The organism is Streptomyces sp. NPDC007157, from assembly GCF_040634235.1.
GTDB lineage: Bacteria > Actinomycetota > Actinomycetes > Streptomycetales > Streptomycetaceae > Streptomyces.
On the sequence record NZ_JBEYFE010000037.1, the window covers coordinates 1 to 85,870 of the forward strand.

An 85,870-nucleotide genomic window follows, 5' to 3' on the forward strand; every position below is an offset into this window, starting at 1 on the left:
GCGCCCCCCGGGGCTTATCAACACCCCTATCCACCCGTCGCCCCCCCTTATGCCCCAACCCCACCAAAACCCCCGGGGGCCGCCCCCGGCCCCCCCCCGGGCCCCCGCCCTCGCTTTCGGCTCCTCGGTCCCGGAGGGGACGACCGGCGCCGCGGACCAGCCGTCAGCGCGTCAGCGGCGGCCGCTCCCCCGTCGGCTCGTCACCCGGCCCCTGACCGTCGTTCCGGATGATCACCTCGCCCTGGACCACCCTGCCGTCGGGACGGTGGATGCGGGCCTGCTGGAAGGCGTCGCCCAGGGTGCCGGGGGCGGCGGCGCGGAGCTTTCGGTCGAGGGTGCGTTCGGTGAGGCGGGAGACCGCCTTCTGGACCGGCGGCAGCAGGAGCAGCAGGCCGAGGGCGTCGGAGACCAGGCCGGGGATCATGAGGAGCAGGCCGCCCAGCATCATCAGGCCGTTGCCACCGCCGCGCTCCGGTGAGCCGCCGCGCTGGATCGCCTCGTTGAGGCTCTGGAAGGCACGGCGTCCGGCCCGCTTGATGACCACGGCCCCGGCGACGAAGCCCGCCACCAGCAGCAGGAACACGGTCATACCGCCCGCCGCGCCCGCGACCACCGTCAGCAGCCAGATCTCCAGCACGAGCCACGCGGCGAGACCCAGCGGCAGATACCTGCCGAGCCGGGAACGCCGGGGCCGGGTGGTCTGCGGAGGGATCTGCGCGCCAGTCGTCATGCTCCCAGTGTGCCTGGGCCCGGCTCAGTGCGGGATAAGGGGATGATCAACCGGAACTGTGAGGTTCCCGGGCCCCCGCTGTGACAGCGGTGCCGGCCGTGACAGCAGTACCGGCTGTGACAGCGGTACCCGCCGTACCGGCTAGGACGGCCTGCCCTTGCCGGTGATCTTGCCCAGCCGCTCGGTGACACCCCACGACGTGACCCGCCACAGAGCCTCCACCATGATGTCGCGGCTCATCTTGGAGTCGCCCAGCTCCCGCTCGACGAAGGTGATGGGCACCTCGACGACATGGAAGCCGGCTTTGATCGCCCGGCGGGCCAGGTCGACCTGGAAGCAGTAGCCCTGCGACGCGACCTCGTCGAGCCCCAGGCCCTCCAGGGTCTCGCGGCGGAAGGCGCGGTAGCCGCCGGTGATGTCCCGCAGCGGGAGGTCGAGCGCGATGCGCGAGTAGAGAGAACCGCCCCGGGAGATGAACTCGCGGGACTTGGGCCAGTTCACCACCCGGCCGCCGGGCACCCAGCGGGAGCCGAGCACCAGGTCGGCGCTCTTCAGCGCGGTCAGCAGGCGGGGCAGCTCCTCCGGCTGGTGGGAGCCGTCGGCGTCCATCTCGATGAGCACGCCGTAGCCGTTTTCCATGCCCCAGCGGAAGCCCGCGAGATAGGCGGCCCCCAGGCCCTCCTTGCCCTTGCGGTGCAGCACCTGGACATGGTCGTCCTCGGCGGCCAGTTCGTCGGCGAGCTTGCCGGTGCCGTCGGGGCTGTTGTCGTCCGCCACCAGCACGTGCGCCTCGGGGACGGCCTGGCGCACCCGGCCGACGATGGACTTGATGTTCTCCGCCTCGTTGTACGTGGGAATGATCACCAAGGCCGTGCCGAGCGGGCCGAACCGCCTCTCCTGGGCCTGTGCCGCGAGGGTCCCGTCGCCGTCGTTCACTGCTGCCCCTTCATGTCGTACGCAGAGGACCACCATAGTGGCCACAGCCTGCACTGACGTGACAGCTCGTTCGTGTGGTGGTGTCGATTCCGAAAGAATGGGGTAAGGATGCCCGTTTCGGGTGCCATTCATCCGTGGTTTCGCCAGCCCGTTCGACTGCGGATGGGGGCCCGGCGCCCTTCGGGCCGACCTGGGACCCGCTGGCTGCGGGTCGACCGAAAGCCGTTGTCTACTGAGCGTCCGGGCCCCACCCGGGTCACACCTCCCGACCGGCCGGAACGAACGTTCCTCGTCGGCGCGGGCGCTGAGCCTGGCTCCCAGTGACGCTGCCCCGGTGCGGGGCCCCGTCCCTGACCCAGCGGCGCTGCGACGAGTGCGCGAACCGTTCCCCGGTCGGGCGTCCGGTGGTGGACTCGGCCGAACCTACCGGCCCGCTGCCGCTGGCTGTCAACAGCCGTCTGACCTGCGCAAACGGCATCAAACCCCTGGTCAGAGCGGAGGATGCGCAGGTCGCGCGACGGAGCGGCGGCCGTCGATCACGGCCGCGCCACCCCGGGAGATCACTCGCCCGGCCGTACGAATGCGGCCGGGTCACTCGCCCGGCCGTACGAACACCGTCCGGCCGCCCACCACGGTGCGCAGACAGACCGGCAGCGCGCGGCCGGGGGTCAGGTCGGGCAGGCCGGGGGTGCCGGAACGCGGGTCGGTGGACCAGCGGGCGACCCGGTCGTCCGGGGCCTGCACCACCAGCTCCTCGGTGCGCCAGACCGCGTAGTCGGCGGGCGCGCCCGGCACCAGGACGCCCGCGTCGTCCCGGCCGATCGCCCGCCAGCCGCCCCGCGTGTGCGCGGTGAACGCGGCGCGTACGGAGACCCGGTGCTCGGGCGTGTGATGGAAGGCGGCGGCGCGGACGGTCCCCCAGGGGTCGAGCGGGGTGACCGGGCTGTCGGAGCCGAACGCGAGCGGGACCCCGGCCTTGAGAAGCGCCGCGTAGGGGTTCAGGGTGCGGGCCCGCTCGGCACCGAGCCGCTGGGCGTACATGCCGTCGGCGCCGCCCCACAGCGCGTCGAAGGCGGGCTGCACGGAGGCGATCAGACCGAACTCGGCGAAGGCCGCGATGTGCTCGGGGGTGAGCATCTCGGCGTGCTCGACGCGGTGCCGGGCGGCGCGGACGCGGGCCGGGCCGACCTTCTCGGCGGCGGCGCGCACGCCCTCCACCACGGCGCTCACCGCGGCGTCCCCGATGGCGTGGAAGCCCGCCTGGAGGCCCGCCTCGGTGCAGGCGGTGACATGGGCGGCGACGGCGGCCGCGTCCAGGTAGACGGCTCCGGTGGTGTGGCCGGCGTCGCTGTAGGGCTCGTGCAGGCAGGCGGTGTGCGACCCGAGGGCCCCGTCGACGAAGAGGTCTCCGGCGGCACCGAGCGCGCCCAGCTCCCGCGCCTTGTCGACGCCTTCGTCGGCCGCCTCCGCCCAGTAACCGACGACCCGGGGTCCGGGCACCTGCGCGGCGAGCCGGAGCAGGCCGGTGAAGTCGTCCTCGGAGGAGATCTTCGGCCCGCCGCACTCGTGGACGGTGCCGATACCGAGGGAGGCCGCGTGCGCGAGGGCGGTGCGCTGGGCCTCGGCACGCTGTGCGGGCGTCACGGCCGCGAACGCGGCGGCGCGTACGGCGTGGTGGGCGTCGCTGATGAGCGGGGCGTCCTCCCGGGAGACCGCACCGGGGACCAGGTCCAGCAGGGCCGAGCTGACGACCGCCGAGTGGACGTCGATCCGGGACAGGTAGAGCGGGCGTCCACCGGTGGCCGCGTCCAGCTCGGCGCGGGCCGGCGGGCGGCCGTCGGGCCAGCGCGAGGCGTCCCAGCCGTGCCCGAGCAGGACCCGGTCGTCCGGGCGCGCGGCGGCGAAGTCACGTACCAGCGCGAGCGCCGCGTCCAGGGAACCGGCCCCGGACAGGTCTAGGCCGGTCAGGGCGAGACCCGTCGAGGTGGTGTGGACATGGGCGTCGGTGAAGGCCGGGGTCACCAGGGCGCCGTCCAGGTCCACGACCTCGTCGACCCCGTCCGCGAAGGCGTCGGCGGCCCCCTCGGATCCGACCCAGGCGACCTGCCCACGCTCCACGACCATCGCGGTCGCGAACGGATCGGCGGGACTGTGCACCTCGCCTCGGCGCAGGAGTACGGTCTGGGGCTCGGATGCGTGCTCAGTCATGAAGGACAGTTTCACCCCTGTCACCGGCACCTCCGGACGGGGGGCGCCCCGAACACTCCTCGTAAGGGGCGCGGGGGACTGCGCGACCAGCCCCGAATCACCCGCAGCCGGCACAGCGCCGCCGGCCCCCAAGAGGCACCGTCCGCCGCACTCAGACCCGCGGCGGCCGCGCCTCGTAAGGCGTGGACAGCACCACCGTCGTCCGCGTCGACACCCCCGCCAGGCCGCGCAGCCTGGCCAGCAGCTCCTCCAGCTCGTGCGGGGTCGCCACTCGCACCTTGAGGATGTAGTTCTCGTCGCCGGCCACGCTGTGACACGCCTCGATCTCGGGGACGCCGGCCAGTCGGTCCGCGATGTCGTCGGGGGCGCTGGGATCGAACGGTTTCACCGAGATGAACGCCGTCATGGGCAGCCCGACGGCCTCCGGGTCGACGACCGCGGCATAGCCGCGGATGACGCCGCGCTGTTCCAGCCGGCGCACCCGCTGGTGCACGGCCGACGTGGAAAGGCCCGTGGCCTTGCCCAGGTCGGTGTAGCTCATCCGCCCGTCCTTGACGAGCAGCTGCACGATTTGACGGTCCAGCTCCTCCATGGCGCAAAAACTACAGTGCGCCTGATCCCCTGGGATACCTCGGCAGCCCAGGTCATGGCCGGTTCGTGATGTCAGGGAGAGCAGGTTGTGAGCCTGCTGAGGGACAAATCCACCGCACCGGGCACCTGCGGGCGGCATGTGACGAACGCCACAGCTCCTGAACAGGCCTCGTGATGTTCTCGTGATTACCGCCAAGACCGGACGGGAAGTGCTTGCTGTGGTCGAGGCCGCAGCGCCGATACGGCCCAGCCCGAGGGGGAGTTACCCATGCAGAGTCTCAAGCGCCCTGGTCGCACCACGTCCAAGCGCCCGCACCTGGTCGTCGAGCCCGAGCCGGAGGGCGTCGAACCCGACCTCTACGAGGCCGAGGAACTGGACGCGTACGACACCTTCGAGATGTACCGGGTGATCTGCCCGGACTGTGCGCAGCCGATCGCCCTGCTGGCGGACGAGGAGTTCCTGCCGGAGCACGCGCTGTGTGCCTCGCCGTGGAACCCGTTCGGTCTCACGGTCTGTGCCGGCACGGGCCGTGCGGCGGCCGAGGCCCCGTCCGCGGACGAGTCGGTCGAGCCGCAGGAGCAGGACACCGCCCTCCTGCTCACCCTCCCGCAGGGCCTGGACTGGCGGACGCAGCCCTTCTCGCACGTCGGCGGCCCGGGCTCGCGGCCGATGCGGGTACCGGCGATGCGCCTCGGCGGCAGTGCCCTCGGCCGTCAGGCCGCCTGAGTCACCGCACCGCATCCCAGTAGCTGCCCTGCACCATGGCGCGCAGACTGCCGTGGTGCAGGATCAGTGTGTCCGGATCCGCCGGGACGGCGACCTCACCGAAGTACACCTGCCGGTAGGCGATGCGCAGCATGACGATCGCGTGCCGCAGGGCGGCGTACAGGGTGTAGAAGTCCATGTCCCGCGGGGTGTGGCCGGTCAGCCGGGCGTAGCGGGCCTCGACGCGGCCGCGGCGCAGGAACCCGGGCAGCCCCGGCTGTCCGGAGGCGACCGTGAGGTCCTGGAAGAAGCGGTGCAGATAGACGGTCCAGCCGAGGTCCACCTCGCGCGGGGCCGGTGCCGCCATCTCCCAGTCCAGGACGGCGACGGGGTCGAAGCCGTCGTAGACGACGTTCCCGATGCGTGCGTCGCCCCAGTTGAGAACCGGTGTGCCGGGCTCGTCCGGCCACAGCTCGGCGAGCCGGTCGAACGCGGCCTCGATCAAGGGTGAACGGGCGAGTCCGTCCACCACCCAGTCGTAGTAGGCGCGTTGGGACTCGACATGCCGGTGCAGGGTGTCGCCGTCCCCGGGGAGGGCGAGGAACTCCGCCTCGGCGCACGGGACTTGGTCGTGCAGTCGGGCCAACAGGCCCACGGACGCGGCTTCGAGTCGTTCGCGCTCGGTATCGCTCGCCGAGTGCAGCCAATTCCCCTCGTACGTATAGGGCATGACGTCGGGTGGGACACGGCCCTCGGCCCGTTCCATGACGAAGAAGGGCGCGCCGAGCGGTCCGGGGTCCTCCTCCAGCCACCGGACGCGGGGCACCGGCACATCCGTGTGTTCGGCGACCAGCCGCATGGTGCGGTACTGGCGGGTGAGGTCGTACGAGGGGAAGACCGTGTACGCCGCGGGATCGGCCGCCAGTCTCAACGCGCAGGCACGCAGCGGCGGATGCGGGTGCTCGATCTCGAACAGCAGGGTCTCGCTGGACATGCCGTTGGAGGCGGGGACCGTGACGCCGACGGCCTTGGCGCCGGGGAGCCGGGCGTCCAGCCAGGCGGTCAGCCGGCGGGTGAGGTCCTCCGGGTCGCGCGTCGTGGTGCGTGGGCGCGGTTTCGTCGTCATCCCGGACTCCTCCTTCAGGGCGCCACCGAGTCGAAGCCGGTGAAGCCGCTCGGATCGTGTCTGCCGAACGAGCCGTGCTCGAAGACGCCGTGACCGACCCGGCCGTCCAGGCGGAAGCGGGCGGAGTGGTCGGTGACGCCGTAGGCCGCGCGGGGGTGCGGCGCGGTCATGTCGTAGGTACGCCGGTCCGTCCAGGCGTGGCCCTGCCAGGTGCCGTGCTGCCAGTCGTCCGCCGGCGGGTAGCCGGCGCCGATCGCGAGCGGCGAGGAGGCGAGGATCTCCACTTCCAGTTTCTGGGGCCCCCGCGCGTCGCCGAGGTGGACGACGGCGTGCTCCGGGTGGCGGCTTCCGGAGCGGTAGCCGATCTCTGCCCGGGGCCAGCCGAGTTGGCGGTCGCGGTGGCCGGGCCGGACCAGGGTGGCGTCGTTCAGGGTGCGGTAGCCGTCGGCGTCCTCCTGGGTGATGACCATCAGGAAGCGGTCCTCGAAGCGGACCGGGCACCAGATCCAGTGGAAGCCCTCGGTCGGGTTCTCCTGGGCGAGCCGCCCGTCCTCCTCCCCCGGTATCGGGCGGACGCCCCAGCTGCGGTCCCGGGTCCCGGTCCAGCCGGCGGGATCGACGCGGAACTCCTCGCCGGCGGCCCGGATCACCCCGGACACTCCCCCGGCCTGCACGAACCTGCGACCCTCCAACGTCAGCCGGTCGCCCCGGCGTTGCAGGTGGTGCGGCTCCCAGAGGGCCGGGAAGTCGGCGGTCCAGGTGAGGTCGTACGAGATCGAGTCGTCGCAGGTCAGGCGGAAGCGCCGGAGCGGCTCCTCGACCTCGATGCGCAGCGGGCCGACCGCCAGCCGCGTCCGGTCGTCGCCGAGGGCGTCCGAGGCGCGTACCGCGTGCAGGGTGTCCCCGGTGCGCAGGGTGGCGTAGGCGTCGATCACCCCGACGTTGGGGTAGACGCCGAGGCCGAGGATGAGCAGGGCGCGGCCGTCGTGGTCGAGGACGTGGAAGATGCAGCGGTCGTAGGCGTTCCGGTCCCCGGTGGCGACGTGCTTCATGGAGAGCGGGACCTGGTGCACCGGGTACTCGTCGAGCGGTACGGGACGGTCGTCGGCCATGGCGGGCCTCCCCGGAGGCAGGAGACGGTCCGGCTGACGGTACGTCAGAAAATAGGGAGAGGCCAGATCCGGGAGCGGACGTCCACGAACTCACGCACGATTCGGAGGATCGGTGACCAGGGCGGCCGCCCCCGCGTTGGCCGGGCATGACGACCACCTACACCGCCCTCGGCCGTCAGCGCCGTATCTTCGTGCCCCCGCCCGCGGCATCGCTGCCGCCCCCCACCCCGCAGGATCCGCCCATCTACCGCGACCTGCTGCGGACCTGGGCCGACCGAGGCCGCACCCTGCCGGGCCGCCACGACCCGGAGTGGGTCAGGCTGGCGGCCCCGACGGTCTCACGCGGGCAGTTCAGCGACTTTCAGGCCCCGCCACATGACGGGCGATGACCATCCGCTGGATCTGGTTGGTGCCCTCGACGATCTGCAGGACCTTGGCCTCGCGCATATAGCGCTCGACCGGGAAGTCGGCGGTGTAGCCGTAGCCGCCGAGGATCTGGACGGCGTCGGTGGTCACCTTCATCGCGGTGTCGGTGCAGTGCAGCTTGGCCATGGCGGCCTGCTTGGCGAACGGCCGGCCCGCGTCCCGCAGCCGGGCCGCCGCCAGGTACAGAGCGCGGCCGGCCTCGATCTGGGTGGCCATGTCGGCGATCATGAAGCGCAGACCCTGGAAGTCGGAGATGGGGTGCCCGAACTGCCGCCGTCCGGTGGCGTAGGCGACCGCCTCGTCCAGCGCCGCCTGGGCGAGGCCGATGGCGCAGGCGGCGATGCCGAGCCGGCCGGAGTCCAGTGCGGACAGCGCGATGGCGAAGCCCTGGCCCTCCTCACCGAGCCGCCGCTCGTCCGGGACCCGGACGTCGTCGAAGTGGACCTGGGCGGTGGGCGAGCCCTTCATGCCCATCTTCTTCTCCGGCACCGCGCCGCTCAGGCCCTCGGCGTCACCGGGGACCAGGAAGGCGGTGATCCCGTGTGAGCCCTCCCCGCCGGTGCGGGCCATGACCGTGTAGAAGTCGGCGATGCCGCCGTGCGTGATCCAGGCCTTGGTCCCGTTGATCACCCAGTCGTCGCCGTCCCTGACCGCCTTCGTGCGCAGGGAGGCGGCGTCGGAGCCGGAGGCCGGCTCGGACAGGCAGTAGGCGCCGAGCAGGCCGCCGCCGAGTACCGCGGACAGGTGCTCGACCTGCTGCTGCTTGGTGCCGTAGGCGGCGAGCGCATAGCTCGCGAGGGTGTGCACGCTGACGCCGAGGCCGACGGTGAGACGGGCCATGGCCAGCTCCTCCAGGACCTGGAGGTAGACCTCGTAGGGCTGGTCGCCGCCGCCGTACTCGACGTCGTAGGGCAGGCCGAGCAGGCCTGACTCGGAGAGCAGGGTGAAGACCTCGCGCGGGAAACGGCCGGCGTCCTCCTCCTCGGCCGCCTTGGGCGCGATCTCGCGCTGGGCGATCTCCCGGACGAGCGAGATCAGGTCCCTCGCTTCTTCCGTGGGCAGCTGACGCTCCACCGGCTGCGGGTCGCGGTCGGACATGGCATCGGTCTCCTCCCTGTCGGGCACCAGCGGTCACGGCCCGTCGGGTAGGGGCGGCTCCGCCTGTCGTTCGAGTGCGGCCGCGGTCGGCGTTCCGGGTCACGGAACCTGCTGACCAGCGGCTGCGCAGTGAGTATGCCCGATCGGGGACCTCCCGTCACCAGTTAACGACCGCTTACTTCTCCAATTCCAGGACAACATTCGGCCGCCCCGAAATTGGTCCGAACCATTGACCCGACTGGTCTAGTCCTCCTAAGGTTCATGACCAACGCTTTACCGCGTTCATGCCAATCGGCGCGCGTTCCCCTCTCCCCCAGGAGGAGACACCCGATGCACACCCCTCACCGCTCCCGGTTCCGGGCGCTGCTCTCCGCGGCCTGTTGTGCCGTCCTCGGCGCCGGGCTGCTGGCCGGCGCGGGCACCGCGTCCGCGGCCGCCCCGTCCGCTCCGTCCGCCCCCCAGGTGCAGGCCGGCTCGAAGGTGGTCGGCTACTTCACGGAATGGGGCGTCTACGACCGCAAGTACCTGGTCAAGAACGTCGAGACCTCGGGCTCGGCCGCGAAGCTCACCCACATCAACTACGCCTTCGGCAACGTCACCGGCGGCAAGTGCGCGATGGGCGACTCGTACGCCGCGACCGACCGCGCCCACACCGCCGCCGAGTCGGTGGACGGGGTCGCGGACACCTGGGACCAGCCGCTGCGCGGCAACTTCAACCAGCTGCTGAAGCTGAAGAAGAAGCACCCGAACCTGAAGATCCTCTGGTCCTTCGGCGGCTGGACCTGGTCGAGCGGGTTCGGCGAGGCCGCCAGGAACCCGGCCGCCTTCGCCCAGTCCTGCTACGACCTGGTGAAGAACTCCAAGTGGGCGGGCGTCTTCGACGGCATCGACATCGACTGGGAGTACCCGAACGCCTGCGGCAACACCTGCGACACCAGCGGCCGGGACGCCTTCAAGAACCTGATGGCGGCGCTGCGCTCCAAGTTCGGGAGCAGCGCCCTGGTCACCGCCGCGATCACAGCCGACGCGACCAGCGGCGGCAAGATCGACGCGGCGAACTACGCGGGCGCGGCGCAGTACGTCGACTGGTACAACCCGATGACGTACGACTACTTCGGCGCCTGGGACGCGACCGGGCCGACGGCCCCGCACTCGCCGCTGAACTCCTACTCCGGCATCCCGAAGGCGGACTTCTCCACCTCGGCGACCATCGCCAAGCTGAAGGGCCTCGGCATCCCGGCGTCCAAGCTGCTGCTCGGCATCGGCTTCTACGGCCGCGGCTGGACCGGGGTGACCCAGGCGGCGCCCGGCGGCACGGCGACCGGCCCGGCGGCGGGGACCTACGAGCAGGGCATCGAGGACTACAAGGTGCTCAAGACCAAGTGCCCGGCGACCGGCACGGTGGGCGGCACGGCGTACGCCAAGTGCGGCAGCAACTGGTGGAGTTACGACACCCCGGCGACCATCGCGACCAAGATGACGTACAAGAACCAGCAGGGCCTGGGCGGCACCTTCCTGTGGGAGCTGAGCGGCGACACCGCAGGCGGTGAGCTGATCAAGGCCGTCAACTGACCCCGGTCACGGGGGGCTTGGGGCGGGGGTTCCACGAGACCTCCGCCCCTTGTACGTGTCAGGTGTCCCGGCGGGCCGGGGCCGGCGCGGGGTAGGCGGGGTCCAGTTCCTCGATGGCGCGCATGGTGCCGCCGAGCGTCTTGACCAGCAGTTCGCGCATGGTGTCGCGGGAGAGTTCGGGGTGCTCGATCCAGCTGAGGGTCGCGCCCTCCACGCTGCACAGCCAGGAGAGCAGGCCCATCCTGGCCAGCGGGGCGATGTCGCTTCGGCCGTAGGCGCCTTCGGCGATGGTCCCGACCATCGCCTCGCGCACCCCGTCACGGATGGAGTGCACCTCGGCGTCGAAGCCGACGCCGCCGCTGACGATCGTGCGGTACGCGGCCTGGTGGTGTTCGGCGAAGCGCAGATAGCTGTCGATGGTGCGGTGGACGCGGTCCACCTGGGGCAGCTCCAGGCCGCTCCCGGCATAGGAGACCAGGTCGGCGACCGAGTCCTGGATGATCGCCAGGTAGTAGCCCCGCTTGGACTGGAAATAGTAGTAGATCAGCCCTTTGGCGACATGCGCCTGCCTGGCGATGTCGTCCATGGAGAGCGCGTCGTACGAGGTGTCGGCGAACAACTTCCGCCCGATGGCGATGAGTTCGGCACGACGGGCCACGGAGCGCTCGGTGCCGCGCGCCCGGGGACGGGCGGCGGCACGCTGTTGACTAATATTCAATTTAGACCCTGGTCTCAGCAGGCTGCGGGACATCCGCAGTATGCCAGGTCGGGTAGTGGGTCAGGTCAAAGCAGTCCGAGTTGGGTCACCAACATGGCGATGACCACGACAAGGGTCCAGCCCATGACGTGTTCCAGGACCTTCGGGCCGTCGTCCTTGGGGCCGCCGGTACGGGCGCGGGCGGCGGTGGTGGAATGCGTGGTCATACCGTCCACCATGCCACTCGTTGCGGCTTTTGCGGCGGAGAGCTTGGTCACAGGAAAGCGGCCCCCGGTCCGTCCGGGGGCCGCCGTCGTGCCTGGTCAGCGCACGCCTACCGCCGCGAGCGCCTTGAGCTGGCTCGGGCTCGGGCAGGCCGGGAAGTACAGGTAGCAGACGCCGCCGGTGCCGGAGACGACCTTGCCGCCGGCGTTGTACCGCTTCGTCCTCAACCAGATGTTCTCGAACTCCCGCCGCAGATAGACCCGGCGGACCGCGTCGTCGTCGGCCGAGCACGGGTCGTTGGCGATCACGTCGCCGTCCGCGGTGAAGCCGATCACCGTCATCAGGTGCCCCGAGGTGCCGTAACCGGCGCCCGTCAGCTCGCTCGCCAGGAACGACTGGGACGTTATGGCCGGGATGCCGGCCGCGATCAGCGTCTCCAGGTCGGTGAGCGAGCCGAGTCGCGTTATCACGCCCTGGAGGTCCTTGTAGGTGGACGCGTAGGCGGCGTTGAACGGCCAGTTGCCGCAGCCCGCGTACTGGTAGTCGTAGGTGTACCGGGCCGCGTGGCAGACCTGCGGGTCGGCGTACGACGGGTCGACCCAGGCCAGTTGCGCGGGCGTGAGCCGGCCGCCCCAGTACTCGACGATCATCTGCGAGGAGGTGGGGCTGCACCAGGCCTCGCCGCCGTTGTCGTACTCGGGGTACTGGCCCTTGTGGATCTCCTGCGAGTAGCGCGGGACCTTCAGCTCCTGGGCCAGCCCCGGGACGGAGGCCGGGACCGTGAAGCGGTCCGGGATGTCGGAGCCCATGGCGCCGAGCCGCCAGACGGTCGGGGTGAGCTTGGTGCCGGGCTTGCGGTAGAGGGTCAGGCGCAGCTGGTACGAGGTCAGACGCAGGCCGGTGGTGGCGTCGTCGATGGCGAAGGTGTCCGTCCAGATGGTGCTCTTGCCGTCCGTCTGGCCGTCCACCGAGGTCCGCCTGATGTCCTGGTCGCCGGCGGCCCAGCGGCCCATCACGTACCAGGGGGTCGCGGTGCCGTCGGAGTAGGTGCCGTGCAGTTCGACCTGGATCCAGGTGCCGGCCGGGGTGTCCGCGTTCCAGGAGGCGATGGTCTCGGTGGCGGGCACGGTGAGCCGGCGTACCGGGCCGGTCCAGGTGCCGTACTCCCAGAGGGCGGTGGTGCCGGTGTGCGGGTCGGTGTAGGAGGTGGTGCCGACGGGGGTGCCGATCACCACGCCGGGACGCCGCCCGGCGACGGCGCGGACGCCCTTGGTGGCGCCGGTCCGCCAGTCGCTGTGGGTGGTCCACGAGTGGTAGTCGACCGGACGGGTCCGGGCCCGGCCGGTGTCCTCGGTGTCGGTGTCCGACGCCGCGGCCGCGGGGACCGCCGGGATCACTCCCTGGGCGACGGCGGCCGCCGCGACGGAGGCCGCGGCGGCCAGAACTGTTCTGCGGGACGGCTGTTCGGCTCTGCTCATGGGTGGAAGACCCCCAGGTGTGCGCGACGCTGCTGGTCCGGTGCGAGACTGTGCGCCAACTATGGAGCAGCGGGCATGCCCCTGCCAGCACTTCCGCCCATGCCACGCCCACCAATATTGGTCTCGTCCGTTGAAAGGACCCCGGCGTTCCGCACCGGGGTCTCCTCCACCGGAGTTCCCGCACCGCCGTCAGATGAGGTCCATCGCGGCGACCTCGTCGGGGCGGCCGTAGCTGACCGGACCCTGGAAGCGGCGGCGGGCGGTGGCGAACCACCAGGCCGTGGCCACGACCAGGACGACGGCCAGGGCGATCGGCGCGTAGTTGAAGGTGTCGACGGTGATCGGCGAGGCCTGCGGCAGCATGAACAGGACGCTGCTCAGCAGGATCCAGGTGACCGCCAGCCAGCCCACCGGCCTGCTCCAGCGGCCCAGGTTCCACGGCCCCGGCTGGAACTCGTCGCCCAGGCGCAGCCGCAGGAACACCGGCACGGCGTAGGCGAGGAACAGCCCGACGACGTTGACGCTGACGATCGCCGTGAACGCCGTGTGCGACCACCAGCCCGGCACGATCAGGGCGAGGGAGCAGGCCACCGCGAGCCATACGGCCTTGACGGGGGTACGGGTGCGGGGCGAGACCGAGTGCCACAGGCGGGAGCCGGGCATGGCGCCGTCCCGGGAGAAGGCGAAGATCTGCCGGGTGTTGCTGGTGAGGTTGGCGAGGCCGCAGAAGAGCATGGCGCCGATGACGACGAGCAGCATCGCCTTGGCCCAGCCCATGCCGAGTCCGTCGATGAGAATCTGGACGGGCGGCGCGGATGAGCTCGCCACCTTGTCGTAGTCGCCGATGCTGTACACCAGCGCGAGCATCAGGACGAGGCCCGTGATCGCCGAATAGCCGATCGAGCGGATGATCCCCCTGGGGGCGTTCACGGTCGCCCGGACCGTTTCCTCGGACATGTGGAAGCTGCCGTCGAAGCCGGTGAAGGTCCAGCTGGTGACCAGCAGGCCGAGCATGCCGCCGTAAAGGCCGTTGGTGAAGCCGGTGTTGTTCACGAAATGCGTCACGAAGGATGCCGACTGATGGTGGGCCGGCATCACGATCAGTGTGCCCACGATCACCACGAGTCCGATCAGCAGCCACCACACGGAAATCCGGTTCAGTACGGCGACGAGCTGGACGGTGTAGGTGTTGGCGAGACCCTGGACCACGATGATCAGGGCCGTGATCAGGACCGTCTGGTGGGCGGTCGGGGTGTAAGAGGACCACTGCAGGGCGATGAAGGCCTGGATGAAGGTGGCGGCCGCGTATCCGGTGGCCGCGGTACCGCCGATCTGGCCCACGAAGTTCAGCCAGCCCGTGTACCAGGACCAGGCACCCTTGTGGCGTTTGGCGAGTTTACCGGCCGAGAAATACAGCGCGCCGCTCGTCGGATAGGCGGAGGCGACTTCCGCCATGGCGGCGCCGATGCACAGCACCATCACGCAGACGCCGATCCAGCCGAACACGAGAATGCGGGGGCCGCCCGCGTTCATGCCGAATCCGAAGGAGGAGAAAATCCCGGAAAGAATATTGATGATGGTGAAGGAGATAGCGAAATTGTCGAACGCCTGGAATCGGCGGGTGAGTTTCCGCGGATAGCCCATCGCGTGCAGGGTCGCATCGTCGTCGAGGGTGACGGGGTCCGCTGTGCGTTCTGACACGTACCGGCCTTTCTCTCGGTGAGGGTCTCGCTATGGGGACTGTGCGGGTCTCGCTGCTATGAGGGGGTGGGCAGGCCGCAGGCGCGGCGGGCCCGGGAGAGCTGCTCGGCGGGCTCGCCGAAGACGCTCCAGGGCATCCGTGAGGCGTATCGCCCCATGGCCGTGAAGACCGCCCGGGCCTCGAACTCACGCTGGGCCATGACCAGGGCGTGCGCGAGGTAGGCCAGGTCGAGCACCGGGGTGAAGCGGTATCCGGCCACCGCGGGCTGCCAGTTGTGGTAGATCGACAGTGCGGTGGCGCGCCACTGCGGCTGTTCCCAGACCCGCTCGGCGAGCAGCTGGGTGGGGTTGTGGCTCTCCACCAGCGCGACCAGGGGCAGCAGCCGTATCGCCGAGTCGGCGGGGGCCCGCTGGGCGAGGAAGGCGGCGACGTCCCAGGCGGCGTTGACCGAACCGCCGTAGCGGGTGAAGAAGAAGGACAGGAAGCGGTGGTGGGCCTCGCGGTGCCAGGGGTCGAGGGCGAGCGTGTGCGCGAACAGCCGCCAGGGGCCGCGCGGCGAGGTCAGCAGACCGCTCGGGGCGGGGTCGTGCGGGCGGTGCAGCCGGGCCATGGCCAGCTTGGCGGCCCAGGGGGTGGGATCGGCGGGGTTCATGGCGGAGGCCCGGTCGCAGGCGGCGAGGGCGATCCGCTCCAGCGCCTCGGCACGCTCGTCGCGGGCGTCGGCCGCCCGGATCGCCCGCTGCACGGCGACCCGGGCCCACATCAGCGCGGACTCGGGGCTCGGCTCCTCGGCCAGCCAGCGCTCGACCAGGTCGGTGCCGGCCGCCTCGGACGCCAGGACCAGGGAACGGTGGGCACGCAGGGCGAAGTCGGCGCGGGTCTCGGCCAGGGCCTCGCGGGCGCTGCGATATCTCCCGGCGCGCACATCCACGCAAACGCTCGCGAGCAAGCGGTCATCGGCCGCCGGATGCCATACGTACTGCCCCTCGAATAACTCCGCGGCCATCTTCCCCTGTCCGTCCCCGTTCGACCCTTCGCAGTCGCGCAGAAGGCACCCTACTCAGCGGCGGACGCACCGGGAACGTCTGATTTCGACATATCGGTCAGCGGGTCGGAAATATTGGCGGGGACGCTGGAGAACGACTCGAAATTAGTTCAAGCCGCTACTTCCCGGGGGCCGTAAACGCCCGCTATGCGCCGCACTACTAGAATGTTTCCGGAAAACACCCCACACCCCACACCCCACACCCCACACCACGCGACACCGCACCGCACCGCACCGCACCTCAGCACACCCCGGGAATCGTCATCCACCGCCTCGCCTCCGCGCTCCAGAGCCTGCCGCCCTCCTGCGGCCCGGTCCGCCTCGTCGGCGTCGACGGGCACGCCGGCTCCGGGAAGACCACCTTCGCCGGGCGGTTGGCCACCGCGCTGGGCGGGGCGCCGGTGCTCCACCTCGACGACATCGCCAGCCACGCGGAGCTGTTCGCCTGGACCGGACGGCTGCTGACCCAGGTGATCGAGCCGCTCGGCCGCGGTGACACCGCCCACTACAGGCCCTACGACTGGCGCGCCCGTGCCTTCGGCCCGCCCCGCCCGCTGCCGCCGGCCCCCGTGATCCTCGTCGAGGGCGTCGGCGCCGGGCGGCGGGCGCTGCGCCCGTTCCTGACACGGCTGCTGTGGATGGAGGTGTCACCGGAGGAGTCCTGGACCCGGGGCAGGCTGCGGGACGGGACGGAACAGCGGGACTTCTGGGTCGAATGGGTCAGGGCGGAACGCGCACACTTCGCCGACGACCCCTCCAGGCCCTACTCCGACCTCCTGGTAACACAGTCACAGAAGGGGTACGAGGTACTTCCGGGGCCCGAGAACACCTTTGGACCGGACCAGGTGGTCACCCACCGTGAGGGGCCGTCGGCAGTGTGCTGAACTCGTGAAGACGTGCCCGGAAGAAGTTGCCTCAGTACCTCAACTCGGCTTGACCCAAGGGCCGTACAGGACTTACGTTCTGAATGAGCGGCCCTTGGGAGCCGCCCCACAGACGCGAAGCCCCCGGTTGTTCCCCCGTGATCGGGGGCTTCGTTCTGCCCTTTACCCCTTTTGTGTGCGCCACGTGCGCTTCCTTGCTCACCCTCGGTCACCGAGCGGTGTGCGCCCGGTCTGCTCCCACCTCGCCAAACGGCCTGTGCGGCACCCTTCGGCGGGCGGTGGAACCGCAGGTACGATGCCTTCGGTGCGACCTTCGAACGGCTGCCTCGCGCATCTGCAACTCCGGTCCGCGGCACAGCGGTTCGACCAACGGCGGCCATCGGGGGGAGCCCGGGGGCCAACCACGGGGGCACGGTTTGTGGGGGACGTGATGGAATTCGGCACGCAGGGCCTGGAGGCCCCGGCCGACCTCGCCTGGCTGCGAGGCGTGGACGCCTACACGATGGGCGCCTATCCGCAGGCGGAGGAGGAGTTCCGCGCCGCGGTACGGATGGATCCCGGGATGGCCGACGCCTGGCTCGGCCTGCACGCGCTGCGCGTCGACACGACGACCGCGCTGCTCAGAATGTTCCGGCACCGGGACCGCTTCGGCGATCAGCGCGCCCGGCACCGCCGCGCGCTCAACTCCTGGTACTGGCTGGGCTGGTGGGTGCAGCCGGTCCTGGAGAACCCGCGCGATCTGCTGCTTGCCCATGCTTCCCACTGGCTGGACGGACGGCACGTCCCGGAACTCGACCGGGCCCTCGCCGGGCTGCCGCCCGTGGACGCCGACCCCCAGGTCCGCTTCCTGCACGCCTGCCGGGCCTATCTGGTCAAGGACTGGGAGCAGTTGGTACGGCACACCGACCCGCTCCTCGACGATCCCATGCTGGGCATCGAGGCGGGCCTCTTCGGTGGCATGGCCCGGGTCCGCCTCGAAACGTACGGGCAGGCCGAACCGCTGCTCTCGGCGGCGCTGATGCGCTGCCGCAGCGAGCAGCCGCAGCGCAAGGAACTGCGCTACTGGCTGGCGCGGGCACACGAGGGCACCGGGCGCAGCGCCGCCGCGCTCCCCCTGTACCGGGCCGTGCACCGGGTCGACCCCGCGTTCATGGACACCTCTGCGCGGCTGGCCGCGATCGCCGAGGGCGACGGGTACGACGACAGCGCCGACCTCGCGGCGATCACGCTCACCGGCGCCGGGCAGGACGTCGTGGACGGGCCGGACATGCTCGACCCGCTCTTCGGCACGGAGGGCCGCGATCTGCGGTTCGGGGAGGCGGAGCCGCCGGCCGGGGCGATGCCGTCGGTGGTCGATCCGGCGGTGCGCGAGAAGGTCGTGCCCTCCCCTCCGCTGCCGGCCGGGCCGACCGACCCCGCGTTACTTGAGGAGGCGCTCGCCGAGCTGGAGCGCATGGTCGGGCTTGAGCCCGTGAAGCGGCAGGTCAAGGCGCTGTCGGCACAGCTGAACATGGCCCGGTTGCGGGCCGGGCAGGGGCTGCCGGTGCAGCCGCCGAAACGGCACTTCGTCTTCTCCGGGCCGTCGGGCACCGGGAAGACCACCGTCGCCCGGATTCTCGGCCGGGTGTTCTACGCGCTGGGGCTGCTGGGCGGCGACCACCTGGTGGAGGCGCAGCGGGCCGATCTGGTGGGCGAGTACCTCGGCCAGACCGCCGTGAAGGCGAACGAACTGATCGACTCCGCGATCGGCGGGGTGCTGTTCGTGGACGAGGCGTACTCGCTGTCCAACTCCGGCTACGGCAAGGGGGACGCGTACGGCGACGAGGCCTTGCAGGTGCTGCTGAAGCGCGCCGAGGACAACCGCGACCACCTGGTGGTGATCCTGGCCGGCTATCCGGAGGGCATGGACCGGCTGCTGGCCGCCAACCCCGGTCTCTCCTCGCGCTTCACGACCCGCGTGGACTTTCCCTCCTACCGGCCCCTGGAGCTGACCTCGATCGGCGAGGTGCTGGCCGCGGAGAACGGTGACGCGTGGGACGAGGAGGCACTGGAGGAGCTGCGGTCGATCGCCGGGCACGTGGTCGACCAGGGGTGGATCGACGAGCTGGGCAACGGGCGGTTCCTGCGGACGCTGTACGAGAAGAGCTGTGCGTATCGGGATCTGCGGTTGTCGGTGTATCCCGGGGTGCTGTCGCGGGACGATCTGGCGACGTTGCGGCTGCCGGACCTGATGCAGGCGTACGGGGAAGTGCTGTCGGGGCGGGGACCGCAGGATCCGGCCGGTATGTAGGGGCGAGTCTCGTCCGCTACCGCCCGCGCACAGGCCGGCCGGAGTGCGCCACCAGGTGGCGGGAGACGAAGTCGCGCCAGGGGGCGACGGCGACAGGCTTCGTCTCGGCGCGGGAACCGGTGTGGCCGACCAGTTGCACCCAAGGCGCCGAGGGCGTTCACAGCCGCCTGCCAGTCGTCGGTCATTCGGTCGAGGACGGCATCGCTCCCCTCTTCGGCGACAGGTGCCTGGTACTCCGTGGCCGGCAGTGGGCCGGAGACTCGGTCGCCGTGGCAGGGCCCGTCGATCGCGATTGCGGCGAGGCCGGCACGGGACACGAACCAGCGGGCCAGATCGGTGACTCGCTCGACCGATACGCCGGTTACGGGCCGCCGTCGCCCTCGCCTCGGCCGCCCCTTCGGCAGGCGACCGCGGGATGGGAATCGGACAGGTTGTCGGTCACAGTGGACGTACTCGGTCGAGGGGGATGCCGTGGTGGGGGAAGAAGGACCGATGCCGGAGCCCGGTCTGTTCGAGCTGGAAACCGTCGTGGTGGGGCAGCCGAAGCGGTCATGGTGGCGCAGATACACGGGGCCCGGGCTGGTCCTGTCCACGGCGACGGGGACCCCGCTCGGCCAGGTCACGTACACCGACGACGCGCACTCCGTCCTCACCGAGACGTCCGGCGAGTTCATCGTCCGTATCGAGCAGTTCGGACCGGTGCGGTTCTGCTTCTTCGATGCCGCGGACCGGGAGGTCGGCACCGTCGATGCCCGTGGACTCGTCAAGGGCCGCCGGCTGAGCCTCCGGACGGAGCGGGGACGCCGGCTCTTCCTTACGCGGCCTGGTCTCCTGTACGCCGAATGGCAGCTCACGGAGACCGAACCGGAAGGAGGTCCGGCGCCGGAGATCCTCGGCCGGGTCACGGCGAGCACCATCGACTCGTGGATCGGGTTGCAGCAGTACGTGGTCGAACTGGACCCCCGCCTGGACGCCTCCGATCGGCGCACCGTCGTCGCCTCGGTCGTCTGTCTGCACCTGCTCCGCCGGCCTCCGGGTGAGACGGCCACGCCGGTGTGAGCCTCCCCCCCGGCCGCGGCCGGGGCATTCCGGCCCGAGAGGGCCGGGATCGCCGGGACACCGGCGATCCCGGCGGCCGTCGCCCGCCCCGGTCAGGCGGCGAGCGTCTCCGCCAGGGCGGCCAGGCCGTCCCGGTAGATGCCCTCGAAGAGCGCGGTCGCCTCGGCGTCGGTGACACCGTCCGGGGTGAACGTGCCCGACCACTCCACCCGGCATCCGTCGCCGCCGCGGTCGATGACCTGCAGCGTGGAACGGTAACCCGTGACGGGGAAGGGGGCCTGCTCGATCGAGTAGGTGTAACTGCGGGCTGTCTCGTCGAAGGCTTGGAGGCGTTCGACGATGACGCCGCCCTCGGCGTTCGTCAGCGTGCGCAGCCGGCCGCCCTGGCTCGGCCGGCTCCGCGTGATGTACGGCAGCCAGTCGGGCAGGGCGTCGAAGCCGCCGATGAGCTGCCAGACCCGGTCGGCGGACTGCCGCACGTCGAGGGTGGCGCGGGCGGCGGTCACGAGGCGTCCGTCAGGGGGACCGGCGCGTCGTGCGCGATGATCTTCTGCTCGCGCAGGGCCTTCCAGAAGCCGTACGGGACGGGCTCGACGAGCGCGGCGAGGTCCTCGGCGATACGGCTGGGCCGGGTCGCGCCGGGAATGGCCGCGGCGACGGCCGGGTGGGCCAGCACGAACTGGAGCGCGGCGGACTTGATGCCGATGCCGTGCTGCTGCGCGAGCGCCTTGATCCGGCCGACCTTGTCGACGATGTGCGCGGGCGCCTCGGCGTACTCGAAGTGGCTGCCGCCGGCGAGGATGCCGGAGCTGTAGGGGCCGCCGACGACGATGTCGACGTCCTGCTCGGCCGCGGCGGGCAGCAGGCGCTGGAGGGCGCGCGAGTGGTCGAGCAGCGTGTAGCGGCCGGCCAGCAAGAACGCGTCGGGGTGCGGCTCGTCCAGGTCCAGCGTCATCTCCAGCGGCTCGACCTTGTTGACGCCGAGGCCCCAGGCCTTGATGACGCCCTCGTCGCGCAGCCGGGTCAGGGCACGGAACGCACCGGTGCGGGCGCTCTCGTACACGCCGACCCAGTCGTCGCCGTAGAAGTCCTGGGCGACGTCGTGCACCCAGACGATGTCGAGGCGGTCCGTCCTGAGGCGCTTCAGGCTGTCCTCGACGGAGCGCAGCGTCGCGTCGGCGCTGTAGTCGTTGACCATCTTGTTGGGGCGGCCGTGCTCGAACAGAGCGCCCTTCTCGCCGAGTTCACGGCTCGCGGGGTCCTCCACCTCGTCGAGGATGACCCGGCCGACCTTGGTGGACAGGACGTACTCGTCGCGCGGCTTGTCGGCGAGGACGTCGCCGAGCCGGATCTCCGCCAGCCCCGCACCGTACAGGGGCGCGGTGTCGAAGTAGCGGATGCCCTGGTCCCAGGCGGCCTGCACGGTGGCGGCGGCCTCGTCGTCGGGAATGGCGCGGAACATGTTGCCGAGAGGTGCGGTGCCGAAGCCGATACGGCCCGGCAGGAGGGAGCGAATGCTCATGGTGGTGCCTCAATCTGCGTTACTGCGTGGGGGGTACGAAGCGGGGGCGTCGTCGGTGGTGGGGCGTCGGCCCGGGTGGCCGGCTAGTTGAGGGTGTCGGGGTCCGGGCCCGTGCGCATGCCGCGGTCGAGCGCGGTGATCGCGTCGATCTCCTGCGGGCCGAGCTCGAAGTCGAAGACGTCGAAGTTCTCGCGGATACGGGTCTCGGTGACCGACTTGGGGATGACCACGTTGCCGATCTGCAGGTGCCAGCGCAGCACGACCTGGGCCGGGCTCTTGCCGTGCGCGGCGGCGATCGTGGTGACCGCGTCGTCCTTGAGGACGGCGCCCTGGGCGAGCGGGCTCCATGCCTCGGTGGCGATGCCGTGCCGGGCGTGGAAGGCGCGCAGTTCGGCCTGCTGGAGGCCCGGGTGGAGCTCGATCTGGTTGACGGCCGGGACGACGGAGGCGGCTGCGAGCAGGCGCTCCAGGTGTGCGGGCTGGAAGTTGGAGACACCGATGGCGCGGGTGCGCCCGTCGGCGTACAGCTTCTCCAGCGCACGCCACGTGTCGAGGTACAGGTCACGGGCCGGGGTCGGCCAGTGGATGAGGTACAGGTCGACGTGGTCCAGGCCGAGCTTGTCCAGGGAGGCGTCGAAGGCGGCGAGCGTGGTGTCGTAGCCCTGGTCGGCGTTCCACAGCTTCGTGGTGACGAACAGCTCGTCGCGGGCGATGCCGGAGTCGGCGAGCGCCTGGCCCACGCCGCGCTCGTTGCCGTAGATCGCGGCGGTGTCGATGCTGCGGTAGCCGGCCCGCAGGGCGCCGGCGACGGCGGCGGTGGTCTCCTCGTCGGGGACCTGGAAGACACCGAAGCCGAGCTGCGGCATGGTGACGCCGTTGTTGAGGGTGACGGCGGGGGTGGAGGTCACGATGTTCTCCCTGTCGTTGTCGATCACACTGGTCGCCGGAGGCGCCGGGGGTGATCGTCCGTGGGTATGTAGTCGATGGTCCGTGTTGTTCGTCGTCGGCGCGCGGCCGGTGGTGCGCGGCGGCGGGCGTCCGCCCGTCGCTCGAGCGTGGATCTGCGCGGCGGCGCGAGGTGCCGAAGTCTGCGGTGACGTCGGCCGGCGGGCCTTCGATGACGAATTCGGTGGTGCCGAAGACAGGACCACGATAATTGCAGACGCCGGTTAATTGCAAACGCGGCATATCGGCGTGCGCACTCACGGAGCGGGCGGGTGATCGTCCGGTCGGGCTCGCGCACGTCCTGACGGCAGCCTTCACGGACGGCCTGACGTCGGGACCTCCGGCGACGTCGAGGCGCAGTGCCCCCAATGGGGCGCGGGGAGCCGCGTGACCGGCCGTCGCCGGTACGCGGCTCCCCGTGATGCTCAGCCCACCGACACTTCCTCCGGCTCGCCGCTGGCCCGGGGCTCGGGCGTCCTGGTCGGCCGTTCCTCCCGGTGTGCCGGGTCCGTCACCTCGCCCACCAGCAGTTCCAGCACGTCCTCCAGTGCCGCCAGCCCCAGGACCCTGCCGTGGCCGTCGGCCACCTGCGCGAGGTGCGTCGCCGCGCGGCGCATCACCGTGAGCGCGTCGTCGAGGGGCAGCTCGGCCCGCAGGGTCGTCATCGGGCGCCACAGCTGCTGCGGCACCGCCCGGTCCGAGTCCTCCAGGTCGAGTACGTCCTTCACATGCACGTAGCCCATGAACGCACCGGACACGGCGGAGACCGGGAATCGGGAGTAGCCGGTACGGGCGGTGAGCTCGACGATCTGGCCCGGGGTGACCGACGGAGGGACCGTGATCAGGGACTCGCGGCGCAGGAGTACGTCCGTCACCGGGCGGGAGCCCAGTTCCAGCGCGTCCTCCAGCCGCTCCCGCTCCTCGGGGCCGAGAAGGCCCGCCTGGCCGGAGTCCTCAAGGAGCCGGTTGAGCTGCTCGCTGGTGACGACGGCCTCGACCTCGTCCTTCGGCTCCACCCGGAACAGCTTCAGGATGCCCTGGGCACAGGCACCCAGGGCGACCGTGATCGGCCGGCACACCCGGGCGAACGCCACCAGGCCGGGACTCAGCCACAGCGCCACCTTCTCGGGCGCCGCCATCGCCAGGTTCTTCGGCACCATCTCGCCGATGACGAGGTGGCAGAAGACGACTCCGGCCAGCGCGATCACATAGCCCAGCGGATGGATCACGTCCTCGGGCAGGTGCACGGCCTCGAACACCGGCTCCAGCAGGTGCGCCACGGTCGGCTCGGCCACCGCGCCCAGCGTCAGCGAGCAGACGGTGATGCCGAACTGGGCCGCGGCCATCATCTGCGGGAGACGTTCCAGGCCGTAGAGGACCTGGCGCGCCCTGGCCGTGCCCAGCGGTTCGATCTGGCTGCGGCGGACCGAGACCAGGGCGAACTCCGCGCCCACGAAGAAGCCGTTGGTGAGCACCAGCAGGGCGGCGAAGACCAGTTGGAGGACGCTCATCGGACGGCCTCCGCGACGGCGGGGGCGGTGCGGACCAGGCGGACCCGCTCGGCGCGGTAGTGGCCGACCCGGCGGACCGACAGCCGCCAGCCGGGCAGCTCGGCCCGGTCGCCGGGCGCCGGGATCCGGCCGAGCAGGTCGGCGACCAGGCCGGCGACCGTCTCGTACGGGCCCTCGGGCACGTCGAGGCCTATCCGCTGGAGGATGTCGACGCGGACACTGCCGTCGACGTCCCAGGCGGGCTTGCCGTCCTGCGGCGGGGCGGCCGCGAGTTCCGGCGCGTCCGGGCTGTCGTGCTCGTCGCGGACCTCGCCGACGAGTTCCTCGACGATGTCCTCCAGGGTGACCACCCCGGCCGTACCGCCGTACTCGTCGACGACGACCGCGATGGGCTGCTCGGAACGGAGCCGGGCCAGCAGCGGCTGGACCGGGAGGGTCTCGGGGACGAGCAGCGCCTTGCGGGCGATGCGGCCGACGGGAGTGCGCAGCCGGTCGTGGACCGAGACCGCCAGGGCGTCCTTGAGGTGGGCCATGCCGACGATCTCGTCGATCTTCTCCCGGTAGACCGGGAAGCGGGACAGGCCGGTGGCCCGGGTGAGGTTGACCACGTCCTCGGCGGTCGCCGAGTCCTGGAGCGCGCTGACCTTCACTCGGGGGGTCATGACGTGCTGCGCGGTCAGCTCGCCCAGGGACAGGGTGCGGACGAACAGGTCGGCCGTGTCCTGCTCCAGCGCGCCGGCCTGCGCGGAGTGCCGGGCCAGCGAGACCAGCTCGCCCGGGGTGCGGGCGGAGGCCAGTTCTTCGGCGGGTTCGACGCCGAGGGCGCGGACGAGCCGGTTGGCGACCGTGTTCAGCGCGGCGATGACCGGGCGGAACAGACGCGAGAAGCGGGCCTGCGGGCCGGCGACGAAGCGCGCGACCTGGAGCGGCTTGGAGACCGCCCAGTTCTTGGGCACGAGTTCGCCGATCACCATCTGGATCGCCGAGGCCAGCAGCATGCCGACGACGACCGAGACACCGGAGACGACGCCCTCGGGGAGGCCGATCGCGGTGAACGGGCCGCGCAGCAGCTCGGCCAGTGCCGGTTCGGCGAGCATGCCGACGACCAGGGAGGTGATGGTGATGCCGAGCTGGGTGCCGGAGAGCTGGAAGGACAGTTCCTTCAGCGACTCGACGACCGTACCGGCGCGCTTGTCGCCGTCGGCGGCGGCCTTCTCGGCCTCGGGTCGCTCCACGGTCACCAGGCCGAACTCGGCGGCCACGAAGAAGCCGTTGGCGAGGATGAGCAGGAACGCGGCTGCCAGGAGCAGCAGGGGGGTGGTCATGATGCCACCGCCTCCGATTCGTCGCGGACCTCGAATCGGAGGTCCGCGGTATGTCGGGAGGGGGCGGCGCAGGTACTACAGGACGATCCGTCCATCGCCGGAGAGGGTCACTCCTCGGGTAGCAGGAACCCCTGTGCGCCGGGCGCGCGACAGGGGTGGAGGCGGGACGTGAAAAGCCTCCGCCAACAGATTAATCAAGACAGGGCCCACTACGGCAGAGTGGACGACCCCGAGGTGGCCCCGAAGTTGCGTGATTTCAGCCCTGGTGCTGCTCGGGGTCGTGGCTCGCGTGGGCCTCGGCGAGGGCCCGCAGGGCCTTGGCGTCGGCGATGGCGCGCCGCTTGGCGACGCCCGGCTGGATGCCGAGCGCGGGCAGGCTGGTGCCGTCGCTGAGGTTCAGGAACACCCACGGGTCACCCGGGCGGAGGTTCACCTGGACGATCTCCGCCCACTCCAGACGCCGCTTGCCGGCGATGTTGACCACGGTGACCCCGGCCTCGTCGGCGACCACCTTCACCCGGGCCAGCCGGGCCAGCGCCCAGAAGATCAGCGCGCCGGTGAGGACGAAGCTGAGCTGCTCCCCCGGGCCGAGCTGTTCGAGGAGCAGCGCGACCCCGGAGATGGTGGCGAACATGGCGGCACCCGCGGTGAGCAGGATCACGCGGGTGTGGCCCGGCCGGAAGGTGACGGGAAGGGAAGGAAGCTCGGACATCTCTCGCGGGCGTTTCAGAGGCGGCAGGCGTGGATGGCCGTGGTCAGAATGGCGCGGGCGCCGATGTCGTACAGGTCGTCCATGATCCGCTGGGCGTCCTTGGTGGGGACCATGGCGCGGACGGCGACCCAGCCCTCGTTGTGCAGCGGGGAGACGGTCGGGGACTCCAGGCCCGGGGTGAGGGCCACGGCCTTCTCCAGCTGCTCCACCCGGCAGTCGTAGTCCATCATCACGTACGTCCGCGCGACCAGGACGCCCTGGAGGCGGCGCAGGAACTGCTGGACCTTGGGTTCCTCGATGTCGGCGCCGGCCCGGCGGATGACGATCGCCTCGGAGGTCATGATCGGCTCGCCGAAGACCTCCAGGCCCGCGTTGCGCAGCGAGGTGCCGGTCTCGACGACGTCGGCGATGACCTCGGCGACACCCAGTTCGATGGCGGTCTCGACGGCGCCGTCCAGGTGGACGACGGAGGCGTCGACACCGCTGTCGGCGAGGTGCTTGGCGACGATGCCCTCGTAGGAGGTGGCGACCGTCTTGCCCTTCAGGTCCGTCAGACCGTCGGCCGCGCCCGGCTTGGAGGCGAAGCGGAAGGTGGAGCGGGCGAAGCCGAGCGGCAGGATCTCCTCGGCGTGGGCGCCGGAGTCGATGAGCAGGTCACGGCCGGTGATGCCGATGTCGAGACGGCCGGAGGAGACGTAGATCGCGATGTCCCGGGGGCGCAGGTAGAAGAACTCGACGTCGTTGACCGGGTCGACGATGCGGAGTTCCTTGGACTCCCTGCGCTGCCGGTAGCCGGCCTCATGCAGCATGTCCGCCGCAGGGCCTGAGAGGGAACCCTTGTTGGGGACGGCGATGCGCAGCATGAGGTCGGCTTCCTTTGCTCGAAAAGGGGGGTTTGTCGGGAAGGTTCTACAGGTGGGCGTAGACGTCGTCCAGCGAGATGCCGCGGGCGACCATCATCACCTGGACGTGGTAGAGCAGCTGCGAGATCTCCTCGGCGGCTGCTTCCTTGCCCTCGTACTCGGCGGCCATCCAGACCTCGGCGGCCTCTTCGACGACCTTCTTGCCGATGGCATGGACCCCCTTCCCGACCAGCTCGGCGGTGCGGGAGGTGGCGGGGTCGCCGTGGGCGGCCTTGTGCTGGAGCTCGGTGAAGAGCTCCTCGAAAGTCTTGTTGGACATGGTGAGCGCCAGACTACGCCAAACGCCGCGTCGCTCAGTGCCAGGGTTCAGATACTGAGCGGAGGGTGGCCGCCGTCGCGACCGCCGCCGTCACCGCCTCGTGGCCCTTGTCCTCGTTGGAGCCCTCCAGGCCGGCCCGGTCCAGGGCCTGCTCCTCGTTGTCGCAGGTGAGCAGGCCGAAGCCGACCGGGACACCGGTCTCGACGGAGACCTGGGTGAGGCCCTGGGTGACGCCCTGGCACACGTACTCGAAGTGGGGGGTGCCGCCGCGGATGACGACACCGAGGGCGACCACCGCGTCGTAGCCGCGGCCCGCGAGGACCTTGGCGGCGACCGGGAGCTCCCAGCTGCCGGGGACCCGCAGCAGGGTCGGCTCGTCGATCCCCAGGTCGCGCAGGGCGCGCAGGGCGCCGTCCACCAGACCGTCCATCACCTTCACGTGCCACTGGGCCGCGATGACGGCGACCCGCAGGTCGCTGACATTGCGTACGGACAACTCCGGTGCACCCTTGCCGCTCACGTCTCTCCTCAGTGCTGTTTCTTTACTGGTTGCCGCAGCCGGACACGGCAGGGGTGTCCAGCCAGGGCAGGTCGTGGCCCATCCGGTCCCGCTTGGTGCGCAGGTAGCGGAGGTTGTGCTCGCCCGCCTGTACGGGCATCGGCTCCCGGCCGGTGACCTTGAGGCCATGGCTGAGCAGCGCGTCGCTCTTGTCGGGGTTGTTGGTCATCAGGCGCACGCCGCGTACGCCGAGGTCGGCCAGGATCTGGGCGCCGGCGCCGTAGTCGCGGGCGTCTGCGGGCAGGCCGAGTTCGAGGTTGGCGTCGAGGGTGTCACGGCCGCGCTCCTGGAGTTCGTAGGCGCGCAGCTTGGACAGCAGGCCGATGCCGCGGCCCTCATGTCCGCGCAGGTAGACGACGACACCCCGCCCCTCGTCCTGGATGCGGTCCAGGGCGGCGTCGAGCTGGGGGCCGCAGTCGCAGCGGGCGGAGCCGAAGACGTCTCCGGTGAGGCACTCGGAGTGGACCCGGACCAGGACGTCCTCGCCGTCGCCGATCTCACCGTGGACGAGGGCGACATGCTCGACGCCGTCGGTGGTGGAGCGGTAGCCGTACGCCGTGAAGGTCCCGTGCTTGGTGGGCAGGTTGACCTCGGCCTCGCGGCGGACGGTGGGCTCGGCGGAGCGGCGGTAGGTGATCAGGTCGGCGATGGAGATGATCGTCAGGCCGTGCTTGCGGGCGAACGGGACCAGCTCGGGGAGGCGGAGCATACGGCCGTCCTCGCCGGCGATCTCGACGATGGCTCCGGCCGGACGCAGGCCCGCGAGCCGGGCCAGGTCGACGGCGGCCTCGGTGTGGCCGTCGCGGGTCAGGACGCCGCCGGGCCGGGCGCGCAGCGGGAAGACGTGGCCGGGGCGGACGAAGTCCGAGGGCTCGGCGCCGCCGGCGGCCAGCAGTTGCAGGGTGGTCGCGCGGTCGGCGGCGGAGATGCCGGTGGTGACGCCGTGCGTGGCGGAGGCGTCCACGGAGACGGTGAACGCGGTCTTCATGGACTCGGTGTTGTCCTCGACCATCTGCGGCAGCTGGAGCCGGTCGAGTTCGGCGCCCTCCATGGGGGCACAGATCAGGCCGCGGCACTCGCTCATCATGAAGGCGATGATCTCGGGGGTGGCCTTCTCGGCGGCGATGACGAGGTCGCCCTCGTTCTCGCGGTCCTCGTCGTCGACGACCACGATCGGGCGGCCGGCCGCGATGTCGGCGATGGCCTGCTCGACCGGGTCGAGGGTGAGGTCCTCGATGCCGTCGGTGCGGTAGAGAATCGGTGCCGCGGTCATGCGGGTGCCCCTTCCAGAGCGGGCCGCGAGCCCTGGCGGGAGCGCAGCCACCAGTCGCGCATGCCCCACAGGACGAGCGCGCCGTAGATGACGTAGACGAAGCCGGAGAAGGCGTAGCCGTTGGCGAAGTTGAGGGGGACGCCGACCAGGTCGACCAGGAGCCAGGCGATCCAGAACTCGACCATGCCGCGGGCCTGGGCGTACATGGCGACGACGGTGCCGACGAAGATGTAGGCGTCCGGCCAGGGGTCCCAGGACAGGGACGGGTAGGCCTTGAAGAGCACGGCGACGGCGACGGTGCCGACGGCCGCGGCGGCGACCATCGCCCCGCGTTCGCGCCAGGTGGCGAACCGGGGGACGATATGACCGTCACCGCCGTCTTCGGCCCGACCCCTGTCGCGGTTCCACTGCCACCAGCCGTACAGCGCCACGACCATGACGACGGCCTGCTTGCCGGCGCTGCCGGTGAGGTGGCCGTAGAAGGCGCCGAAGAGGATGAGGCCGGAGGCGAACTGGACCGGCCAGCTCCACAGGTTGCGGCGCCAGCCGAGGGCGAGGGCCGCCAGGCCGAGGATGTTGCCGATCATGTCCGACCAGAGGATGTGCTGGCCGAACAGGACGAAGGCCTCGGAGTTCAGCCAGTTCACCTGCCCGCTCCCCGCGTGCTCGCGAGCAGCCGCTCCACGTACTTGGCGACGACGTCGACCTCCAGGTTGACCGGGTCGCCAGGCTGCTTCAGGCCGAGGGTGGTCAGGTCGAGGGTGGTCGGGATGAGGCTGACGGTGAAGTAGTCGGGGCCGGCCTCGACGACGGTGAGGCTGATGCCGTCGACGGTGATGGAGCCCTTCTCGACGACGTACCGCGCGAGGTCGGCCGGGAGCGAGACCTTGACGATCTCCCAGTTCTCGGAGGGCGTGCGCGCCAGCACCTGACCGGTGCCGTCGACATGGCCCTGCACGATGTGGCCGCCGAGCCGGGAGCCGACGGCGGTGGGGCGCTCCAGGTTGACGCGGGAGCCGACGTCCAGCGCGCCGAGGGAGGAGCGCTTGAGGGTCTCCTGCATGACGTCCGCGGTGAACTCGTCGCCCTCGTGCTCCACGACGGTCAGACAGACCCCGTTCACGGCGATGGAGTCGCCGTGCTGTGCGCCCTCGGTCACTACGGGGCCACGGAGCCGGAAACGGGAGGCGTCGCCGAGGTTCTCGACGGCGGTGATCTCACCCAGCTCTTCGACGATTCCGGTGAACACTTCCCGGGTCCTCCTGCCTCAACGGGGCACGGACTCCGGGGCCTGTCGACGAACGACAGAAAGGACGGAAGAGCACACCGGGAGCGACGCCGACAAGGTCCCGTCCGTGACGGACGAGACCAGATACGGCGGCGCGCACAGGTACATGCTCGCCCGCCGCGCACTGCCTCCCATCCGGACTTTAACCGTCGGTCCAGGAATTTCACCTGGTCAACCGGCCGCTGGAAGCGGACGGGTCGCGGACTATAACCGCCGGTTCGGACTTTCACCGACCCCGGAGTGCGCTGCTTCTGGTACACCGCCAGTCTGCCACGCCCGGGAGTGGTCCACGCAAGGGAACCGTGTGGGCTGCCTCACAGACCGTGTCGCTGGACTTCCCTGACGGGACGTCACACGCGGGAGCGACGCCCAACGGGCCCTCGGACCAGGCATCTTGACTCGATCCGCAGCTATTGACCCTACTGGTCTAGTCCATTTATCGTTCGAGCGAGCCCGGCGGCGGTGACGACGGCCCTTGCCCGTCGCCGGGTCACCCACCGCGCCGGTCGGGTCAGCGGTCCCGCGGCGCGAACAGTTCGTCCTGCGCGCGCTCCCGTGCCGTCAGAAGCGCTCCGCGCAGCACGGCCCCGCCGCCGAGGGCGCTCGCGCGTACCTCGGTGGCCAGCGGGGACATCCGGCGCAGCCGTTCCTCGACGCGGGCGGCGAGCACCGCGCCGCCGGCCGCGCCGATCTCGCCGCCCAGGACCACGCACCCGGGGTCCAGGACGGCTACGACGGCTGCCACGCCCACGGTGATGCGGTCGGCGAGGGCGTCCAGGAAGCGGGCGGAGTCTGCCGGGTGGGGTTGGCGGTCGTCCGCGGGTCCGATGTGGCTGGTCGCGCAGTTCCCCGCGCCCCTTCGGGACGCTGTCGAGCCGCTGTCGACTTCACGGCGCCCTCGGGTCATCTCAGCGTCCGCGTCCGTGCGCCGCGCCGCCTCCCCGACCAGCCGCGCGGCCGCGGGCTCGGGGCCCGTCAACCCGGCCGGGTCCAGGCCGTGTTCCTCGGCCAGTTCGGTGATCGCGGTCGCGCCCACCAGGGAGTGGTAGCCGCCGGCGCAGTCCGTCGCCGACGGCAGTGCGCGGGTGCCCGGTACCGGCAGGAAGCCGATCTCGCCCGTGCCGCCGGAGGCGCCCCGGCGCAGGCTGCCGTCCAGGACGACCGCGGCGCCGCAGCTGTGTCCCAGCCAGAGCAGCACGAAGGTGTCGCGGTCGCGGGCGACGCCCTCCCGCTGTTCGGCGAGGGCGGCCAGATTGGTCTCGTTCTCGACGCTGACCCGGGCCTGCGGGAACCGCTCCTGGAGGGCGGCGACCAGCCGGCGGTGCCAGGCCGGCAGGCCCGCCGAGTCGCGGAGTTCGCCGCTCGCGGGATCGATGAGCCCCGGCGCCCCGATGCCGACGGTGTGCAACCGCCCGCCGCCGGCGGCCCCCGCCTCCTTGATCGCCCGCTCGACCAGCTCCACCGCCTGTTCGACGGCCGCCGCCTCCCCCGCGGCCGCCTTTCCCGCCTCCGGCCCGACCGGCACCGACCCTTCGGCCAGCACCCGCCCCACCAGGTCGGACACCAGCACCGAGACGCTCTCGGTGCGCACGTCCAGGGCGGCCAGACAGACCCGGTCGGCGACGATGCCGTACAGCCGCGCGTTCGGCCCCCGGCGCTGTTCGCCGGACTCGCCGACCATCGCGATCAGGCCGGAGGCGGTGAGCCGTTCGACGAGGTCGGCGACGGTGGGCCGGGACAGCCCGGTCAGCTGTTTCAACTGCCCTGCCGTCAGCGGGCCTTCCTGCTGGAGCAGGGTCAGCGCGAGCCGGTCGTTGATGGCCCGGGCGGTGCTCGGTGATGCGGGCATGACGGGCATCCTCCCAGATCGGCGCGGCCCAGGACGGCCACTTCACTCCCTATCTATCAGGCAGGGTCCCTGATAGTTTACGGCGCGACAGCGGGGCGGCACCCACCCGGGGAGGGGCAGGACCATGAAAGCCATGAGAGACGCGGACTACGAGCAGCACGAGGCGAGGCGGGCGCGGTACGCCGTCGCGGCCGTGTTCACCGTGCACGGTGCCGTCACCGGCTCGTTCGCGACCCGGGTGCCCTGGATCCAGGACCATGCCGGGCTGAGCGCGGGCCAGCTCGGCTTCGCGCTCGCCTTCACCGCGTTCGGCGCCTCCTGCTCGATGCCGCTGGCGGGCCGGATCAGCCATCGCTTCGGCAGCCGCACGGCGCTGCGCGGGCTGATCGCGATGTGGACGCTGTCGCTGGTCCTGCCATCCCTCGCACCGAACCTGTACACGCTCTGCCTGGCGATGTTCGCGTACGGCGCCAGCGCGGGCATGGCCGACGTCGCGATGAACGCGCTCGGCGTGGAGGTGGAGCGGCTGCTCCAGAAGTCGATCATGTCGGGTCTGCACGGCATGTGGAGCGCGGGCGCCCTGATCGGCTCGGCGGCGGGCACCCTCGCCGCACATCTCGGCTCGGACGCCCGGCTGCACTTCGCGCTGGCCGCCGCCACGCTCACCGTGCTCGGTGTCCTGGCGGCCGGCTGGGTGCTGGACGTACAGCCCGCCGAGGACGAGGAGCCGCCGCCGCGGTTCGCGCTGCCGCCCCGGTCGGCGCTGCTGATCGGCGCGGTCGGCTTCTGCGCGGTGTTCGCGGAGGGGGCGAGCCTGGACTGGTCGGCGGTGTTCCTGCGGGACCGGATGGACAGTTCGGCGGGGCTCGCGGCGGCCACCACCACGGGGTTCATGCTGACCATGGCCATCGCCCGGATCAGCGGGGACGCGGTGGTGAACCGCTTCGGCACGGTGCGTACCGTGCGCGCCGGAGGTGTGCTGGCCGCGCTCGGCGGACTGCTGATCGTCCTCGCCGGGCATCCGGCGGTGGCCATGACCGGGTTCGCGCTGATGGGCCTCGGCATCGCCGTCGTCGTACCACTGTGCTTCGCGGCGGCCGGGCACGCCGGGCCCAACCCGAGTCAGGCCATCGCGGGCGTCGCGACCATCACCTACACCTCGGGGCTGATCGCACCCAGTCTGATCGGCGGGGTGGCCCAGGCCACCAGCCTGGTGGTGTCGTTCGGTGTGGTCACGGCGCTGACCTGCGGCCTGGTGGCGTTCGCGGGCGTGCTGCGGGCCGGGGAACGCGGGGTGCGGGCGGAGGTCAGCCCGCCGGCCGCAGCAGTTCCCGACCCGCGGCCCTGAAGCGCTCGCTCCAGGGGGCGGGGCGCAGGGTGGCCGCGTCCAGCCGGACCAGTACCCGGGTGCCGTGCGCGTAGGTGGTCGCGCCGTCCGCCGAGCAGAACCGGAAGCCGTAGGTCAGGCCGGTGTTGCCGAGCCGTTCCAGCCAGAGGTGGACGGCGTAGGTGCCCGGCCGGGTGACCGGCGCCTCGTAGCCGATCCGGAGTTCCCTGACCGCGTTGCAGGCGTCCTCGGCCGCCGCCCAGTCGCCCTCGAAGGCGAAGCCGTGTCCCTGCCAGAGCTCGGCCCAGGCCCGCTCGACCATCACCGGGTAGCGGGCGTTGTGGAGCAGCCCGAGCGCGTCCAGGTCGTCGAAGTGGACGGTGACGGGGATCAGCCGGCCGTAGGACAGGGCGGGGGCGGTCGGGGCTTCGGCGGTCACTGGTGGGGCTCCTGGGCTGTGCTGACATTTCGCTGACCTTCAGCTGACGCCAGTCTAAGCGAGCGCTCAGGAGCCCCACCGGCGGCCTCAGCCCGCGATCGAGTCCAGCTGCTCGGCGGCCGGCCGCAGCGCCCAGAGGTCGCCGCCGGGCGGGGCCTCCAGCTGCCGTACCGCCCGCTGGGCCGCCTTGTCGCCGGCGTCGGCCGCCGCGTGGACGACGTCGGACGCCGCGTAGCGGTAGAACTCCAGCTCGGGATAGGGCCAGGCGGTGGCCCCGGTCGCGGCGGGCAGCAGATAGTCCACGGCCTTGAACAGGCTCTGTCCGTCCGGCCCCCGGTAGGCCCAGAGGTTCACCCCGACATGCCGGCCGATGGCCGCGAGCCGGGTGTAGGCGACCAGGTCGAAGGTCGAGTAGTGCCAGCTCCTGGTCCGGGCCAGCTCCTGCGGCTGACTCCCGTCGGCCGCGATCTGCGGGTCGATCCGCCTGGCCCGGGCGTCCAGCACGGTCTTCTTCGCCAGCGCCCTGTCGCCGGTCGCGTAGGCGAGGGCGGCGAGCTGCATGTCGTAGAAGGTGCCGTGGTTGTTGGCGGCGGCGCCCTCCTCCTTGCCGAAGGCGCTGTTCTTCAGCCAGTCACGGAAGTCGGTGTTCCAACCGCGCATCCCGGCACGGTCCTCGGCGCTCCAGCCGGGTGCGCCGGTGGCAAGGATCGCGAGGGCGTCGACCACGCTCGTGTACGACTGGGAGAAGTCGATGACGCCGATGGCCCGGCCGTCGTACTTGCACGGGATGAACTGGGCGTGGTCGAGGTTCGGGTTCATCCGGGTCGCCGGGTCGAGGAACCAGGTGCGCAGGACCTGTCCGGCCTTCTCCGCGTACTGCCGCTTGCCCGTGTAGTACCAGGCCAGGGAGAGGTCGTAGGTCGAGTCGAAGACCTTCTCCACGTCCTGGCGGTCGGTACCGGTGTCGACCTCGGGATTGCGCTGGCCGTCGCGCTGGACGTAGGGGCAGCCCCAGGGGTTGTCGGCGGTGGGTGTGGTGGTGGGCCACCAGTAGGGGGCCTGGCTCAGGTAGTCGTGGACGTCGCCGCCGGGCGCGGGCTTCGGTTTGTCGACGACCGTCCAGGGGCCCTGGCCCAGCCAGGCGTCGGCGCGGGTCGTCAAGTCCTTGACGGCACGCCTGAGTTGGGGGTCGCCGTGGTCGAGATCAGCCTTGGTCCGCTGGAGGCGAGCACCGTCGAGCACGGCGGTGTCGGGGGCCTTCGGGGCCCTCGAGGTCGCGTGGGCGGAGGGGACGAGGACGGCCCCGATGGCCGCCAGTGCCGTCAGGACGACGGCCGCGCGGGATCTTCCACTCATCGAGCACTCCGATCAGACAGGAACCAGACAGGAAGCAGACAGGAAGCAGCCGTTAATCAGATACATGAACTTGGTTCACGAGTGGGACCGTGCGAGCGTAGGACCACCAGGTAGCCATGACAATGCTTCGGACCGTCTTCACGTACGAAGCCGTCTTCACAGCACTTCGAAGAAGGCGAACGGCTCTCCTTCGTGGCGCCCTGGGACCCATGACGAGCGCGCAGACCGGCGCTTCCCCGCAGAATGCGACGCCGCAGGTCGAATCCCCACTCTCACGGCCCGTCCTGTAGGCGTGCGCCTGAACTGCATGTTCCGCTAGTCGTCGAGCCCCGGTGCGGCCTGCGGGTCTCGGCACCACCCCAGCAACACATCAAGGAGCAGGACCATGGCGGGCTTCGGCTGGAAGCTGCACGGCGACGGCAAGAGCCTCGCACCGGGTGAGGTCGTGAGACCGGACGAGCGACTCACCTGGGGGCGCACCGTCGGTCTCGGCGCGCAGCATGTGGTCTCCATGATCGGAGCCTGCTTCGTCGCCCCCATCTTGATGGGTCTCGATCCCAACCTTGCCGTGATGGCCTCCGGCGTGGCCACCATTGTGTTCCTGCTCATCACCCGGGGCCATATTCCGAGCTACCTGGGCAGCAGCCTGTCGTTCATCGGTGTGGCCGCCGTCATCAAGGCACAGGGGGGTGACTCGGCGACTCTCACCGGCGCGCTGCTGGTCGTCGGCGCGGTCCTTTTCCTGTGCGGGGCGGTCGTACGCGCTCTCGGGGCCCGCATCATCCACGCCGTACTGCCTCCAGTGGTCACGGGCGCGGTGGTCATGCTGATCGGGTTCAACCTGGCTCCGGTCACCGCGGGCACCTATTGGCCCCAGGATCAGTGGACCGCTCTTCTGACCATGCTGTTCACGGGTTTCGCCCTTGTTGTACTGCGCGGCTTCTGGTCCCGTATCGCGATCTTCCTCGGGCTGGCCTTCGGATATGTCATCTCATGGATCTTCGACCGCGCGTTCGGCAAGATCCACTCCCCCGTCGGCGGTGCCAAGTCGGTCGACCATTGGCGTCTCGACCTCTCGAGCGTGCCCAAGGCGGACTGGATCGGCCTTCCGGCATTCCATGCCCCGAGCTTCACCCTCTCGGCAGTTGTGGTCGCCCTGCCCGTCGTCATCGCCCTCGTCGCCGAGAACGCGGGACATGTCAAGGCGGTCGGTGAGATGACCGGTGACCCACTGGACGACAGGCTCGGTACGGCGATCATGGCCGACGGTGCAGCGACTGTGCTGTCGACGTCGGTGGGCGGCCCTGCCACGACCACGTACGCCGAGAACATCGGTGTCATGGCCGCCACGCGTGTCTACTCGACCGCTGCCTACTGGTGCGCCGCCGCCTTCGCGATCCTGTTCGGGCTCTGCCCCAAGTTCGGTGCCGTCGTGGCAGCCATTCCCGGCGGCGTCCTCGGCGGAATCACGGTCATCCTCTACGGCATGATCGGCCTGCTGGGCGCCCAGATCTGGGTTCGTTCCCGCGTCGACCTCTCCAACCCCCTGCACCTGGTTCCGGTGGCTGCGGGGCTCATCATCGGAATCGGCAACGTGAGCCTGACACTCACGCCCGACTTCCAGCTCAGTGGCATCGCGTTGGGAACGCTGATCGTCGTCATCGGCTACCACGCCCTGCGCGTCCTGGCTCCCGCCCACATGACGTACGAGCCTCCGCTCCTCGAACCGGGCAATCCGGGGTACGACCGAGGCGCGCCGGACGGCTCGTGATCACAGGTGCACGGCTTGATCCTCTGGCCGCCGGAGGGGGAGCCTTCGGCTGATGCAGCAGTCGATCAGGCCCTGGCGTATCGGCCGGTCACTTGGTGAGGCCGGTGCTCGACCACGAAGCCGGATCGGCAGAGCCGCGCCGGTCGCAGTGCCGAGGAAGACGTAGCCGCGCTTGCCATGGCGGGTGGCCACGGCACGGTACCGCTCCGGCCTGTTGAACGCTCGCTCGACGGCGTTGCGCTTCATGTACCGCTCTTCGTGCGGGGCCGGCCCGGACCGGTCCGCGGCACGCGGATCTTCGCCGGCACCGTCCGGAACAGGGTGCGGTCCGCCTGCCGCCCCGTGGACGACACCGGCCTTCCGTCCGCGGCGTCGCCGGGCCGGGCCGCGTGCGGGCGCGGGCCTGGCCCGGTCGGTTGGCCTTCCGCGGCTGTGCTGTGCTCAGCTGTCGATCTCGTACTGGCCGACGGTGCGGAAGTGGCGAAGGGCTTCCGGGCTGCCGTCGTCGAGGACCGCCTGGATCGCGTCGTACATGGCGTCGCTGATGTTCGGGTCCGTGAGCATGTGGGTGATGTACACGCGGTCGTCCTCGGCCTGCGCGAGCCGGTATCCGGTCCACCGGAAGTAGCTCAGGGCTTCGGCGGTACCGGCGTCGAGGGCGGCGTTCGCCTCAGCGATCACCCTCTTGTCGCCGTTCTGGGTGGCCACGTACAGGATGTGTGCCACAGCCACGGAGTCGTCCTCGACCTGGGCCCGGGCGTACCCCGTCTCCAGGAAGGCGCGCAGCACTTCGGGGGTGTTGGCGTCGAGGGCGGCGTTGGCCGCCTTGATCACCCGCTTGTCACCGTTCTGGGTGGCCACAGCGAGGACATGGGCGACCGCGACCGAGTCGTCCTCGGCCTGGGCGAGACGGCATCCCGTCTCCAGGAAGGCACGCATGTCCTGAGCCGTACCGCTCAGCGACTCGTTGGCCTCGCGCAGAACGCCCGCCCCGGCGTAGTCGTCCGTGAGGACGTCCTGGATCTCGGCCCTGACTTGATCGTCCGTCAGCTCGTCCACCGGGGTCCCGGTGCCGGACGAAACGTCCGGGCAGGCCGTGGCAGGCGTGGTGGTGACGGGCGTGGTCGGCGTGGACGTGTCCGCGGCGAAGGCCGGCGCACTGAGGAGAAGAGCGGGCGTCAGAACGGTTGCGGCGACCAGCATCGCGGCGCGGGTCGATCTCATGGATGTGCCTCCGTATACGGTGAGTTGATCGGTATGAAGCATCCACATGCCCGGTGCACGGATCAACACGTTTCTCTGCGTCGGCGCCGTCGGACGGTCCCCGACTACGCGCACATGACGGTTGGTTCGGACTTCACCGACGTCAGCGCGCGCTACCGGTCCCGACTCCTCGGTCGCCGCCGGGCCGGGCATGTGAGCCAGACACGGTGCGATCCCCTCCGGTGCGACGGGTCCGTCCCCCGTTCCGGGGACGCGCCGGGCCCGTCGGCGCGCTCGGCAGCCCAGGGCTGGGACCCTTCCCCCATGGCGCAGTCGGAACACCTCACCGCTCCGGTCGGCACCGTCGTCTCCCGGATGCGCGCGCTGGACGCGGCCCTGCCCGGGCGGGACGGGGTCGCCGTCTTCAACCGTGTCTACCTCTCCGTCACGGAGGAGGTCGAACGGCGGCTGGACGCGGGCCGGTTCGGGGACCCGAGAGCCGCCGCGACGCTGGACGTGCGGTTCGCGGAGCGGTACCTGGACGCCGTGGAAGCGGCGGACAGCGATCGCCGTCCGCCGGCCTGCTGGCGGCCGCTGTTCCAGCTGCGCCGGCATCCCGGTGTACGGCCGCTGCAGTTCGCGCTCGCGGGCATCAACGCCCACATCGGGCACGACCTGGCGCTGGCGGTGGTGGACAGCTGCCGTACGCTCGGCTGCGAACCGGCCGATCTGGAGGACGAGTTCGACCGCGTGGGCGAGCTCCTCGTCTCGCTGGAGGAGCGCATCCGCGAGGATCTGATGCCGGGTCCCGACCTGCTCCAGATCGCCGACCCGCTGACCCATCTGCTCGGTTCCTGGAGCCTGGAGCGGGCCCGGGACGCGACCTGGTCGGCGGCGCGGGCGCTGTGGGCGCTGCGCCGGTTCGGTGACCTGGCCGAGGAGTTCACCGAGCGGCTGGACGCGGCCGTGGGGCTCGCGGGCCGGATGCTGCTCACACCGCTGCGCGGCTGATGGCCTGATCCGATCCATGTGCGAGCCGCCTCGGAGTCCCCCTGTGATCGCCTTACGTCGACGGCACGCACCCGACTGCGAAGGAGCACCGGTATGGCGACTCGACTGGGCCTCAGCCTCCCCCAGATGCGGCAGTATTCCATCGGCACGGACGTTCCCGACGTGGCCCGTACCGCCGAGGAGATCGGCTACGACAGCCTGTGGGTCTTCGAGCGGGCCCTCTTCCCGGAGCCCGCCACCCAGGGCCTGTACGGCATCGAGGGCCTCCCCTGGCCGGACGCGTACCGGGACGTGGCCGAGCCCCTGGTCACGCTGACCCTCGCCGCCGCGGCCACCGAGCGGGCGCGGCTGGGCAGCAGTGTGCTGGTGGCGCCGCTGCACGTCCCCTTCCAACTGGCCAAGTCACTGGCCTCGCTGGACGCGGCGAGCGGCGGCCGGGTGATCGCGGGCCTGGGCACCGGATGGTCGCTCGACGAGTACGCGGCCGCCGGAATCCGGCCGTTCGAGGAGCGCGGCAAGGTGCTCGACGAACTGATCGAGGTGTGCCGGGCGGTGTGGGGCCCGGACCCGGTGACGTACGACGGCCAACTGACGAAGATCGCCTCCGCCGTGGTCGGTCCCAAGCCCGCCCGGCCGATCCCGGTCCTGCTGGCCGCGGGCAACAAGAAGGCCCAGCGGCGGCTGGTGGACCACGCCGACGGCTGGCTGCCGGTCGGCATGGGCGCCGAGCAGCTGGCGGCCCAGTGGCGGGAGTTGCAGGACCTGGCGGCCGAACGCGGCCGCACGGAACCGATCCAGACGGTCGTGCGGGTCAACGCCGTGTACACGGCCAAGCCCTATGACGGCCCGGACCGCCAGCCCTTCCAGGGCAGCGCCGACCAGATCGTGGAGGACCTGGTGACGCACGCGGCGGTCGGCCTGGAGGAGATCCTGGTCGACCTCCAGACCACTCCGCGGGACGCCCAGGAACTCAAGGAGGTCGCCGCGGAGGTGTACGAGAAGGCCCGGGCGGCCGGGGTCTAGTCCTCGGGGAGTTCGACCGGCGCGATCTCGTCGTAGACGTCACCGGGGCCGGGGTTGGACGGGTCGGTCTCGCCTCCGAAGTGGTGCATGACGCCCCAGACCGCGTTCAGCGCGGTCTGGACGGCGCCCTCGGCCCACCCCGCCGTCCAGGAGATGTCGTCGCCGGCGAGGAAGATGCCCCGCATGTCCGCGGGCAGCCGGTCCTGCACGAAGTGCGTGAACAGGCGCCGCTGGTAGCGGTAGTGGCCGGGCAGGTTGGCCTTGAACGCGCCCATGAAGTAGGGCTCGTTCTCCCAGGAGACGGTCACCGGGTTGCCGATGATGTGCTTCCTGATGTCGACCTTCGGATAGATCTCGCCGAGCGACTTCAGCATCACCTCCATCCGCTCGTTCGCGGACAGCGGCAGCCACTTCAGGCTGTCGTCGCACCAGGTGTAGGAGAGGCAGATGACGGCCGGCTTGTCGGGGCCGTCGTCGAGGAGGTAGGTGCCGCGGGTCATCCGGTCGGTGAGCGTCATCGACATGACGTCCCGGCCGGTGTCCTCGTCCTTGTCCAGCCAGAAGGGCCGGTCGACGGGGACGAACAGCTTCGAGGACTCCATGTAGTGGGTGCGCTCGATCGCCGTCCAGTGGTCGATCGGGAAGAGCGAGTCGTCGCAGGCGATCTTCGAGAGCAGCATCCAGGACTGGGCGGTGAAGATCGCCGCCTGGTAGGTGCGGATGTCGCCGTTCGCGTCCGTCACGGTGATCCGGTTGCCGGTGGTGCGGTGCAGCCGGGTCACGGCGGGGCGGGGTGCGCCCTTCTCGTGCAGTTTCGCGAGCGAGGTGCCGTACGCCCAGTGCACGATCTTCTCCGGCTCGCGCTCCCAGAGCCGGACCGGGAGCTGCTGGCTGCCCCCGACGATCCCGCGGTGGTGGTCGTCGGCCTCGGTGTAGACGACCCGCAGGATCTCCAGGATGGAGTTCGGGAAGTCCGTGTCCCAGCCGCCCGTCCCGAAGCCGACCTGGCCGAAGATCTCGCGGTGCCGGAAGGACTTGAAGGCCTCCGAGTCGCAGAGGAAGCCGTAGAAGGTCTGGTTGTCGAGCTTCTCGACGAGCCGGGACCAGATCTCACGGATGCGCGGCACGTCCCGCTCGCGCATGGCGCGGTTCATGTCGGAGAAGTCGGCGCCCTCTTCGAGGCACTTGTTCCAGGCGTCGGCGACGTCACGGTAGACCTGCGGCAGGTCGGCGGCCGTCTCGGCGTAGTGCGACTCGCCCTTGAGGTCGACGACGGTCGAAGGGGTCGCCTCCGCAAGGGGGTTGGGGAACGGCCGGGTCTCCAGTCCCACCAGGTCGATGTAGTGCTGGAGGGCGGTCGAGGAGGGCGGGAAGCGCATCGCGCCCATCTCGGCGCTCAGCGAGGGGTCGCAGCCCTCGAAGCCGACGGTCCGCAGCCGTCCGCCGATCTGGTCGGCCTCGTACACGACCGGCTTCAGGCCCATCTTCATCAGCTCGTACGCGGCCACGATGCCGGACAGCCCGCCGCCGATGACCGCGATCTCGGTGCCGTGCTCGGCCGCGGGTATCTGGCCGAGGCCCGCCGGGTGGGCGAGGAAGTCGTCGTACGCGTACGGGAAGTCCGGCCCGAACATGGTGATCGGCGGCTGCTGCTCGTCTGCGTGCTCGACGGCGTTGGGCACGGTGGACGTCATGGGGTACGGGCTCCTTGCGACTTGCGACCTGCGAAAAGAAGAGACAGGAAGAGAAAGGGGAGGGGAAAGCGGGAACGCGAGGGGGGAGGTCAGACCAGGGACCCGTAGAGGCCGGGGCGGCGGTCCTTCAGGTAGGGGTTCGCCTCGCGGGAGGCGGCGAGGAGCGCGGGGTCGATGTCGGCGACGACGAGTTCCTCGCCACGTCCGGCCCGGGCGCGGGCCACACCGTCGGGGCCGGCGAGGCCGGACAGCCCGAAGAAGTCGAACTCGCCCTCCTGGCCGACCCGGTTGACGTACGCCACGTACATCTGGTTCTCCCAGGCCCGCACCGGGACGAGGGACTCGGCGACGAACTGGAACGGGTGCATGTTCGCCGTCGGGACGAGCAGCAGGTCGGTCCCGGCCAGGGCGTGGGCACGGACTGGCTCCGGGAACTCCACGTCGTAGCAGATCATGATCCCGACGGTGAGGCCGTTCAGCTCGGCCTGGACGACCGCCTGCTCGCCCGGTGTGAAGTGGTCGCGTTCGAAGCCGCCGAAGAGGTGGGTCTTGCGGTAGTTCGCGAGCCGGGTGCCGTCGGCGGAGATCAGCTGGGCGGAGTTGTGGACGGCGTCGCCGGCGCGCTCCGGGTAGCCGTAGGCGATCGCCAGGCCGTGCCGGTGGGCCAGCTCGGCGATCGCGTCCGCGCAGTCGCCGTCGGCGGGCTCGGCGAGGCGGGCGATGTCGTCGCCGATCGCGTAGCCGGTCAGGAACATCTCGGGTGCGACGAGCAGCGCTGCGCCCGCGGCGGCGGCCCGGCCGGCGGCGTCGTCGAGCGCCTTGAGGTTCTCGACGGTCGAGCCGGGGCGGCCGGAGCTCTGGAGCAGGGCGGTGCGCATACGGGTCCTCACCGGGTACGGAGGGGTCTGGGGCCCTTTAGACGGTAAGTCGGCAGACCGGGCCGGACAAGGAGGAGCCGTTGCGCGTGGTCGAGCGGTTCGTTGCGTGATACAGGTGTCCGGCGGCGATTCGTTGCGCCGGCCGCACCCCTACAGCTCCCTCAGCCGTTCGACGATCTCCTTCAGCAGCGCGGGGTCGGCGCCCGGCCCGGCCGGTGCCACGCGGCGCGGCCGGTCGATACGGACCAGGCCGGCCTCGGCGAGATCGCCGAGCAGGACGCGTACGACGGTGAGCGGCAGGTCGGCGTCCGCGGCGAGCTCGACGACCGGGCGCGCGCCGCGCCTCACCAGGGCGAGCAGGGCGGTCCGGGCATGGTCGACGTCCGGCTCGTCCGGGTCCGCGTCCACCGCCGTGACCTGGGACATCAGGTCGATGGTGTGCCGTCCGGAGGGCTCGGTACGGCCCCGGGTCACGGTGTAGGGGCGGACCAGCGAGCCGGTCTCGTCCTCGTACCAGTGCTCGTCGCTCACCGGAGAGTCAGGGGGTCGAGCGTGCGGCCGCGTCCAGGTGGCGGCCGAGGCGGCGGACGAGCAGGGCCATCTCGTGGGCCAGCTGGCCCACGTCGGTGCGGACGTCACTGAGGACGGCGAGCCGGCTGCCGTGCCCGGCCGGGGTCACGAAGAGGTAGGCGTCGTCGAGCATCACCATGGTCTGCCGTACCTCTCCGGCGCCGAACCGGTCCCCTGCCGAGCGGGCCAGGCTGTGGAAGCCGGAGCAGACGGCCGCGAGGTGCTCGATGTCCCGTCGCCGCATGCCCTCGGAGTGGCTGAGCGGAAGCCCGTCCGCGGTGAGCAGCACGGCCTGCCGGACGTGGTCGGTCCGGGCGACGAGGTCGTCGAGAAGCCAGCCGAGGTCACTGCCGGGCTGGGCGCCGGGCCCTGGGCCGACGACGGACAGCGGTCCGCTACCGGACCGCGAAACGCCGACAACACCACCGAAACCGGCGGCCGAACCGGGGTCGGCGGCCGAACCGGGGTCGGCGGCCGAGCCGGGGCCGGCAGCCGAACCGAGGTCAGCGGCCGAACCGGGACCGGCAGCCGAACCCGAACCGGCAGCCGAACCGAGGTCAGCGGCCGAACCGGGACCGGCGGCCGAACCGGAGTCGACAGCCGAACCCGAACCGGCGGCCGAGCCAGGGCCCGTGACCGAGGCGGGGCCCGTCGCCGAGCCAGGGCCCGTCGCCGAGCCAGGGCCCGTCGCCGAGGCGGGGCCCGTGGCCGAGCCAGGGCCCGTCGCCGAGCCAGGGCCCGTCGCCGAGGCGGGGCCCGTGGCCGAGTTGGCATCGGCGGCCGAGTCGGGGGGCTGGGGCTTGTCGTCACTGGTCATGGTCGGCGCGCGTCCTTTCCTCGATGTGGTCCGGCTCCTCGGGTCCGGTCGGCAAGCCCCTGCGCCCTCGGTCCAGGCCGCGCTGGAAGGCTCCGAAGACCGCCCGCATCTCGTCGGCGTCCAGATCGCGCCCGACGGGCGGGGCCGGGGCCGGCGGGCCGGCGGCGCGCAGTTCGGGGGCGAGGGAGGCCTGGCGGGTACGGGTGGGCAGGGCCGGGGGCACCTCGGGGGCGGGATCCACGATCCGGCTCGGCCGGGGCTCCGCGTCGCGGCCCGCTCCAGCCCCGCCGGCCGGCGCCGACGCGTCGGACGCGTCCGACGCGTCCGCTCCGCCGAGCGCCGGGGATGCCCCGGTGACCGCCGTACCGCCGTGGGGCGGCAGGACGCCGATCGCCGACGCGGGTCGGCCGTCCGCACCCGTCGGCCGACTGCCGCCTCCCTCCGCGGACGCGCGCCGCCCACGCTCGCCTCCCCGTCGGCCGCTGTCCGGCTCCACCTCCGCCAGCACCGCCGCCGGCAGCAGCACCACCGCGGTGGTGCCCCCGTAGGGCGACTCCCGCAGGGTCACCTCGATGCCGTGCCGGGCGGCCAGGCGGCCCACGACATAGAGGCCGAGGCGGTCGTGACGGGTCGGGTCGAAGGCCTCGGGGTCGGTGAGGGTGCGGTGGGCCTCGGCGAGCTGGTCGGCGTCCAGGCCGAGGCCCCGGTCGTCTATCTCCAGGGTGAAGCCGTGGCCGACCCGGCCGGTGCGCAGAGTGACCTGGGTGTGCGGCGGCGAGAACACCGTGGCGTTCTCCAGCAGCTCGGCGACCAGGTGCACGACGTCGGCGACCGCGTCCGCGGCGACCCCGACCTCGGGCATCGGCGGCACCACGACCCGTGGGTAGTCCTCGATCTCGCCGACCGCCGAGGACACCACGTCGGCGACGGGCACGGGCCGCCGCCAGCGCCGCCCGGGGGTCGCGCCGGAGAGGATGATCAGGCTCTCCGCGTGCCGGCGCATCCGGGTGGTCAGATGATCGATGCGGAACAGCTCGCCCAGGACGGCCGGGTCGTCGGTGCGCCGCTCCAGGGTGTCGACGAGTTTGAGCTGGCGGTGGACGAGGGCCTGGTTGCGGCGCGCGATGTTGAGGAGGACCGCGAACAGGCCCCTGCGCAGCGTGGCCTGTTTCACCGCAGCCTCGACGGCGGCCAGCCGCGCCCTGTTGAACGACCGGCCGACGTCCCCGATCTCGTCGTGGCCGGCCTCCCGGGCGGCCAGCGGTGGCGCCTCGGTGACCGCGTCCACGTCCTCACCGGCGCTCAGCCGGCTCATCAGGGTGGGAAGTTGGTGTGCGGTGAGCAGGTCGGCCGCGTCCCGCAGGGTCTCCAGACGGCGTGAGATGCGACGCGCCCCGCGCACCGCGAACCACAGCGAGAGCCCCACCGCCGCCAGCCCGACCACGCCGACGACGGCCGCCTTGGTCAGCTCCCGGTAGGCGAAGGCCCGTCCGCGCTCTGCGGAGTTCCGCGCCGACTCGGTGCACAGCAGCATGTACTGCTTGACGGCCCGGTCGGTGGTCGACCGCCAGGTGTCCGCGGCGACGGCCGCACCGGCCCGGTCCGCACCGGCCCGCAGCAGCGCGTCCTCCCCGCGCACCAGCGAGCCGTACAGCCCGCCGCGCTGGAACCGTTCGAACAGCGCCCGCGAGTCGGAGGGCAGGTCGGGGACGTAGGTCCGCTCGAAGACGCGGCGGTCCTCGATGGTCGCGGTGAGGCTGCCGTACTGCCCGTCGGTGAGCCGTCCGGCGGCCCGTGCCCCCGCCACCAGCGCGTCCTCGCGCGAGACGAACTCCCGTACCCGCACCAGCTCGACGACGACCTGCGACTCCCGGGCCAGCTGTCCGGCCTGGAGGGCGGTGAGGGTGGACTCGACGTCGAAGCCGGGTTCCACGAGGGCGCTGTACTCGGTGACGGCGGTGTCCCAAGTGATCTTCCGGGACAGCACCCGCTCGCGCAGTCCCTCCAGCCTGCCGGCGGCGGTCACCATCGCGTCGAGGGCCGCGCGCTGCCGGCCGCTGAGCCGGCCGCGGTCACCGCCGCGGATCGCCTCCCGCATGGCGTCCACCGCCCGGTCCGTGCGCCGCTGCTGCGCGAGCAGGTCGGCGGCGGTCGCCGTGTCGAGCCGGGCGCCCAGGTAGGCCGCCGACAGCCGCCGTTCGATCTGGATCTGCCCGACGGCGGTGTCGACGGGGGTGCCGTAGTCGTCGTACACCCCTTGGAGCCGGATCAGCGCGCGGAGTTCGGCGGTGACGGAGACCATGGCGAAGCTCCACAGTGCCGTCAGTGCGACGGCCGGGGCGAGGGCGAGCGCCACGATCCGCGCGCGCACGGTGGTGGGTCGGCGCGCGAAGCGGGATCGGGGTCCCCCCGGCCGGAGGGTGGCGGAGGGCCAGCGCATGGATTGCCTACCGGTGTTACCAGCGAGTAAGGAGCCCGGCACAACCTACGGGATGCCCCCGATGACCGCAATGGTTGCCCCCGGTAACCCCGAGTCAGGACTCCACGGCGAAGGTGCTGACGACGGCCGCGTGGTCGGACGGCCAGTCGTTGCCCGCCACCTCGGGCCAGGGCGCGGGGATGCCGCTGACGTAGGTCCGGGAGTCGAGTACGCGCAGCCCCCTGTGCAGCACGTAGTCGATCCGGTCCTGCGGCTCGGGCCGCCCGCTGCCGTCCTCCCGCACGGGATGGATCGGCGACCAGGTATGCCCCGGCGCGGTCACCGGATCCGGATGGACCTCCCGGTAGGAGTCGCGGAACCCGGCCTGCTCGGCGGCCTTGGTCACCGGCCACTCGACATCCCTCCAGTCCAGGTGGGACGGGCAGTTGAAGTCCCCCACGAGCACCACCGGCACCGCACCGTCCCCACCGCCGATCCGCCGCAGCGCCTCGCGCAACTGCCCGAGCCGCACCTCCTCGTGGGCGATCAGCTCGGCCGCCCCGAGCCCGTCGAAGTGGAACTCGTAGGGCCCGTACGGGGTGTAGTGCAGATGCGCGGTCCAGATGTCGACCTCGCGTCCGGGGCGTACGGCGATCCGCACCCCGGCGGCTCCGTAGAAACCGACCTCCGGGTCGCCGAGGCGGGCGGTGATGGGGTACCGGCTGATGATCCCGAGGTTCTCGCCGGCCGTGTGGTGGTACCAGCCGAGGGCCTCGGCGAGTTCCCGGGCCGAGGTGCCGGCGGTCTCCTGGAGTCCGACGACGTCCGCGCCGGCCTCCAGAACGGCCTTGACCTGCTTGGCCCGGTGGTCGTCGATCCGGCTGCCGCCGAGCCACAGGTTCCAGGACATGACCCGCAGTTCGGGTACGGCCATGTCGCTCAGCTGCTTCGGCGTGATCCCGACGAGGGTGTCCCGGACGGTCCGGCCGGGTGCGCCGCCGATCGGCGCGAGCGAGGGGACGGCGAGGACCGCGCAGCCGGCCGCCTCGGCGGAGGCGACCCCGGTCTCGGTGTCCTCGACGGCGACACAGCCCGCCGGGTCGACGCCGAGGGCCCGGCAGGCGGCGAGGTACGGGTCGGGGGCGGGCTTGGTGCGGCCGGTGTCGTCGGCGGTGACGGAGGCGGCGAACCGGCCGGCGCCGAGCGCGGCGAGCACGAGGTCGGCGACCGCGCGTGGGGACGCGGTGACCAGGGCGGTGGGAACGCCGGCCGCGGCGAGCGCGTCCAGCAGGTCGAGGGCGCCGGGGCGGGGCACGATGCCGGTGCGGACGCGGTCCGCGAACTCCCGGTGCAGCTCGGCCGCGAGGTCGGCGCCGGACCTGCCGGTGCTGTCGGCCAGCCACTGGGCGGTGTACTCGACCGGACGGCCCAGCACATCGGGCTCGTCGGCCTCGCCGAGCGTGCGCCCGGCGACGCGTTCCACCGCCTCCCACCACAGTCGCTCGGTGTCGACGAGCGTGCCGTCCATGTCGAACAGGACGGCCTGGAGCGGGAGTCGGGGGTGGGGGGTCACGTTGTTGTCATTCCTTACTTCTGGGCTTCTGGACGCTTCCGGACTTCCGGAAGCGTTACTTCTGGGTACGGTCCGCCACGAGCACGGGCCGCTCGGGCAGCGACACGCTCACCGCGGCTCCGGCGCCCAGACCCGCTGCCTCGTGGGCGGGCAGATCGGCCTTGGCCTCGGTGCCGTCGGCGAGCCGTACGGTGACCCGGACGACCGCGCCCAGGAAGGCGGTGGCGACGACGGTGGCCGTACCGGTGCCGTCGGCGCGCACCTGGACCGCCTCGGGCCGTACGAGCACGTCGACCTCGCTCGCGTCCGGTGCCTGTCCGTCGACCGGCAGCCGCTGACCGAGCACCTCGACCCGGTCGTCCTTGACCGTGCCCGGGATCCGGCTCATCGTGCCGACGAACTCGGCGACGAAGGCGGTGGCCGGACGGCCGTACAACTCGGCGGGCTCGGCGCACTGTTCGAGCCGCCCGGCACGCATCACGGCGACCCGGTCGGCGACGGACAGCGCCTCCTCCTGATCGTGTGTCACGAACAGGGTGGTGATGCCGAGTTCCTGCTGAAGGCGGCGGATCTCCTCACGGAGGGTCAGCCGGACTTTGGCGTCGAGGGCCGACAGCGGCTCGTCGAGCAGGAGCACCCGGGGCCGCAGGGCCAGGGCACGGGCGAGCGCGATGCGCTGCTGCTGGCCGCCGGAGAGCTGGTGCGGGAACCGCTCCCCCTTGTCGCCGAGCCCGACGAGGTCCAGCAACTCGGCGGCCCGCGCCCGCCGTTCACTCGTGCGCACCTTGCGCATGCGCAGCCCGAACGCCACGTTGTCGACGGCGTTCAGATGCGGGAAGAGGCTGTACGACTGGAAGACCATCCCGGCGTCCCGGCGATGGGCCGGGACCGAGGTGACGTCCTCGCCGTCCACCAGCACCGCGCCGGAGTCGGGGTGTTCGAACCCGGCGAGCATGCGCAGCGCGGTGGTCTTGCCGCAGCCGGACGGGCCGAGCAGGGCCAGGAACTCCCCGGGGCGGACGGTCAGATCGAGTCCGTCGAGGGCGACGGTGGCACCGAACTCCCGTCGCAGCGACCGGAATTCGACGGTGGCGGCGGTGGTGGCCTTCTCAGGCGTGCTGACACTCATGGTTCATCCCCGGGAGGAAGCGGTTCGGTCACGGCCGCCGGCACCGGCGAGCGCGAGGAGCAGGGCCCAGGTCACCAGGAGACTGAGCACGGACACGGCGACGGACATCTGGGCCTGCGAGCCGCCGACGTTGTAGATCCACACGGCGAAGGGCTGGAAGCCGAGCAGCCGCGCGACGGTGAACTCGCCGAGCACCAGCGCCAGGGTGAGGAAGGCCGCGTTGAGCAGCGCCCCGCGCAGGTTGGGCAGCACGGCTCGCACCAGGGCCTGCGGCCAGTTGGCACCGCAGCTGCGGGCGGCCTCGACGAGGGTGCGCACGTCGATCGCGCGCAGTCCGGCGTCCAGCGCCCGGTACACGAACGGCAGCGCCATCACGACGTACGCGAGGACCAGGACGATCGGGAAGTCCGGGTTCTGGATGGCGACGAACGTCTCGAACAGCGGGGTCCGGGACAGGTGGTCCGGCCCCCACTTCAGCACGCTCGCGATCCCGGCGACGAACGCGATCGGCGGCACCACCAGCGGCAGCGAGCAGACGATCTCGACCACCGGGCGCAGCTTCGGCGCGCTCAGCCGCAGGGCGACCACGGCGGGCACCATCAGCAGCAGCACGACGGCGATGGTGGCGACGGCCAGTTCCAGCGAGAGCACCAGGCTGGAGAGGAAGCCGTCGGCGGACAGGATCTGGGAGTAGGCGTCGAAGGTGACGCCCTGGCCGGGCACGTCGACCGTGAAGACGACGGAGGCGCCCAGCGGGACCAGGAAGTAGAGGGCGGCCAGGCCGAGGACGGCCCAGCGCCACGGGGTCAGGCGTCGAGCCATCGGGCGCTCCGTCGTTGCAGGGGCAGGTACAGGGCCATCACCACGCCGGCCACCAGCACCATGTCCAGGCTCAGGGCGAGGGCCACGTTCTCCTGGCCGACCAGGACGTTGCCGGAGATGGCGTCGGCGATCTGGAGGGTGACCAGCGGGACCGCGCTGCCGACCATCGCGGCGGCGGTGGCGTAGGCGGCGAAGGCGCTGCCGAAGAGCAGCACGAGACCGCCGAGCAGCGAGGGCGCGAGCACGGGCAGCGCCACGAACCGCCAGTACTGCACGCCGGTGGCGCCGTTGTTGAGCGCGGCCTCCCGCCACTGCGCCCGCAGTCCGTCCAGGGCCGGGGTGATGGTGAGGACCATCAGCGGGATCAGGAAGTAGAGGTAGACGAGGACCAGTCCCCAGAAGCTGTACAGGTTCCAGCCGTGGTCCGCGAGGTGCAGGCGCACGGTCAGCACACCGGCGTTGCCGAGGGTCGCCACGAACGCGAACGCCAGCGGCACACCGCCGAAGTTGGCGAGCACGCCGGAGGCGGTGAGCACGGCCTCGCGCAGCGCCCGGGAGCGCGAGCTGACCACGGCCTGCGCGAGCGGCAGCCCGAGGACGGCCGCGATGAGGGCGGAGAGCGCGGACAGCTTGACGCTGCCGACGAGGGCGGTGAGGTAGGGCCCCTGGAGGGAGTCCGTGAGGTTCTTCCCGGTGTACGAGGACACCCCGCTGGCCGGGTCCTTGACCGTGAAGGCGCCGTTCAGCATGGCCACGGCCGGCAGCCCGAAGGCGACGGCCGTGAAGACGAGCAGCGGGACGACGGCCAGCCAGCCGGGGGCGCGGCGCCGCCGCTTCTGGGAAGCGGCGGACGCCACGTCGGCCCGCGTGAGCGTGGCCGTCATCCGGAGACGGCCTTCGACCAGCCCGTCGCGAGGACCGTCTTGGCCTTGTCCTGCTGGGCCTCGGTCGGGAAGGACGGCGTGCCGGTGACCGCGGGCAGCTTGGCGGCGGCGGTCTTGTCCAGGGAGCCGGCGGACTCCATGGAGGTCATCAGGACCGGGCGGGCGTAGCCCTTGAGCCACAGGTTCTGACCCTCGGTGCTGTACAGGTACTCCTGCCACAGGCGGGCGGCCGCCGGGTGCGGGGCGTCCTTGTTGATGGCCTGGGAGTAGAACTGGGCGTACTGGCCGTCGGTCGGGATGGTGACCTTCCAGTCCACGCCCTTGGACTTGAACTCGTCGGCGTACCCGGCGTTCAGGTAGTCCCAGTCGATCGAGATGGGCGTCTCGCCCTTCTCGACGGTGGCCGGGGTGGACTCGACGGGCGTGTAGTTGCCGTTCTTCTTCAGCTTGGCGAAGAAGTCGAGGCCGGGCTGGATGTCGTCGAAGGAGCCCTTGTTGGCGAGCGCGGCCGCGTACACGCCGCCGAACGCCGAACCGGACTTGGTCGGGTTGCCGTTGAGGGCGACCTGGCCCTTGTACTGCGGCTTGAGCAGGTCGGCGAAGGTGGTGGGGCAGGTCTTGACGCGCTTGGCGTCGCAGCCGATGGAGATGTAGCCGCCGTAGTCGTTGTACCAGCGGGCCTGGGGGTCCTTCTGACCGGTGGGGATGTCGTTGTACGAGGTGACCTTGTACGGCGCGAGCAGCCCCTGCTGGGCCGCGCTGAGCGCGAAGGAGGAACCGAGGTCGAGGACGTCCGGGGCGCGGTCCTGGCCCTTGCGCGAGGTCACGGCGGTGATCTCGTCCTGGCTGGAGCCGTCGGGGCTCTCGTCCTCGATCTTGATGCCGTACTTCTTCTTGAAGCCGTCGATGATGGCGCCGTAGTTGGCCCAGTCGCGGGGCACGGCGATGATGTGCAGCGTGCCCTCCTTCTTGGCTGCGGCGACCAGCTTGTCCATGCCGCCGAGGTCGGCGGCGGAGGTGGCGGTGGCGGCGTTCTTGCCGTCGGAGGTGGTGGACGCCGAGTTGTCGGGGGCGGCGCCGCAGGCGCTCAGGGCGAGCGCGGCAACGACGGCGAGGGAGCCGCCAAGGACGGCGGTTCTCGGCAGGGACACGGTCACGGTCTCTCCAGGGAGTACGCACGAGGGTGGGTGACGCTGTGGGTGGCACGGGCGAACTTGTCTGAACAAGTTGGCTCACAGTACGCCCGGCGCGGGTGTCGGGACTGTGAACTCCGGAAAAACCCTGGGCCCCAATTCCCTGCACAGTCCTGACCGGTTCCGGGCTGACACGAATCACCCGGGAACGTCGATTAGGCTGGTCACGCTGTGCACAGCGGCCTATCCAGAGGGGAAGCATGACGGCGCGACACGAGGAGATCGCCGACGAGCTGCGGCGCGCCATCGACCGTGAGGAGTACACCGTCGGCAGTCGGCTGCCCTCGGAGACGGAGCTGGCGGCGCAGTACGGCGTCTCCCGCGGCACCGTCCGCCAGGCCGTCGCCGCGCTCACCTCCGAGGGGCTGATCGGCTCCCGCCAGGGCGCCCGCCGGGTGGTGCTGGCCAGCCGGCGCAGCCAGAGCTTCGCGGAGCTGCGCAGCTTCGCGCAGTGGGCGCGGTCGATGGGCCGCGAGGCGACCGGACACGTGGTGTCCCAGGAGTACCGCCCCGCCACCCAGGAGGACGCGGTCCGCCTGCAACTTCCCCCCGGCACAGCGGTGTTGCACGTACTCCGGGTACGCGGCCTGGACGGCGAACCGGTGTTGCTGGAGCGGACGGTGTACGCGGACTGGATCTCCCCGGCGGTGGCGGCGATAGAGCCGGAGTGCCCGTCGGTGACTCAACGCCTGTACGAGGACACGGGGTTGGTCTTCGCGTACGGCGAGCATGTGATCGACGCGGTCGCCTGCGGCGCGCGGGACGCCGAACTGCTGGGGGTCCGCCGGTCGAGCCCGCTGCTGCGCGTGAGGCGGGTGACGACGACGCGGGAGGGGCGGCCGGTGGAGTGGTCGGACGACCGGTACCGGTCGGACGCGGTCAGCTTCAGCGTGCACAACTCCATCGACAGCAACGCGTTGGCGCGGATGACCGCGGGATAGGGGACGGGGGGTGCGGTCGCACGCCGGGTGCGGGTGATGTGTGGCTTGTCGCGCAGTTCCCCGCGCCCCTTCAGAGCGCGGTACCACCGCCGGCCGAAGGGGCGCGGGGAACCGCGCGATCAGCCACGACGTACCCGCACCCGGCCGACAACCGCACCCCGTCCCGTCCCGCTCTCACCCCGGTGCCCCTGAGGAGAACCTTCTCAGCAGCGGCGACAGCACCAGTACCGACTTGGTGCGCTCCACGAACGGCTCCCCCGCGATCCGCTCCAGCACCCTCTCGAAGTGCCGCATGTCCGACGCGAAGACCTGCACGACCGCATCGGCCTCACCGGTGACCGTGGACGCGGCCACCACCTCCTGGTACCGCTCCAGCCCCCGCTGGATCGTCTCCGGTGAGGTGTTGCGCCGGCAGTAGATCTCGACGAACCCCTCCGTCTCCCAGCCGAGGGCCGCAGGATCGACCCGCACGGTGAAACCCGTGATCGCTCCGGTGGCGCGCAGCCGGTCCACGCGCCGTTTGACGGCGGGCGCGGACAGACCGACCAGTTGCCCGATGTCCGCGTAGGAGCGGCGGGCGTCCTCGGCGAGGGCGTGCACGATGCGTTCGTCGAGATCGTTCAGCAAGGGGTCGTTCAGCTTTCAGGTGTTGCAAGACGGGACCGGCGATAGCCGTATACGAAGTAGAACACGAGCCCGACCGCCATCCAGACTCCGAAGACCACCCAGGTGACGGCCGAGAGGCTGCCCATCATCCAGACGCAGAATCCGAAGCCCAGCGCGGGCAGCAGCGGGGACAGCGGGACGCGGAAGGTACGGGGCATCGCGGGACGCGTCCGGCGCAGCACCACCACCGCGATGTTCACCAGGCCGAAGGCGAACAACGTGCCGATGCTGGTGGCGTCGGCCAGCTGCCCCAGCGGGATCGCGGCGGCCAGGACCCCGCAGAAGACGGAGACGATCACCGTGTTGGCCCGGGGCGCGCCGGTCTTCGGGTGGACCTTGGCGAACACCTTGGGCACCAGGCCGTCCCGGGACATCGCGAAGAGGATGCGGGTCTGGCCGTAGAGCACGGTCAGGACCACGCTGGCGATGGCGACGACCGCGCAGGCGGCCAGCAGGGTGCCCCAGAAGCTCTGGCCGGTCACGTCCCGCATGATCTGGGCGAGGGCGGCCTCGGAGTCGTTGAACTGCCGCCACGGCTTCGCACCGACGGCGACGGCCGCGACGAGGACGTACAGCGCCGTCACGATGACCAGCGACAGCATGATGGCCCGGGGCAGGTCGCGCTGCGCGTTCTTCGCCTCCTCGCCCGCGGTGGAGGCCGCGTCGAACCCGATGTACGAGAAGAACAGCGTCGCCCCGGCCGCGCTGACGCCGGCCATGCCCAGCGGCATGAAGTGCGCGTAGTTGCCGGACCTGAAGCCCATGAAGCCGATGGCGCAGAACAGCACCAGCGCGGCGATCTTCACAGACACCATGATCGTGTTGGCGCGCGCCGACTCCTTGGCGCCGCCGAGCAGGAACACCATCGCGAGGAGCACGACGATCAGGGCGGGCAGGTTGAAGACACCGCCGTCGACGCCGGGCGGCGCGGACAGGGCCTTCGGGAGGGTGACGCCGATGGTCCCGGCGAGCAGCTCGTTGAGGTACTCGCCCCAGCCGACCGCGACCGCGGCGACCGAGACGCCGTACTCCAGGAGCAGACACCAGCCGCAGACCCAGGCGATCAGCTCGCCCATCGTTGCGTATGCGTACGAGTACGAGGAGCCGGCGACCGGGATGGTGCCCGCCAGCTCGGCGTAGGAGAGCGCCGAGAAGAGCGCGGTCAGCCCGGCGATCACGAAGGAGAGGGTGACGGCCGGGCCGGCCTTGGGGACGGCCTCGCCGAGGACCACGAAGATGCCGGTGCCGAGGGTGGCGCCGATGCTGATCATCGTCAGCTGCCAGAGCCCGAGGGAACGCCGCAGCGTGCCCCCTTCGCCCTGCCCGCCCTCGGCCACCAGCCGCTCGACGGGCTTGCGCCGCATCAGTCGGGCACCGACGGAGGGGGAAACGTCGGTTCGTGGGGGTGCGCCTTGGTCAAGCACGCGCGGCTCCTTCGTCGCTGCGGGTCTGGGCGGCCGGGACCGGCGGCGCCCATCCCGCCGGGCCCCACCGAGCGGGGTCCCGGCCACGCCACGTACAGCGCATGACCCTATGAGCCAGCCCTTCACGGACGTAATGCAGCAACCTTGCACGTACACGCAAGATCGTTGCGTGTGTGGTCGGACGGTGCACATTCATTGCACGCCGGGTGCCGCGCGTGCCGAAGGGGCCCGGGGCTGTATCAATATGCGTTCCGCCGCGTAGGCGCGAGCGACCACGAGGACCCGCGCCCGAAGGCGACGAGGCCCCCTCTTCCGGTCAGCTCCAGCTGGCGTGCAGCGGCTTGCCCTCCGCGTAGCCCGCCGCGCTCTGGATCCCCACGATCGCCTTCTCGGCGAACTCCTCCAGGGACCCCGCGCCGGCGTAGGTGCACGAGGACCGCACGCCCGCGATGATCGAGTCGATCAGGTCCTCCACGCCCGGCCGGGCCGGGTCGAGGAACATCCGGGACGTGGAGATGCCCTCCTCGAAGAGCGCCTTGCGGGCCCGGTCGTAGGCCGACTCGTCGGACGTACGGTTGCGCACCGCACGCGCCGAGGCCATGCCGAAGGACTCCTTGTACAGCCGCCCGTCGGCGGCCTGCTGAAGGTCGCCCGGCGACTCGTACGTGCCCGCGAACCAGGAGCCCACCATCACGTTGGACGCGCCCGCGGCCAGCGCCATGGCGACGTCCCGCGGGTGCCGGACACCCCCGTCGGCCCACACGTGCCTGCCGTACTTCTTCGCCTCCGCGGCGCACTCCAGCACCGCCGAGAACTGCGGCCGGCCGACGCCGGTCATCATGCGGGTGGTGCACATGGCGCCCGGGCCCACACCCACCTTGATGATGTCCGCGCCCGCGTCGACGAGATCCTTGACGCCTTCGGCGGAGACGATGTTGCCGGCCGCGATCGGGACCCGCGGGTCGAGGCCGCGGACCAGCTTGATCGCGCTGATCATCGACTCCTGGTGGCCGTGCGCGGTGTCGATGACGAGCGTGTCGACGCCCGCGTCCAGCAGTTGCTTCGCCTTGTCGGCGAAGTCCCCGTTGATGCCGACGGCGGCGGCGATCCGCAGCCTGCCCTGCGCGTCGGTGGCCGGGGTGTACAGGGTGGCGCGCAGGGCGCCCTTGCGGGTGAGGATGCCGGCCAGCTTGCCGTCCCGGTCGACGGCGGGCGCGTAGCGGCGGTTGGCCGTGTCCAGCTTGTTGAACGCCTCGCGCGGGTCGATGTCCGCGTCGATCAGCAGCAGGTCACGGGACATGACCTCGGCCAGCTGGGTGAAGCGGTCGACGCCGTTGAGGTCCCGGTCGGTGACGACGCCGACGGGGCGGCCGTCCTCGTCGACGACGACCCCCGCGTTGTGCGCGCGCTTGGGCAGCAGGGCCAGCGCGTCGGCGACGGTCTGGTGCGGGGCGAGCACGATCGGGGTGTCCAGCACCAGGTGGCGGCTCTTCACCCAGGTGATGACGTCGGTGACCACGTCGATCGGGATGTCCTGCGGAATCACGACGAGTCCGCCGCGCCGGGCCACCGTCTCGGCCATCCGCCGTCCCGCGATCGCGGTCATGTTGGCGACGACCAGCGGGATGGTGGTGCCCGTGCCGTCCGGCGAGTCGAGGTCCACGCCCTGACGCGAGCCGACCGCGGAGCGGCTCGGCACCATGAAGACGTCGTCGTACGTCAGGTCGTACGCGGGCTGGATGTCATTGAGGAAACGCACGTGCCGCACATCCCGGTCGATCAGAGGTGACCCCCGGACCGGCCGGCCAGAGGGAAAAGCACGTACTTCATTGTCCCATGGCGACCGGTATGCGGTGCCCGGGACGAACGTCCAGGCAGGTCAGCGGCGCTTCGGAGGAACCTCCAAGGGTGGCGGCGCACGGCTTCCCGTCTCAGCCGAGGGCGAGCGCCACCGTCAGCCCCGGTTCGCCGTCCGAGGCCTGGGCGAACACGTCCTGGGCCGTCTTCCACTCGTCCGGCCGGGTCCCCGCGTAGCCCTGCCAGCCGGTCACGACCAGGAGGAGTCCGCGGTCGACCGCCTCCGGCGGCCAGACCGAGGGGTCGCGAAGGCTGTCGGCCAGGGCGTCCCAGTTGCGGCCGAACCAGTCGGGCAGGCTCAGGGCGAGGACGGCGCGGTCCATGAGACCGGCCTTGTCCTCGACCCCGGCGAGGTCGAGCACGACCAGATACGGACTCGTCGTCATCTCAGCACCGCCCGGGAGGAGTTGTGGGGATCACGGGGTAGTAGATCCCACCGGTGCGCCGCGTGACAATGCGCACCGGCGTCATGCCTTCCCGGGAGCCGGCGGCAGGTCGTCGAGGAAGTCGCCGGACGGTACGTGGAAGAGCGTGCCGGTGACCGCCGTGGAGAAGTCGAGGATCCGGTCGTGGGTGGCGTCCTGCGTGCCGAGGAACATGTTGCGCAGCATGCGCTCGATGACGTCCGGGGTACGGGCGTACCCGATGAAGTAGGTGCCGAACTCACCCTGGCCGGGGCTGCCGAAGGGCATGTTGTCGCGCAGGATGTCCTGCTCCTCGCCGTCCGGTCCGGTGACGGTGTTCAGGTCGACGTGCGAGCCCGGCTCCTCCAGTTCGATGTTGGTGGCCTTGGTACGGCCGATGATCCGCTCCTGCGTCTCGACCGGCAGCGCGTTCCACGCGTCCAGGTCGTGCAGGTACTTCTGCACGATCACATAGCTGCCGCCGGCGTGCGCGGGGTCCTCCGCGCCGATCAGGACGGCCCCGCGGGCGGCGGCGCCGACCGGGTTCTCGGTGCCGTCGACGAAGCCCAGCAGGTCACGGGCGTCGAGGTACTTGAAGCCCTGCACCTCGTCCTCGACGGTCACCGCGTCGCGCAGCCGGTGCATGATCTCGGCGGCCAGCCCGAAGCAGAGGTCGAAGCGGCCGGCCCGGATGTGGAGGAGGAGGTCGCCGGGGGTGGCGACCGCGGTGTGCCGGGAGCCTTCCAGGGGCCGGAAGGGATGCAGTCCGGCCGGGCGCGGATGGTCGAACAGCCGGTCCCAGGCCTCGGAGCCGATCCCCGCGACACAGCTCAGGGCGGCTTCCGGGGCGCCGAACCCGAAACTGCGCCGCAGCGAGCCCAGATCGCCCAGCACCTCCCGTACCCGCTCCTCGTGCCCGGGGCGGACGGTGACCACCAGGAAGATCGCGGCGGTGGTCAACGGTCCTAGCACCGGCTGGGGTTCGGCTTCCCGTGCGGGCTGGGGTTCAGTGCTCACCGCGTCCTCCCGATGCGATCGGCGCTCGGCCTGTCGTACACATGAGCCGCGCACGTAAGTCGTACACGTATGTCGTACACATAATCGGGGTCGGTGGCGCTCGGTCGGCGCAGACGCTCCATGCGACAGCGTCCAGATCGGCTCACAGGGTGCACTACCGGGCCCGGCGGAGGTCCGCGAGTGCCGGGCGCCCCGGTCCGGTGCCTCCAGCGGGACAGACGGCCGACCCGGTTCAGCCCGGTGAGGGTCGCGGCGAGGACAGCGGGCCACCCGCCCGGCCCGGGAGCTGTTCTCCCTGCCGGATCCGGCGGCGCCAAGATTTTTTCGCTCTCTCGGAATAGACAGACCTGTCTATGCCGTTGACCAGGCCATGTAGACAGACCTGTCTACTCATTCGCCCTCTGTGAACCGACGGTCTCCAGCCCCGGCCCCGCGAAGGATCTCCCCGATGAACCACCTCGCACCGCACGAGCGAACCAAGCCGTCGAGCAAGCCGATCCCGCCGCGCGCGGCGTTCTACGTGCTCGCCTCCGTCGTCGTCTCCTTCCTCGCCGCCTCCAGCGCGCCCACCCCGCTCTACGCCTCCTACCAGGCCGAATGGGGCTTCAGCCCGATCACCACCACCGTGGTCTTCGGCATCTACGCCATCGCCGTGCTGACCGGCCTGCTGGTCCTCGGCAAGCTGTCCGACCACGTCGGCCGCCGCCCCGTCCTGATCACCGCGATCGCCGCCCAGGCCGTCGCGATGGTGCTGTTCTCCACCGCCGGGGGCGTCGGCGAACTGCTCGTCGCCCGGGTCGTGCAGGGCCTGTCCACCGGCGCCGCGCTCGGCGCGGTCGGCGCCGCGATGATGGACATCAACCGCTCCCGGGGCACTGTGGCGAACGCCTTCGCCCCCGGCCTGGGCACCGCGACAGGCGCCCTGGTCAGCGGTTTCGTCGTGCAGTACCTGCCCGCCCCGACCCACACGATCTACCTCGGCCTGCTGGGTGTGTTCGTGGCCCAGGCCGTGGCCATCGCCCTGATCGACGAGACCGTCACCCGTGAGCCCGGCGCCCTGGCCGCCCTGGTGCCCGAGATCAAGCTTCCGCGCACGGTCCGCGGCGCCGCCCTCGCGGCCGCCCCGGTCATCTTCGCCGTCTGGGCGCTCGCCGGGTTCTACGGCTCCCTCGGCCCCGCCCTGGTCCGCACCCTGGTCGGCTCCGACTCCGCCGTCTACGGCGGCCTCGGCCTCTTCGTCCTCGCGTTCGTCGCGGCCGCCTCCGTCCTCGTGCTGCGCAATGCCACGGCGACGACCGTGATGTACACCGGCATCGGAGCGCTGGTCGTCGGCGTCGCCGTCACGCTGCTGGCCGTCGACCAGAGCGCACCGGTGCTGTTCTTCGTCGGTACGGCCGTCGCCGGCTTCGGCTTCGGCAGCGGCTTCCAGGGCGGCATTCGCACCGTGCTGCCGCTGACCAGGCCGCACGAGAGCTCGGGCGTGCTGTCCCTGCTGTTCGTCGTCGCCTACCTCGGCATGGGCGTCCCCTCCGTCCTCGCCGGAACGCTCGTGGTGCACGGCGGCGGGCTGGTGCCGACCTCCGAGGAGTACGGCGCGGTGGTCATCGCCCTGGCGCTGCTGGCCCTCGCCGCCCTGCTGCTGCGCCGCGGCCCGCAGAGCGCGCCCGGGGTCCTGGTGGCCGCCGGAGGCTCGCCCGCCGTGGAGGCCCGGGAGGCCGAGCGCGCCGACGCGGTGTCCCGGTGACTGAGTAGACCGGTCTGGCCAGTCGTAGAGTGGAAGTGTCGAGAAGGTGGGTGGCATGACGAAGACGTTGACTGCCAAGGCTCCCACGGCCCGGGAGCGACTGCTGTCGGCCGCGAACGAGTTGTTCTACGCGGAGGGCGTGCAGACGGTCGGGATCGACCGGATCATCGAGCGCGCCGGGGTCGCCAAGGCCTCGCTGTACAACACCTTCGGCGGCAAGGAACAGCTCGTCCGCGCCTATCTCGACTCCCGGTACGCCAAGCTGTCCACCCGCCTGCTGCGCGCCGTCGACGGCACCGACGATCCGCGGGAGCGGCTGCTGGCCGTCTTCGACGCGCAGGCCGCGCTCTTCGCCGAGCAGAGCTACCACGGGTGCGCCTTCGTGGCGGCCAGCGCGGAGGCCAAGCACGGCAGCGCCATCGAAGAGGTCTCTGACACCTACCGTGCCTGGGTCCGGGCGCTGTTCACCGACCTCGCCCGGGAGGCCGGCGCCCCGGATCCCGAGATCCTCGCCCGCCAGCTCCACCTGCTGTACGACGGGGGCGGTCTGTCCGCCCGGATGGACCGCGACCCGTCGGCGGGCGCGGTCGCCCGGCAGGCGGCCACCGTCCTGATGGACGCGGCGCTGGCCGCCGGTCCCGCGGAGCCGGTTTCCTGACCTCGTTCCTGAGGGCCACGTTCCTGAGGCCGCCTTCCTGAGGCCGCGTTCCTGAGATCACTTTCCTGAGGCCCGTTTCCGAGGCCGCGTTCCTTCAAGGCCGCCGCTCCCAGAGCGCGTCTCTCGTCTCTCCCGCACCCGACCATGTGGCGCCGCCGTGCCGCCGTGCCGTGCCGCCCAGGGCGGTCGGTTGTGCTGCTCCCGTCCCTCCCCTCCCCTCCCCTCCCCTCCCCGCCCCTCCCTTTCCTGCTCCCCCTCCCCCACCCTCACCCCCAACGGAGTTGAGTCATGTCCACGATCCGATCGGTAGCGGTCGCCGAGCCGTCCGGGAAGCTGCAAGTCGTCGAGAGCGAGGCCGTCGCGCCCGCCCACGGTCAGGTCCGCATCGCCGTGGAGGCGTGCGGGGTCTGCCACACCGACTCGCACTTCGTCGACAACCACCTTCCGGGTCTGGCCTTCCCGGTCACGCCCGGCCACGAGATCGCCGGCCGGATCGCGGAGGTCGGCCCCGGTGTGCAGCGCTGGGCGGTGGGCGACCGGGTCGCCGTCGGCTGGTTCGGCGGCCACTGCACCTACTGCGACCCCTGCCGGCGCGGTGACTTCGTGCACTGCGAGCGGGCCCAGGTACCCGGCCTCGCCTACCCCGGCGGCTACGCGGAGTCCGTCACCGTCCCGGCCAACGCACTGGCCCGCATCCCGGACGAGCTGACCGCCGTGGAGGCCGCGCCACTGGCCTGCGCGGGGGTCACCACCTTCGCCGCGCTGCGCCGCAGCCAGGCCCGCCCCGGAGACCTGGTCGCCGTCCTGGGCCTGGGCGGCCTCGGCCATCTGGGCGTGCAGTTCGCCGCCAGCATGGGCTTCGACACGGCGGTCATCGCACGCGGGGAGGAAAAGGCGTCACTGGCCCGGGAGTTGGGCGCCCGCCACTACATCGACTCGACCCGGCAGGACGTGGCGGCCGAGCTGACCGCGCTCGGCGGTGCGAGTGCGGTCCTCGCGACCGCGGCCAACGCCGACGCCATGGCCGTCGCGGTGGACGGTCTGAAGGCCAACGGTGAACTGCTCGTGGTGGGCATCGACGCGGCCCCCATGCGGCTGTCCCCGCTCCAGCTCATCACCAACTCCCGTACCGTGCACGGTCATCCGAGCGGAGACGCGATGGACGTCGAGGACACCCTCGCCTTCGCCGCGCAGCAGGGGGTGCGGGCCTGGGTCGAGGAGGCTCCGCTGGCGGAGGCGGCCGCCGCGTACGACCGCATGATGCGCAACGAGGCCCGCTTCCGGATGGTGCTCACGACCGGCGCCTGACACGGACCCGGGCACCAGGGACCACCGCGGCAGCGTTGTCACCGATGCCGCCGCGGCGATCCCGTCAGGAACCGTCGGGGTCGGAACGGTTCAGCGTCGGCTTGGGCGTCGGCCCCGCCGTCATCAGGTAGTCCGCCGCCGAGGTGTCGGTGACGAGGCTGGTGACCAGCCCCGACCTCAGCACCGCGTCGATCGCGGCCGCCTTGCGCTGCCCGCCCGCGATCGCGACGACCTCGGGGATACGGCGCAGCTGGTCGGCCTTGACCGTGATGCATCGTTCCCCCAGGTCGCGTCCGACCCGGCGGCCCTCGGCGTCGAAGAGGTGCGCGGCCATCTCGGCGGCGACGCCGAGCGTGGCGTAGTGCGCACGCTCCTCGTCGCTGAGCATGTCGTGCACCGTCGAGATACCGCGCTCCCAGGAGCCGATGGAGACACAGGCGACCGTGACCTTGTCGAAGTACTCGAAGGCCCGGGCGATACCGGTCTGGTTCCGCAGCGCGGCCGCGGTGGCCGCGTCCGGCAGCAGCATCGGCGCGTAGATGGGGTGGGCGTCGCCGCCGGACACCTGGGCGGCGCGCCGGACGGCCTCGACCGAACCGCGCTCAGAGGTCCCCGCGTCGTACACACCCGTCAGCTGCACCACCGTGCACGGGGGCAGCCGGTCGAGCGCCGCCGCCATGTGGATGGTGGACCGGCCCCAGGCGAGGCCGAGCACATCGCCCTCGTTGACCAGCTCGCCGAGCAGGTCGGCGGCCACTTCTCCGAGATTCTCGGGGTCGGGGGTCTCCTCCGCCTCGGCCGGGGACTCGACCACCACGGCGTGCCGCAGGCCGTAACGGGCGCGGAGCGCGTCGGAGCGCTCGGCGTCCAGTTCGGCCGGCACACGGATCTCGATGCGTACGAGATCCCTTTCGAGGGCAGTCTCCAGTACCCGGGCCACTTTGAAGCGGCTGACGCCGAACTCCTCGGCGATCTGGATCTTGGACTTGCCCTCAAGGTAGAAGCGGCGGGCCATGGCCGCCGCCTGCACCAGCTCAGCGGGTCCCATCCGCATGGCTGACCGGCCCGCCGACATACCCGACACGGCCATCTCCTCACTGCTGTTCACACTCTGGATACGCCGTTCATCCTCGCAGATCCGGCGCAGTCGATCAGCCCTGATCGGAGCCGTTCACGTTCCCGTACCTCAGTGGTCGCACGCCCAGGACGCGGCAGCCGTGGCCGCCTCGGCCTGGCTGCGTAGTGCACGTACCGCCTCTGCCGGGTCGTTTGCCCCGTACACCGCCGAACCTGCCACAAAAACGTCGGCTCCGGCGTCCGCACACCGTTCGATCGTCGACGCCGAAACTCCTCCGTCGACCTGCAGCCAAAGCTCCAGCCCGTGCTTGCTGATCAACTCCCGGGTGCGGCGGATCTTCGGCAGCATGATGTCGAGGAACGCCTGGCCGCCGAAGCCCGGCTCCACCGTCATGATGAGCAGCATGTCCAGCTCGGGGAGCAGGTCCTCGTACGGTTCGATGGGCGTCGCGGGCTTGAGCGCCATGGCGGCGCGGGCGCCCTTCGCCCGGATCTCGCGCGCGAGCCGCACCGGGGCCGCCGCCGCCTCCACGTGGAAGGTGACGGACGAGGCACCCGCTTCGACGTACTGGGGTGCCCAGCGATCGGGGGCGTCGATCATCAGATGGCAGTCCAGCGGGGTGTCCGTGGCCCGGGCCAGGGATTCTACGACCGGCACACCGAGCGTGAGGTTCGGGACGAAGTGGTTGTCCATGACGTCGACGTGGAGCCAGTCGGCGCCTTCGACCGCCTTGGCCTCGTCCGCGAGGCGGGCGAAGTCGGCGGACAGGATGCTGGGGTTGATCTGCGCTGCCATGCGTCAAGCCTGCCATGCCCCGACGGGGAGGGCCGATTCAGGTTCGGGATGGGGACCGTTGTTTGGACAGTGCAGATAGTTCGTGGCCGATCGCGCGGTTCCTCGCGCCCCGTAGGGGGCGCTTCGCCTGCCGCTTCGTCCCAGCCGCGGGCGCTCGTGCCGGCTCATCCTGTCATCCTGCCGCGGGCAGTCGTGCCGCCGGAGCGGCACGGGTGGGCGCGGGCGGCACCCGGCGAGCGCCCGTAAGGCCCCCCGCCCTCAGCCGGTCCTCCGGATCAGCGCCAGGTACATCGCGTCCGTGCCGTGCAGATGCGGCCACAGCTGGACGTCCGGGCCCTCGCCCAGGGCGGGCACGCCTGGCAGCAGCGGACGCGCGTCCAGCAGCTCCGTCTCCTGCCGCTGCTTGAGCACGTCCTGGACCACCGCCCGCGTCTCCGCGAGATGCGGCGAGCACGTGGCGTACCCGACGACCCCGCCCACCCGCACCGAGTCGATCGCCGTCCGCAGCAGCGCACGCTGCAGCGGAGCGAAGTTGTCGAGGTCCTCGGGCCGACGGCGCCAGCGCGCCTCCGGACGCCGGCGGAGGGCGCCGAGACCGGTGCAGGGGACGTCCATCAGCACCCGGTCGAAGGTGCCGGGCCGCCACGGCGGCCGGGTGCCGTCGGCGGCGATCACCTGGTACGGCCCCGGATTGCCGGACAGCGCCTTCTCGACCAGACCGGCCCGGTGCGGCTGCTTCTCCGAAGCGAGGAGCACCGCCCCGCGCTCCGCGGCGAGCGCGGCGAGCAGCGCGGCCTTGCCGCCGGGCCCGGCGCAGCCGTCGAGCCAGGTCCCGTCAGGGCCGTCGAGCGGGGCGTTGGCGAGCGCGAGGGCCACCAGCTGGCTGCCCTCGTCCTGTACCCCGGCGCGCCCCTCCTGGACGGCCTCGATGGCGCCGGGCTCCCCGCCCTCGCTGAGCCGCACCGCGTACGGCGACCAGCGCCCCGGCACGGCCGCCTCCTCGTCGAGCAGTTCCTCGGGGGTGGCCCGCCCGGGCCGGGCGACCAGTGTCACCTCGGGCCGTTCGTTGTCGGCGGCCAGCAGGTCCTCGATCCCCGCGCGGCCTCCGCCCAACGAGTCCCAGAGCGCGGAGACGACCCACCGCGGGTGCGAGTGCACGACGGCGAGATGGTCCTCGGGGTCCTGGTCGTAGGGCGGTGCGACCTTCGCGAGCCAGCCGTCGAGATCGTCCTGCGCGACCTTGCGCAGCACGGCGTTGACGAACTTGGCACGCCCGTCGCCCAGCACCACCCGGGCCAGCTCGACGGAGGCGGAGACGGCGGCGTGGGACGGGATCCGCGTGCCGAGCAGCTGGTGCGCGCCCAGACTCAGCACGTCCAGCACCGGCGGGTCGACCTCGCGCAGCGGCCGGTCCACGCACTCGGCGATGATCGCGTCGTACGTCCCCTGCCGGCGCAGCGTCCCGTAGACCAACTCGGTGGCGAGGGCCGCGTCCCTTCCGTCGAAGTCACCTTTCTCCCGCGCTTTGCGCAGCAGCGGTGGCAGCACGAGGTTGGCGTACGCGTCCCGCTCGTCCACGGCGCGCAGCGCCTCGAAGGCGAGGAGACGGACGGGGTCCTTCTGGGGACGGCGGTAGGGCTTGGCGGGCCGACGCGGCCCCCTGGACTGCTGGCTCACGAAAAAGGTGCTCCGGGTATGGGAATGATGCGACTCCCAGCGTACGTCGCGCACACCGGAAAGCCGCTGCCGAGAAGGGGCGGCTCAGTCGCCGAGGGTCTCTCCGGCGCCGATGCGCACACCACGCGCCCAGTCGGCCGCCCGCATCGGCTTCTTGCCCTGGGCCTGTACCCAGAGCAGTTCCACGGCGTACGACCCCGTCCCCACGTGCGCGCTGTTCTTCCCGACGGCGATCTGCGCCGGGGCGAGATCGGTCCGCTCGGGCACCGGCGCGACCTGGATCAGCTTGAGCCGCTCGCCGCGGAAGGTGGTCCAGGCACCGGGGGCGGGAGTGCAGCCGCGCACCACCCGGTCGACCCGCAGCGCGGGCGCCGACCAGTCGACCTTGGCGTCCTCGACGGTGATCTTCGGAGCGAGGGTGATGCCCTCGGCCGACTGCGGTACGGCCTTGAGCGTGCCGTCCTCGATGCCGTCCATGGTGGCGGCGAGCAGCCCGGACCCGGCGAACGCGAGCCGCGTCAGCAGGTCGCCGCTGGTGTCGGTAGGCCGGATCTCCTCGGTGACGGTCCCGTAGACGGGCCCGGAGTCGAGGCCCTCCTCGATCAGGAAGGTGCACGCGCCCGTGATCTCGTCGCCCGCCATGAGGGAGTGCTGGACGGGCGCCGCGCCACGCCACGCGGGAAGCAACGAGAAGTGCAGGTTGACCCACCCGTGGGCCGGCACGTCGAGCGCGACCCGCGGCAGCAGTGCTCCGTACGCCACCACCGGGCAGCAGTCGGGCGCGATGGCCTTCAGCCGCTCCAGGAACTCCGGATCGCGCGGCTTCTGCGGCCTCAGCACCTCGATGCCGGCCTCCATCGCCCGCTCGGCCACCGGCGAAGCGATCAGCCTGCGGCCCCGCCCGGCCGGCGCGTCGGGCCGCGTGACCACGGCGGCCACCTCATGCCGCCCGGAGGCGATGAGAGCGTCCAGAGCGGGAACGGCGACTTCGGGGGTACCGGCGAAGACAAGCTTCATGGGCGACTGAGGGCCTCTCGGACACGACGAACACGGGCAACACACAAGTCTATGCCGCAACCCAAACCCACCACCGACAAACCACAGCCCACGGCGGCCCACGGCCCACACCCCGCGAGCAACAAGCCCGCCAACCCGCGAGCCCGCCAACCCGCCAACCCGCCAACCCACCGGCCCACCGGGCCGCCAACGCGCCAACCCGCGAGCCCGCCAACCCGCCAACCCGCCAACCCGCGAGCCCACCAGCCCGCCAGCCCGCCAGCCCGCCAGCCCGCCAGCCGGCCAGCCCGCCAGCCGCGAATCGCCAGCCGTAACGCGTAGGCCGTATGCCGAATGCCGTAAGCCGCGAACCGTGAGCCGCCGACGGCGCACACCCCCACTGGTCGCTCGGCCTCTCTGCCAACCGAACGGGCGGTGCGCGGGCGGGAGAACACGGCGACACCCCGGCGTACGCATATGCCCATACGCCCCCACACCGTGACCAGCGGCGCGCCCACGCGTTGGTCAAGTAAGAGTTGACCACAACGGGCCGCATACGCGGCCCATTCCTTTCAACGCCGGTTCGAGAGGCTTGTTCATGGCCGACCACGCAACCCACGACGCCCAGGCCCGGGCCAGCCTGCACTTGTTGGTGCGGGACATCGAGCGGGTCCGCCGGCAGGTGGACGCACTGCGCACGCTCACCGCCCAGTTGGGCAACGTCTACCGCCCGCGCCGCTCCGGCCCGTCCACGGGCTTCGTCGTCTACGGACGCGCCCCCGCCCCGACGGTCCGCCTCGCCCAGGAACTCCGGGACAGTGTCGAAACCCTGGTCACGGCCGCCGTGGACTTCGACCGCTCACTCGGCTTCTCGTGGGACGCGGTGGGCTCCGCGCTCGGGGTGACCAAGCAGGCGGTGCACCGCCGTTACGGCGCCCGCCGCGCCGCGGCCCAGCCGACACCGGCCGCCGAGACCGAACGGCCGACCGAGCCGTCCGGCGCTCGCGCCCTCAACATGGGCGTCGGCCTGCCCTCGGTGCCCACGGTCCCGGCCGCCCGCTCCATGCCGACCCAGCCGACCGCGGGCAGCCCCACCCTCCGCGACGAGGCGAGGCCAACGGCCTTCCCCGGCCCGCGCAACGGCTGACTCGGACACACCCGGCTCGGACACACCCGGCTCGAACACACCCGGCTCGGACAACACCTGATCCGGTCAACGGCTGCCCCAGCACAACGGCTGCCCTCAAGGCGCTGACCCGCCCTCTGCCCTCCCGGCGAACGCCCGGGAGGGCAGCCGTCTACCCAGCCACCACCCCCTGGCCTCTCCCCCCGCAGCGCCTCCCCGCAGGGCCCCCGCATCGCCCTCCTGCCCGCTAGCCGATGTCCGGCGGATCGACCCGCACCCGTACGGCCTCCCCGTTCCCCCGCGCCATCCGCGCGGCCTGAGCCGTCTTCAGGGCGGCCGCCAGCGCGGCACCGCTCCCGGGCGGCACCCGTACCAGCACCCGCTCCCAGTGCTCCCCGGGCGGCGGCGCCCCCGCCCGACGAGGCGCCCCGGCCCGCACCTCGGGCACCGGAACCGGCCCCAACACCTCCGCGTCCGGGGGTAGTTCGGCCGACGCAAGGAACTCCGCGAGCGCCTCCGCCGGACCCGACACCGCCGCCATCCGCGACACCGGCGGAAACCCCAGCTCGGCACGCTCGGCGAGCTCCCGCACCGCGTGCCCGACGGGATCCCAGCGCACCAGCGCCTGCACGGGCCGCAGCGTCGGCTCCGCGACGACGACCACGGTGCCGCCCTCCTCCTGCGGCCGCACCAGCGCCCCAGCCGCGATCCACCGCCGCAGCGCGTCCTCACCGGCCCGCAGGTCGGGCCGCCCGAGCATGGCCCAGCCGTCCAGCAGCAGGGCGGCCGCATAGCCGCCCTCGGCGACCGGTTCGGCGCCCGGTGTGCTCACGACCAGCGCGGGCGTCCCCGGCACGGTGTCCAGCACCTGCTCGCGCCCCGAGGTCCGTACGGGCACGGCGGGAAACGCCCGCCCCAGTTCCTCGGCGGTCCGCCGGGCCCCGACCACCTGGGCCCGCAGCCGGAAGCCACCGCACGCGGGGCAGTGCCAGTCGCTCTCCGCACGCCCGCACCACCCGCACCCCAGCGCCCCGGCGTCCCGCGCCTCCAGCGGACCGGCGCAGTGCCGGCAGCGCGCCGGAGCCCGGCACTGGGCGCAGGCCATCCGCGGCACGTACCCCCGCCGGGGCACCTGCACCAGTACCGGCCCGTGACGCAGTCCGTCCCGCACCGCCTGCCAGGCGAGCGTCGGCAGCCGTGCGGCCCGCGCGGCCTCGTCCCGCGCCAGGTCCCCGTCCCCGACCGTCCGGACCAGCGGCGCGGCCCGCCGCACCTGTTCCCTGCCCGCCACCAGAGGCCGCGCCCAGCCGTTCTCCACGAGCTGCGAGGCCTCCACGGTGCAGCTCCAACCCCCGAGCAGAAAGCCGCACTTGTCCAGGGCGGCGCGCAGCAGCAGCACATCCCTGGCATGCGGCTGCGGGGCGTGCTGCTCACTGTGGCTGTCGTCCCCGTCGTCCCAGATCGCGACGAGCCCGAGGTCCCGTACCGGCGCGAACATGGCGGCCCGCGTCCCCACCACCGCCCGCACCGCACCGCGGCTGACGGCGAGCCACTGCGCGTACCGCTTCTCGGGCCCGGCGTCGGCCGTGAGCAGCGCATGCCGCCCTTCGCCCAGCACCTCGGTCAGCGCGGCATCGACCCGCGCGGCGGCCCGCCCGTCCGGTACGACGACGAGCGCGCCGCGTCCCGAGGCGAGCGTGGCGGCGACGGCCCGGGCGATCTCCTCGCTCCACCCGGGCCCAGGCAGGGCGTTCCACACCGCACGCGGCGCGCCACCGGAGGCCAACGACTCGACGAAGGCGGCGCCGTGCTCGTACCGCGTCCAGGATCCGGCCTCGGGCACCGGCGGGGGCGGCAACGGCTCGGGGGACGGTCGCTTCTCGGCCCGTGCGCTGCGCGGCGGCACGGCCAGCTGCAACACGTCCGCGAGGCTCCCCGCGTACCGGTCGGCGACGGCCCGGGCGAGCCGCAGCAGTTCCTCGCTCAGTACCGGCTCGGGCGACACCACCTGGGCCAGCGCGGCCAGCGGCCCCGCGTAGTCGGACTCGTCGAGCCGCTCCACGAGGAACCCGTCGATGAGCCCCCCGCCCTCCCGGCGCCCGTCCCGCACCCGGTGCCGGCCGGCCCCGAACCGCACCCGCACCCGCACCCCCGGCTGTGCGTCGGCGTCCAGTTCGGCCGGGACGGCGTAGTCGAAGTACCGGTCGAGATGGAGTACGCCCTTGTCCACGAGCACCCGGGCGACCGGCAGCCGCTCGGCCAGCGCGGCCCCGCGCCAGGTCCGCGGCTTGGCCCGGGGCACCTTGGCCCCGCGCACACTCTCCCGAATGAGCGCGAGCTGCTCCGGCGGCGCTCCTTCGGCGCCCCCGCCCCCCTGCCCGTTGTCGCTGCTCACGCCTGCATTCTTACCAAACGCCACTGACAACCGACGCCGCCCGAGATCATTACGGCCGCGGACCGCCGTACGGCGGTCTTCTGCCTTGGACCACTCGGCCATACCGGTCCGGAACCGGCAGCAGGATTCGAACCTGCGGGGAATCACCCGGAAGGAAGTATCCGAGGCCTGCGCACCGGGCGGCGCCGGTGTCCCGAGATCAGCCCGGCGACGGTCGAAACACACCAGCTTCACCGCGCACCCAAAGGCACGCTCCACGGAAGTAACCGCAGCCATCGCACCGGGACGGCACCACGGTACTGATCACCCCGTCACTGCGGCCAGCCGATTTCCGCGCCCGGCGGACGCGACGAAGGCCCGGCTCCCCCGAAGGGGAACCGGGCCTTCGCCGAGGTGGCTCCGGGGCTACAGGCCCACGGCCTTGCGCAGGGCGTCCACGCGGTCCGTCTTCTCCCAGGTGAACTCGGGGAGCTCGCGGCCGAAGTGGCCGTACGCCGCGGTCTGGGCGTAGATCGGGCGGAGCAGGTCGAGGTCGCGGATGATCGCGGCCGGACGCAGGTCGAAGACCTCGTCGATGGCCTTCTCGATCTTCTCGGCGTCGACCTTGGCGGTGCCGAAGGTCTCCACGAACAGACCGACGGGCTCGGCCTTGCCGATCGCGTAGGCCACCTGGACCTCGCAGCGGGAGGCCAGGCCGGCCGCGACGACGTTCTTGGCGACCCAGCGCATGGCGTAGGCGGCGGAGCGGTCGACCTTGGACGGGTCCTTGCCGGAGAAGGCACCGCCACCGTGGCGGGCCATACCGCCGTAGGTGTCGATGATGATCTTGCGGCCGGTCAGGCCGGCGTCACCCATCGGGCCGCCGATCTCGAAGCGGCCGGTCGGGTTGACCAGCAGGCGGTAGCCCTCGGTGTCGAGCTTGATGCCCTCGTCCAGCAGGGCCTTCAGCTCCGGCTCCACGACGAACTCGCGGATGTCGGGGGCGAGCAGCGACTCCAGGTCGATGTCCGAGGCGTGCTGGCTGGAGACGACGACCGTGTCGAGGCGGACGGCCTTGTCGCCGTCGTACTCGATGGTGACCTGCGTCTTGCCGTCCGGGCGCAGGTAGGGGATGGTGCCGTTCTTGCGGACCTCGGACAGGCGCTTGGACAGGCGGTGCGCCAGGAAGATCGGCAGCGGCATCAGGGTCGGCGTCTCGTCGGTCGCGTAACCGAACATCAGGCCCTGGTCGCCGGCGCCCTGCTTGTCGAGCTCGTCGTCGTCGCCCTCGACCCGGTTCTCGTACGCCGTGTCCACACCCTGCGCGATGTCCGGGGACTGCGCGCCGATCGACACGGACACGCCGCAGGAGGCGCCGTCGAAGCCCTTCTTGGACGAGTCGTAGCCGATGTCGAGGATCTTGTTGCGGACCAGCGTCGCGATGTCCGCGTACGTCTTGGTCGTGACCTCGCCGGCCACGTGCACCAGGCCGGTGGTGATCAGCGTCTCGACGGCGACCCGGGAGGTCGGGTCCTCGCGCAGAAGCGCGTCGAGAATGGTGTCGCTGATCTGGTCAGCGATCTTGTCGGGGTGACCCTCGGTCACGGACTCCGAGGTGAACAGGCGACGGGACACAACGCTCCCTGGGGTTGCAGCGGCTGCTGGCTGATCATTGGCGGACGACACGGGGAGCTGCGCCCGGCATCATCCGAGAACAGTTTATCGGTCGTACTCCGCCGCCGGCCCACCTGTCTCGACACTCGGAAGTGCTGTGACCTGCGGCACGGGCATTCTGCCCAATGAGCGGCGGCGTTGAACAGGGCCCCCACACCCTAATGTGGCGTCCGGGAAAGTTGACAAATGGCCGGAAAAAGTTAACCCAGTCGGGCCGCGGCCAGGTCCCACACGATGTCGGCGAGGGCTTCCTTGGGCCCGTGCGGCACAGGCGTCTCACTGCCGTCGGCGCCCAGCACCACGGCCTCGTTCTCCTCGGAGCCGAAGGTCTTGCGCTCCCCCACCTCGTTCACCACGAGCAGGTCGCAGCCCTTGCGCGCCAGCTTGGTGCGGCCGTTGGCGAGGACGTCGTCGGTCTCGGCGGCGAAGCCCACGATCACCTGTCCGGGCCGCGCCCGGTCGGCCGAGATCTCCGCGAGAATGTCCGGATTCCGCACCAGGACGATCGGCTCGGGATCCTGGCCGTCCTTCTTCTTGATCTTCCCGGCCGCGTAGACCGCGGGGCGGAAGTCGGCGACGGCGGCGGCCATGACCACGGCGTCGGCGTCGGCGGCCGCCTTGAGCACGGCCTCCCGCAGCTGTACGGCCGTACCGACCGGGACGACGTCCACGCCGGCCGGGTCGGGCAGGCCGGTGGTGTTGGCCGCGACCAGCGTCACCCGGGCGCCCCGCGCGGCGGCCGTACGGGCGAGGGCGTAGCCCTGCTTGCCGGAGGAGCGGTTGCCGAGGAAGCGGACCGGGTCGAGGGGCTCCCGGGTACCGCCGGCGGAGACGACGACATGGCGGCCGGCCAGGTCGGGCTCCCGCACCCCCCGCGCGAGGACGCGGCGGCAGGCCTCGAAGATCTCCGCCGGGTCGGGCAGCCGGCCCTTGCCGGTGTCGACGCCGGTGAGTCGGCCGACCGCCGGTTCGATGACGACGGCGCCGCGACGGCGCAGCGTGGCCACGTTCTCCTGGGTGGCCGGGTGCTCCCACATCTCGGTGTGCATCGCGGGGGCGAAGACGACCGGGCAGCGGGCCGTGAGGAGGGTGTTGGTGAGCAGGTCGTCGGCGAGGCCGTGGGCCGCCTTGGCGAGCATGTCGGCGGTGGCGGGGGCGACCACGACCAGGTCGGCGTGCTGGCCGATCCGGACGTGCGGGACCTCTTCGACGTGGTCCCAGACCTCGGTGGAGACGGGGTTGCCGGACAGGGCGGACCAGGTGGCGGCGCCGACGAAGTGCAGCGCGGAGGCGGTGGGGACGACCCGGACGTCATGGCCCGACTCGGTGAACCTTCTCAGCAGCTCGCAGGCCTTGTAGGCGGCGATGCCACCGCTGACCCCCAGCACGACCTTCGGCTTGCGCACCGTCTCTCCCCGCACTCGGCTCCCGTGCACCGGCCCCGGCGCACGACTCCATCACACACCACAGGCCCGACAGTCGGCTGCCGGGCCTGTGGGTAAGTCAACTGCAATACGAAAGTACTACTGCAGCACTACTGTGCCGGGCCTTCGACGGCCTCGGAGGTCAGCAGACCCGCGTTGATCTCGCGCAGGGCGATGGAGAGCGGCTTCTCGTGGACGTGGGTGTCGACGAGCGGACCGACGTACTCCAGGAGACCCTCGCCGAGCTGCGAGTAGTACGCGTTGATCTGGCGGGCACGCTTGGCCGCGTAGATCACGAGGCTGTACTTCGAGTCGGTGGCCTCGAGGAGCTCGTCGATCGGAGGGTTGATGATGCCCTCGGGCGCGGTGATGGAAGAGGACACGCTCTGCCTTCCGATGGATGGGAAAGATTCAGTCTGAATGACCAGAGACGATCACACAACGTCCATCAAGGCTAGCAGCTCGCGCGCCACGTCCTCGACGGAGGTGTTGACCAGCGTCTCGTCGAACTCCGGCTCCGCCGCCAGTTCGATCTTGGCAGCGTCCAGACGGCGCTCGATCACCTCGGGCGGCTCGGTGCCCCGTCCGGTGAGCCTGCGCACCAGCTCCTCCCAGGAAGGGGGAGCCAGGAACACCAGCCGGCCTTCCGGCATGGACTCGCGGACCTGCCGGGCGCCCTGGAGGTCGATCTCCAGCAGCACCGGCACACCGGACTCCAGGTGCTCCAGCACCGCCTGTCGCGGGGTGCCGTAGCGGTTGCCCGCGAATTCGGCCCACTCCAGGAGCTCGCCGTTGGCGATGAGCTTGTCCATCTCCTCGTCGGAGACGAAGAAGTACTGCACTCCGTGCTTCTCGCCCGGGCGGGGCTTGCGGGTCGTCGCCGACACCGAGAGCCAGACCTCGGGGTGCACCTTGCGCATATGGGCGACGACCGTGCTCTTACCGACCCCGGAGGGGCCGGAGAGCACGGTCAGCCGCGGACGTACGTCCGGGGGCTCGGGGGTCGTCCCCCGGAATGTTGCAGCCATGCAGCGATTATTCCAGCAATCGCAGGTTGCCCGGGACGTGCGTCCCGGGCGGCCCGGTGATCAGGAGCCGGTGCTGCCGAACTCGCGCTCCAGGGACGCGATCTGGTTGGACCCGAGGCCACGCACCCGGCGGCTCTCGGAGATCCCGAGTCGCTCCATGATCTGCTTGGCGCGGACCTTGCCCACGCCCGGCAGGGACTCGAGCAGGGCGGAGACCTTCATCTTGCCGATGACGTCGTTTTCCTGACCCTGCTTGATGACCTCGTGGAGAGAGGCGCCGGAGTGCTTGAGTCGATTCTTGACCTCGGCCCGCTCCCGGCGAGCCGCGGCGGCCTTTTCGAGCGCGGCTGCGCGCTGTTCAGGGGTAAGGGGCGGAAGAGCCACGCCTACGTCACCTCGGATGTCGAACTGTCGGATACGGACCGGTGAGGAACCTAGTCGGCCCTCACCTGGGGAGCTACGAGCAACACGCTTGCCCGTTGACTCTGCTCGGAGACTAGCGGGCAAGTCCGCCGGAGTCAGCGAGAACAGCGGAAAAGTCCTGGTCAGCCTCCGTCAGGCCAGACATTTCAGACATACTGCCCCGGATTTGAGGATGTATTCACGCTTCGGCCGTCGCCGAAGTGCTCACCGGAGCGCTCATCGGAGTCCTCACCGACCTGCGAGGACATCCCGGATCTCGCCCGCGAACCGGTCCGCGGCCGCCCTCAGGGCCCCGACATCGGGACCGTGACGCAAAACACCTCGGCTCACGTTTGGAACCACGTTGCGCACCGCCGCCCCGAACACCGTGGGAAGGTCGGCCGCCGTCGCCCCCTGCGCCCCGACGCCCGGTGCGAGCAGCGGGCCGTTGATGTCGAGGTCGTACGACGACAGGTCGCCGACCGTGGCACCGACGACGGCGCCGAAGGAGCCCAGCGGCTCCTCCCCGGCGTTCTCGGCGGCCAGGTGGGCCAGCATGGTCGCGCCGACCGTCCGGCCGTCGCCGCGCACCGCGTGCTGCACCTCGGGGCCCTCCGGGTTCGAGGTCAGCGCCAGTACGAAGAGGCCGGCCCCGCTCTCCCGGGCCAGCGCCACGGCCGGGCTGAGCGAGCCGTAGCCGAGGTACGGCGAGACGGTCAGGGCGTCCGAGAACAGCGGCGCGTCCTTGCTGAGGAAGGCCTCCGCGTACCCGGCCATGGTGGAGCCGATGTCGCCGCGCTTGGCGTCCATGACGACCAGCGTCCCGGCGTCCCGTGCCTCCCGCACCACCCGCTCGAGGACGGCCACCCCGCGCGAGCCGAACCGCTCGAAGAACGCGCTCTGCGGCTTCATGACCGCGACCCGGTCGGCCACCGCCTCCACGACGGTACGGCTGAACCGCTCAAGCCCCGCCACGTCGTCGTTCAGACCCCACTCGGCGAGCAGCGAGGCGTGCGGGTCGATGCCGACGCACAGCGGACCGCGCTCGTCCATCGCACGGCGCAGCCGCGCGCCGAAGGGTTCCAACGGGCTCATACGGTCTTCCTCACATCGGCGCCGACCGCGTCGGCGAGCGTGGCGTACGGGCTGGTGCGCAGGCGGGCCGCGAGCCCCTTGTGGAGGCCGCGAGCGTAGAACGGCCCCTCGTAGATGAAGGCGCTGTACCCCTGGACCAGCGTGGCACCGGCCAGGATGCGCTGCCAGGCGTCCTCGGCGTTCTCGACGCCGCCGACACCGACCAGGGTGATCCGGTCGCCCACGCGCGCGTACAGGCGCCGCAGCACCTCCAGGGACCGCGCCTTCAGCGGCGCCCCCGAAAGCCCCCCGGTCTCCTTCACCAGCTCAGCGTCGGAGCGCAGCCCGAGGCCCTCCCGCGCGATGGTGGTGTTGGTCGCGATGATCCCGTCGAGCCCCAGCTCGACCGCCAGGTCGGCGACCGCGTCGACGTCCTCGTCGGCGAGGTCAGGCGCGATCTTCACCAGCAGCGGCACCCGGCGGTTCGCCGCCACACGGTCGGCGGCCTCGCGCACGGCCGTCAGGAGCGGACGCAGATGGTCGACGGCCTGGAGGTTGCGCAGGCCCGGCGTGTTCGGCGACGACACGTTCACGACCAGGTAGTCGGCGTACGGCGCGAGCCGCTCGGCGGACTTCACGTAGTCGCGGACCGCCTCGGCCTCCGGTACCACCTTGGTCTTGCCGATGTTGACGCCCACGACGGTCTTGAAGACGGGTTCACGGGTCGCCAGCCGCGCGGCGACGGTCAGCGATCCGTCGTTGTTGAACCCCATCCGGTTGATCAGCGCCCGGTCGGCGACGAGCCGGAACAGCCGCTTCTTGGGATTACCGGGCTGCGCCTCACCGGTCACGGTCCCGATCTCGACGTGATCGAAGCCGAGCATCGACATCCCGTCGATCGCGACGGCGTTCTTGTCGAACCCCGCGGCCAGCCCGAAGGGCCCGTGCATCCGCAACCCGAAGGCCTCGGTGCGCAGTTCCCTGTAGCGGGGAGCCAGAGCGGCCGCGACGAAGGTACGCAGCACGGGAACGCGGGCGGCGAGCCGGATCCACCGGAAGGCGAGGTGGTGGGCCCGTTCCGGGTCCATCCGCTTGAAAACGAGGTTGAAGAAGATCTTGTACATGGAGTCCTCATGCGAAGGGGGGACACCGACGTACGGTGCCCCCCATGTCGACAGCTGGGCAACGCGCCCCTACGGGGCGCGGGGCGGTACTCAATATGCGGCTCCGCCGCGTGGGCGCGACCGGCCACAACCGGCCCGCAGCCGAAGTACGGCCTGTCAGTCCCGCGCGGCCGTCAACCTCTCCGCGTGCTCCTGGAGCGACCGCACCCCCACGTCCCCGTGGTTCAGCGCATCGATCCCCTGTACGGCCGCGGCCAGCGCCTGCACCGTCGTCAGACACGGCACCGACCGGGCCACCGCGGCCGTCCGGATCTCGTACCCGTCCAGGCGACCCCCCGTGCCGTACGGGGTGTTGACGATGAGGTCGACCTCGCCGTCGTGGATCAGCTGAACGATCGTCTTCTCGCCCTGCGGTCCGACGCCCTCCGACTGCTTGCGGACAACGGTCGCGTTGATGCCGTTGCGCTTGAGCACCTCGGCGGTGCCGGACGTGGCGAGCAGTTCGAAGCCGTGGGCGACCAGCTCACGCGCCGGGAAGATCATCGAGCGCTTGTCGCGGTTGGCGACCGAGATGAACGCGCGGCCCTTGGTAGGAAGCGGCCCGTACGCCCCCGCCTGCGACTTGGCGTACGCCGTGCCGAAGACCGAGTCGATGCCCATGACCTCGCCGGTGGAGCGCATCTCCGGGCCGAGCACGGTGTCGACGCCGCGGCCCTGGATGTCGCGGAACCGCGACCACGGCATGACCGCCTCCTTGACGGAGATCGGCGCGTCGAAGGGCAGCTCACCGCCGTCGCCGCGGGCCGGCAGCAGGCCCTCGGCGCGCAGTTCGGCGACGGTCGCGCCCAGCGAGATCCGGGCGGCGGCCTTCGCCAGCGGCACCGCGGTCGCCTTCGAGGTGAAGGGGACCGTACGGGACGCGCGCGGGTTGGCTTCGAGGACGTAGAGGATGTCCCCGGCCATCGCGAACTGGATGTTGATCAGACCGCGCACGCCGACGCCCTTCGCGATGGCCTCCGTCGAGGCCCGCAGGCGCTTGATGTCGAAGCCGCCCAGCGTGATCGGCGGCAGGGCGCACGCCGAGTCGCCGGAGTGGATGCCGGCCTCCTCGATGTGCTCCATGACGCCGCCGAGGTACAGCTCCTGGCCGTCGTACAACGCGTCGACGTCGATCTCGATCGCGTCGTCCAGGAACCGGTCGACGAGCACCGGCCGGGAGGGGCTGATCTCGGTCGACTCGGCGATGTAGGCGGCGAGGCGGGTCTCGTCGTAGACGATCTCCATGCCGCGCCCGCCGAGGACGTACGACGGCCGGACGAGCACCGGGTAGCCGATCTCGTCGGCGATGGCCTTCGCCTCGGCGAACTTGGTGGCGGTGCCGTGCTTGGGGGCCGGCAGACCCGCCTCCGCGAGGACCCGGCCGAAGGCGCCCCGGTCCTCGGCCGCGTGGATGGCCTCGGGGGACGTGCCGACGATCGGCACTCCGTTGTCCTTCAGCGCCTGCGACAGACCCAGCGGGGTCTGCCCGCCCAGCTGCACCACCACACCGGCGACCGGACCGGCCTGCTGCTCGGCGTGGACGATCTCCAGCACGTCCTCCAGGGTGAGCGGCTCGAAGTACAGCCGGTCGGAGGTGTCGTAGTCGGTGGAGACGGTCTCCGGGTTGCAGTTGACCATCACGGTCTCGTACCCGGCGTCCGACAGCGCGAAGGACGCGTGCACGCAGGAGTAGTCGAACTCGATGCCCTGACCGATCCGGTTGGGACCGGAGCCCAGGATGATGACGGCCGGCTTCTCGCGCCGGGCGACCTCGGTCTCCTCGTCGTAGGAGGAGTAGAAGTACGGCGTCTTCGCGGCGAACTCGGCCGCGCAGGTGTCGACCGTCTTGTAGACCGGGCGGACGCCGAGCGCGTGCCTGACCTCGCGGACGACGTCCTCACGCAGCCCGCGGATCTCGCCGATCTGCTGGTCGGAGAAGCCGTGCCGCTTGGCCTCGGCGAGCAGGTCGGGGGTGAGTTCGGCGGCGGCCGCCAGCTCGTCCGCGATCTCCTTGATCAGGAAGAGCTGGTCCACGAACCACGGGTCGATCTTCGTGTACTCGAAGACCTCCTCGGGCGTGGCGCCCGCGCGGATGGCCTGCATGACGGTGTTGATCCGGCCGTCGGTGGGCCGTACCGCCTCGTGCAGCAGCGCTTCCTTGTCGCCGGGCTCGCCGACGAAGGTGAACTGGCTGCCCTTCTTCTCCAGCGAGCGCAGCGCCTTCTGGAAGGCCTCGGGGAAGTTGCGGCCGATGGCCATCGCCTCGCCGACCGACTTCATGGTCGTGGTCAGCGTGGAGTCGGCCTGCGGGAACTTCTCGAAAGCGAAGCGCGGGGCCTTGACGACGACATAGTCGAGCGTGGGCTCGAAGGAGGCCGGGGTCTCCTGCGTGATGTCGTTGGGGATCTCGTCGAGCGTGTAACCGACGGCCAGCTTGGCGGCGATCTTCGCGATCGGGAAGCCGGTGGCCTTGGAGGCGAGCGCCGAGGACCGCGACACGCGCGGGTTCATCTCGATGACGATGACCCGGCCGTCCTCGGGATTCACCGCGAACTGGATGTTGCAGCCGCCGGTGTCGACACCGACCTCGCGGATCACGGCGATGCCGATGTCCCGCAGGATCTGGTACTCGCGGTCGGTCAGCGTCATCGACGGGGCGACGGTGATCGAGTCGCCGGTGTGCACGCCCATGGGGTCGAAGTTCTCGATGGAGCAGACGACCACGACGTTGTCGTGCTTGTCGCGCATCAGCTCCAGCTCGTACTCCTTCCAGCCGAGGATGGACTCCTCCAGGAGCACCTCGGTGGTGGGCGAGAGGGTCAGGCCCTGGCCGGCGATCCGGCGCAGCTCCTCCTCGTCGTGGGCGAAGCCGGAGCCGGCGCCGCCCATGGTGAAGGAGGGGCGGACCACGACCGGGTAGCCGCCGCCGAGCTCCTCGACGCCCGCGATGACCTCATCCATGGTGTGACAGATGACCGACCGCGCGGACTCGCCGTGCCCGATCTTGCGGCGGACCTCCTCCACGACCTCCTTGAAGAGGTCGCGGTCCTCGCCCTTGTTGATGGCTTCGACGTTGGCGCCGATGAGCTCGACGCCGTACTTGGCCAGGACGCCGTTCTCGTCGAGCGAGATCGCGGTGTTCAGGGCCGTCTGGCCGCCCAGGGTGGGCAACAGGGCGTCGGGGCGCTCCTTGGCGATGATCTTCTCGACGAACTCCGGGGTGATCGGCTCGACATAGGTCGCGTCGGCGATCTCCGGGTCGGTCATGATCGTCGCCGGGTTGGAGTTGACCAGGATGACCCTGAGGCCCTCGGCGCGCAGCACGCGGCAGGCCTGGGTGCCGGAGTAGTCGAACTCGGCGGCCTGGCCGATGACGATCGGGCCGGAGCCGATGACCAGGACGGACTGGATATCGGTGCGCTTAGGCACGCTGGCCCTCCATCAGGGAAACGAAGCGGTCGAACAGGTAGGCGGCGTCATGCGGGCCGGCTGCCGCTTCGGGGTGGTACTGGACGGAGAAGGCCGGCTGGTCGAGCAGCTGCAGCCCCTCCACGACGTCGTCGTTCAGGCAGACGTGGGACACCTCGGCGCGGCCGAACTTCGTCTCGCTGACCTGGTCGAGCGGGGCGTCCACGGCGAAGCCGTGGTTGTGCGCGGTGACCTCGACCTTGCCGGTCGTACGGTCCTGGACCGGCTGGTTGATGCCCCGGTGGCCGTACTTCAGCTTGTAGGTGCCGAAGCCGAGCGCGCGACCGAGGATCTGGTTGCCGAAGCAGATGCCGAACAGCGGGGTCTTCCGCTCCAGGACGGAGGCCATCAGGGCCACCGGGCCGTCGGCCGTGGCCGGGTCACCGGGACCGTTGGAGAAGAACACGCCGTCCGGGGAGACGGCGTACACGTCGTCCTCGGTGGCGGTCGCGGGCAGCACGTGCACCTCGATGCCGCGCTCGGCCATCCGCTGCGGGGTCATGCCCTTGATGCCGAGGTCGATGGCGGCGACGGTGAATCGCTTCTCCCCGACCGCGGGGACGACGTACGCCTCCTTGGTCGCGACCTCCTCGTAGAGGCTCGCGCCCTTCATGTGCGGCTGGGCCTGCACGCGCGCGAGGAGCTCGGAGTCGGCGGCGATCGCCTCGCCCGAGAAGATGCCGGAGCGCATCGAGCCGCGCTCACGGAGGTGGCGGGTGAGGGCGCGGGTGTCGATCCCGGAGATGCCGACCACGCCCTGCGCGACCAGTTCGTCGTCCAGGGAGCGCCGGGCACGCCAGTTGGAGGGCACGCGCGAGGGGTCGCGCACGACGTAGCCCGAGACCCAGATGCGGCTGGACTCGTCGTCTTCGTCGTTCCACCCCGTGTTGCCGATCTGCGGGGCGGTGGCGACCACGATCTGGCGGTCGTAGGACGGGTCGGTGAGGGTCTCCTGGTAGCCGGTCATACCGGTGGAGAACACGGCCTCGCCGAAGGTCTCCCCCACGGCCCCGTAGGCGCGGCCGCGGAAGATCCGGCCGTCCTCCAGGACGAGTACGGCGGGAGCCTTGCCGGCTCCCCTTGTGGAGGTCGTCATCGTTCGGCGCCTTCCGTGCTGGGTGTCTTGATCATGGAGTTGAGGGCGTCGACCCACTCGGTGTGCTCGGCCGCGTGGTCGGAGCGGAATCCGGAGTCGATCAGCCGGTCGCCGTGCTGCCAGGTCACCACGAGCAGTCCGCCCTCGGTGAGGACCTTGCCCGCGATGCCCTTGCCGAGCAGGGCCTCACGGAGCGCGGCGGCGGGGATGAAGAAGTCGGTCGCCCCGGGGCGTACGACGTCCAGACCCGCGTCGGTCAGGGTGAGCTCGACCCGGCTGCGGGAGCCGAGGCCGTGGGCCACGATGCGGTCCAGCCACTGCCCGGCGGTGGTGGAGCCGTGGTAGCGGCCGCTCATCGTCAGTCTGGCCGTGCCGAGGTCGTCCGGCGCGCTGGGCAGCTCGGGCAGGTCACCCTGGAGGGTGCCGCGCCATTTCCAGCCCTCGCGCATCAGCCAGTAGACGAGCGCCACGAAGAGGGCGAGCCCGACGAGCCAGCCGATGCGCGCGGACCAGTCGGTGACCGCGGCCGACTTCTTCTCGTCGGCCAGCAGGATCAGAGGTGTCACGTCAGCTTCCCGTCCACGAGCGTCGCCTTGCCCCGCAGCCATGTGTGGGTGACACGGCCCGGCAGCTCACGCCCCTCGTACGGGGTGTTGCGGCTGCGCGAGGCAAAGCCCGCGGGGTCCACCAGGCCACGGTATTCCGTGTCGACGAGGGCGAGGTTGGCGGGCTCACCAGCCGAGACGGGACGGCCGTGACCGGTGGCCCGTCCGATCCGCGCGGGTTTGACGGACATCCGGTCGGCGACGCCGGCCCAGGTCAGCAGGCCCGTGTCCACCATGGTCTCCTGCACCACCGACAACGCGGTCTCCAGCCCCACCATCCCCATGGCGGCGGCGGCCCACTCGCAGTCCTTGTCCTCGTGCGGGTGCGGGGCGTGGTCGGTGGCGACGATGTCGATGGTGCCGTCGGCGAGCGCCTCGCGCAGGGCCAGGACGTCGCGCTCGGTGCGCAGCGGCGGGTTGACCTTGTAGACCGGGTTGTAGGACCGCACCAGCTCGTCGGTGAGGAGCAGGTGGTGCGGGGTGACCTCGGCGGTGACGTCGATGCCCCGGGACTTGGCCCAGCGCACGATCTCGACGGATCCGGCGGTCGAGAGGTGGCAGATGTGGACGCGGGAGCCGACGTGCTCGGCGAGCAGGACATCCCGGGCGATGATCGATTCCTCGGCCACCGCCGGCCAGCCGCCGAGCCCCAGCTCGGCGGAGACCACACCCTCGTTCATCTCGGCGCCCTCGGTCAGCCGCGGCTCCTGCGCGTGCTGGGCGACGACCCCGCCGAAGGCCTTCACGTACTCCAGCGCGCGGCGCATGATCACGGCGTCGTCGACGCACTTGCCGTCGTCGGAGAAGACGGTGACCCCGGCGGCCGACTCGTGCATGGCCCCCAGTTCGGCGAGCTTCTTGCCCTCCAGGCCGACGGTGACGGCGCCGATGGGCTGGACGTCGCAGTAGCCGTGCTCCTGGCCGAGCCGGTAGACCTGCTCGACCACACCGGCGGTGTCGGCGACCGGGAAGGTGTTGGCCATGGCGAACACGGCCGTGTAGCCGCCGGAGGCAGCCGCACGGGTGCCGGTCAGCACGGTCTCGGAGTCCTCGCGGCCGGGCTCGCGCAGATGGGTGTGCAGGTCGACCAGGCCCGGCAGCAGCACCTTGCCGGCGGCCTCCACGACCTCGGCGCCCTCGGCGGACAGCCCGCTGCCCACCGCCTCGATGAGCTCACCGTCGATCAGGACGTCCTGCGGCTCACCGCCGAGCACCTTCGCACCACGGATCAGGATCTTGCTCATGGGACTTACTTCTCCTCGATGGTGCGGGCGTGGCTGACGGCGGGTTCGTTGCCGCCGAGCAGGAGGTAGAGAACGGCCATCCGGATGGAGACTCCGTTTGCGACCTGCTCGACCACGGTGCAGCGGTCGGAGTCGGCGACCTCGGCGGTGATCTCCATACCGCGGACCATCGGGCCGGGGTGCATCACGATGGCGTGCTCGGGCATCCGCGCCATGCGGTCGCCGTCGAGGCCGTACCGCCGTGAGTACTCGCGCTCGGTCGGGAAGAACGCGGCGTTCATGCGCTCGCGCTGGACGCGCAGCATCATCACCGCGTCGGACTTGGGGAGGACGGCGTCGAGGTCGTACGACACCTCGCAGGGCCAGTTCCCGACGCCGACCGGCACCAGGGTGGGCGGGGCGACCAGGGTGACCTCGGCGCCGAGGGTGTGCAGCAGGTCGACGTTGGAGCGGGCGACCCGGCTGTGCAGGACGTCGCCGACGATCGTGATGCGCTTGCCGGCCAGGTCCTGCCCTATCCCGGCGTCCCGGCCGACGAGCCGGCGGCGCATGGTGAAGGCGTCCAGGAGGGCCTGGGTGGGGTGCTGGTGGGTGCCGTCGCCGGCGTTGATCACGGCGGCGTCGATCCAGCCGGAGGTGGCGAGGCGGTAGGGGGCGCCGGAGGCGCCGTGCCGGATGACGACGGCGTCGACACCCATCGCCTCCAGGGTCTGGGCGGTGTCCTTCAGGGACTCGCCCTTGGAGACGCTCGACCCCTTGGCGGTGAAGTTGATGACGTCCGCCGACAGCCGCTTCTCGGCGGCCTCGAAGGAGATCCGGGTCCGGGTCGAGTCCTCGAAGAAGAGGTTGACCACGGTGCGGCCGCGCAGGGTCGGCAGCTTCTTGATCGGCCGGTCGGCGACCCGGGCCATCTCCTCGGCGGTGTCGAGGATCAGGACGGCGTCGTCGCGGGTGAGGTCGGCGGCCGAGATGAGATGACGCTGCATCTGTCAGGCTCCGTAAGGCAGTTCACATATCGGGAGGTTACGGGCAAGCGTGGGCGCACCGATGCGGTGCGGGCCCCTGGACTTGCTAAGGGGTCGGCTTCGCACCGAGCAGCACGGTGTCGCGACCGTCCTCCTCGGCGAGCAGGACCTTGACCGTCTCCCGCAGCGACGTGGGGAGGTTCTTGCCGACGTAGTCGGCGCGGATGGGCAGTTCGCGGTGGCCGCGGTCGACGAGGACCGCGAGCTGGACCGCGCGCGGGCGCCCGATGTCGTTCAGGGCGTCGAGGGCGGCGCGGATGGTGCGGCCGGAGAACAGCACGTCGTCGACGAGGACGACCAGTCTGCCGTCGATGCCGTCACCGGGGATCTCGGTGCGGGCCAGCGCGCGCGGCGGGTGCATGCGCAGGTCGTCGCGGTACATCGTGATGTCGAGGGAACCGACGGGCATCTTGCGGTCGGTGATCTCCTCCAGCTTGGCGGCGAGCCGCCGGGCGAGGAAGACACCACGCGTCGGAATGCCGAGGAGCACCACGTCGTCGGCGCCCTTGGCGCGCTCGACGATCTCGTGGGCGATGCGGGTCAGTACCCGCGCGATGTCGGGCCCTTCGAGCACGGGCCGGGCATCGGATGCCGAAAGGTCGGGCTTTACTTGCTTGTCCATACGAAACGGACCCCCTTCTCCGCCTCACGGGACGGACCTTAAAGGACGTCGGATTTGCGCCATCCACGCTATCAGGTGCCGGAGGGGCCCCCGATCACCCCCTTGGCCTAATCGGCCATCGCCACCACGGAAGAGTCGGTGCGGACCATTCGGCTTGACGCGAGAGAGTAACGCTGCGTAACCTCACAGTGAGTTACCAGCCGCGCGGCGGGAACCAAAGGCCGGCCGCGTCGACACAGTGTCCGGGGAGCTATATGTCCAGCGAATACGCCAAACAGCTCGGGGCCAAGCTCCGGGCCATCCGCACCCAGCAGGGCCTTTCCCTCCACGGTGTCGAGGAGAAGTCCCAGGGTCGCTGGAAGGCCGTGGTGGTCGGTTCGTACGAGCGCGGCGACCGTGCCGTGACCGTGCAGCGCCTTGCCGAGTTGGCGGATTTCTACGGGGTCCCGGTGCAGGAGCTGCTGCCGGGCACCACGCCTGGCGGCGCCGCCGAGCCCCCGCCGAAGCTGGTCCTGGACCTGGAGCGGCTGGCCACCGTGCCGGCCGAGAAGGCGGGCCCGCTGCAGCGCTATGCGGCGACGATCCAGTCCCAGCGCGGCGACTACAACGGCAAGGTGCTGTCGATCCGCCAGGACGACCTGCGCACACTGGCCGTCATCTACGACCAGTCCCCCTCGGTCCTCACCGAGCAGCTGATCAGCTGGGGCGTCCTGGACGCGGACGCGCGCCGCGCGGTCGCCACCCACGAGGACGCCTGACCCCCACAACGCCTGAGCAGAAACGTGCCGCCGGGGCGGCCGGAACCCGATGGGTTCCGGCC

General features: G+C 71.3%; 77 protein-coding genes and 1 riboswitch. Of the genes, 16 read left to right on the forward strand and 61 right to left on the reverse strand.

Annotated elements, in window-relative coordinates:
• Positions 1-163 precede the first annotated feature (163 nt).
• The 4 genes from fxsA to ABZ642_RS41510 all read right to left on the reverse strand — a co-directional run bounded on the left by fxsA (position 164) and on the right by ABZ642_RS41510 (position 4,466).
• Positions 164-730: an FxsA family membrane protein gene (gene fxsA / locus ABZ642_RS41495; protein WP_360495260.1), complete on the reverse strand. Its 567-nt coding sequence runs from the start codon at positions 728-730 to the stop codon at positions 164-166.
• Positions 731-871: 141 nt separating this feature from the next.
• The gene (locus tag ABZ642_RS41500) at positions 872-1,666 is read right to left on the reverse strand and encodes a polyprenol monophosphomannose synthase (RefSeq protein WP_360495263.1); all 795 of its coding nucleotides are present in this window, start codon (positions 1,664-1,666) and stop codon (positions 872-874) included.
• 591 nt (positions 1,667-2,257) lie between these two features.
• Complete coding sequence (locus ABZ642_RS41505; RefSeq protein ID WP_360495265.1) at positions 2,258-3,874, reverse strand: amidohydrolase; 1,617 nt, start codon at positions 3,872-3,874, stop codon at positions 2,258-2,260.
• 151 nt (positions 3,875-4,025) lie between these two features.
• Positions 4,026-4,466, reverse strand: a complete 441-nt coding sequence (locus ABZ642_RS41510; RefSeq protein ID WP_360495268.1) for an Lrp/AsnC family transcriptional regulator — start codon at positions 4,464-4,466, stop codon at positions 4,026-4,028.
• 267 nt (positions 4,467-4,733) lie between these two features.
• Here ABZ642_RS41510 and ABZ642_RS41515 point away from each other — a divergent pair, with 267 nt between their 5' ends.
• Positions 4,734-5,192, forward strand: a complete 459-nt coding sequence (locus tag ABZ642_RS41515; protein WP_360495271.1) for a hypothetical protein — start codon at positions 4,734-4,736, stop codon at positions 5,190-5,192.
• A gap of 1 nt (position 5,193) precedes the next feature.
• Here the strand turns inward: ABZ642_RS41515 and ABZ642_RS41520 are convergent, their stop codons facing one another.
• Together ABZ642_RS41520 and ABZ642_RS41525 are read right to left on the reverse strand one after the other, a co-directional pair.
• On the reverse strand, positions 5,194-6,297 hold the full coding sequence (locus ABZ642_RS41520; RefSeq protein WP_360495274.1) for a phosphotransferase family protein: 1,104 nt from the start codon (positions 6,295-6,297) through the stop codon (positions 5,194-5,196).
• A gap of 14 nt (positions 6,298-6,311) precedes the next feature.
• Positions 6,312-7,409, reverse strand: coding sequence for a hypothetical protein (locus ABZ642_RS41525; RefSeq protein ID WP_360495276.1), 1,098 nt, complete (start codon positions 7,407-7,409; stop codon positions 6,312-6,314).
• Between the two features lie 146 nt (positions 7,410-7,555).
• On the opposite strand from ABZ642_RS41525, the gene ABZ642_RS41530 reads away from it, so the two are divergent.
• On the forward strand, positions 7,556-7,798 hold the full coding sequence (locus tag ABZ642_RS41530) for a hypothetical protein (protein WP_360495279.1): 243 nt from the start codon (positions 7,556-7,558) through the stop codon (positions 7,796-7,798).
• On the opposite strand, the gene ABZ642_RS41535 is transcribed toward ABZ642_RS41530, so the two are convergent.
• Entirely contained in the window at positions 7,761-8,933 is a 1,173-nt protein-coding gene (locus ABZ642_RS41535; protein WP_360495282.1) for an acyl-CoA dehydrogenase, read from the reverse strand. The genes ABZ642_RS41530 and ABZ642_RS41535 overlap by 38 nt on opposite strands.
• A 330-nt stretch (positions 8,934-9,263) precedes the next feature.
• Here ABZ642_RS41535 and ABZ642_RS41540 point away from each other — a divergent pair, with 330 nt between their 5' ends.
• Positions 9,264-10,505, forward strand: coding sequence for a glycoside hydrolase family 18 protein (locus ABZ642_RS41540; protein ID WP_360495284.1), 1,242 nt, complete (start codon positions 9,264-9,266; stop codon positions 10,503-10,505).
• 58 nt (positions 10,506-10,563) lie between these two features.
• Here ABZ642_RS41540 and ABZ642_RS41545 read toward each other — a convergent pair whose 3' ends face one another.
• From ABZ642_RS41545 to ABZ642_RS41565, 5 genes are all read right to left on the reverse strand, one after another.
• The gene (locus tag ABZ642_RS41545) at positions 10,564-11,223 is read right to left on the reverse strand and encodes a TetR/AcrR family transcriptional regulator (RefSeq protein ID WP_360495287.1); all 660 of its coding nucleotides are present in this window, start codon (positions 11,221-11,223) and stop codon (positions 10,564-10,566) included.
• A gap of 65 nt (positions 11,224-11,288) precedes the next feature.
• On the reverse strand, positions 11,289-11,429 hold the full coding sequence (locus ABZ642_RS41550) for an SCO1431 family membrane protein (protein WP_351735532.1): 141 nt from the start codon (positions 11,427-11,429) through the stop codon (positions 11,289-11,291).
• Positions 11,430-11,525: 96 nt separating this feature from the next.
• Positions 11,526-12,905, reverse strand: a complete 1,380-nt coding sequence (locus ABZ642_RS41555) for a peptidase C39 family protein (RefSeq protein WP_360495290.1) — start codon at positions 12,903-12,905, stop codon at positions 11,526-11,528.
• 189 nt (positions 12,906-13,094) lie between these two features.
• Complete coding sequence (locus ABZ642_RS41560; protein ID WP_360495453.1) at positions 13,095-14,549, reverse strand: amino acid permease; 1,455 nt, start codon at positions 14,547-14,549, stop codon at positions 13,095-13,097.
• 113 nt (positions 14,550-14,662) lie between these two features.
• Entirely contained in the window at positions 14,663-15,613 is a 951-nt protein-coding gene (locus tag ABZ642_RS41565) for a hypothetical protein (RefSeq protein WP_360495293.1), read from the reverse strand.
• A gap of 302 nt (positions 15,614-15,915) precedes the next feature.
• Between ABZ642_RS41565 and ABZ642_RS41570 the strand changes: the two genes are divergently transcribed.
• The 3 genes from ABZ642_RS41570 (at position 15,916) to ABZ642_RS41580 (ending at position 19,885) form a co-directional block, all read left to right on the forward strand.
• A complete protein-coding gene (locus tag ABZ642_RS41570) occupies positions 15,916-16,536 on the forward strand; it encodes a hypothetical protein (RefSeq protein WP_360495456.1) in 621 nt (206 codons plus the stop codon).
• 430 nt (positions 16,537-16,966) lie between these two features.
• The gene (locus ABZ642_RS41575; RefSeq protein ID WP_360495296.1) at positions 16,967-18,826 is read left to right on the forward strand and encodes an AAA family ATPase; all 1,860 of its coding nucleotides are present in this window, start codon (positions 16,967-16,969) and stop codon (positions 18,824-18,826) included.
• A gap of 492 nt (positions 18,827-19,318) precedes the next feature.
• The gene (locus ABZ642_RS41580; protein WP_360495299.1) at positions 19,319-19,885 is read left to right on the forward strand and encodes a hypothetical protein; all 567 of its coding nucleotides are present in this window, start codon (positions 19,319-19,321) and stop codon (positions 19,883-19,885) included.
• A gap of 92 nt (positions 19,886-19,977) precedes the next feature.
• On the opposite strand, the gene ABZ642_RS41585 is transcribed toward ABZ642_RS41580, so the two are convergent.
• From ABZ642_RS41585 to ABZ642_RS41645, 13 genes are all read right to left on the reverse strand, one after another.
• The gene (locus ABZ642_RS41585; protein WP_360495302.1) at positions 19,978-20,391 is read right to left on the reverse strand and encodes an SRPBCC family protein; all 414 of its coding nucleotides are present in this window, start codon (positions 20,389-20,391) and stop codon (positions 19,978-19,980) included.
• Positions 20,388-21,407 (reverse strand): aldo/keto reductase, encoded by a 1,020-nt coding sequence (locus ABZ642_RS41590; protein WP_360495305.1) that lies wholly within the window; start codon positions 21,405-21,407, stop codon positions 20,388-20,390. Before ABZ642_RS41590 ends, ABZ642_RS41585 begins: the two co-directional genes overlap by 4 nt.
• Positions 21,408-21,490: 83 nt before the next feature.
• Positions 21,491-22,315, reverse strand: a complete 825-nt coding sequence (locus ABZ642_RS41595) for an aldo/keto reductase (RefSeq protein ID WP_360495308.1) — start codon at positions 22,313-22,315, stop codon at positions 21,491-21,493.
• A gap of 462 nt (positions 22,316-22,777) precedes the next feature.
• Positions 22,778-23,863: a hemolysin family protein gene (locus tag ABZ642_RS41600; RefSeq protein ID WP_360495311.1), complete on the reverse strand. Its 1,086-nt coding sequence runs from the start codon at positions 23,861-23,863 to the stop codon at positions 22,778-22,780.
• On the reverse strand, positions 23,860-25,188 hold the full coding sequence (locus ABZ642_RS41605) for a hemolysin family protein (RefSeq protein WP_360495314.1): 1,329 nt from the start codon (positions 25,186-25,188) through the stop codon (positions 23,860-23,862). The genes ABZ642_RS41600 and ABZ642_RS41605 overlap by 4 nt, the downstream gene beginning before the upstream one ends.
• Positions 25,189-25,444: 256 nt before the next feature.
• A complete protein-coding gene (locus ABZ642_RS41610; RefSeq protein ID WP_360495317.1) occupies positions 25,445-25,900 on the reverse strand; it encodes a PH domain-containing protein in 456 nt (151 codons plus the stop codon).
• 14 nt (positions 25,901-25,914) lie between these two features.
• Positions 25,915-26,763, reverse strand: a complete 849-nt coding sequence (gene hisG, locus ABZ642_RS41615; RefSeq protein ID WP_360495320.1) for an ATP phosphoribosyltransferase — start codon at positions 26,761-26,763, stop codon at positions 25,915-25,917.
• Between the two features lie 46 nt (positions 26,764-26,809).
• On the reverse strand, positions 26,810-27,082 hold the full coding sequence (locus ABZ642_RS41620; protein WP_030946750.1) for a phosphoribosyl-ATP diphosphatase: 273 nt from the start codon (positions 27,080-27,082) through the stop codon (positions 26,810-26,812).
• Between the two features lie 34 nt (positions 27,083-27,116).
• Positions 27,117-27,602 (reverse strand): 6,7-dimethyl-8-ribityllumazine synthase, encoded by a 486-nt coding sequence (ribH, locus tag ABZ642_RS41625; protein WP_360495323.1) that lies wholly within the window; start codon positions 27,600-27,602, stop codon positions 27,117-27,119.
• Positions 27,603-27,624: 22 nt separating this feature from the next.
• The gene (locus ABZ642_RS41630) at positions 27,625-28,914 is read right to left on the reverse strand and encodes a bifunctional 3,4-dihydroxy-2-butanone-4-phosphate synthase/GTP cyclohydrolase II (protein ID WP_360495329.1); all 1,290 of its coding nucleotides are present in this window, start codon (positions 28,912-28,914) and stop codon (positions 27,625-27,627) included.
• Positions 28,911-29,561 (reverse strand): nicotinamide riboside transporter PnuC, encoded by a 651-nt coding sequence (gene pnuC / locus ABZ642_RS41635; protein WP_360495332.1) that lies wholly within the window; start codon positions 29,559-29,561, stop codon positions 28,911-28,913. Before pnuC ends, ABZ642_RS41630 begins: the two co-directional genes overlap by 4 nt.
• Entirely contained in the window at positions 29,558-30,163 is a 606-nt protein-coding gene (locus ABZ642_RS41640; RefSeq protein ID WP_360495335.1) for a riboflavin synthase, read from the reverse strand. Before ABZ642_RS41640 ends, pnuC begins: the two co-directional genes overlap by 4 nt.
• Positions 30,164-30,319: 156 nt before the next feature.
• Positions 30,320-30,450: riboswitch (FMN riboswitch) on the reverse strand.
• Positions 30,451-30,713: 263 nt separating this feature from the next.
• A complete protein-coding gene (locus ABZ642_RS41645; protein ID WP_360495338.1) occupies positions 30,714-32,051 on the reverse strand; it encodes an ROK family transcriptional regulator in 1,338 nt (445 codons plus the stop codon).
• 133 nt (positions 32,052-32,184) lie between these two features.
• On the opposite strand from ABZ642_RS41645, the gene ABZ642_RS41650 reads away from it, so the two are divergent.
• Positions 32,185-33,399 carry an MFS transporter gene (locus ABZ642_RS41650; RefSeq protein ID WP_360495459.1) on the forward strand — a complete coding sequence of 405 codons (1,215 nt, stop codon included), beginning with the start codon at positions 32,185-32,187 and terminating at the stop codon, positions 33,397-33,399.
• Here ABZ642_RS41650 and ABZ642_RS41655 read toward each other — a convergent pair.
• Positions 33,359-33,817 (reverse strand): hotdog domain-containing protein, encoded by a 459-nt coding sequence (locus ABZ642_RS41655; RefSeq protein WP_360495341.1) that lies wholly within the window; start codon positions 33,815-33,817, stop codon positions 33,359-33,361. The genes ABZ642_RS41650 and ABZ642_RS41655 overlap by 41 nt on opposite strands.
• A gap of 87 nt (positions 33,818-33,904) precedes the next feature.
• Positions 33,905-35,173, reverse strand: a complete 1,269-nt coding sequence (locus ABZ642_RS41660) for an alginate lyase family protein (protein ID WP_360495344.1) — start codon at positions 35,171-35,173, stop codon at positions 33,905-33,907.
• A 385-nt stretch (positions 35,174-35,558) separates the two neighbouring features.
• Between ABZ642_RS41660 and ABZ642_RS41665 the strand changes: the two genes are divergently transcribed.
• Positions 35,559-36,944: a solute carrier family 23 protein gene (locus ABZ642_RS41665; protein ID WP_360495347.1), complete on the forward strand. Its 1,386-nt coding sequence runs from the start codon at positions 35,559-35,561 to the stop codon at positions 36,942-36,944.
• A 441-nt stretch (positions 36,945-37,385) separates the two neighbouring features.
• Here the strand turns inward: ABZ642_RS41665 and ABZ642_RS41670 are convergent, their stop codons facing one another.
• Positions 37,386-38,168, reverse strand: coding sequence for an ALF repeat-containing protein (locus ABZ642_RS41670; protein ID WP_360495350.1), 783 nt, complete (start codon positions 38,166-38,168; stop codon positions 37,386-37,388).
• Positions 38,169-38,471: 303 nt separating this feature from the next.
• Here ABZ642_RS41670 and ABZ642_RS41675 point away from each other — a divergent pair, with 303 nt between their 5' ends.
• The gene (locus tag ABZ642_RS41675; protein WP_360495353.1) at positions 38,472-39,158 is read left to right on the forward strand and encodes a DUF5995 family protein; all 687 of its coding nucleotides are present in this window, start codon (positions 38,472-38,474) and stop codon (positions 39,156-39,158) included.
• Positions 39,159-39,251: 93 nt separating this feature from the next.
• A complete protein-coding gene (locus ABZ642_RS41680) occupies positions 39,252-40,181 on the forward strand; it encodes an LLM class F420-dependent oxidoreductase (protein ID WP_360495356.1) in 930 nt (309 codons plus the stop codon).
• On the opposite strand, the gene ABZ642_RS41685 is transcribed toward ABZ642_RS41680, so the two are convergent.
• From ABZ642_RS41685 to ABZ642_RS41730, 10 genes are all read right to left on the reverse strand, one after another.
• A complete protein-coding gene (locus tag ABZ642_RS41685) occupies positions 40,178-41,875 on the reverse strand; it encodes an NAD(P)/FAD-dependent oxidoreductase (RefSeq protein WP_360495359.1) in 1,698 nt (565 codons plus the stop codon). The two genes, ABZ642_RS41680 and ABZ642_RS41685, sit on opposite strands and share 4 nt — an antisense overlap.
• Positions 41,876-41,964: 89 nt before the next feature.
• Complete coding sequence (locus tag ABZ642_RS41690; protein WP_360495361.1) at positions 41,965-42,753, reverse strand: carbon-nitrogen hydrolase family protein; 789 nt, start codon at positions 42,751-42,753, stop codon at positions 41,965-41,967.
• Positions 42,754-42,903: 150 nt separating this feature from the next.
• Complete coding sequence (locus ABZ642_RS41695; RefSeq protein ID WP_360495364.1) at positions 42,904-43,284, reverse strand: DUF742 domain-containing protein; 381 nt, start codon at positions 43,282-43,284, stop codon at positions 42,904-42,906.
• Positions 43,285-43,291: 7 nt separating this feature from the next.
• Positions 43,292-43,711 (reverse strand): roadblock/LC7 domain-containing protein, encoded by a 420-nt coding sequence (locus ABZ642_RS41700; protein ID WP_360495462.1) that lies wholly within the window; start codon positions 43,709-43,711, stop codon positions 43,292-43,294.
• A gap of 418 nt (positions 43,712-44,129) precedes the next feature.
• Positions 44,130-46,511, reverse strand: a complete 2,382-nt coding sequence (locus ABZ642_RS41705; protein ID WP_360495367.1) for a nitrate- and nitrite sensing domain-containing protein — start codon at positions 46,509-46,511, stop codon at positions 44,130-44,132.
• Between the two features lie 163 nt (positions 46,512-46,674).
• Positions 46,675-48,132, reverse strand: a complete 1,458-nt coding sequence (locus tag ABZ642_RS41710; protein ID WP_360495370.1) for an HAD-IA family hydrolase — start codon at positions 48,130-48,132, stop codon at positions 46,675-46,677.
• A gap of 55 nt (positions 48,133-48,187) precedes the next feature.
• Positions 48,188-49,261 (reverse strand): ABC transporter ATP-binding protein, encoded by a 1,074-nt coding sequence (locus tag ABZ642_RS41715; RefSeq protein WP_360495373.1) that lies wholly within the window; start codon positions 49,259-49,261, stop codon positions 48,188-48,190.
• Positions 49,262-49,264: 3 nt separating this feature from the next.
• Positions 49,265-50,083 carry an ABC transporter permease subunit gene (locus tag ABZ642_RS41720; RefSeq protein ID WP_360495376.1) on the reverse strand — a complete coding sequence of 273 codons (819 nt, stop codon included), beginning with the start codon at positions 50,081-50,083 and terminating at the stop codon, positions 49,265-49,267.
• On the reverse strand, positions 50,068-50,967 hold the full coding sequence (locus ABZ642_RS41725; protein ID WP_360495379.1) for an ABC transporter permease subunit: 900 nt from the start codon (positions 50,965-50,967) through the stop codon (positions 50,068-50,070). Before ABZ642_RS41725 ends, ABZ642_RS41720 begins: the two co-directional genes overlap by 16 nt.
• Complete coding sequence (locus ABZ642_RS41730) at positions 50,964-52,124, reverse strand: extracellular solute-binding protein (RefSeq protein WP_360495382.1); 1,161 nt, start codon at positions 52,122-52,124, stop codon at positions 50,964-50,966. The genes ABZ642_RS41725 and ABZ642_RS41730 overlap by 4 nt, the downstream gene beginning before the upstream one ends.
• 236 nt (positions 52,125-52,360) lie before the next feature.
• Between ABZ642_RS41730 and ABZ642_RS41735 the strand changes: the two genes are divergently transcribed.
• Positions 52,361-53,101, forward strand: coding sequence for a GntR family transcriptional regulator (locus tag ABZ642_RS41735; RefSeq protein WP_360495384.1), 741 nt, complete (start codon positions 52,361-52,363; stop codon positions 53,099-53,101).
• A 174-nt stretch (positions 53,102-53,275) separates the two neighbouring features.
• Here ABZ642_RS41735 and ABZ642_RS41740 read toward each other — a convergent pair whose 3' ends face one another.
• The 5 genes from ABZ642_RS41740 to ABZ642_RS41760 all read right to left on the reverse strand — a co-directional run bounded on the left by ABZ642_RS41740 (position 53,276) and on the right by ABZ642_RS41760 (position 58,469).
• Positions 53,276-53,728, reverse strand: a complete 453-nt coding sequence (locus ABZ642_RS41740; protein WP_046726552.1) for an Lrp/AsnC family transcriptional regulator — start codon at positions 53,726-53,728, stop codon at positions 53,276-53,278.
• 8 nt (positions 53,729-53,736) lie between these two features.
• The gene (locus tag ABZ642_RS41745) at positions 53,737-55,191 is read right to left on the reverse strand and encodes an amino acid permease (protein ID WP_360495387.1); all 1,455 of its coding nucleotides are present in this window, start codon (positions 55,189-55,191) and stop codon (positions 53,737-53,739) included.
• Positions 55,192-55,507: 316 nt separating this feature from the next.
• On the reverse strand, positions 55,508-56,950 hold the full coding sequence (locus ABZ642_RS41750) for a GuaB1 family IMP dehydrogenase-related protein (RefSeq protein WP_360495390.1): 1,443 nt from the start codon (positions 56,948-56,950) through the stop codon (positions 55,508-55,510).
• A 172-nt stretch (positions 56,951-57,122) separates the two neighbouring features.
• On the reverse strand, positions 57,123-57,434 hold the full coding sequence (locus ABZ642_RS41755) for a barstar family protein (protein ID WP_360495393.1): 312 nt from the start codon (positions 57,432-57,434) through the stop codon (positions 57,123-57,125).
• 81 nt (positions 57,435-57,515) lie between these two features.
• Entirely contained in the window at positions 57,516-58,469 is a 954-nt protein-coding gene (locus ABZ642_RS41760) for a Dyp-type peroxidase (RefSeq protein WP_360495396.1), read from the reverse strand.
• A gap of 448 nt (positions 58,470-58,917) precedes the next feature.
• Between ABZ642_RS41760 and ABZ642_RS41765 the strand changes: the two genes are divergently transcribed.
• The 3 genes from ABZ642_RS41765 to ABZ642_RS41775 all read left to right on the forward strand — a co-directional run bounded on the left by ABZ642_RS41765 (position 58,918) and on the right by ABZ642_RS41775 (position 62,179).
• Positions 58,918-60,213: an MFS transporter gene (locus ABZ642_RS41765; RefSeq protein WP_360495399.1), complete on the forward strand. Its 1,296-nt coding sequence runs from the start codon at positions 58,918-58,920 to the stop codon at positions 60,211-60,213.
• Positions 60,214-60,268: 55 nt separating this feature from the next.
• Complete coding sequence (locus tag ABZ642_RS41770; protein WP_360495402.1) at positions 60,269-60,871, forward strand: TetR/AcrR family transcriptional regulator; 603 nt, start codon at positions 60,269-60,271, stop codon at positions 60,869-60,871.
• 288 nt (positions 60,872-61,159) lie between these two features.
• Complete coding sequence (locus ABZ642_RS41775; protein ID WP_360495404.1) at positions 61,160-62,179, forward strand: alcohol dehydrogenase catalytic domain-containing protein; 1,020 nt, start codon at positions 61,160-61,162, stop codon at positions 62,177-62,179.
• 64 nt (positions 62,180-62,243) lie between these two features.
• On the opposite strand, the gene ABZ642_RS41780 is transcribed toward ABZ642_RS41775, so the two are convergent.
• From ABZ642_RS41780 to fmt, 4 genes are all read right to left on the reverse strand, one after another.
• Positions 62,244-63,287 carry a sugar-binding domain-containing protein gene (locus ABZ642_RS41780; protein WP_360495407.1) on the reverse strand — a complete coding sequence of 348 codons (1,044 nt, stop codon included), beginning with the start codon at positions 63,285-63,287 and terminating at the stop codon, positions 62,244-62,246.
• Positions 63,288-63,365: 78 nt separating this feature from the next.
• The gene (rpe, locus tag ABZ642_RS41785; RefSeq protein ID WP_360495410.1) at positions 63,366-64,052 is read right to left on the reverse strand and encodes a ribulose-phosphate 3-epimerase; all 687 of its coding nucleotides are present in this window, start codon (positions 64,050-64,052) and stop codon (positions 63,366-63,368) included.
• A gap of 258 nt (positions 64,053-64,310) precedes the next feature.
• The gene (locus ABZ642_RS41790) at positions 64,311-65,729 is read right to left on the reverse strand and encodes a transcription antitermination factor NusB (RefSeq protein WP_360495413.1); all 1,419 of its coding nucleotides are present in this window, start codon (positions 65,727-65,729) and stop codon (positions 64,311-64,313) included.
• An 84-nt stretch (positions 65,730-65,813) separates the two neighbouring features.
• Positions 65,814-66,746 carry a methionyl-tRNA formyltransferase gene (fmt, locus tag ABZ642_RS41795; RefSeq protein WP_360495416.1) on the reverse strand — a complete coding sequence of 311 codons (933 nt, stop codon included), beginning with the start codon at positions 66,744-66,746 and terminating at the stop codon, positions 65,814-65,816.
• 577 nt (positions 66,747-67,323) lie between these two features.
• On the opposite strand from fmt, the gene ABZ642_RS41800 reads away from it, so the two are divergent.
• Positions 67,324-67,872 carry a hypothetical protein gene (locus tag ABZ642_RS41800; RefSeq protein ID WP_360495419.1) on the forward strand — a complete coding sequence of 183 codons (549 nt, stop codon included), beginning with the start codon at positions 67,324-67,326 and terminating at the stop codon, positions 67,870-67,872.
• Between the two features lie 226 nt (positions 67,873-68,098).
• Here the strand turns inward: ABZ642_RS41800 and ABZ642_RS41805 are convergent, their stop codons facing one another.
• The 14 genes from ABZ642_RS41805 to pyrR form a co-directional block, all read right to left on the reverse strand.
• The gene (locus ABZ642_RS41805) at positions 68,099-70,246 is read right to left on the reverse strand and encodes a primosomal protein N' (RefSeq protein WP_360495422.1); all 2,148 of its coding nucleotides are present in this window, start codon (positions 70,244-70,246) and stop codon (positions 68,099-68,101) included.
• Between the two features lie 405 nt (positions 70,247-70,651).
• A complete protein-coding gene (gene metK / locus ABZ642_RS41810; protein ID WP_360495424.1) occupies positions 70,652-71,860 on the reverse strand; it encodes a methionine adenosyltransferase in 1,209 nt (402 codons plus the stop codon).
• A gap of 239 nt (positions 71,861-72,099) precedes the next feature.
• A complete protein-coding gene (gene coaBC, locus ABZ642_RS41815) occupies positions 72,100-73,305 on the reverse strand; it encodes a bifunctional phosphopantothenoylcysteine decarboxylase/phosphopantothenate--cysteine ligase CoaBC (protein ID WP_360495427.1) in 1,206 nt (401 codons plus the stop codon).
• A gap of 128 nt (positions 73,306-73,433) precedes the next feature.
• Positions 73,434-73,706, reverse strand: a complete 273-nt coding sequence (gene rpoZ, locus ABZ642_RS41820; RefSeq protein ID WP_003982715.1) for a DNA-directed RNA polymerase subunit omega — start codon at positions 73,704-73,706, stop codon at positions 73,434-73,436.
• A gap of 51 nt (positions 73,707-73,757) precedes the next feature.
• Positions 73,758-74,351: a guanylate kinase gene (gene gmk, locus ABZ642_RS41825; RefSeq protein ID WP_360495430.1), complete on the reverse strand. Its 594-nt coding sequence runs from the start codon at positions 74,349-74,351 to the stop codon at positions 73,758-73,760.
• A gap of 60 nt (positions 74,352-74,411) precedes the next feature.
• On the reverse strand, positions 74,412-74,735 hold the full coding sequence (locus ABZ642_RS41830) for an integration host factor (RefSeq protein WP_003977346.1): 324 nt from the start codon (positions 74,733-74,735) through the stop codon (positions 74,412-74,414).
• A 267-nt stretch (positions 74,736-75,002) separates the two neighbouring features.
• Positions 75,003-75,848, reverse strand: coding sequence for an orotidine-5'-phosphate decarboxylase (gene pyrF / locus ABZ642_RS41835; RefSeq protein ID WP_360495432.1), 846 nt, complete (start codon positions 75,846-75,848; stop codon positions 75,003-75,005).
• Positions 75,845-76,951 carry a quinone-dependent dihydroorotate dehydrogenase gene (locus ABZ642_RS41840; protein WP_360495435.1) on the reverse strand — a complete coding sequence of 369 codons (1,107 nt, stop codon included), beginning with the start codon at positions 76,949-76,951 and terminating at the stop codon, positions 75,845-75,847. Before ABZ642_RS41840 ends, pyrF begins: the two co-directional genes overlap by 4 nt.
• A gap of 156 nt (positions 76,952-77,107) precedes the next feature.
• The gene (gene carB / locus ABZ642_RS41845) at positions 77,108-80,419 is read right to left on the reverse strand and encodes a carbamoyl-phosphate synthase large subunit (RefSeq protein WP_360495438.1); all 3,312 of its coding nucleotides are present in this window, start codon (positions 80,417-80,419) and stop codon (positions 77,108-77,110) included.
• Positions 80,412-81,554: a glutamine-hydrolyzing carbamoyl-phosphate synthase small subunit gene (carA, locus tag ABZ642_RS41850; RefSeq protein ID WP_360495441.1), complete on the reverse strand. Its 1,143-nt coding sequence runs from the start codon at positions 81,552-81,554 to the stop codon at positions 80,412-80,414. The genes carB and carA overlap by 8 nt, the downstream gene beginning before the upstream one ends.
• Positions 81,551-82,120 (reverse strand): hypothetical protein, encoded by a 570-nt coding sequence (locus ABZ642_RS41855; protein ID WP_360495444.1) that lies wholly within the window; start codon positions 82,118-82,120, stop codon positions 81,551-81,553. The genes carA and ABZ642_RS41855 overlap by 4 nt, the downstream gene beginning before the upstream one ends.
• Positions 82,117-83,403: a dihydroorotase gene (locus ABZ642_RS41860; protein ID WP_360495447.1), complete on the reverse strand. Its 1,287-nt coding sequence runs from the start codon at positions 83,401-83,403 to the stop codon at positions 82,117-82,119. Before ABZ642_RS41860 ends, ABZ642_RS41855 begins: the two co-directional genes overlap by 4 nt.
• 5 nt (positions 83,404-83,408) lie before the next feature.
• Positions 83,409-84,389: an aspartate carbamoyltransferase catalytic subunit gene (locus tag ABZ642_RS41865; RefSeq protein ID WP_351735628.1), complete on the reverse strand. Its 981-nt coding sequence runs from the start codon at positions 84,387-84,389 to the stop codon at positions 83,409-83,411.
• 85 nt (positions 84,390-84,474) lie between these two features.
• On the reverse strand, positions 84,475-85,050 hold the full coding sequence (gene pyrR, locus ABZ642_RS41870; protein ID WP_360495450.1) for a bifunctional pyr operon transcriptional regulator/uracil phosphoribosyltransferase PyrR: 576 nt from the start codon (positions 85,048-85,050) through the stop codon (positions 84,475-84,477).
• Positions 85,051-85,304: 254 nt separating this feature from the next.
• Between pyrR and bldD the strand changes: the two genes are divergently transcribed.
• Positions 85,305-85,808 (forward strand): transcriptional regulator BldD, encoded by a 504-nt coding sequence (bldD, locus tag ABZ642_RS41875; RefSeq protein ID WP_020938842.1) that lies wholly within the window; start codon positions 85,305-85,307, stop codon positions 85,806-85,808.
• Positions 85,809-85,870: the final 62 nt, after the last annotated feature.

What these genes read in the sequence shown, in the direction of transcription:
- ABZ642_RS41630 (WP_360495329.1), bottom strand. Translation starts at nt 28,914, where the DNA reads ATGACCGCGGCACCGATTCTCTACCGCACCGACGGCATCGAGGACCTC.
- ABZ642_RS41540 (WP_360495284.1), top strand. Translation starts at nt 9,264, where the DNA reads ATGCACACCCCTCACCGCTCCCGGTTCCGGGCGCTGCTCTCCGCGGCC.
- ABZ642_RS41680 (WP_360495356.1), top strand. Translation starts at nt 39,252, where the DNA reads ATGGCGACTCGACTGGGCCTCAGCCTCCCCCAGATGCGGCAGTATTCC.
- ABZ642_RS41720 (WP_360495376.1), bottom strand. Translation starts at nt 50,083, where the DNA reads ATGGCTCGACGCCTGACCCCGTGGCGCTGGGCCGTCCTCGGCCTGGCC.
- ABZ642_RS41575 (WP_360495296.1), top strand. Translation starts at nt 16,967, where the DNA reads ATGGAATTCGGCACGCAGGGCCTGGAGGCCCCGGCCGACCTCGCCTGG.
- ABZ642_RS41510 (WP_360495268.1), bottom strand. Translation starts at nt 4,466, where the DNA reads ATGGAGGAGCTGGACCGTCAAATCGTGCAGCTGCTCGTCAAGGACGGG.
- ABZ642_RS41765 (WP_360495399.1), top strand. Translation starts at nt 58,918, where the DNA reads ATGAACCACCTCGCACCGCACGAGCGAACCAAGCCGTCGAGCAAGCCG.
- ABZ642_RS41515 (WP_360495271.1), top strand. Translation starts at nt 4,734, where the DNA reads ATGCAGAGTCTCAAGCGCCCTGGTCGCACCACGTCCAAGCGCCCGCAC.
- pyrR (WP_360495450.1), bottom strand. Translation starts at nt 85,050, where the DNA reads ATGGACAAGCAAGTAAAGCCCGACCTTTCGGCATCCGATGCCCGGCCC.
- ABZ642_RS41690 (WP_360495361.1), bottom strand. Translation starts at nt 42,753, where the DNA reads ATGCGCACCGCCCTGCTCCAGAGCTCCGGCCGCCCCGGCTCGACCGTC.
- ABZ642_RS41775 (WP_360495404.1), top strand. Translation starts at nt 61,160, where the DNA reads ATGTCCACGATCCGATCGGTAGCGGTCGCCGAGCCGTCCGGGAAGCTG.
- bldD (WP_020938842.1), top strand. Translation starts at nt 85,305, where the DNA reads ATGTCCAGCGAATACGCCAAACAGCTCGGGGCCAAGCTCCGGGCCATC.
- ABZ642_RS41675 (WP_360495353.1), top strand. Translation starts at nt 38,472, where the DNA reads ATGGCGCAGTCGGAACACCTCACCGCTCCGGTCGGCACCGTCGTCTCC.
- ABZ642_RS41565 (WP_360495293.1), bottom strand. Translation starts at nt 15,613, where the DNA reads ATGGCCGCGGAGTTATTCGAGGGGCAGTACGTATGGCATCCGGCGGCC.
- hisG (WP_360495320.1), bottom strand. Translation starts at nt 26,763, where the DNA reads ATGCTGCGCATCGCCGTCCCCAACAAGGGTTCCCTCTCAGGCCCTGCG.
- ABZ642_RS41550 (WP_351735532.1), bottom strand. Translation starts at nt 11,429, where the DNA reads ATGACCACGCATTCCACCACCGCCGCCCGCGCCCGTACCGGCGGCCCC.
- ABZ642_RS41525 (WP_360495276.1), bottom strand. Translation starts at nt 7,409, where the DNA reads ATGGCCGACGACCGTCCCGTACCGCTCGACGAGTACCCGGTGCACCAG.
- ABZ642_RS41840 (WP_360495435.1), bottom strand. Translation starts at nt 76,951, where the DNA reads ATGTACAAGATCTTCTTCAACCTCGTTTTCAAGCGGATGGACCCGGAA.
- ABZ642_RS41715 (WP_360495373.1), bottom strand. Translation starts at nt 49,261, where the DNA reads ATGAGTGTCAGCACGCCTGAGAAGGCCACCACCGCCGCCACCGTCGAA.
- ABZ642_RS41520 (WP_360495274.1), bottom strand. Translation starts at nt 6,297, where the DNA reads ATGACGACGAAACCGCGCCCACGCACCACGACGCGCGACCCGGAGGAC.
- ABZ642_RS41620 (WP_030946750.1), bottom strand. Translation starts at nt 27,082, where the DNA reads ATGTCCAACAAGACTTTCGAGGAGCTCTTCACCGAGCTCCAGCACAAG.
- ABZ642_RS41605 (WP_360495314.1), bottom strand. Translation starts at nt 25,188, where the DNA reads ATGACCACCCCCCTGCTGCTCCTGGCAGCCGCGTTCCTGCTCATCCTC.
- fxsA (WP_360495260.1), bottom strand. Translation starts at nt 730, where the DNA reads ATGACGACTGGCGCGCAGATCCCTCCGCAGACCACCCGGCCCCGGCGT.
- ABZ642_RS41865 (WP_351735628.1), bottom strand. Translation starts at nt 84,389, where the DNA reads ATGCAGCGTCATCTCATCTCGGCCGCCGACCTCACCCGCGACGACGCC.
- ABZ642_RS41610 (WP_360495317.1), bottom strand. Translation starts at nt 25,900, where the DNA reads ATGTCCGAGCTTCCTTCCCTTCCCGTCACCTTCCGGCCGGGCCACACC.
- ABZ642_RS41685 (WP_360495359.1), bottom strand. Translation starts at nt 41,875, where the DNA reads ATGACGTCCACCGTGCCCAACGCCGTCGAGCACGCAGACGAGCAGCAG.
- ABZ642_RS41660 (WP_360495344.1), bottom strand. Translation starts at nt 35,173, where the DNA reads ATGAGTGGAAGATCCCGCGCGGCCGTCGTCCTGACGGCACTGGCGGCC.
- carA (WP_360495441.1), bottom strand. Translation starts at nt 81,554, where the DNA reads ATGACGACCTCCACAAGGGGAGCCGGCAAGGCTCCCGCCGTACTCGTC.
- ABZ642_RS41505 (WP_360495265.1), bottom strand. Translation starts at nt 3,874, where the DNA reads ATGACTGAGCACGCATCCGAGCCCCAGACCGTACTCCTGCGCCGAGGC.
- ABZ642_RS41725 (WP_360495379.1), bottom strand. Translation starts at nt 50,967, where the DNA reads ATGACGGCCACGCTCACGCGGGCCGACGTGGCGTCCGCCGCTTCCCAG.
- pyrF (WP_360495432.1), bottom strand. Translation starts at nt 75,848, where the DNA reads ATGAGCCCGTTGGAACCCTTCGGCGCGCGGCTGCGCCGTGCGATGGAC.
- rpe (WP_360495410.1), bottom strand. Translation starts at nt 64,052, where the DNA reads ATGGCAGCGCAGATCAACCCCAGCATCCTGTCCGCCGACTTCGCCCGC.
- ABZ642_RS41670 (WP_360495350.1), bottom strand. Translation starts at nt 38,168, where the DNA reads ATGAGATCGACCCGCGCCGCGATGCTGGTCGCCGCAACCGTTCTGACG.
- ABZ642_RS41800 (WP_360495419.1), top strand. Translation starts at nt 67,324, where the DNA reads ATGGCCGACCACGCAACCCACGACGCCCAGGCCCGGGCCAGCCTGCAC.
- ABZ642_RS41580 (WP_360495299.1), top strand. Translation starts at nt 19,319, where the DNA reads ATGCCGGAGCCCGGTCTGTTCGAGCTGGAAACCGTCGTGGTGGGGCAG.
- ABZ642_RS41665 (WP_360495347.1), top strand. Translation starts at nt 35,559, where the DNA reads ATGGCGGGCTTCGGCTGGAAGCTGCACGGCGACGGCAAGAGCCTCGCA.
- ABZ642_RS41645 (WP_360495338.1), bottom strand. Translation starts at nt 32,051, where the DNA reads ATGCCCGCATCACCGAGCACCGCCCGGGCCATCAACGACCGGCTCGCG.
- ABZ642_RS41755 (WP_360495393.1), bottom strand. Translation starts at nt 57,434, where the DNA reads ATGACGACGAGTCCGTATCTGGTCGTGCTCGACCTCGCCGGGGTCGAG.
- fmt (WP_360495416.1), bottom strand. Translation starts at nt 66,746, where the DNA reads ATGAAGCTTGTCTTCGCCGGTACCCCCGAAGTCGCCGTTCCCGCTCTG.
- ABZ642_RS41560 (WP_360495453.1), bottom strand. Translation starts at nt 14,549, where the DNA reads ATGGGCTATCCGCGGAAACTCACCCGCCGATTCCAGGCGTTCGACAAT.
- ABZ642_RS41555 (WP_360495290.1), bottom strand. Translation starts at nt 12,905, where the DNA reads ATGAGCAGAGCCGAACAGCCGTCCCGCAGAACAGTTCTGGCCGCCGCG.
- ABZ642_RS41590 (WP_360495305.1), bottom strand. Translation starts at nt 21,407, where the DNA reads ATGAGCATTCGCTCCCTCCTGCCGGGCCGTATCGGCTTCGGCACCGCA.
- ABZ642_RS41860 (WP_360495447.1), bottom strand. Translation starts at nt 83,403, where the DNA reads ATGAGCAAGATCCTGATCCGTGGTGCGAAGGTGCTCGGCGGTGAGCCG.
- ABZ642_RS41770 (WP_360495402.1), top strand. Translation starts at nt 60,269, where the DNA reads ATGACGAAGACGTTGACTGCCAAGGCTCCCACGGCCCGGGAGCGACTG.
- gmk (WP_360495430.1), bottom strand. Translation starts at nt 74,351, where the DNA reads ATGGCTGCAACATTCCGGGGGACGACCCCCGAGCCCCCGGACGTACGT.
- ABZ642_RS41600 (WP_360495311.1), bottom strand. Translation starts at nt 23,863, where the DNA reads ATGAGCGTCCTCCAACTGGTCTTCGCCGCCCTGCTGGTGCTCACCAAC.
- ABZ642_RS41530 (WP_360495279.1), top strand. Translation starts at nt 7,556, where the DNA reads ATGACGACCACCTACACCGCCCTCGGCCGTCAGCGCCGTATCTTCGTG.
- ABZ642_RS41650 (WP_360495459.1), top strand. Translation starts at nt 32,185, where the DNA reads ATGAGAGACGCGGACTACGAGCAGCACGAGGCGAGGCGGGCGCGGTAC.
- ABZ642_RS41735 (WP_360495384.1), top strand. Translation starts at nt 52,361, where the DNA reads ATGACGGCGCGACACGAGGAGATCGCCGACGAGCTGCGGCGCGCCATC.
- ABZ642_RS41535 (WP_360495282.1), bottom strand. Translation starts at nt 8,933, where the DNA reads ATGTCCGACCGCGACCCGCAGCCGGTGGAGCGTCAGCTGCCCACGGAA.